The sequence below is a fragment of the Dickeya aquatica genome (assembly GCF_900095885.1).
GTDB lineage: Bacteria > Pseudomonadota > Gammaproteobacteria > Enterobacterales > Enterobacteriaceae > Dickeya > Dickeya aquatica.
This window is the reverse complement of sequence record NZ_LT615367.1, coordinates 2998667-3114009: the sequence shown is the minus strand read 5'-3', so window position 1 is coordinate 3114009 and position 115343 is coordinate 2998667. Positions and strand designations below refer to the sequence as shown.

The window sequence follows — 115343 nt, the reverse complement described above, 5'->3', positions numbered from 1 at the left end:
GCATCGACTCCGGCAGAGGCCAAAGCCGCGCTGGTGGCACAGGCATGGGAACTGGGCAGTGTGGCCGCCATGCTGGAGCAAGCCGGTGACGATGCGGCTCGCCCGGAATGGCTGGAGCCGGAATTTGGTATTCACGACGGCCGCTATCACCTCACCGAGCAGCAGGCTCAGGCGATTTTGGATCTGCGTTTGCAGAAACTTACCGGGCTGGAGCATGAAAAGCTTATCGATGAGTATAAAGAGCTGCTGGCACAGATAGCGGAACTGCTGTTTATTCTGCGCAGCCCCGAGCGTCTGATGGAGGTTATCCGCGAGGAACTGGTCGCGATTCGTGAGCAGTACAGCGATTCTCGTCGCACCGAAATCACCCATAACAGCGCTGATATCAATATCGAAGATCTGATCAACGAAGAGAACGTGGTGGTGACGTTATCGCATCAGGGCTATGTGAAATACCAGCCACTGAGTGATTACGAGGCCCAGCGCCGCGGCGGCAAAGGCAAGTCGGCCGCACGTATCAAAGAAGAAGATTTTATCGACCGCCTGTTGGTAGCGAACACCCACGATACCATTCTGTGCTTCTCCAGCCGTGGCCGCCTCTACTGGCTGAAGGTTTATCAACTGCCGGAAGCCAGCCGCGGCGCGCGTGGCCGCCCCATTATTAACCTGCTGCCACTTGAGCCGGACGAGCGCATCACCGCGATTCTGCCGGTACGCGAGTACGAAGAAGGCATGAACGTCTTTATGGCAACCGCCAGCGGCACAGTGAAAAAGACCGCACTGACCGAGTTTAGCCGCCCGCGTAGCGCCGGGATTATCGCCGTTGGTCTTAATGACGGTGATGAACTGATTGGTGTGGATCTAACGGATGGCAGCAATGAGGTGATGCTGTTCTCTGCGGAAGGTAAAGTGGTGCGTTTTTCTGAGTCGGCTGTGCGCACCATGGGCCGAACGGCGACCGGGGTGCGAGGCATCAGCTTGCAAAATGACGATCGCGTGGTGTCGTTGATTGTGCCGCGTGGTGAAGGCGATATTCTGACTGTCACGCAGAATGGTTTTGGTAAACGTACTGCTGTGAGCGAGTATCCGACCAAATCCCGCGCCACCAAAGGGGTTATCTCCATCAAGGTCAGCGAGCGTAACGGCAAGGTGGTGGGGGCCGTTCAGGTCGATTCTGCCGATCAGATAATGATGATAACCGATGCCGGTACGCTGGTGCGTACGCGTGTTTCTGAGGTCAGTATCGTTGGGCGTAACACGCAAGGGGTGACGCTGATTCGTACCGCTGAAGATGAGCAGGTTGTCGGTCTGCAACGTGTTGCCGAGCCGGTGGAAGATGATGAGCTTGACAGCGTAGTGCCGGTTGATGGCGACTTGCCGCAAGAGGAGTCTGATGAGCCAGAAGCCGATGACGATGTCCCCGCAGACGATGAATAATCGTTATTTGCCGGTGGGATGACAACCGAAGCCAGCGCCTGATGCGCTGGCTTTTTTTATGGGGGATCGGTACTGTATTGCGGTCATGAGCCTTTTTTCCCGTTCCGTTAACCTTTACGGTATCCCTTTGAAAGTGACTGTCTCTTTTCTGACGACCCTCAAGATTTCCCGGTACTTATTCCGGGGGCTGGCAATCCTGCTGTGGATGCTGGGGGCATTGCTGTCAATTTTCACTATCAATAACGCACTCAAACAGCAGGAAGCTCACCTGCGGCAGATTTTTTCCCTCAATTTCGAACAGTCGTTGGGCAACATTCGTCATGCCACGGATGTGGCGCGTGAATTGCGTTATCTCGCTGCCAATCGTTTCAGTACACCGTTCACGCAACGCGACAAAACCAATCAAGTGAAAAAGGTTCCTGCGGCGATTTATCCGCTTTCTCCGGCCTTCAACTGTCGTAATCAGTACGAGAAAAATCCGGCGCAATTGTCGTTACTGACCCATTTTTTTGACCAGTGGCATGATGATTTTTCTTCCGTTTATGACCTTAACCGGATTTTCTTTTTAGACAGCAGCCAGCAATGCATCGTTGATTTTGGTATTCGCAATCAGTCACTGGATAGCGATAGCCTGATAAAAAGCGTACAGGAACGTTTGCAGAATCAGAAATCCAATGGTGCCGGTACGCGGCGTGAAGAAAGTCTTTACTGGGTTGTTCCTGGTTTAACGCCGAGCACGGGTTATCTGTATGCCTTAACGCCGGTATATGTCGATAACCATTTGATAACCATGATGGGCATTGAGCAGACCATACGGCTGGACGATTTTATATCGAATACGGATTTGCCCTTTAGCTTGCGGTTACTCGACCAGAATGACCGGGCCGTATTACAAATTACCGATAGTCGCGCAGGCAGTGTTCCCAGCCATTATCCTGAGTCGAATAATTATTTCGGCTACAGCGAAGGTTACAGCGCACTATTAATGAAAAAATCGCTGCCGCCCACTGCCATGAGCGTGGTGTATTCGCTGCCGCTGGATGTGATGCTGGCGGCGCTTAACAGTTTGCTCATTAATATGGCATTACTGAATCTGGCATCTGCGCTGTGCCTGTTCCTGTTCACCCGGCTGTTTGAGCGCCGGATTTTTCTGCCAGCGGAGCGCAATGCATTCCAGATAGAAGAGAACGAACAGTTCAACCGAAAAATTGTGGCCTCGGCTCCGGTTGGGATCTGCATTTTACGTACCAGTGATGGCAGCAACATTCTGAGCAATGAGCTGGCGCATAATTACCTCAGCCTGCTGACTTATGAAGATAGGGTGCGCCTTGTGCGCATTATCTGCGAGCAGCAGTCTACATCGCTGGATGTGGTGACGGGCCGTAATCACCATCTGCAAATCAGCTTTGTGCATTCGCGCTATCGAAATGAGAATGTCGCGATTTGTGTTTTGCTGGATGTCAGTGCCCGGGTACGTATGGAAGAGTCGCTACAGGAGATGGCGAACGCTGCCGAGCAGGCGAGCCAGTCTAAATCGATGTTTCTGGCAACGGTCAGCCATGAATTGCGCACACCGCTGTATGGCATTATCGGGAATCTGGATTTATTACGCACCAAGTCATTGTCATCGGATGCCAACCGCCTGGTTGGCGCAATGCAGAATTCATCCGCGCTGTTGCTGAAAATCATCAGCGATATTCTGGATTTTTCCAAGATTGAGTCGGAACAGCTAAAAATTGAACCGGGCGAGTTCTCGCCGCGGGAAGTCATCAACCATATAGTGAGTAATTACTTACCACTGGTGGTGAAAAAGCGCCTGACGCTGTATTGCTATATCGACCCTCAGGTCCCTGTCAGCCTGATGGGCGATGCGGTGCGGTTACAGCAGGTGTTAAGCAATTTGCTCAGTAATGCCATTAAGTTTACTGATACCGGGTGCATTGTGTTTCAGGTGGTGTGTTCTGAGGATGGCTACCTGTTGTTCAAAGTCCGCGATACCGGCACGGGGATTGATACGCGTGCGGTGATGAAACTGTTTGATCCTTTCTTTCAGGCAGGAACCGGGGTGCAGCGCCATTTTCAGGGCACCGGACTTGGGCTTGCGATTTGCGAGAAACTGGTCAACTTGATGGATGGTGATATTACCATTGAGTCTGAACCTGGCCTTGGCAGTGAGTTTGCCGTGCGCATTCCGCTGTACCGGGCACGTTATCCCCAGCCCTTACCGACAGAGGTATTACAAGGCAAGATTTGCTGGTTACAGGTGCGTAATGCGCTGATGGAGCGCTACCTGTTTACCCTGTTACGCGGCGCGGGGGTGGATGTCCGGCGTTATGATGAGCACGGTGGTGTTGGGCCTGATGACGTGCTGGTGGTTGATATTCAGGCGGTACAGATAGGCAACATCCGGGCGTGTATTGAGCTGAGTAGTGTACAAGCCGGGGCGGCTCAGGAGATTCAGCCGGGATACTGGCGGCACAGTACCGCAGCACCTCACGATGTGCCGCTCTTGTTGCAACGAATTTACCGCGGTACCGACGTGTTGCCTGCGGCAGTACCGGTGCCACCGCTTGCTACCTATAGCCGTTCGGAAAATGAAGGCGTGCGTATTTTGGTGGTGGATGATCATCCGATTAATCGCCGTTTGCTGGCCGATCAGCTTGGTTCATTAGGTTATCAGGTGATAACGGCCAATGACGGGCTTGATGCACTGGATGTGCTGGCGAAGCACCCGGTCGATATTGTGCTGACCGATGTGAATATGCCGAATATGGATGGTTACCGTTTTACTGAGCGTCTGCGCGAAATGCAACTCACCTTCCCGGTGATTGGCGTCACGGCGAATGCACTGGCTGAGGAGCGGCAACGCTGCCTGCAGGCAGGTATGGATAATTGCCTGTCCAAACCGGTAACGCTTGATACGTTGCAACAGTCTTTAGCGTATTACAGCAATCTGGTCAGGCAAAAAACTGCGGCACAAGGCTAATCTGCCCAAGAGACTGGCGGCGGGGATACCGCACGCCAAATGAACATCCGAGTCGAAGCGGTATGACTCGTTATTACTCTTTGTCTGGCGGTGAAATACCGACGGAGGAAAGGTAATTAAGCAGGGCGATATCGTTATCGACCCCCAGTTTGGTCATGGCCGATTTTTTCTGGCTGCTAATGGTTTTGATACTGCGATTGAGTTTTCTGGCAATTTCTGTCACCAGAAAGCCTTCGGCGAACAGGCGCAACACTTCACTCTCTTTTGGCGACAGGCGCTTATCGCCGTAACCGCTGGCACTGATTTTCTCCAGTACTTTTGTGACGCTTTCCGGGGTGAATTTTTTGCCTTTTTGCAGTGCGGCCAGTGCTTTGGGCAAGTCGGTCGGCGCACCTTGTTTTAGCACAATACCTTCAATATCCAGCTCCAGCACGGCACTGAGAATAGCCGGGTTATTGTTCATGGTCAGTACAATAATGGACAGGTGAGGGAAATGGCGCTTGATGTATTTAATCAGCGTAATGCCATCGCCATATTTATCACCCGGCATGGATAAATCGGTGATAAGAACATTGGCATCCAGTTTGGGAAGATGATTAATCAGAGCTGTCGAGTCTTCGAATTCACCAACCACATTGATCCATTCGATTTGCTCAAGGGACTTCTTGATACCAAACAGAACAATAGGGTGATCGTCTGCAATAATTACGTTTAAGTTACTCATTGTTTTTTACTCGTCGTGTTGACCACCACAATGCAATAGCACACTGACGAAGTGGTCAATCTGCTGGAGATTGGCCTCTATTTGTGTTCTATCCTGGGTGGTAATAAGCTTTTCCAGCGCTTCACATAACTGCCTGCCGGGATGAAGATTCAACATAGCAAAGACGCCTTTCAGGCGGTGCGCCGTTTGCGCAAGTGACAAAAAATCGCCATTCTGAGTTTCAGTATATAGCCTCTTTAAGTCCTCCGGTACTGTATCTACAAACAACGAATAGTAGTCACTGCTGTGTAACTGCCGCACATAAACGCTGACATCATCGTGTTCTTCGTCCGTTGTATCATCGGGGAAGGTATCAAGTTGCTGTTCGATGAGTTTCAACAAGCCATCTTGCAGTAACTGGCTGATATTGTAGTTGGTACGCAGGCGGCGATGCCCAAGCGGCACCCATTGCATATCGTCACAGGTGACCAGCAGCGTGTCGTCCTCCATTTTGGCCGGATCGTCTGTAATGGTGATTTCCGCAGACTGATCCACCAGCCTTTCATCATATACCACCACATTGGCTCCCCAGCTTGCTACCTGGCGGCTGACGATGGTGCGTACCTCATCGGATGTAATGTTCAACAGTAGCGTAATGTCATCCAGTAGTTTCTCTTCTTCTTCCGCAGGAAGCGCAACCGTTTCCATTTTCAGCGTCAACGTATACTGCGTGCCCAGCCCTGGACGGCTGTTGATCTGCAATTGACCGCCCAGTTTGTTACAAAGCTGATTGCACAGAAATAGGGTTAATCCTGAATTTTGCCTGAAACGGTCAGACAGGGGCGCGGTTGCGAACGGATGCATCAGGTTATCGCGCTCAAGGCCCGAAATTTCAGTACCGGTATCACCAATTCGAATCAGTAACTGCTCCGGCGAGCGATCGGCCAGTTCACACGAGAGGGTGATTTTTCCATAATCGGTGTTGGTAATCGCGTAATCCAGCAGCAAGGACAACGTTTTTCTCAGGAGTTCACTGTCACCCAGATAGCTCTGACGTGGGTCAAGCTGGTAGTGATTAAACAGTGCCAGGCCTTTTTGCTGAATGCGGGGTAACAGTTCTAATAGCAGATCATCGATGAGTGTTAACGGTGAGAAAGGCTCGTGCACCAAATGCCATTCCCCGGTTTCCAGATGGGCTTGCAGGGCGATATTTTCCATCAGCCGAATGGCACTACTGGCCTCAAGAATCAATGCCTGAATCACTTTTTGTTGTTCAACGGGCGCATCAGGCTGGCGTAAAGAGAGCGCTAATTGATGCACGGCGGATAATGGCTGCTTAAATTCCTGGCTGAGGTGGCGAAACAGGCGTTTACGTACCGCGATATTTTTATCCACTTCCCGCTGGGCCAATTGCAGTTTCCTGGTGATTAAGATCTCTTGATCCTGTTCACGCAGCAAAAACAGGCACAGTGCAGGGGTATGCTGACTGTTGAATACGCGCACTTCATACATTTCATTATCGACGGTGGCCTGAATCAGGCCCTGATGCTCTTCGGCAAGGGTCGCAATCTTCTTTAGGCTCAGGTGCGGATACAGCCGTTCGGCCAGCGCGTTAGCGACAACAACTTTACTATTATCAAAGTCATATACCAGTACGCCAACCGGCACGCGGCTGACAATTTCACCGTACATCTGCTGTTGTGACTTCAGATGATGGGATAAATCATCCTTCGGACGAGCGTAATAACGACGCAAGGCGTAAGCCCCGGTAAGTGCGAGAAACAGTAATGCCAGATTCAGCACGATGCTCCAAATATTTCTGCGCAGCATTTCTGTCACCAGCTTGTCGAGCGGGACGATGTACACCAGTTTGATTGGCGCATTCATCAACTGCGCCGAGATTTCCAGTAAGCGACCCTCCCGACGAATTTCGGTGAGAATATCGTTGTCGTTGCTGGCATCGGCATTCACCGGTGGCACTTGCTGGCGCAGTATGAAATTTTCCCGCGGCAAATTACGTGGAATCAGGTCATTGATGGATAAATCAAAGGCGATAACGGTGGCGAGATGGCCGGGCTGGTTGAATGTGGTTCGCAGCGTAAAATAGTAGTCATTATAAAAGCGTAGCTTACGTAGCGCAGAGAAGCTCTCGCGTTCATCAAGCGTGTTGGCCTGCTGCAACATTTCAGTTTTGCGCGATTCCACGATGGAGGAGAGATAACTGCCGCGCAGGGGAGAAGAGATGTCCTTTAACGGTTGGGTAGAGACCATCGTCAGGCTGTTATCTTGCCCGTTGAGATAATACATGGAGTAAATATCTGTCTTCGCTCCCCAAAGCACATCCAGATATTGTGAAATGCGGTGCATGGCACTCAGCGTGGTTTTATCGTGCTGGCCAAAAATGAGCGCATCGGTTTTGTGATTACTCTTTTCGACATAAAACACGTTAGGGACCAGCGTGATTAAATTGACATTGGTACTTTCAGGCTGAGTGACGTCAGTGATGAGGTTTTTATAAATCTGGTCAGTAAAGAAGCGGTAAGCATCAATGCGTTTTTGCATACCAGTTGCAATATCGGTCAACGCTGATTTTTTCTCCACTATCCAGCAATTGATGTAGTTGTAGCCATAAGAGCCCGTCACCAGCAGGAGGAGTAAAATAAATAGCAGGAAAAAACGCGTGATAGCCGCAGGCATGAAATCAGGCTCCTGATGAACGGTCTAATGGGTCAATGGCGATGTCGAAAGCCAGTCGCCATAAGGCGAGGCGGTTTGTGCATAACGTTCGGTTTGCCGTGGTATGCCGTGAAAATACACGCACAGGGAACGCATTATCCGGTAAGCATCGCCGCTAACGCTGACAGAGAAGCCTTTTTACCACAACTGTCACGGTTTATCGAAGTGCGATGCGCCTTGATAGCAAATAATGCGGCAGAGATTCCGGCTTATATTGCTCCTTGTCGTGATGACGACATCAATATCATCGGGTATTGATAGCGATAAATGGGGACGCGGGTTATCCGGTGTTGACGGCCCGGTGTTCACATAGCGCGGTGGGGGTCGCCAGAAAAAAAGCCGGGCGAACCCGGCAGATAACTCATGATAAAGCAGAATGAGGAAATTTGATGACAGCACGGAAATTCTAGGTGGCGGGGGCTGCAAACTTTTGCCACTTAATGCTAATTAAAGCCGAGGCTGTTTCATTTCGTGCGGTATGTATTTTTGCAAATGTGCTTTTTGCTATCCGGCATTGCCGGAGCCATTGTTGTCACCCTGAGAATATTTACTGCTCATGAAAATATTTATCGCTCATGAAAACACGCACCATCCTGAAAACAGTTACTGTCAGGAAAAATGACGGCGGATGGGGCGCAACAACCGGTGAAATACCGGTTTGTTAATGCGACAGGCATTCCAGTTTAAATCGGTATCACGCTAATGGCTTTTTTTTTCCAGGGCGTGACCCGTATAATTCCTTACTTTCAGTTAGGCTATGGGGTGAATGTGCTGCAATTCTCCGACCTGCTGCACCAGATGCATCAGGCGCTCAGTGAGCCTTTGCCCGCTCAGACGGGCTTTCATGCTATTACGCTGACGTTGACATTACACGATAGCGGGCAACTGCTGGCATGGCTGGCATCACAACCGGTATATCCGCAATTTTACTGGCAGCACAGGCAGGATGATGAAGAAGCGGCCGTCTGTGGTGACGTGTGTGCATTTGGTGATATCACGCAGGCGAACGCGTTTTTGCAACGCGATGATGTGGATGACAGTGTACGTATCTGGGGGGTGAATGCGTTTGATCAGCACCCCATCGAGCCTGATGCAGAGGTCGCCCGGTTATTTGTGCCCCGTATTGCGCTGTTACGTCAGGCCCGGCGCTTGCGTGTCCGGGTGAATCTGTTTAGTGAAACGTCGCTGGCTGAGGATGCGCGGCAGGCGCAGGCGTTTTTGCGCCAGTTGCAGCCCCCTCAGGCGCTGGCTGTGTTGCAGGCTCGTATCCTGTCAGCTCGCCATTGCCCGGGCCTTGAACAGTGGCGAGGATTGCTGAATCTGGCGCTGGCGGAGATAGCGGCGGGCAAACTGGAAAAGGTGGTGCCTGCCCGGGCGACCATGCTATCCCTCAATGAACCGCTGCGGGCTGCAACATTGATGGCGGCCAGCCGTGCGGTGAACCACCACTGCTACCACTTTATGCTGGCGAGTGCTCCTGAGCAGGCCTTTCTTGGCTCCAGCCCTGAGCGGCTTTACCGACGGCGTAACAACCGCCTGGAAACCGAAGCACTGGCCGGTACGGTGGCCAACGACAGTGATGAAGTAACGGCGGCGCAATTGGCCAACTGGCTGATAAATGACGTGAAAAATCAGTGTGAGAACATGCTGGTGGTGGATGATATCTGTCAGCGTTTGCATCAGGTTGCGCTGACGCTTGACGTCATGCCACCTGAAATTATCCGGCTGCGTAAAGTACAGCATTTGCGCCGAACCATTCAGGCGACGCTGCGTGCAACGTCCGACGAGGCATGTTTACGCCTGCTACAGCCAACAGCGGCAGTCGCCGGATTACCGCGTCGTCCGGCGCGGGATTTTCTTGCACGGCACGAGCCCTTTACGCGCGGCTGGTATGCCGGTTCAGCAGGTTATCTGTCATGCCAGCAGGCCGAATTCTGCGTCGCGCTGCGCTCGGCTAACGTAAACGCGCGCCAACTGACGCTATATGCCGGTGCCGGTATTATTGCTGGCTCAGATCCTGAGCTGGAATGGCAGGAACTGGAAAATAAGGCCGCGGGGCTAAAATCGCTATTTGAGAGTGACGAGTTATGATGTTGCAATTATTTGATAACCTTTTCGTTACAATAGTGCCAGCGGCACAACAGACCTGGGCCTGATAACCGGCGTGCGGGTCTGCGCAGACAGGGCGCAGCGCGGGGCAACGGACAGATAGGGTGAATACTGTCCCCCGCCATTGCCATGATGCTGCCTGTTTGCGGCAAAAGTCGCTGGCAATATTCGCTGTTACTGGTTTACATCAAAGTTGGCCGGATGAAAAAAAATATAATTATTGCCACAACCCGCAACCGGAGTTGTTGAGTCGAACATGTCCACACATATTTTTAACCGCCGCTGGGCGCAGGTGCTTTTTGAGGTACTCAGCCGCCAGGGTATCCGCCATGTCTGTATCGCACCCGGATCGCGATCGACGCCCCTGACACTCACGGCAGCCACACATCCGGCGCTGCAATGTCATACCCATTTTGATGAACGCGGGCTGGGGCATCTGGCCCTGGGGCTGGCTAAAGCCTCCGGTGAGGCCGTTGCCATCGTGGTGACGTCTGGCACGGCTGCCGCCAATTTGTACCCGGCGATTATTGAAGCCGGGCTGACAGGGGAACGGCTGGTGGTGCTAACGGCCGATCGCCCCCCGAAAATTGATTGTGGCGCTAATCAGGCCATTCGCCAGCCGGGTATGTTTGGCGCTCATCCGGCGCAAGCGCTGAATTTGCCTCGTCCTACACCGGATATTCCGGCGCGTTGGCTTGCCGCCACTCTTGATAATGCGTTAAGCGAATTGCATCACGGAGTGTTGCATGTCAACTGCCCGTTTGCCGAACCGCTGTATGGTGAAGATGACCCACAGGCTTTTCAGGATTGGCTGGGCGCGCTCGGTCACTGGTGGCAACAGTCGTCGCCCTGGTTGCAGGGCAATAGTGGCGCTTTCTCACCGACTATGCAGCCAGACTGGCCGCAATGGCGGCAACGCCGTGGTGTGGTGATTGCCGGCCGGGTTGCGGCTTCAGACGGTGAGCGCATTGCCGCCTGGGCGCAACAGCTTGGCTGGCCGCTAATAGGCGATGTCTTATCTCAGACCGGCCAGCCGCTGGCCTGTGCGGATTTATGGCTGGCGCACCCTCAGGCCCAGGCGCTGCATCAGGCGGAGATAGTGGTGCAATTTGGTGCCAGCCTGACGGGAAAGCGCCTGCTACAGTGGCAGGCATCCGTGCGGCCCGAGCAGTATTGGCTGGTTGACCGCCTGCCCGGGCGGCTTGACCCGGCACAGCATCGTGGCCGTCGGCTGGTGGCGGAGCTTGCTGACTGGCTGGCGTGCCACCCAGCTCCCGCACAGGCGCAACCCAATTGGGCCACTGACATTCAGGCTTGTGCCGCACGCGTGCGTGAGCGTGTGACAACGTGGCTATCATCGGGTTTTGGTGAGGCGCAACTGGCACACCGTGTGACGCAATTATTGCCTGCACAGGGGCAATTTTTTGTCGGAAATAGCCTGACGGTCAGGCTGGTGGATGCCCTTGCCTGCCTGCCTGCCGGGTATCCGGTGTATGCCAATCGAGGTGCCAGCGGTATTGACGGTTTGCTATCGACGCTGGCCGGTGTACAGCGGGCCAACGCTCGCCCCACGCTGGCAATTGTTGGTGATGTGTCGGCGTTGTACGACCTCAATAGCCTGGCCTTGTTGCGTCAGGTGCCTGCGCCATTGGTGCTAATCGTGGTCAACAATAATGGCGGGCAGATTTTCTCGCTATTGCCGACGCCTCTGGCGCAACGTGAAGATTTCTATTGTATGGCGCAACACGTTGATTTTCGCCATGCCGCGGCACTCTTTGGCCTGCGTTATGCTCGTGCGCAAGACTGGCAACGTGTGCAGTCAGCGGTACAGACTGGCTGGCAACATCCTGAGACAACCTTGCTGGAAGTGGTGGTAGAGCCAAAAGCCGGAGTCGAGACATTGCAACAGCTACTGGCTGCGGTCCCGTCATGGTAGGGCATCCGGTCGGTGCACCCCGGGCGGGGCAGCCGTGGCTGGTGATGCTGCACGGTTTACTTGGCAGCGCAAAAGACTGGCAGCCGGTGTTGCCGTACCTTGCCGACTGGCCGCTGTTGCTGATTGACCTACCCGGTCACGGTTCGGCCTGGCAGTGCGGTGCGCAAGGTTTTGCGCAGATAAGTCAGCAACTGAGCGCACAGCTGGCGGCATGGTCTATTGATAAATATTGGTTGCTCGGTTACTCGCTGGGCGGGCGTCTGGCAATGTACCACGCCTGTTATGGCGATGTTTCCGGGCTGCAAGGGTTACTGGTGGAGGGGGGCCATCCGGGGCTTGAGGATGAGCCCGAGCGTCTGGCGCGCCGTCAGCATGATACCGGATGGGCAACGCGTTTTCGGCAACCTCCTCTTGAGCCTGTGCTGGCTGACTGGTATCAGCAACCGGTCTTTGCCGCCTTATCACCCCACCAGCGAGAGAGATTAGTGGCGTTGCGCGCTGAAAACGATGGTGTGGCTGTCGCGGCCATGCTGGAAGCCACGTCACTGGCCCATCAGCCTTATCTGGTACCGTTATTGCGCCGTCTGGCGGTGCCGCTGGGATATCTCTGCGGGCATCAGGACACTAAATTTCAGGCGCTGGCGGCTCGGCATCGTTTCACGTTACTTGATATTGCCTGCGCCGGACACAACGCACATCAGGCGAATCCGTCAGCCTATGCGGCACGCATTCGCCAGTTTATTTCGTATCCCGAAAGGAAGATTGATTATGCTTTATCCCAGTGAAGAACAGCTGTACGCACCGGTTGAATGGCACGATTGCAGCGGCGATTTTGTCGATATCCTCTACCACAAATCCATTGATGGTATGGCGAAAATTACTATCAATCGCCCGCAGGTGCGTAACGCTTTTCGCCCGCAAACCGTCAAAGAGATGATGCAGGCGCTGGATAATGCCCGGCACGATGAAGGTGTTGGGGTGATTATTTTAACGGGGGCCGGGGATAAAGCCTTCTGTTCTGGCGGCGATCAAAAAGTGCGTGGTGATTACGGTGGCTATAGAGATGACAGCGGGGTACACCACCTCAACGTGCTGGACTTTCAGCGCCAGATTCGCACTTGTCCGAAACCGGTGGTGGCAATGGTGGCCGGTTACTCGATTGGCGGCGGCCACGTTCTGCATATGATGTGCGATTTGACGATTGCGGCAGATAACGCCATTTTCGGCCAGACCGGGCCGCGTGTCGGGTCGTTTGATGGTGGCTGGGGCGCATCCTATATGGCGCGTATCGTCGGCCAGAAAAAAGCCCGTGAAATTTGGTTCTTGTGTCGTCAGTACGATGCACAGCAGGCGCTGGATATGGGGCTGGTCAACACGGTTGTGCCACTGGCGCAACTGGAGCGCGAAACCGTGCGCTGGTGCCGTGAAATGCTGGAAAACAGCCCGATGGCGCTGCGTTGTCTGAAAGCGGCCTTAAACGCCGATTGCGATGGACAGGCGGGGCTACAGGAACTGGCGGGTAACGCCACCATGCTGTTTTATATGACCGAAGAAGGGCAGGAAGGCCGCAATGCGTTCAATGAAAAACGCCAGCCCGATTTTAGCAAGTTTAAGCGGAATCCCTGATGCGCCAGGCGACGCTTTATCGCTATAGCGTACCGATGGATGCGGGCGTGGTGCTGCGTAATCAGCGACTGAAAAGCCGTGACGGGCTGATAGTGCATCTGTGTGACGGTCAGCGCGAAGGCGTTGGTGAAATTGCGCCGTTGCCGCTGTTTAGCCCTGAAACGCTGGCGCAGGCAACCGAAATGGCGCAGGCCCAATTACAGCACTGGTTGGCAGGAGCCACGCCGCAGGCCGGGCCAGGCGAGACGGGCATGGCGTCGGTTGATTTTGGGCTCAGTTGCGCATTCGCCGAATTAGAAGGGGCTCTCCCGACCGTAGCGGATTATCGTAAAGCGCCGTTGTGCAGCGGCGATCCTGATGAACTGTTTGCCATGTTGCAGCACCTGCCTGATCCGGTGGCGAAAGTAAAAGTCGGGCTCTATGAAGCGGTGCGCGATGGCATGATAGTCAATCTGTTGCTTGAGGCATTGCCTGAGCTGCGGTTGCGTCTTGATGCGAACCGTAGCTGGACACCGGCGAAAGCGCAGGGGTTTGCGCGTTATGTCAACCCGGCTTATCGCTCACGTATCGCCTTTTTGGAAGAGCCTTGCAAAACCCGTGAAGCATCACGCGACTTTGCGCGCGAAACCGGGATTGCCATTGCCTGGGATGAGAGTGTGCGCGAGCCGGGCTTCAGGGTGCAGGCTGAGCCGGGTGTGGCCGCGATTATCATCAAGCCGTCATTAACCGGTAGCCTGGCGCGCTGTCAGCACCTGATTGCTCAGGCACACCAGGCCGGTTTAACGGCGGTTATCAGCTCGGCCATTGAATCCAGCCTCGGCCTGAGCCAACTGGCACGCATCGCGCATTGGCTAACGCCCGATACGGTGCCGGGGCTCGATACGCTGGATCTGATGCAGGCTCAGGTGGTGCGAGCCTGGCCCGACAGCCCGTTACCGCTGTTGACAATGGCACAACTGGAGCGGGTATGGCAGGCCTGAATGACTGGCCGTGGCGCAACTGGGCGGCTTTGCAGCCGATGGCTCCGGCATTGATGGATGACGCTCGGGTCTGGTCATGGCAACAACTGGCCGGTCGCATTGCGCAACTGGCTGATGCCTTTGCCCGTCAGGGGGTTCGCCCCGCCATGGCGGTGGCATTGCGGGGGAAGAACAGTACCGAAATGCTGTTGTGTTACCTGGCGCTGTTGCAATGTGGTGCGCGCGTATTACCGCTTAACCCACAGTTGCCCGAGCCGTTGCTGGCCACTTTGTTGCCTTCACTGAATATTGAGCGGGTGTTGTGCCTTTCGGGGAGGCCATGGCCACAGGATATGGTATCGCTGCATTGGCCTGCGTTATCGGCATCAGCCGTGTTACCGGGTGCACCGCTGGTCTGGTCAGTAGAGCGGCTGGCGACACTGACACTGACGTCTGGCTCCAGCGGTATGCCTAAAGCCGCGGTACATACGTTTGATGCGCATCTGGCGAACGCCGAAGGCGTGGTGCAACTGATGGCGTTTAGCGCAGGCGATCGCTGGTTGTTATCATTACCGCTGTTCCATGTTTCCGGGCAGGGGATTGTCTGGCGCTGGCTGTTGGCAGGCGCGACCGTGGTAGTCAGGCCACAGCAACCGCTGGAGATTGCCTTGCGCGCCTGTACCCATGCCTCACTGGTGCCAACGCAGTTGTGGCGATTATTGGCGCAAAGCCAGTCCCCCGTTAGCCTGCGGGCGGTATTGTTAGGGGGAGCGGCTATCCCGGTTGAGTTAACCCGTCAGGCTGAGGCACGGGGTATCCGCTGCTGGTGTGGTTATGGGCTGACGGAGCTGGCATCAACGGTATGCGCTAAACGGGCTGATGAACATCCCGGTGTTGGTCTGCCACTGGCCGACAGAGAGATACGCCTGGACGGTGATGAAGTGCTGTTACGTGGCCGCAGCCTGGCCGCAGGCTACTGGCGAGATGGCCGGCTGGTATCGATGACGGATAAACAGGGCTGGTTTCACACGCGCGATCGCGGGCAATGGGACGGCCAGCAGTGGCGGATATTAGGTCGGCTGGATAACCAGTTTTTTAGCGGGGGGAAGGGATTCCAGCCGGAGGATGTCGAAGCCGTGCTGTTAACTCACCCGGATATCACCTATGCCTGCGTGGTGCCGGTTGATGACCCGGAATTTGGCCAGCGCCCGGTGGCCGTAGTGGAAGTGGCTCACGCTTTAACGCTCCCATCTTTGGTTGACTGGTGGCAGACGCGGCTGGCAGGCTTCCAGCGCCCGATAGCCTGTTATCTGTTGCCTGATACCCTCAAAACCGGCGGTATTAAAATTTCCAGGCAGCAGGTAAAGGCCTGGGTTGAGCAACAGCGCCTGACACCGGCGGCGTCGTAACCGGCGGCAGCCGTCGGGTGAATGTGCCTAAATCGATAGGTTATTTACGCTATCGTCGGCGGCGGATTACAGTAAAATTCATGTTAACATCGCGGTGTTGTCTGCATCTAACCAGGGCTTTTCCAGAAAAACAGTCGGGTTAAACATGCCTGACCGGATTGGCTCTCATTGTCTTTAAGGATAGTTGAAATGAAAAACTGGGTTATTGCTTGTGCGGGAAGTCTGCTGTTGGCGACGGTTTCTGCTCATGCCATTGGTCTGTCTGGTGAAACCGGACGTGATTATGTCGGTGCCGGAGCCAGTATGGGGCTCGGTATTCCGGGGCTGTCTGGCAACGTTGGCTGGGGTCATGATCAAAAGCACAGTAATGACGTCTATAGCGCAGGCATGGATTACACCTTTGCGCTGAGTAATGCGTCTATCAAAGTGGGTGCGAAAGGGCTGTACATGAACCAGAACCACTTTAACGACGGCTATGGCGTAGCGCTCGGCGGCGGTCTGCAAGTGCCGGTTGCCAGCAGCGTGTCGCTGTTTGGTGAAGGCTATTATTCGCCGGATGCCTTCTCCAGTCATGTCGATCACTACGTCGAAGCGCGAGGTGGCGTGCGCTGGCAGCCGCTGCGTCCGCTGTCGCTGGATGTTGGCTATCGCTACATCAATATGGCTGCCAGCGAGCGCGGTAACGACAATAAAGTCGCCGATACGGCGTATGTCAGCATGGGGCTGAATTTCTAAGCGGGGCGCGTCCCTGTGGCTGAGGTCAGGTGGCAAGGCAAAGCGAGCTTTTACTCTCGCTTTACCGTGGCGCGGTCATCAGGCAGGCCGCGTTTGCCGCGCTGACTTCATTGCCAATGACAAAATCACAGGGCTGTATTTCAGCAAGAGAAGGGCGTGTTTAACACGCTTTTCGTGTTTTTGAGCACAGGCATTTTGGGCGGTATCAGTGAACGAATGTGCGTGAAACCATCATAAGGAGTCATACGGATGCTTAGGGTTGAGATGTTATGTACCGGCGATGAAGTGCTGCACGGCCAGATTGTGGATACGAATGCCGCCTGGCTGGCGGATTACCTGTTTTCACAAGGCATACCGATGACCAGCCGCATGACGGTAGGCGATAAGCTTGAGGAACTGGTTGCGGCATTAACCGAGCGTAGCCAGATAGCCGATGTGTTGATTGTCAATGGCGGGCTTGGGCCGACCAGTGACGATCTCAGCGCGCTGGCTGCGGCCACGGCAGCGGGAGAGCCACTGGTCGAGCATCCCGAATGGATAGCCTGCATGGAAGCGTTCTTCACCGAGCGCGGGCGGGTGATGGCAGACAGCAACCGCAAACAGGCGCAACTGCCTGCCAGCGCCGGGTTAGTGGATAATCCGGTCGGTACTGCCTGTGGTTTTGCTATGCAACTCAACAAGTGTCTGATGTTTTTCACCCCCGGCGTACCGTCTGAATTCAAAGTGATGGTGGAGCAACAGATAGTGCCACGGTTGCGGACGCGCTTTGCCGTTGCCGATGCGCCGCTGTGCCTGCGTCTGACCACCTTTGGCCGCTCGGAAAGCGATTTGGCAAGCCAGCTCGACAGCCTGCCGCTGCCGCCAGATGTGGTGCTGGGCTATCGCTCTTCCATGCCGATTATTGAGCTCAAGCTGACCGGCCCGGCGTCGCGGCGTAGCGAAATGGAGCTGGCGTGGCACACCGTTCGTGAGGTCGCCGGGGAGAACGCGATTTTCGAAGGCACTGAAGGGTTGCCAGCGCAACTGGCCCGGCGTCTGCACGAGCGGGGGGTAACGTTGTCCGTCAGTGAAGATTTCACCGCCGGTCTGCTTTACTGGCAACTGCGCAGCGCCGAGGTGGCATTGGGTGGCGGTGAGCTGGTGGTGACGCCAGAGGCGCTAACGCTACAGCAGGCTCTGGCTCACGCGCGTGAGCTGGCTGCCCGTTATCATACGGCGCTGGCGCTCTATGTCGGGCGGGCTGATGACGGCGTGCTGTCGCTGGCGCTGCATACGCCAGAAGGAACCGTTGGGCAGACGATTCAACTGAACGTGCGGCGCTATGGTCAGAAAACCGCGCAGGAAGTGGTCGCTATGCTGGCGATGAATATGGTACGACGCTGGCTGAATGGCTGGCCGGTATCCGGCGCGCATGGCTGGATAAGTGTGCTGGAAAGCGTATAACGGCACAGAAGCGAGAAAACCGGGGCGCGCCGTGGCCCCGGTCTTTATTGAACGAAAGGGGATCAGTACAGCAGTGAATAGAGCTGGCGGCGATAGCGCGCGGCCAGCGCATCGCCCGTGCCCAGCGCGGCCATAATATCCAGCAGCGTTTTGCGCGCATTACCGTCTGCGGCAGCCAGATCTTTTTTCAGCAGCACCAGCAAAAGCTCCAGCGCCTCTTCGTTGCGGCCAACCTGATGCAGTTGCAAGCTCAGTTGAACGGCCAGTTCAGCGTTATCAGGCTGAGCGGCTAACTGTTGCTGCAATTGCTGAATTTCCGGCGTATCTGCCGCTTGTTTCATCAGTTCGATTTGCGCGACCAGACCGTGGTAACGGGTGTCTTGATCTTGCAGCGGGATGGCGGCAAGCAGCGTTTGCGCTTCATCAATGCGGTTTAACTGAATCTGAACCTCAGCCAGCAGCAGGGCGATATCGCTGCGTTTGCTGTCCAGTTGCCAGGCATCTTTCAACAAGATGGCCGCTTCTTTTAACTGGTTGTCCTGAATCAGCTGCTGTGCCTGTGCCAGTTTCAGGTCTTCCGGTTTGGGTAAGAACTGCTGGAGCAGATCCCGAATCACCTCTTCCGGCTGTGGCCCCTGAAAGCCGTCTACCGGCTGGCCATCTTTAAACAGATACACCGTCGGGATGGCACGCAGGCCAAACTGGGCGGCAACATGGGGTTCGGCATCGCAATCGACCCGAGCCAGAACGAACTGACCGGCATATTCCGCGGCCAGCTTATCCAGTACCGGGCTCAGTTGCTGGCAGTGAGGGCTACGCTCAGACCAGAAATAGAACAGCACCGGGGCCTGCATGGACTGTTCCAGTGCCTGACGCAGCGTGCTTTCATTGATGTCAATCACAGTGGCGTGTTGTTCTAGCATGTCATTCTCTCTTGGCCATTTTGACCATAAATGGGGGCGATAGGCGTCGCTTCAACCCCGTATCAGGATTTAGTCCGCAGCAGCTTATCGAGCACGACGCCTGGCAACAACCGGCGTAACACGGTTATTCCGTGCGCCAGCAGCGTCACCGGGTAGCGCAGTTTCGGGCGTGGGCTTTCCAGCGCGTGAATCAGCTTCGGAATCACCGCTTGCGGCGGCAGCGTAAAGCGGCTGGCAATCCCCGGATTAGTGACCGGTTTATCCTGCTGCGTTTGATTGACATTCTGGGTAAATGCCGTGCTGATGGGGCCCGGTTCAATCAGCGAAACGCACAGCCCACTGCCGTGCAGCTCCATACGCAAGGCGTCAGACCAGGCTTCCAGCGCATATTTACTGGCGGCGTAAGCCCCGCGCCCCGGTGTGGAAATCAACCCCATCACGGAACTGGTCTGAATGATTCGGCCCTCACCATGCGGCAACATCGCGGGCAGCAGTAACTGGGTTAACTGATGCGTGCCAAACAGGTTGCTGGAAAACTGCTGCTCCAGTTGCTGGCGGGAAATGGTGTTGAGTGGCCCATAAAGACCGTATCCGGCGTTATTGAACAGGCCGTAAAGACGATTGCCCGTCAGCGCAATCACCACATCGGCGGCCTGCCTGACACTGGCACTGCTGTCGAGATCCAGATCAATGCCCTCAAAGCCCAATGAGTTCATGCGGGCAACATCCTGATGACGGCGGCACGCCGCCAGTACCCGATACCCCCGCTGTTGCAATGCGTGTGCGGCAAGTAAGCCAATGCCGCTGGAACAACCGGTAATCAAAACTGCTTTTTGCATAACTTTACCTAACGAAAGCGCTTAAATATCAAGAGGCGTGATTAACTGTTAACCTTTACTCATGGTGCGCCGCTACAACGGGTTCAAGTTGTTTTGCCATCACGTCAGCGATAAATGGCTGGGCATCACGGTTTGGATGAATGCCATCATCCTGCATCCATTCGGGTTTGAGGTAAACCTGCTCCATAAAAAACGGCAGCAGGGGAACATCAAAGGTTTTAGCGACGCGTGGGTAGACGGCGCTGAAGGATTCGGTATAGCGCTTACCGTAGTTGGCAGGCAGGCGGATTTGCATTAACAGCGGCTGACTGTTTGCCGCTTTGATGCGGGTGATTATCTCGCCCAAATCACGCTCCAGATTTTGTGGCGGGAAACCACGTAACCCATCGTTACCGCCCAGCTCAATCAGCACCCAGCGCGGCTGGTGTTGTTGCAATAATGCGGGCACCCGTGCCAGCCCTTGTGTGGCGGTGTCACCGCTGATACTGGCGTTGACGACGTGAATGGCTGAGGTGTCCGGGCGTGATTGCCAGTTGGCATGGAGCAACGCGGGCCAGGCCTGATTCGCCGCCATGCGATAACCCGCACTGAGGCTATCACCGAGTACCAGCAATGTATCCGCCGCCAGTGCGCGCAGGCTGAATAGACTTAAAAACAAAAGGATAACGCTATGCCAGCGGAAAACATTCTTGAAGTTCATCATCTTAGTAAACATGTCGGTCAGGGTGGACATCAGCTCTCCATCCTCACCGGAGTTGAGCTGGTTGTCAAACCTGCTCAGACCATTGCCCTGGTAGGGGAGTCGGGGTCGGGGAAATCGACCTTGCTGGGGATTCTGGCCGGACTTGATGATGGCAGCAGTGGTGAGGTTGTACTGCTGGGACAGCGGCTGGATAAACTGGATGAAGAAGGGCGTGCGGCGCTGCGCGCCAGCGATGTGGGGTTTGTGTTTCAGTCATTCATGCTGGTGCCAACGCTGACGGCACTGGAGAATGTGCAGTTGCCAGCGCTGTTGCGTGGCGACAGCGACAAACAGAGTCGTCAGCAGGCAGAACATCTGTTGCAGCAGTTAGGGCTGGGTGGGCGTTTGACACACTTACCTGCGCAACTGTCCGGCGGCGAGCAGCAGCGCGTCGCGCTGGCCCGCGCCTTTAGCGGGCGGCCAAAAGTGCTGTTTGCGGATGAGCCGACCGGCAATCTGGACCGGCAAACCGGCGAGCGCATTGCCAATCTGCTGTTCTCCCTCAACCGGGATTTTGCCACCACCCTGATTCTGGTCACGCATGATGAGCAACTGGCGGCGCGCTGTGACCGCTGCCTGCGTCTTATCGACGGCAAGTTATGGGAGGATGCATGATCTGGCGCTGGTTCTGGCGGGAGTGGCGATCGCCGTCGCTATTAATTGTCTGGCTGGCGTTGACGCTCTCTGTCGCCTGTGTGCTGGCGCTTGGTGCTATCAGCGATCGTATGGAAAAAGGGTTAAGCCAGCAAAGCCGGGATTTTCTGGCGGGCGATCGGGTGCTGCGGGCGTCTCGCCCGGTGGATGACACCTGGCTTGCCGAGGCGCAGCGCCAAGGGGTGGCCGTGAGCCAGCAGGTGTCGTTTATGACCATGGCTTACGCCGGAGATAATGCACAACTGGCGCAGGTGAAAGCCACCGATGCGCGCTACCCATTATATGGCGAGCTGAAAACCCAGCCGGCCGGGTTACACGTTGGCCCAGGCCAGGTGCTGATCGCCCCGAGGCTGCTGGCATTGCTCGGGCGTAAGGTGGGCGACAGTGTGGATATTGGCGACACTACGCTGAGCATTGCCGGTGAACTGCTGGCGGAGCCAGATGCCGGGTTTAACCCTTTTGACACGGCTCCCCGGGTGTTAATGAATCTGGCGGATGTGGCGAAAACTGGAGCGATTCAACCGGGAGGGCGGATAACCTGGCGCTATATGTTTGCCGGTGACGCACAGCCCATTGCCCGGTTTAGCGCGTTTATCAAGCCGCTGCTGAAAGCCGATCAGCGCTGGTATGGCATGGAGGATGCGCCGAATGCCTTGGGCAAATCCATCCAGCGTGCCCAGCAATTTTTGTTGTTGTGCGCCCTGCTGACGCTGTTGTTGTCAGTGGCGGCGATTGCCGTGGCAATGGGGCATTACTGCCACAGTCGAACCCGTCTGGTGGCTATCCTCAAAACGCTGGGGGCCGGGCGACGGGCGTTGCGTCGCCTGATTATCGGGCAGTGGCTATCGGTGCTGGCACTGGCTGCATTGTGTGGCAGCCTGCTGGGGATAGGCTTTGAAACCTTGCTGATGCGTGCCTTGTTGCCGGTGTTGCCCGGAGAATTACCGGCGGCCGGGCTGTGGCCGTGGGGGTGGGCGCTTGGAACACTGGTGCTGATTTCTTTGCTGGTGGGAATGCGTCCGTATCGACAACTGCTGGCGACGCAGCCGTTGCGGGTTTTGCGCCAGGATGTGACCGTAACGGTGTGGCCGCTGCGTTATTATCTGCCAGTGGTAGTGGCGCTAGTGCTGGCGACCCTGGTGCTGTTATCTGGCGGGAGCGCGCTGTTGTGGTCGCTGCTGGGCGGTGTGCTGGCACTCTCGTTGCTGTTAGGGGCCATTGGCTGGGGCAGCTTGTGGCTGTTGCGTCGTTTAACGTTGCGGCGTCTGGCATTGCGCTTGGCGATTAACCGCCTGCTGCGCCAGCCGTGGGCAACGCTGGGTCAACTGGCAGCGTTCTCGCTGTCATTCATGTTGCTGGCATTGCTGTTACTGCTGCGCGGGGATTTGCTGGATCGCTGGCAACAACAATTGCCACCCGGCAGCCCGAACTATTTCGTGCTGAATATCAGCGCCGATCAGGTGCCTCAGGTAACGGATTTTCTGGCGCAGCATCAGGTGAAACCGGAAACGTTTTACCCAATCGTTCGCGCCCGGCTTACCGAAATGAATGGGCTGCGCGCAACCGATCTGGTGCGTGAAGATGACCCAGGGGGCGAAACCGTCAACCGCGAACTGAATCTGACCTGGCTTGCGCAGCAGCCCGCGCATAACCCGATAATGGCCGGACAGTGGCCGCCGAAAGCGGGCGAGGTGTCAATTGATCAAGGGGTGGCACAGCGGTTAGGCATCAAAATGGGCGATGTCCTGACGTTCACCGGTGATACCCAGCCTTTTCGCGCTACTGTCAGCAGTTTGCGCCAGGTGGATTGGGAAAGTTTGCGTCCTAACTTTTTTTTCATCTTCCCGCCCGGCGCACTGGACGGACAGCCGCAATCCTGGCTGACCAGCTTTCGCTATGATGGAGCGGCAGGCGGCGATAGCGTTATCACGCAGTTGAATCGCCAGTTCCCGACGCTGACAGTGTTAGATATTGGCGCTATTTTGCAGCAAATAGGCACAGTTTTGCAGCAAGTGGGGTTAGCGCTGGAAGTGATGGTGGTGTTGGTTCTGGTGTGTGGCGTACTTCTGTTGCTGGCTCAGATTCAGGTTGGTATGCGCCAGCGGCGTCAGGAATTGATGGTTTATCGCACGCTGGGGGCGGCAAAGCGCCTGCTGCGGGCGACGCTATGGTGGGAGTTCGCCGTGCTGGGACTCTGTGCCGGTGTGGCCGCGGCGTGCGGGGCAGAAATGGCGCTGTGGTTATTGCAGCGTAAAGTGTTTGATTTCCCCTGGCAGCCCAATCTGTGGCTGTGGGCTGCACTGCCAGGGTTGGCCGCGTTACTGCTGTCACTGTGTGGTGCCTGGCTGGGGTTGCGATTGCTGCGTGGTAATGCGCTATTTCGCCATTATCATACCTGATGGGCGAGCGGGCGTGTCTGACTGGCTTTACGTCACGCCCGTCTCATTAATGGGGTATGTTATTCGCGCTGTGGCTGCTTTTGTGCTGTGCCAGATAGTGATGCTGGAACAGGCACATCCGAATGGTATTGCGGTATTCACCGTTAATGAAAAACTCGTGGATTAATTCACCTTCGATTTCAAAGCCCAGTTTGCTGTAGATGTGAATTGCTTTCTTGTTTTCCTTATCCACAATCAGATACAGCTTGTAGAGATTGAGCACCGAGAAGCCATAATCCATCGCCAGCAGTGTTGCCGCGCTGGCGTACCCGTGGCCCTGGTGAGCCGGGTCGATGATTATCTGAAACTCGGCACGCCGGTGAATGTGGTTTATCTCCACCAATTCCACCAGCCCGACCCTGGTACCGCTGTGCTCGATGATGAAGCGCCGTTCGCTCTGATCGTGGATATGCTTATCGTACAGATCTCTTAACTCGACAAACGCTTCATAAGGCTCTTCAAACCAGTAGCGCATGACGCTGGCATTGTTATCCAGTTGATGAACAAAGCGCAGGTCATCGCGTTCAAGCGGTCGCAACCGCACTCTTTCGTGAATATTCGGCATAAAGAAACTCAATAGTCTAATAGTGAAGCGACCTTAATGACTCATCGTATTGCAGTCAATCCGATTACGCTGAAACTGCTATCGGGCGCGGCACCACATGGTGCGCAGCCCGAAGGCTGCGCGGGTCACTCAGAAGTCAACGCTGGCGCGTAGTACCACTTCGCGAGGGTCGCCGATGGCAACGCGCAGATTGTTGCCGCTCGATGGGTAATAGGTCTTGTCAAACAGGTTTTTGACATTCAACTGCCATTTCACTTTATACCCGTTAACCGGCACGGTGTAGGCGAGGAAGGCATCAGCAACAGTATAGTCATCAATGTAGAAACTGTTAGCGGCATCACCGGGGCGGCGGCCAACATAGCGGGCTCCGATACCGGCACGCAGGTCATCCCCCGCATGCAGCCCCAGATTACCGAAGTCATTGGTCAGAAACAGTGACGCTGTGTGGCGTGCCACATTAGTCATTTCATTGCCCTGATTGCTCGGGTCTGCGGTGACGCGGGCATCGGTAAAGGCGTAGCTGCCAATCAGGCTCAGGCTGTCGCTCAGTTTGCCTGCGACATCCAGCTCCACGCCTTGTGAGCGCACTTTGCCCGCTGTGCGGGTGACGGTTTCGGTCACACCATTGATGACCTGCGGCTCACTCACCATGACATTACGCTTTTGGATATCAAACAACGCCAGGTTTGCGGTGATACGGTTGGGTAAATCCAGTTTGGCTCCTATCTCGTAAGACTGGCCGGTTTCCGGTTCCATCGCGCCTATCTGAGTGGCGACCGAGGTATTGGGTTTGAATGACTGGCTGTAGCTGGTGTAGAGCGAGGACCAGCTATTGAGGTTGTAGACGATACCCGCGCGCGGCACCAGGCGGCTGTCTGTGGCTTGTGTATTGCTAACAAATGGCCGCCCTTTGCCTGACATCACATCAAAATGATCATAGCGCAGCCCGCCCAAGAGCATCCAGTGTGCGTCAAGGCGGATGGCGTCCTGCATGAAAACCCCGGTGCTATCGACATTTTCGCGCTGGTCGCTGTCGGCGGCGCTGATGGTTGTCGATGCCGGTTGCAAGCCATAGCTCGGGTGGTAGACATCAAAATTGTAACGTCGGGTGCTGCGTAACATGTCGCCACGGTAGGTGCGATCGGCTTCATGATCGATACCAAACAGTAACTGATGATTGACGCGGCCCCAGTCGATATCGCCATTTAGCGTGAGCTGTACATTCTGCGACTGGCTGCGTGCATCGGCAGTGGCATCCGCCTGGCGCATTAAAATGCCGGTAGCGGCGTTATAGCTGGTGGCACGGGCCTGATTGTCGCTGTAGGTATTGCGGCTGTAGGCGTAGTTCAGTTTGGTTTTCCAGCGGTCATTGAGGGTATTTTCCAGCTGGAGCGTCAGCGTGTCCTGGTCACCGCGGGTGGCGTTGTAGCTTTCGTCAAAACGACGTTCACGCGGGGTATTGACCGGTTTACCGGTGCGGTTGTCAATCACGGTGCCACGGTCAAACGGCGTCAGGTACTCCATATGTTCATAAGCAACCCGCACGGTGGTAGCGTCGCCATACCACATCAGCGATGGTGCAATCGTGGTCTGGCGGTGACGGCCGAAATTGCGCCAGTAATCGGTTTCATCGTGATCGACCAGCATACGATAGGCAAGCCCGGAGGTGCCCAGCGGGCCGGTGACATCCACCTGACCGCCGCCGCCATTAAAGCTGCTGTTCCAGCCTTCGATGTGCGTTTTCTGCGTCAGTTCGGGTTTTTTACTGATGATGTTGATCATACCGCCCGGTTCGCCCCAGCCATACAGCATGGAGGCAGGCCCTTTGAGCACTTCCACCCGCTCAGTGGTCGGCGTGACGTTGCGGGCCTGAATTGAACGCATACCATCGCGTAGAATAGAGCCATCGCGGTTATCGCCGAAACCGCGCTTCATCACCGCGTCCTGTGTACCGCCGAGGGTGTTGGCCTGGGTGATGCCGCTCACGTTATAGAGCGCTTCATCAAGATTTCTGGCGGATTGGTCTTCCAGTACCTGGCGTGGCACCACGTTGACGGCCTGGGGGATATCCAGCAGGCGGCTTTCGGTGCGGGTACCGGTAACAGCGCTGTGCGGCTGGTAGCCGGTTTCCTGTGCATGGGCCGCTGACGTGCTGGCGGCAACCACCATGGTTTCTTCCTGTGGCGTAGCGGTTTTTGTGGCGTTGCTGTGGGCCTGCGTGGTGGCAGCCTGAAGGCTTAACGGCAACAGGGCCAGCAACGGCCAGCCTGTTTGCCAGTGACGGTTATTCATGTGTTAACTGACTCCAATAAGTCCCTGAAAAATCAATGGGTAAAAACTGCTGGTAGAGTTGTTGTAAGGTGCGCTGCGGGTCGAGGTCGGCAAACAGCGTTGGGTAAAGGGCTTTGGCGAACATTTCCACCATCACCATGTGATACGGGCTGAGATAAAAGTTGTGCCACATACTCCAGGCGCGGCGCTCGCTGACGGCAGTCAGGTGTGAGAGCAGGGGATGCCCGGTCAATAAGGTACGAAAGCTGTCGGCGGCTTGTTGGGGGGATACATCCGGGCCGAGCATCAGGTCTGACAGACGTTTTCCTTCAGGCCCGGCCATACCGGTTGCGATGTACACCGCCGGTTTTGCCGCCAGAATCTGCTCCGCGCTCAGCTCGCCATACACCCCCGAAAGCTTGCCACTGGCGATGTTGTCACCACCGGCAAATGCCAGCAGGTCACCGAGATTGCCATTAATGGCGGTCGTGCAGCAGGTGTCGCGGCGACCAAGGTGCAAGTGCAGCATCACCGTGGTTTTGGGCCCCTGATAGTGCGCCAGACGGTTTTTCACCGCGTCCATATGTTGGCGGTAGAACGTCATGAACGCACTGGCACGGGCTGACTGATTAAGAACCTCACCCAGCAGTTGCACACTGGGAAGGGTGTTATTCAGCAGGTCAATGCGTAAATCAACATAAATATAGGGAATGCCGGCCTGCGTCAGCACCCGCTCAATGTGTTGCTCGCTGTCGGTGCCTTTGGCAAGTCTTGGCAGAATCACCAGATCCGGCTTGAGCGGCAGTAACGTTTCGGCGTTAACGCTATTAATATTGCCGTTGCCTAACTGTGTAATCCGTGCGATGTCAGGAAATTTTGCCGTATAGCGCGCCCAGCTTTGGGCGTCATAACGCGCCAAATCACCGGGCCAGCCGACAATACGCTGTGCCGGATTGCCGGGCTCCAGCAACGCCAGGGTATACAGCATACGGCTTTCACCGAGCACAATGCGTTGCGGGTTATCCGGCACCACGACCTGGCGGCCCAGCAGGTCGGTGACCGTTTTGGCGAGCGCTGACGAGAATAGGGGGGAAAACGTGAGCAACACGGATAACGCGATCACAGTGAGTGTTTTTTGCACACTAATTCTCCGTTGTGATTATTTTCATGAAAATCAAAACGGAGAAAAATAATGACAATTATTGTCATTTGCAATTAACTTTGCACAGGTGTGTGGTAAGAAAATAAAAAGCCCTGATATTTCACAGGGCTGGGGAAATTATGTAAATAATTAAAGCGGGGTAACACGCTGAGGCGGTGGGTCAGTGGGGCATTTTTTCACTGTGGTGCTCATAGCCGCGGGCGAAACGGCGTTCAAGACGGCCTTGCAGCAGTTCCAGCACAATCGACAGCATCCAGTAGATGACCGCGGCGGTGCTGAGCATTTCCATGTAATGGTAAGTGCTGCGGCCATAGGATTGTGCTAAGAAATTCAGTTCCCACAGTCCCATGAGCGACACCAGCGAGGAGTCTTTGATCATCGAAATGAACTGTGAACCTGCCGGTGGAATGATGATGCGTAGCGCCTGCGGTGCTACCACATGTACCAGCGTCGTCCAGCGCGACAGGCCAAGCGCCATAGCCGCTTCTTTCTGACCACGGGAAACGGAAATAACACCGCTGCGAATCGTTTCTGCCAGATAAGCCCCGTAATTCAGTGACAGGGCGATGATGCCTGAAGTAAACGCATTCATCACAATGCCAATCTGCGGTAGCGCAAGGTAGATAATCAGTACCTGCACCAGCAGCGGCGTGCCACGAAACAGCGAAACGTAAAATGTCGCACAACCAAACCCGACGGCGCTTGAAGACAAACGCCCGGCCGCCGTCAGGGTGGCGAGCAACACGCAAAACACCATAGAAAGCACGGTGATGACCACGCTGAGTACCGCGCCCTGGATAAAACCATCCGGTGACAGGTGCAGGCCGAGCATGGCGGGCAATTTCTGACGGATAAGCCCGGTGTCGAGCTCCATGTAAGAAAAAAACCACATCAACAAACTGAGCAGGATGAGCCAGGTCAGGCCGGTACGTAAACGAAAACCTAGCCCGGCGCGCACGGGGTGCGCCGGGTGAAACGACGGTCTGGAAACGCAATCGGTGTTGTTGGCAGACGAGTCAGACATTACTGGCTGGCCCCGGTAATATCTTCACCGAACCACTTTATGGAAATGGCTTTCAGCGTGCCATCTGCCCGCAGCGTGTTAACGGTGTCGGCCAGCGTTTTGCTCCACTCGGCATCGCCTTTATCTACCGCAATCCAGTTCGGTTCTGCATACAGTTGTTGCAAAATGCGCAACTGCGGCAGTTTCTCGAGCCGCGGTTTAGCCGTGATACGATCGGATATCACCGCATCCAGCCGCTTGCCCGGCCCTAAGGCCAGATTACGAAACGCCATCTCTTCATCGGTGGGAACGGCTTGTACGTTGTTAAAGGGGAAATCAATCGCTTTGCCACCGGGAATGGCCAGCGTTTTATTCAGGTAGTTTTCGTAGCTGGAGCCGAGCCCCAGCCCGACCTTTTTGTTACTGAGATCTGCTGCGGACTGGATGTTTTTCTCATCTTTGTGGACTATCAACACCGCAAAGGTGCTGTAGTAAGGCGCGGCAAAATCCAGCACTTTGGCGCGCTCGGCGTTGGGCGTCATAGAACAGATGCACATATCCCAGCGGCCCTGCCATTTCCCGCCGACAATGGTTTCCCAACCCGGAGTGGCAAGCTCAAGCTTTGCGCCCAGTTTGCCTGCCACGGCTTTGGCCACATCGACATCAAAACCGACTAGCTGGTTTTTATCATCAAGGTAGCTAAATGGTGGGTAGTCATTAAACAAGACATTGCGAACCACGCCAGTTTGTTTAATACGCTCAAGAGTGCCGCCTGCCTGAGCGGTGCCAAGCATTAAGCCAGCGCTCAGGCCAAGCGCCAGCAGTGCGAGTAATTTCTTCATGTGTTCTCCCTAAGGTGTGCGTGGCGGGCAAGGTGGCGTGAGTTGCCACGCATGGCCGCAGACAATAGTGGGCAAACCCCTATCTTAGCGTAGCGGGCCGACGCTGCAAAATGCGCTCTTATCAGGGAGATCGTTACGCCATGAATAAGCGCGGATATCTTGCACAAAAAAAACGGCCTGCCACCAGAAGGGGCAGGCCGGAGCGTATCAATACGCTGGGTCTTATTTCTTGCGGGCGTACTTCAGTGAGTCGAGCGCTACCGCGAAGATAATGATGCCGCCTTTGATGATGTACTGCCAGTAAGGGCTCACACCGATGTAGGTCAGGCCGTAGTTGATGAGGGTAAAGATGATAACCCCGGTCACCACACCGGCGACGGTACCCACACCACCGGCAAACGACACTCCGCCAACCACACAGGCCGCAATCGCATCGAGTTCATACATGAAACCGAGGTTGTTGGTTGCGCTACCGATACGGCCTGCTTCGAGCATACCGCCGAAGGCATAGAACACGCCGGAGAGCATGTAGACCCAAATCAGGTTCAGTGAAACATTAACCCCTGACACTTTGGCCGCTTCCGGGTTGCCGCCGATAGCGAAGATGTTTTTACCAAAGCGCGTTTTATTCCACAAAATCCACACGAAAAAGGTGGCGATCGCGGCATAAAACGTAATGTAGGACAGCTTAAAGTCACCAAAGCGTAAAAAGCCTTGGGTAAAGGTAGAGAAACGTTCATCAAAACCGGCAATCGGCGATGCACCCACAACATCGTAATACAGTGAGTTAATACCGTAGACGATGATCATGGTGCCAAGAGTGGTGATAAACGGCGTCACTTTCAGATAAGCGATGATGATACCGTTAACCAGACCAATGAGTGCGCCGATGGCACAGACAATCAGAATCACCACCGGGATAGGCATGGTTTCGAGGCTGGGAAACACTTTATTGGTGTTGTCCATCGCCTGTAACAAGGTGGCCGCCACAACGGCGGCGAGACCGACCTGACGACCTGCTGACAGGTCGGTTCCCTGAGTGACGATAAGCCCGGCCACACCGAGTGCGATGATTACGCGCACCGAGGACTGGGTAAGAATGTTACTCAGGTTAGTCAGGCTGAGGAACGAAGGATCCTGAGCAATAATTATGACCAGCAATACCAGTAGCACAGCATAGATGCCACTTTCTTTCAGCCAGGTGAGCGCACTTTTTTTAGTAGTAGCTTTCATGGTAACAGCCCTTGCATCATTAAAGGTGTAACGACGCTAAACGGAGAATTTCGTTCTGCGTGGTGTTCTTGGTTTCGACAACGCCTGCAACGAGGCCATTACTCATCACCAGAATGCGGTCGGTTATCCCCAGCAATTCCGGCATTTCAGATGAGATGATGATGATCCCTTTGCCTTTTTTGGCCAGTTCGGAAATCAACTGGTAGATCTCGTATTTGGCCCCCACATCAATACCGCGCGTGGGTTCATCGAGCATCAGGATTTCAGGTTGAGTCAGCAGCCAGCGTCCAATGATCACTTTTTGCTGATTACCGCCAGACAGCGAGCCGATAGCGGTGTGATGACCAGGGGTTTTGACCCGCATAGAGTCAATGACCCATTGTACATCACTCTTCATGCGCCGGTTATCCAGCAGGCCAAGGCTGTTTTTGTATTTATGGATGTTGGAAATCAATGAGTTGAAACCCACATCCAGATACGCATAGATCCCGGTGGAGCGGCGTTCTTCTGTGACCAGCGCGAAGCCATTATTAATTGCTTCATTGGCGGTATGGTTATTGATTTCTTTACCGCGCAACGTAATGGTGCCGCTGACTTTTTCACGGATACCAAACAGTGTCTCGACGATATCGGTTCGTTTCGCACCGACCAGCCCGGCAATACCGAGAATTTCGCCTTCACGCAGATCAAATGACACATCGCGGATTGACGGCTGGCGCATGGATGTCAGCCCCTTGACTTGCAGCATCACCTCTGCGGGGGTGTTGGTTTTCTCAGGGAAGCGCTGGGTCAGAGAGCGACCAACCATCATGGCGATGATCTTGTCCATGTCCAGACCTTCCAGCGGCTGGGTCGCCACCCACTGACCGTCACGCAGGATGGTGATTTCATCACATAACTGGAAGATTTCTTCCATTTTGTGCGAAATGTAAACGATGCCACACCCACGGTCTTTCAGCTTGCGGATAATGGTGAACAGGTGGTTCACTTCTTTTTCCGTCAGCGAGGAGGTGGGTTCGTCCATGATGACGATTTTGGCATCATAGGAGAAGGCTTTGGCGATTTCGATCATCTGCATCTGAGACACTGACAGCGAAACCACTTTGTCGCGTGGGTCGATATCGATATCCAGTTCATCGAAGATCGCTTTGGTGTCGCGATACATTTTTTCCTGATCGACAAACAGCCCTTTCTTGGGATAGCGGCCAAGCCACATGTTATCCATGACTGAGCGCTGCAACACCAGATTCAGCTCCTGATGCACCATGGAAACACCATTTTCCAGGGCTTCTTTGGCGCTTTTGAAATCGACTTCCTGGCCCTGAAACAGAATACTGCCGGTATCTTTTTGATAAATACCAAACAGGCATTTCAGAAGCGTCGATTTTCCTGCGCCATTTTCGCCCATCAGGGCGTGAATAGAGTGCGGGCGAACCTTCAGGTTGACATTATCCAATGCTTTTACACCGGGAAACGACTTACTGATGTTGGTCATTTCCAGCAGGAATTCGCGCGGAGTGGTTAGAGTGTCACTGGTCATATTTTACCTGGTCGAAAAAAGTTACCTGGTCAAAAACCGTTACCCGGTTGCAACAGTTACCCGGCTAAAACGAGAACCTTACCTGGTTAAAACTGGCCGGGTAAAAACACTTACCTGGCTGAGAAAATCCTATGGTCACGGGGTTCAGGGGCGGCAGTTGCCGCCCCTGACGGGATTACTTCAGGAACTGTGACAGGTTATCTTTATCTACCGGTACGTAAGGTATACGCACCACTTTGTTGTCAATTTTGAAATTGGTTCCTTCGGCCGCCGGTTTGCCCAGTGCCAGGTTTTTCGCCAGATCCAGCGTGGCTTTAGCCTGGTTGTCGGCATCGTTCAGCACCGTACCTGCCAGTGCACCGGACTTAACCAGTGACAGCGCTTCTGGCAGTGCGTCAACGCCAAATACCGGGATGTTGGTTTTATTGTGGGCTTTCAGCGCTTCAACCGCACCCATTGCCATGGCATCGTTATTGGCGATCAGCACTTCAATTTTGTTGGCGTTCGGGCCGGATAACCAGGCATCAACCTTGTCTTTAGCCATTGCGGTGTCCCACATCGCGGTATCCATCTGTAATTGCTGGACTTTCAACCCTTCGCCGGTCAGCGTATCCACGACGTATTTGGTACGTGCTTCAGCATCCGGGTGGCCTGGCTCACCTTTGAGCAGGGCATACTGGATTGTGCCGTCTTTGTTCAGATCCCATGCCGCGGTGTCTTTCCAGTGTTTGGCAATCAACTTACCTTGAATAATGCCGGATTCTTTAGAGTCTGTACCGACGTAGTAAGCTTTGGCGTAGCTGGCCAGCACTTTGGCGTTGGGTTCTTTGTTAAAGAACACCACCGGGACATCAGCCGCTTTGGCTTTTTGAATCACAATGGCAGCGGCCGCCGGGTCTACCAGGTTGATAGCCAGCGCTTTCACGCCTTTGGCCAGCAGAACATCGACCTGATCGTTCTGTTTGGACTGGTCATTCTGGGAGTCGTTCAGCAGCAGCTCAACACCACCCAGTGCTTTGGCTTCTTTTTCAATGTCTTTGCGCACCATCGACATAAAGTTGTCGTCGTACTTGTAAATCGTCACACCGATGCGGGTATCCGCAGCGTGGGCGGTAGCTCCGAACATCATGCTGGCAACCAGGGCGGTGAGAGTGAAAACCTTCTTATTCATGATATCTCCGGGTTTATGCAGGGTAGTTCTCAGTCTGGCTGCGCAACGCAGGGTAAAACGTTATGCGCCAGTCAGTCAGTGAGTAAGCGTCGGCATGGCTGTTATGCCAGACTGACGAGGTTTGCAGGCATAGCCCGCTAAAAGTCTGACTTCCCTGTTTGTCGGCGCGTTCGGTGTTCATGCCGAGGCTGCCGGGTGCTGCGTCCTGAAAAATAATTCTGTGCTGAAACAGTCAATCTGAAACAGGGTATGTGCGCGTTTTCGCGTTAATATTCTGTTTCAACAGCCGACGGCTTCAGTGGCTGGCGGGATAACCCGTAGTGTAACGTCGTTACACGGTGTCCGGCCTTTGCACTACGCTCACATCATAGAGACTGCAATGTTAATTAACTGTGAATTTACTCACAGATTGAAAGCGGTTACATGGATGATTTGGATGAATTAGTGACCGTCTGCACATTTTAGCTAACATTAACGTGCAGCAACGGAATGCCGACGTACCAGGGTTGGCATGAAACAGTGTCGTGCGTCGGGGTCAAGCAAGCCCGCCGCGCCTTTAAGTGCCAGTTCGGTCGCAATTTTTGCCATGGAAACAATAGGGTAACGAATGGTGGTGAGCCTTGGGTCGGTATAACGCGAAATGGGAATGTCATCAAAGCCGACCACGGAAAAGCGCGTCGGCACCACAATACCGTTATCTTTGAGCGCCATCAGGGCTCCGGCGGCCATACCATCATTGTAGGCAAACACGGCGCTCAATTGCTGATTGCGCCCCAGCAGCTCAACCATCGCGCTTTCACCACCCTGTAAATCGGGCTCACCGTTCGCCACCCACTCCTCTGGCGCGATGATGCCTTGTTCCTGTAACGCCTGTCGCCAGCCGGTATACCGCTCTGCCACATCCTCAATCGGGTGGCTGGAGCGGAGATAACCAATGCGCTGGTGGCCTTGTTGTAACAGCATGCGGGTGGCCATCATGGCTCCGCTGACATTATCCAGACTGACACAGCGGTGCGGGTAGCCCGGTAGCAGCCGGTTGATGAGGACCATGCCTGGTACCTGCTCCATAAATCCGGCCAGCTCGTCGTCGGATAATGCTTTGGCATGCACGATAAGCGCGTTGCAACGCTGGCGAATCAACACCTCAATGGCATGGCGCTCTTTTTCTTCCTGATGGTAGGAGTTGTTTATCAGGACATGTTTTTGCAGCCGCTGGGCTACGGTATCCACCGCCTTGACCATGGCACCGAAGAACGGGTCGGACACATCCATTACAACCACACCGATGGTATCACTCACCTGCGTTGCCAGCGCCTGAGCGTTGGCATTCGGGCGATACCCCAGTTGCCCGACCGTTTGCAGCACCAGATCGCGAGTCTGTTGAGTGACCGCGCTGCTGTTATTCAGCACACGGGATACGGTAGCGATTGAAACGCCTGCCTGACGCGCGACATCACGGATGGTAATCATCAATACTCACCACAAAGGAAGAGAGTTCACAAGGGCGACCCGAGAGGGGCGCAGCGCTATTTTGTCAGGGGGCATGGAGAGACTGCGTGAGTCAGGTCACAACCATGAAAACGGTTACATACAATTCTGTAACCTTTGTGACGAAGGTCATTCTTGGTTACATCACGCCAGCCGCGTGTTGCTCAGGAGCATGGCTGGGTTACAGGGAGAATGGTGATGCCGGGAACGTACCGGCTGTCAGACAGATGACGCCCTGATAACCTCAGGGCGTCAGAGGAAAGCAGAATTACTCTTCGGCCGCGTAGCCACTGGCAGGAAGGGGGTGTCCATCAAGCCAGGCCGTGTTATCACGCAACGCCAGACGGCCGGCCAAAAACCAGCTTACCACCAGCGGGTAGATGCTGTGTTCCTGCACCTGCACCCGCTCTTGCACATCCTGTTCGCTATCGCCGGGGAAAACCGGCACCTTGGCTTGTAAAATGACCGGGCCACCATCAAGCTCTTCCGTCACGAAATGTACTGAGGTGCCATGTTCGTGGTCGCCATTCTCCAGTGCTTTACGATGAGTGTGCAGCCCAGGGTATTTCGGTAACAGTGAGGGATGGATGTTCACCATTTTACCGAGAAAGCGGGCGACAAACCCGGCACTGAGAATTCGCATATAACCGGCCAGCACAACCAGGTCCGGCTGGTATTTTTCAATCTCGGCGGCCAGTGCCTCATCGAAGGCATTACGACTGGCGTAATCACCCGGTTGCAGCACATGCGTCGCAATCCCGGCGTGACGGGCGCGCTCAAGGCCGAATGCAGTCGGGTTGTTGCTTAATACAGCGCAAATCTTCCCGGCCACCCGGCCTTGCCCGCAGGCGTCAATCAACGCCTGCAAGTTGCTTCCCTGACCGGAAATCAGCACAACGATGGTGTTCATTACTGGATGACCACCGTTTCCCCGCCATCATCCGTGCGGGAGATAACACCAATGTGCCAGGCTGTCTCACCGTTGCTGTTAAGGTGGGCAATAGCCTTGTCTGCCTGATCGGCCGGCAGAGCGATAATCATGCCCACGCCACAGTTAAAGGTGCGATACATTTCATGGCGGCTGACGTTGCCAGCCTGCTGTAGCCACTGGAACACCGGCGGCCACTGCCAGCTTGATTCATCAAGGGTGGCTTGCATACCTTCCGGCAGTACGCGTGGAATGTTTTCCCAGAAACCACCGCCAGTCAGGTGGGAAATGGCGTGCACCTCGACGTTTTCGATCAGCGACAGCACGGATTTGACGTAGATCTTCGTCGGAGCCAACAGGTGGTCTGCCAGCGGTTTACCGTCGAGTTCAACCTTGTCGGGATCGGTATGGCTCACTTCAAGGATCTTACGAATTAATGAGTAGCCATTAGAATGCGGGCCGCTGGACGCCAGCGCTATCAGCGCATCGCCTTCACGCACCTGACTGCCATCAATGATTTCTGACTTCTCAACCACGCCGACACAGAAACCGGCGACGTCATAATCTTCACCGTGGTACATGCCGGGCATCTCGGCAGTTTCACCACCAACCAGCGCGCAGCCTGACTGCTTGCAGCCTTCGGCAATACCGGTAATCACGCGGGTTGCGGTGTCAACATCCAGCTTACCCGTGGCGTAGTAGTCAAGGAAGAACAGCGGCTCAGCGCCCTGAACCACTAGGTCGTTAACGCACATCGCGACCAGATCGATACCAATCGTGTCGTGACGCTGCAAATCCATCGCCAGACGCAGTTTGGTGCCGACACCATCAGTACCGGAAACCAGCACCGGTTCGCGGTATTTTTGCGGCAAGGCGCACAGCGCACCGAAACCGCCCAATCCTCCCATAACTTCCGGGCGACGGGTCTGTTTCACTACACCTTTGATACGGTCTACCAATGCATTGCCAGCATCAATATCCACGCCTGCGTCTTTATAGCTGAGAGAGGTTTTATCGGTCACTGCGGAGTCCCCACGGAGGTTACGATTGGTTTAAAAAATGGAGCGGGCTCATTCTAGCAGCGTAAGCAAACGTTTGCGAGCAGTGTGTTCGTGCGCACGGATTTCGCCAGCGTCCAGCGGATGATGCCGGGGGAGGGGAGGAATTTCCGTGCTGGCTTGATTTGGATCAGCCCCGAGTCTATGGCGCTTATTTCAAAAAGCGGTATAATCCCGCGATTTTTTTGGCCGCCAACCGCCGATGGGGAGAAAAGTAATGAAGATCGTCGAGGTAAAACACCCGCTTGTCAAACACAAACTGGGCCTGATGCGTGAGCATGACATCAGCACCAAACGTTTTCGCGAACTGGCCTCGGAAGTGGGCAGCCTGCTGACCTATGAAGCCACTGCCGATCTGGCAACGGAGAAAGTGACCATCGAGGGTTGGTGTGGCCCGGTTGAAGTCGATCAGATAAAGGGTAAGAAAATTACCGTGGTGCCGATTCTGCGTGCCGGCCTTGGCATGATGGAAGGGGTGCTGGAAAACGTTCCCAGCGCGCGTATCAGCGTTGTTGGCATGTACCGTGACGAGCAAACGCTGGAGCCGGTGCCCTATTTCCAGAAACTGGCGTCTAACATTGATGAGCGTATGGCGCTGGTGGTCGATCCGATGCTGGCGACCGGTGGTTCAATGATAGCGACGATTGATCTGCTGAAAAAAGCAGGCTGCCAGAGCATTAAGGTGCTGGTGCTGGTTGCTGCGCCTGAGGGCATTGCCGCGCTGGAAAAAGCGCACCCTGATGTGGAGCTCTACACGGCATCGATTGACAAGGGCCTCAACGAACACGGCTACATTATGCCGGGCCTGGGCGATGCGGGCGACAAGCTGTTCGGAACCAAATGATGCTTAAAAGCCGACTGTCGAGTCGGCTTTTTTTTGCGTATGCCAGCGCTGCTGTTGCAGGCGTGCCTGGCGTTCGCATGCTGACCACGGATGGCGACATTTTTGCAGCGCCTGTTATTGACGACAGGGCTGACATTTCTGCCGGATACTCCGGTCATTGCATGACATACAGAGGAAAATAAGATGACTCGTCGCGCCATTGGCGTCAGTGAACGACCCCCGCTTTTGCAAACGATTCCGTTAAGCTTTCAGCACCTGTTTGCCATGTTTGGTGCAACGGTGTTGGTGCCGATGCTGTTTAAGATAAACCCGGCCACCGTATTGCTGTTTAACGGTATCGGCACACTGTTGTATCTGTTTATCTGTAAAGGGAAAATTCCCGCTTATCTCGGTTCCAGCTTTGCCTTTCTCTCACCGGTATTTTTACTGCTACCGCAAGGGTATGAAGTGGCGCTGGGCGGGTTTATTTTGTGTGGTGCGCTGTTTTGCCTGGTGGCGCTGGTGGTGAAAAAAGCGGGGACGGGCTGGCTGAATGTGATTTTCCCCCGGCTGCGATGGGGGCGATTGTTGCGGGTAATTGGCCTGGAACTGGCCGGTGTGGCGGCGAATATGGCAGGATTATTGCCCGCAGCCGGTGTGGAAATGGACAGCAAAACCGTGACCGTTTCGCTGGTGACACTCTCCGTTACCGTGCTGGGTTCCGTGCTGTTTCGCGGTTTTCTGGCGATTATTCCCATCCTCATTGGGGTGCTGGTCGGTTATGCGCTCGCGTTTGTGATGGGAATGGTCGATTTCGCGCCCATAGTCCAGGCGCATTGGTTTGCGCTGCCAACATTCTACACACCGCGTTTTGAGTGGGTGGCAATGCTGACGGTATTACCGGCCGCGTTAGTGGTGATAGCCGAGCATATCGGCCATCTGGTGGTGACGGCCAATATCGTGAAAAAAGATCTGGTGAAAGATCCCGGTCTGCACCGTTCGCTGTTTGCCAACGGCATATCGACCATGCTGTCCGGTTTCTTTGGCTCAACGCCGAACACGACCTACGGAGAAAACATCGGCGTGCTGGCAATCACCAAGGTTTACAGCACCTGGGTGATTGGCGGAGCCGCGGTGATCGCCATTCTGCTTTCTTGTGTCGGCAAACTGGCCGCCGCTATCCAGGCCGTGCCTGTACCGGTGATGGGCGGTGTGTCCTTGTTACTGTACGGGGTGATTGGCGCATCCGGTATTCGTGTGCTGATCGAATCCAAAGTGGATTACAACAAAGCACAAAACCTGATTCTGACGTCGGTTATTCTGATTATTGGGGTCAGCGGTGCCAAAATCCATCTCGGGGCGGTTGAGCTTAAAGGCATGGCACTGGCCACCGTCGTCGGTATCTGCCTGAGCCTGCTGTTTCGCCTCATTAGTCAGTTCCGCAAGGAAGAAGAGGTGATAGAAGCCTCTGAAGAGGATGCTGTCGGGCATTAATACGCCGTATTTACAGATGTAAGTCGCACGATCCGGTGTGCATGGCGGCACACCGGCATCATCGTGCGGGTTCAATCGCCAACGGTTTCTATGCTAAACTCGTTCCGTTTTCCTGCCTGTTTGGTTTGAGGTGCTTCTGAACACACCGGCACAGCTATCACTGCCACTCTATCTGCCTGATGATGAAACCTTTGCCAGTTTCTATCCGGGTGAGAACACGTCCCTGCTGGCCGCTATTCATAATGCTCTGGAACAAGAGCATGGTAGCTATATCTATTTCTGGTCACGCGAAGGCGGGGGCCGCAGCCACCTGTTGCATGCTGCGTGCGCGCAATTATCCCGTCTTGGTCGTGCAGTGGGGTATGTACCGCTTGATAAACGGGCTTACTTTGTGACTGATGTGCTCGAAGGGATGGAGCAACTGGCGCTGGTGTGCATCGATAATATTGAGTCGATTGCCGGTGACAGCGAGTGGGAAATGGCGATGTTCAACCTCTACAACCGGATACAAGAAGGTGGCCGAACCCGGCTGTTGATCACCGGCGATCGCCCGCCTCGTCAGCTTAATCTGCAACTGCCTGACCTGGCTTCACGCCTTGACTGGGGACAGATTTATCGCTTACAGCCGCTATCCGACGACGAGAAAGGTGAGGCGCTGCAATTGCGCGCCCGGCTACGCGGGTTTGAGCTGCCGGAAGATGTCAGCCGTTTCTTGTTGAAAAGGCTGGACAGGCAAATGCGCACGCTGTTCATGACGCTGGATCAACTGGATCACGCCTCCATCACCGCCCAGCGCAAGCTCACCATTCCCTTCGTCAAAGAGATCCTCGATTTGTAATTGCAGGGTTAGAGAATGTCCAGCACCTGTTCTGGCGGGCGGCCAATTCTGGCTTTACCGTTGGCAACCACAATCGGACGTTCAATCAATTTCGGGTGACTGACCATTGCCTGAATCAGTTGTGCTTCGCTGAGGTGTTTTTCGGCCAGGCCCAGTTCCCGGTAAAGATCGTCTTTGCTGCGCATCAGTTCGCGGGCGCTGGCAAACCCCAGTTTTTCAAGCAGGCTGGCAAGGGTGGCGGCATCCGGCGGTGTGTCGAGATACAAGACCACGTTCGGGGTGATGCCCTGCTGCTGTAACAGTGCCAGCGTCTCGCGGCTTTTGGAACAGCGCGGGTTGTGATACATCGTGACCGGTTGGCTCATGCTATTTACCTTTTACCTTGTCTCAGGATTTTTCATAAGGGCGGAAGCGTTGTTGCAACGCACGTAACTGGTCGATACGGGCATCATAACGGGCTTGATCCAGGCTTCCCAGTTTGCTTTGGGAACTGGCATTGCTGAGCAGGCGGATAGCCTGGTCGAGCTTGCCCGTCAGCGCCAGCCCCTCGGCGCGGGCTGCCAGTTCTTCACTACGCCTATTTTGTGCAGCACTGGCCTTCGCCAGTAAATCCCAGCCGTTGGTATCATCGGGATGGGCATAGGTGTACTTGCGCAGAATACGACACGCCTCGTCGGACTTATGGCTTTCCACCAGGGCGTTGGCCAGATTCAGTTCAAGTACCGGGTTGCCCTGTACCTCTGCCATTTTCTGCAACCGCACGACGGCCTGTTCAGCGCGCTGCTGGCCGATATCAATATCCGTCTGCAAGTCTAAAAACCACAGATTACCGCGTGATTTCTCCAGCAATGGTTGCAAGATATTGCGCGCTTCATCGTATTTTTTGGCCTGATATGCGCGTATTGCACGCCCGTATTGCGCGGCTAACTGCTCGCGCTGGTTGCCTTTGGCCCAGTTATCGAGCAGTGCCTGGCCGTAAGGGTTATCCTGTGAACTATACATGCCCAGGACTCGTACCTTGGCGAACATAAAGTCTTGCGAGGCGTGCAGTGGCGTTGCCTTCATTTGATTCGCACGGTTGCGGGCATCGGCCAGACGGCTTTCTGGCAGCGGGTGCGTCAGCAGCATTTCTGGCGGTTTAGTGGCATAGCGTGACATGTCTGCCAGCCGTTGCAGGAAAGCGGGCATGGCCTGTGGGTCGAAACCGGCGCGTTGCAGCACCTGAATGCCAATGCGGTCGGCTTCCTGCTCGTTAGACTGTGTAAAACTGATAACGCTTTGCTGCGCCCCCGCCAGTGTGCCACTCAGTGCGGCAAAGCCTGCCTGTGGATTGGCCATTGCCAGCAGCAACGAGCCAAATGCGCCGGCCCAGGCGAGTGGGGCGCTGGCTTTTTGGGCTTCCATCGCCCGCGCCAAATGCCGTTGGGTGACGTGGGAAATTTCATGCGCCAGTATTGATGCCAGTTCGCTCTCGTTTTCAACATAACGAAACAGCCCGGAATGCAGCACAACGTTGCCGCCAAAGAAAGCAAACGCGTTGATTTCATCATTATTCACTAAAAAGAAATTGAAGGGCGTACGTACCGAGTCTGCTGACGTCACCAGCCGCCCGCCGAGCTGGTTGATGTATTGCAATAGCAGTGGGTCATTAATCAGCGGTGCGCCGCCGCGCAACTGGCGCAGATAAAAATCGCCCATAACGCGTTCTTGATTAATGCTCAGTGTTGCGCCAGCGGTGGTACCGATATCTGGCAGGGTTGAGGGTATCTCTTGAGCAAGACTTAGCGGACTGGCGTTTAGCAGCACGCCCGCCAGCATGGCAATAACCGTGGGTTTAAACCGAGACAACATAACGGATGATAACCTTCAGCAGCCCGAATGGATGGACATCATCTTAGCCAGCGATGGCTGACAATGAAACACGATGGGCAAAAAAGGCTCGCGAAAAAGAAAATGGCGAGGCATCAGTTTGCCGGTGCCAGATGCTGCACCGGCAATGATAACAGGGGGAAAAGGAATCAGGCGCTTTTCAGGTAATTCAGTACGATATCGTGGTGATTGCTGGTTTTAAAGTCATCAAAAACGTGTTCGATAGTCCCTTCGGCGTCGATGAGGAAACTGACCCGGTGGATACCATCGTAGGTTTTGCCCATGAAAGTTTTTTCGCCCCAGACGCCAAACTGCTCTGCCACCTGATGGTCTTCATCGGCCAGCAGAGTGAAGTTCAGCAGCTCTTTTTCAGTAAAGCGGGACAACTTTTCCGGTTTGTCGGTGCTGATGCCAAGAACGTCAACGCCAAACGTCTTCAGTTCATCCATGTTATCGCGAAGCCCACAGGCTTGCACGGTGCAACCTGGTGTCATGGCCTTGGGATAGAAATATACCAACACCCGTTGTCCCTGGAAGTCGGCCAAATTAACTTGTTCGCCATCCTGGTCGGGCAAGCTAAATTTCGGTGCAATATCACCGGCTTTCAGTGTGGTCATCACTACTCTCCATCTTTATTTTCGTGCTGTGGATAGTTCACAACGCTAATACTGCCTTGTGCATGCAGTTCTGTACATAGTTGATGAAAGGCCGGCTCAATAATTGAACCATCCAGCGTTACCGGGCTGTGCGCGGTGATCTGGATGTAAAGTTGCGGCGGCATATCACCGTCTGCCGGTTGGGTTTTTGATACCAGCTCGGCGATGTTCATTTGATGCGAATCAAACAGATCGGTAAAGCGTTCGATGATGTGTGGTGAGTCAGTAACATCGACCTTGACCCATACGGTGGCGGGCATGGGCGGCCGGGATTGCGACTCGGTTCGTTTCATCACAATCAGCAACTCCAGTTCGGCACCTTTGAGTGGTAACGTGGATTCGATGAGCGTAATCGCGTTCCAGCTGCCTGATAACAGCATGATAAAAGTGAATTCCGTGCCTAGCATCGCAAGTCGGCTATCTTCAATGTTGCAACCGCAGCTACTGACATGGCGGGTTATCGTATTCACGATGCCGGGACGATCGGTTCCCAACGCAGTAATGACCAGATAGTGCTCTTGTGGGCGCGGCAAAATAGTGCTTCCTGTACAAAATGTTGGGAGTAACATGGTAAACATAAAAAAAACCACCTGCCAAGCGCTGACAACCGCGGTTGCAAGCTTGCTTTTGCATAGAAGTCAAAAGTACCATGAAGCACTTGTTTGTGGAGGGGATGGCCAATGTTTACGGGTAGTATTGTTGCTCTGGTGACGCCGATGGACGACAAAGGTGCCGTTGATCGCGCGAGCCTGAAAAAACTGATTGATTATCATGTCGCTAGCGGAACATCAGCGATTGTTTCTGTGGGAACGACCGGCGAATCTGCCACGCTCAGCCACGATGAACACGGCGATGTGGTGATGCTGACGCTGGAGTTGAGTGATGGCCGTATTCCGGTTATTGCCGGTACGGGGGCCAATTCCACAGCGGAAGCGATTTCCCTTACCCAGCGTTTTAATGACTCGGGTATCGTCGGGTGCCTGACCGTGACGCCCTATTACAACAAACCGACTCAAAACGGTTTGTTTTTGCATTTTAAGGCCATAGCCGAGCACACTGACCTGCCGCAGATCCTCTATAACGTGCCGTCTCGAACGGGTTGCGACATGTTACCGGAAACCGTCGCCCGTCTGGCGGAAATCAAAAATATTGTCGCTATTAAAGAAGCCACCGGGAACTTAAGCCGGGTTAGCCAGATCCAAGAGCTGGTTCATGAAGATTTCATCTTGCTAAGTGGTGATGATGCCAGCTCGCTGGACTTCATGCATCTGGGGGGCATGGGCGTAATTTCTGTGACAGCTAACATCGCTGCCCGTGAAATGGCGTCGTTGTGTGCGCTGGCCGCGCAGGGGAATTTCGTTGAAGCCCGCCGTTTGAATCAGCGTTTGATGCCGTTGCATCAGAAACTGTTTGTTGAACCCAATCCGATTCCGGTGAAATGGGCCTGTAAGGCATTGGGATTGATGGCGACCGATACGCTTCGCCTGCCGATGACGCCGCTGACCGATACGGGTCGTGGCATCATGGAGCAGGCTATGAAGCAGGCGGGTCTGCTGTAACCGTTAGGGAGATTTGATGAGTTCTTCATTGCAAAAGTCGGTGGTGGCAAAGGTTGTCGGCGTTTCGCTGATGATGTTGCTGACTGCCTGTTCCGGCGATCAACGTTACAAGCGTCAGGTCAATGGCGATGAATCCTATCTGAAAACCCCGGAACACCGGGGGTTGAATGTACCGTCAGGCTTGATTCTGCCGATACAGAACGGGGATTATGACATTCCACCGGTTAACCCGAATGGTGCTCTTGGTAAAGCGCTGGATATTCGCCCGCCGATGCAGCCGTTGGCTTTGCTAAATGGGTCGCGTGGTCAGGTCTCGGGCAGCACTTCCACCTTGTTGCTGGAAAACAATGCGCGTAACAGTAGCCTGTGGCCGGTGTTGACTCAGGTGCTTCAGTCTAAAGGCTATACCATCGCCAGCCGTCAGGATGCCAGCCGTACACTGACGACCGACTGGATCAACTGGAAGCGTGAAGATGAAAATGCTGCTCATCAGGCCCGTTACCAGATAAGCCTGCAAACGCAGGGCTACCAGCTGGCGCTGACGGTGAAACTGTTGGAGCTACAACAGAATACGGCTCCGGTGACAGACAGCAACGAGATTCAGCGTTACAGCTCACTGATGCTCAACACGTTGTCTGACGAACTGGATAAGCGACTCAATGAGAGCGATAGCGCTCAGGCCAGCCGTAACAGCCAGCAGCTAAACGTGCAAAGCGGGGCGGATGATTCTGGTTTACCCCTGCTAGTGGTGCGCGGCTCTTACAATCAGGTATGGGATCGCCTGCCTAAGGCGCTGGATAAAGTCGGCATGACGGTCAGCGATCGCAGCCGACCACAGGGGTCTGTTGCGCTGACGTATAAAGCACCGGGCAGCAGTACCTGGAGCGAGTTGGGCGCAAGTGACCCACAATTGCCAAACGGCGACTACAAGTTGCAGGTTGGGGATTTGGGTAACCGCAGTACGCTGCAATTTATCGACTCAAAAGGCCATACCCTCAGTCAGTCGCAAAATGATGCGCTGGTCGCTGTGTTCCAGGCCGCGTTTAGCAAGTCGTAAAATGTCATACAGCCAGGGTCGGATTCTCCGGCCCTTCTTCATTTAGTTATCTGCGTGATGCGTTTAGTTATCTGTGGTATCGATGTGTCAACGCGTTCAATCAACGGGCCTGAAGCGGGTGGCCCTGACTTGTGTGGAGTAATAAAAGATGCAAAAACTAGCTGAGTTGTATCGCGGAAAAGCGAAAACGGTCTACGCCACTAATGATCCTGATCTTCTGGTGATGGAGTTTCGCAATGATACGTCAGCAGGAGATGGCGCTCGTATTGAGCAGTTTGATCGCAAAGGAATGGTCAACAACAAATTCAACCACTTCATCATGAGCAAACTGGAAGAAGCGGGAATTCCCACCCAGATGGTGAGCCTGCTTTCTGACAATGAAGTGCTGGTGAAAAAACTGGAGATGGTGCCGGTTGAATGTGTGGTGCGTAATCGCTCTGCCGGATCGCTGGTGAAGCGCCTGGGCATTGAGGAAGGTTTGATCCTGAATCCGCCGCTGTTTGACCTGTTCCTGAAAAACGATGCCATGCATGACCCGATGGTGAATGAGTCTTACTGCAAGACCTTTGGCTGGGTGAGTGAAGAAAATCTGGCACGCATGAAAGCGCTGAGTTTTAAGGCCAACGAGGTATTAAGCAAGCTGTTTGATGATGCGGGTTTAATCCTGGTGGACTTCAAGCTGGAATTTGGTTTGTTCAAAGGCGAAGTGGTGCTGGGGGATGAATTCTCGCCGGATGGCAGCCGTCTGTGGGATAAAGAAACCCTGGATAAAATGGACAAAGACCGTTTCCGCCAGAGCCTGGGTGGCTTGATTGAAGCGTATGAGGAAGTCGCACGCCGTTTGGGCGTTAAGCTTGACTGACAGCGCAATCGTTTTCGTTCTGGCGGCCGTAAGACGGCTGCCAGAAGGCCGCAGAGGGGGCATGAAACCCGGTTTGGGCAACATGTGCCGTTGCAGCTTTCTCTGAATAATAAATGCGTGGTAACAATCGCGTTCTTCCTCTCTGGTTGTGCTTCGGCAGTGCGGTGAGTCCTCTTTTCTATTTTTTTCTTTTTCTTTGAACGGTTTTCCCGTCAGGTGCATGTTTCGGCTGGCACGTCATTCTCCTTAACCTTCAAACGGCTTTTTAGCAATGAAAGCGTGCTATTATTGCCAGCTTCACCGAAGTGATTATTCTGCTAAGTTATTTATTCCGAAAGGATATTTCATGATTTCATTTGACCCAACTCTGCTGGTGTTACTGGCATTGGCGGCCCTTGGTATTATCAGCCAAAACATGACGGTAACGCTGGCAATCCTGTTTCTGGTGATGGTGCGTATCACGCCGCTGCATCAGATGTTTCCGTGGGTAGAAAAATATGGCCTCTCTTTCGGTGTGCTGGTGCTGACCATCGGTGTTATGGCACCGATTGCCAGCGGCAAAATCGCCGCCGGTGAAATTTTGCGGGCATTTGTCCACTGGCAGTCGCTATTGGCGGTGGCGATTGGTATTGGCGTGTCATGGCTTGGCGGGCGTGGTGTCACACTGATGAGTAACCAGCCTTCGGTGGTGGCGGGATTACTCGTTGGCACGGTGATGGGCGTGGCGCTGTTTCGCGGTGTTCCGGTTGGGCCGCTTATCGCCGCCGGACTGTTGTCGCTCCTGATCGGTAAGGGATAACGGGCAGTGATACCGCAAGCGATAACCCGGTCATTCGTGCAGAGCCAGCGTTATCAACAACGTTATGGTATTCGTCGCTTATTGGTACTCAGTGGTCAACCTGACTGGTGCAATGACTGTGCGCAGCAACTCACACAGGCGCTTGTGGGAGACTGGCTGTGGCTGAGTGATGCGGCCCCTATGCCGGTCGCATCATTACCGCCTGCCAGAGCACATACCCTACTGGGGCAGGAGTATCTGCATGCGGTGTTTGACGCCCGTACCGGGCTGGATGCCCAGGCATTAGCGATTCTGACTGGTACGCTACTGGCCGGAAGCTGGCTGATTTTACTCACGCCAGAGTGGGACGCGTGGCCTGATTGCCCGGATGATGACAGCCTGCGCTGGAGTGAACAGCCTGAAGCGATAGCCACCCCCAATTTTATTCGCCATCTGCAACGTCAGCTATTGCGGGATGATGAGGTGGTGCTATGGCGTGAGCAGGACGGGCCAGCGACGATACCGCAACCGTTCACACGCCCTGACTGGCAACCGGCGAGCGGTGCGCCAACGGCATCTCAACAGGCCGCGCTTGAGCGCCTGTTACGTTGTGATGTCCGGGTGTCTGTCATCTCGGCCCCGCGTGGGCGTGGCAAATCGACCCTGGCAGGCATGCTGGCGCGTCAATGTCAGGGGACGTGCTGGGTGAGTGCGCCTTCCCGTGCTGCCGGTGATACGTTATTGCGCGCGTGTGGCGATCGCGCGGTATTTTTCGCCCCTGATGCCTTACTGGCCTATTGCCAGCAACAGCATGATATGGCAGCGGATTGGTTACTCATTGATGAGGCGGCGGCGATTCCTGCCTCGTTGTTGTCTGCGCTGCTAAGCTATTTTCGTCGGGTCGTGATGATAACCACGGTGCTGGGTTATGAAGGCACCGGCCGCGGCTTTTTACTGAAATTTTGTGCATCACTGCCTGACTGGCAAATGATTGAGCTAACATCCCCGCTGCGTTTTGCCGGGCATGATCCGCTGGAGCGCATTATTGACCGGGTGATGTTATTTGATGCGGAAAAACGGGTGCCGGAACGATTGGCTGCCCCTTTTTCCATTGAGCCGGAGACACCAGCAGACTGGCTGCATCAGCCAGAGCGCCTCGCACAATGCTATGGATTGCTGTGCAGCGCCCATTATCGTACCTCACCATTGGATCTCCGTCGCCTGCTGGATGCGCCGGGAATGCATGTCGTCAGTGCGCGAGCCGGGCAGCAAACGGCAGGGGTCATCTGGCTGGTGGATGAAGGGGGCTTGCCACCGGCGCTGGCCTGGGAGGTTTGGGCAGGCCGTCGTCGGCCCAGAGGTAGCCTGGTGGCTCAGTCGCTGGCAGCTCACGGTAACCTATGGCAGGCCCCGGTGCTTCGCTCACGACGAATCAGCCGCATTGCGGTGCTGGCCGCGCATCGTGAGCAGGGCATTGGCCAGTCGCTGGTTGTTCAGCAACAGCAGCAGGCTTACCGGGCCGGGGTGGATTTTTTATCCGTCAGCTTTGGCTTTGAGCAAGGGCTGTGGCGGTTTTGGCAACGTTGCGGGTTTTTGTTGGTGCGAATCGGCAGTCATATTGAAGCCAGCAGCGGTTGTTACAGCGCCATGGCCATATTGCCCCTCAGCGAGGCCGGCAGAGCGCTGGCAATAACGGCGCAAGACCAACTGGCGCGCGACTGGTTTTGGTTACAGCGTGATATTCCGCTGTCGCTGCCTGGCCTTGCGCGCGAGGACGACACGTTAACGCCGGATGACTGGCGCAATCTGGCCGGATTTGCGCGGGCGCAACGAACGGCACAGGCATGTCAGGGAGCGCTGTCACGACTGGTGGCTCAGTCATCGTTGCCACTGGTTGCGTTGCGACAATGGCTGGAGCAGGGTATGGCGGCTGCGCAATCGGTACAGCACTTGCAACTGGCTGGACGAAAAGCGCTTATCCAGCGCTGGCGTCAGGAGGCGGCTGAAGCATTATGCCAGTTGGATGCGTTGCAATGGCAGCACTGGCGCGACACGGTGGGGCCGCTTTAGCGGGATTTTACTTCTCATATTCATTTCAAGCGGTATCGATCACAATTTCGTTACATTTTTTGTGGTTCAGCCTGCCAGTTTTCTGGCGTCATATACACTGATCCTGATACAGGATAATGGAATAACTTGTTCAATAAACCTCAATATTGACCTGCCACCGAGGGGCGTATAGTGACAACCAGACACGTTTGAAAGGCGGTTTCCTTGCACGGAACCGTGGGAGACTGATATGAAGCATGACTATTTCGTGGTGCAAAATCCACCTTCGCCCAAACAACTGTTTCTTCTTTATCATGGTGTTGGCGACAACCCGGTTTCCATGGGGCAGGTTGGGCGTTATTTTTCCGAATCATTTCCGCAGGCTCAGGTGATTAGTATCGGTGGACCACAGGCTATCAGCCTCGGAGAGGGGCGTCAGTGGTTCTCGGTTCAGGGGATAACAGAAGAAAATCGGGCGCGTCGGGTCAGTGCCGCCATGCCCCATTTTGTTGATACGGTGCGTGACTGGCAGCAGAAAACCGGTATCGATTATGCTCATACCGCGCTGGTGGGGTTTTCTCAGGGGGCGATTATGATCCTTGAGTCTCTGAAGGTGGAGCCTAATCTGGCCGGGCGGGTGGTTGCGTTCAGCGGCCGCTTTGCTACGCTGCCCGAACAGCCGTTTTATGACATTGTGGTTCACCTGATTCATGGTGAAGATGACCCGGTTATTACCGCCGAGCATGCCCGTCAGGCCGCGATGAGTTTGCGTGCACAGGGGTCGGATTTTACGCTCGACCTGGTGCCACAGTTAGGGCACGCCATCGATAACCGTATGATGGATTACGCACTGGACCGTTTACATCATTACATTCCCAAGCGGTTTTGGGATGAGGCTGTCATGGGCGCGCGCGGTGAGTTGATTGCTTTTCGCTAGCGAAATAACCGAGTGACATCCATCAACTAAACAGGCCGGTTTCCCCGGCCTGTTTTTTTACCGTGCTATCAGGGTTTCTTTTTGGGCCATTCGTCATCGTTGTCCCACTGTGCATTATTGTCACGGTGTGGTGGTAATGGCGGTTTATCATTGAGAAAACGTTTGTGATCAACACGATTAAGCGCCTTGATACCATTGATTATCATGCCCAGTAACACCAGCAGCACGACCCACCAGTAATCAGCCAGCCATCCCATAACGAAGGTTCTCCCTGAGTCAGTCAATAGTGGTCATTGCGCCGGTGACGGTGCATTGCCCATCATGATAAAACGCTCGAATACGTGAGGCAAATGTGCCTGAAGCCACGGCTTGCCTGCAATTTCTTCACCTTGCCAGGCTTGCAAAATGCACTCGGGCGTCAGCAATGATTGCGCAACCTGCGCTAACGGTGCATAGCTTAAATGCCACGGCTCAATGGCAACGCCTGCGTTATCTTGATCAAAAGGCCGGTAAAAACCGAAACCCGCCATATGCCGTGTCAGCCACTTGCTGAGCCCGGCAAAATAACCACCGGCCTGATACTCCCACTGCTCCAGTTGTAACGATGTGTCTGCCGGAAGTCTGTCGGGATCATACACGTCAAGATCGCAGCCCCAATGGTGGCGGCTGGCTCCTGGCAGCGCTGACCAGCGTAAAATCGCTTCGCAACGTGCGCCTTCAGCGAGTGACAGTGCATCAATCGGCTGGCTGTTCTCGTCCAGCAGCGGGCGAGTCCCGTTAAATTTGCCATTCCAGATGTGGCGCTGGCGCTCAAAATCCCGAAAACTGCTGGCTGGTTGCAGATTAAAGCCGTCGAGCCTGGCGGCGTGTTGCATCGCGAGAAATGCGCTGGCAGCTTCAGCCTGAAGCCGGTGAGAACCGGATAAAGCCACCAGATGCGAATCGCTTTTACCGGTCAGGCACGCGATGCTTATCATGCGATCAATTGCTCCATAACGCGCTGATACATGCGGCTTAATAATTGCAAGTCAGCGGCGCTGACGCATTCATCAACCTTATGAATCGTTGCGTTGACAGGCCCGAGCTCGACTACCTGTGCTCCCATGCGGGCGATAAAACGGCCATCAGAGGTGCCACCGTTCGTCAGTAACTGCGGTGTGATTTCGCTGTAGTGCTGTACCGCATTCACGACGGCTTCAACCAGTTCACCGCATCCGGTCAGGAAAGGGTGGCCGGAGAGCTGCCATTCCAGTGTGTAGTTTAGCTGGTGGTTATCAAGTAATGCAGCGACCCGCTCTTTGATAAGCGCATCGGTCAGTTCGGTGCTAAAGCGGAAATTAAACTGAACGTCTAGCTCGCCGGGAATGACATTATTACTGCCGGTGCCCGCGTTGATATTGGCGATTTGCATGCTGGTTGGCGGGAAAAACTCGTTGCCTTCATCCCAGACCGTATTGACCAATTCATGCAACGCAGCCATTGCGCGGTGTACCGGGTTATCGGCCAGATGCGGGTAGGCAACATGGCCCTGAATACCCTGTACACGCAGATTTGCAGTAATGGAGCCACGGCGGCCATTTTTCACTACGTCGCCTACTCGTTCGGTGCTGGAGGGCTCACCCACCAGGCAATAATCCAGCCGCTCCTGGCGGGCCATTAATGCTTCAACAACTTTTACCGTACCGTTAACGGCGCTGGCTTCTTCATCCGAGGTAATCAGGAACGCCAGTCGGCCCTGATGGTCAGGGTGGCTGGCAACAAAGCGTTCTGCGGCAACCACCATCGCTGCCAGTGAACCTTTCATGTCTGCGGCACCACGGCCAAACAGCATCCCATCGCGGATGGTGGGTTCGAACGGCGGTGTCTGCCATTGATTTTCGTTACCAACGGGCACGACATCCGTGTGACCGGCAAATGCCAGTGTTTTACCCTCGCCACGCCAGGCCCAAAAGTTTTGGGTATCACCAAAATTGAGCGGTTCAATGACAAAACCAATCGCCTGCAATCGCTCAATCATCAAAGCCTGACAACCAGAGTCATTCGGGCTGAGCGAGGGGCGTTTAATCAGTTGCTGGGCCAGTTCAATTACCGGGCAAGACACGTTAGCGGTTCTCCATAAAAAAGTGCTGATAGCTATCTTCACTAAATCCGAGCAGATATCTCCCTGAGTCAGTCACCAATAGCGGGCGTTTAATCAGTGCAGGGTATTGCAGCATAACAGCTTTTGCGGCGCTTTCGTTGTCAATGGACTGGCGCAGGGGTTCATCAAGCTTGCGCCAGGTGGTTCCGCGCGTATTAAGCAGTGACTGCCAACTGGCAAGAGCGATAAAAGCCTGCAATTGTTCATCATTTAATCCATCAACGCGATAATCGTGGAAGTGATAATCCATCTGATGCGTTTCCAGCCAGCGACGCGCTTTTTTCATGGTATCGCAGTTTTTGATGCCATACAGGGTGATGGTCATGCGCAAAATCCGTTACTTTTCATGTTGTAAGAACAAAAAAGCATACAACAGAAACGCTGTTGCGGGCATAACATTAAAATAGTCTTAATAAATCATAGGGTTGAGTGTGTCAGGGATATTCTGGAAATGCGAAGGGGAGCACATTTCTGCACCCTGAAAGCTTTATCTTGTTCAAAAAAGAAGCGTATAATAACCCCGTAAGACAAAAAAGCCTAAGGAGCTACTATCATGATTGAAGTCGAACTCAACAACTGGAAAAGCTTCATCGACGCCATGCTGCGTAAATGACGGTTGATGTATATAGACTAGTACGTTTTTATTTATTTTCATTAACCGCCAGGTCACGTATCACGAGTCATCAGAGCAGTAGCCTACCGGCTACTGCTTTTTTTATGTCTTTAACCTGCTGATTTTGAAAAATTAATCTTGGCTTAAGGTGTTTGTGTTACGTCCATGAAAGCACAAAAAATTCTGTTTTTTCTTTTCATTTTTGTGATGAATGTCTCGAACTGTAATCTCATGTTTTTCGTTTCTCTGCCGCCAATACGGTCAGTTCTATGCTGAACATAAATGAGGAAGTCTGAGTAAATAAAAGAGGTTATTATTCGTATTGTGATCGAATGAATTGAGGGGGTACAAAAGTGCCTACAAAGCACCAGGGAAGTGGCTTGCGAGCGGCTAATTAAGGTGTTGAATGGAGCCAGTTCACTCTTTTATCGTTTTTTATCACTTTTTAGTGATGTTCGGCTGGACAAATGCGCCACTACTTGCTGTACTGTACTTGACACAGATTTTGTGTCGTTCATTCATGTTAAAGGTAAGTTTGATGTCTAAGATTAAAGGTAGCGTTAAGTGGTTTAATGAGTCCAAAGGATTCGGTTTCATTACTCCTGAAGATGGCAGCAAAGACGTGTTCGTACACTTCTCTGCTATCCAGAGCAACGGTTTCAAAACCCTGGCTGAAGGTCAGCGCGTAGAGTTTGAAATCACCAGCGGCGCTAAAGGACCTTCTGCTGCTAACGTTATCGCTATTTAATTATACCGATTTCCTAAAAAACCCGCCTCTTTTGGCGGGTTTTTATTTTTCTGCGCCAGGATAATTTTCTGGCTCTATCCCTGTTTAGATTGTCACCGTGCAGCTTGTTAATGTGCGCTCAGCCACCCCACCAACGCAAATGCCAGTGCCGTCATCAGCAGTGAACCTATCAGATTGAGAAGCAAATTGAACAAGGCCGCAGTCCACTCTCCGCTTTGTAGTAATGCCACCACTTCAAAGGAAAAGGTTGAAAACGTTGTCAGGCCACCGCAGAAGCCAGTGGTGAGTAGCAGTTTCCAGTAGGGGGGGAGATCGGGCTGCCGTATGAAATAGCTCATGGCGGCCCCGATAATAAACGCCCCTGACAGATTGGCGATAAGTGTCCCGGCTGGCATGTGGGGAAACAGGTTGTTAAAGCGAACGCTCAGTTGCCACCGGGCTACGCTGCCAAGTCCACCACCAAGAAAAACGGCAAGTAACGTACTGTACATATTCACCTTTCTATTCAAAGATCAGAGCGTATCTGATTGAGAGATATTCTGCTGACTACACATTTTCAGCCCACCCGCTTATCTTTTCCTCAGCCAGCGGCTGGCTAATCACCTTCACCTCTGTCTGTATAACGCTCTGTTGGCTAATCCCACCAGGACATGCATTATGTGCTTGAGGGTGACAGGCATCATCAGGTGGATGGTGTTCTGGTGGATATGCGCTATCTGCCGCCAGAGTGTACCGACATGACTGTTTTTTTTGTAGTGCCGACGGGTTATCAAGTGTATCCGTCTGTTATTGACAAGGAGCCTGAATGAAAGTGGCATTAGGGCAGTTTGCTGTGCAGCGTTTGTGGCAGGATAATGCGCAGACTTGCGTTGATCTGATGATGCGTGCGGCGAGTGCCGGGGCTGATTTGCTAGTGCTGCCGGAGGCGGTGCTGGCACGAGATAATGCTGACCCGCAATGGGGTGTCCGTCATGCCCAGCCGATGAACGGGCCGTTTGTGAGTCAGTTATTACACGTCAGCCAGTCTTTGGATCTCTATACGGTCTTTACATTGCATACGCCGGCTGAATCGGGGCAAGTGCATAACACGTTGCTGGTCATTCGGCGTGGAGAGGTGCTGGCGTATTATCATAAGCTGCATCTGTACGATGCCTTCAGTGTGCAAGAGTCTCGCTTTGTTGCTCCGGGTGAGTCACCGCCGCCAGTAGTCGACATAGCAGGAATGCGCGTTGGCTTGATGATATGCTATGACCTGCGTTTTGCTGAGACGGCACGCCATTTGGCGCTTAAGGGGGCTGATGTATTGGTTGTCCCTGCGGCGTGGGTAAAGGGTGCTCAGAAAGAGGCACATTGGGCGTTGCTGGCGCGAACGCGAGCGCTGGAGAATACCTGTTACCTGATTGCTACTGGCGAGTGTGGTGAACGGAATATCGGTAACAGTATGGTGGTTGACCCGATGGGGATAGTGATTGCTCAGGCCGCAGAACAGCCTGAGCTGTTGCTGACAGAGCTAAAGCGTGAGCGTATTGATGGGGTACGTCACCAGTTACCTGTTCTGCGTCATAGCCGTTTTATGCCACCTGTATTACGATAGTCATCAGGACTCTCTCGGCCGGGTAAGAAAACAGCGACTGGCAGCCTGAATGTTGACTTTGTTACCGATGGGCATTGCTATATCCGGTGGTTCGATTTACAAAAGAGCAACGTAAAGCGCGCTGGCTTTTTCCCGCTCACATTATCAGGTAGGTAAGTATGGAAGGTATCAGTATTGCCAAACTCTTAGTGATTGGCGCTTTGATTGTTCTGCTGTTTGGTACAAATAAGCTGCGCAGTCTGGGCAGTGATCTGGGGACGGCGATTAAAGGGTTCAAAAAAGCGATGAGTGATGAGCAGCCTGCGGCAAAATCCACTACCCCGGATGAGCCTGCGGCGACCATTGCAGATAACCGTCAGCATAAAGAATAACGCCTGATGGTAGATGAAAAAGCGGAGGGGATGACCATCCGCTTTTTTTGTGCTTATTCTTTCAGTCAGCCACAAAGAGGGGCTGAGTGCTTATTTCACTTCCAGCCCTTTGGCTTGTAAATCCGCATGGTAGGATGAGCGAACGAATGGGCCACAGGCTGCATGAGTAAAGCCCATCGCCATCGCTTCGGCTTTCATGGCATCGAATTCTTCAGGCGGAACATAACGCTGAACCGGCAGGTGATGGCGGCTTGGCTGGAGATACTGGCCGAGTGTGAGCATGGTTACGCCATGACGGCGTAAATCGCGCATCACCTCAATAATCTCGTCATTGGTTTCACCCAGTCCGACCATCAGGCCTGACTTGGTTGGGATCTCAGGGTGGGCTGCCTTGAATTTTTCCAGTAATTTCAGCGACCACTCGTAATCCGCTCCTGGCCGGACCTGGCGGTAGAGACGAGGGACGTTCTCCAGATTATGGTTAAACACATCGGGTGGGGTGGCGGTCAGAATGTCCAGCGCGCGATCCATTCGTCCACGGAAATCGGGTACCAGCGTTTCGATGCGAATATTGGGGCTTTTGCGCCGAATAGCGCTGATACAGTCTGCAAAGTGCTGTGCGCCACCATCGCGGAGATCGTCACGATCCACCGAGGTTATTACGACATAGCGCAGGCCCATATCGTGGATGGTCTGGGCCAGTTTTTCCGGCTCATTGGCATCCGGGGTCAGCGGGCGACCATGTGCAACATCGCAAAACGGGCAACGGCGGGTACAGATAGCACCCAGAATCATAAAGGTTGCGGTGCCGTGATTGAAGCACTCCGCGAGATTAGGGCATGAAGCCTCTTCACAAACCGAATGCAGACCATTACGGCGCATGGCGTCCTTGATGCCCTGAATTCGGCTGGAGTCCGCAGGCAACTTGATTTTCATCCATTCGGGTTTGCGGAGCATTTCCTGACGCTCGGTGGCAACCGCACGTACCGGGATCAGGGCCATCTTGTCTGCATCACGGTATTTGACGCCACGTTCGATCTGAATCGGTTTACTCATGTTTGCGTAATTTCCAGTTCTGAATCGCAGTTATGAATTTTATTCAAATTCATTGGATTACGTGAGTTGTTAAACTTTTTTTTAAAAAACTCACAAATTATATCATCTTTACAGGCCAGCGGCAGCGATGAAGCAACAAAATGCAGAAATAATGTAAATCAGATGTAATGATTAATGCGTCAGGTCGCTGTCAGCGTCAATGGGGTGGGGCTCACCTTGCTTTGACCAGTTCCAGTCAAGCCATTCATATTGCGAATAGCCAAGCTCTGTCAGGAAGGCGTTCACCATGACTTTTGCGGTATCCTCAACCGTGGCGGCGGCTGAGAGGTCGCTTAATTGCGTCATGCTCATGCCGGCATAGCCACAAGGATTGATACGCAGGAAAGGTGACAAATCCATCGCGACATTCAGTGCCAGCCCGTGGAAGGAGCAGCCGCGACGGATACGTAGCCCAAGCGAACAGATCTTCTGCTCACCCACATAGACACCGGGCGCATCTGGCCGCGCATGTGCATCAATAGCATAGTGTGCCAGTGTGCGGATCACCGTGTTCTCTATGGCGCTGACCAGCTGGCGCACGCCCACTTTGCGACGCTTGATATCAATGAGTACGTACATCACCTGTTGACCCGGGCCGTGATAAGTGACCTGGCCTCCCCGATCGCTCTGAATAACCGGAATATCGCCAGGCATCAAGAGATGCTCGGCCTTTCCCGCCTGTCCTTGCGTAAATACCGGAAGGTGTTCTACCAGCCAGAGCTCGTCAAAACTGGTGTTGTTACGCTGTTCTGTGAAGGTGTGCATGGCATGCGACACCGGCTCGTAAGGGTGTACACCTAACTGGCGTATGACTATCTTATCATGCACGATGTTAGTCTCGTTCACTGTGCCCAGGTGTTGTGGCAGCAGCGTCGTCATCGGGTGGGCGAAGTGAGGCAATGATAACGAGGCTGTACAACGGAGAATAGCGCTTTGCTCGCTTGTCTCCAGGCAGGAGACAAGGGGTGGCTTACAGCACCATGCGTACAATCTCAATGTTGCCTAACTCTTCGTACAGGGTTTCTACCTGCTCGATATGGGTGGCGGTGATGGTGATAGAGACAGAATGGTAATTGCCTTTGGTGCTGGGTTTAACCTGTGGGTGGTAGTCGCCGGGCGCGTGACGCTGAATGACTTCCACGACTTTATCGACCAGCTCCGGTTTCGCCAGCCCCATAACCTTGTAAGTAAACGAACAAGGGAATTCGAGTAATTCATTGAGTTTGGTTTTCATGGTGACTCCAGAGTGATTGATTCAGACATTACTGCACTAATATAAGGTGACTCGCTGATATAACATGGCGAGATAACACAGAAACTACAACTCCCGCCGCAGCGGGAGTATGGAATACAGCAGGATTGCGTTCGTCCCTGCACCTGACAACATAAGGGCTGTTGCGCAGAATTCAAGCTAAATCAGCTAAACCAGCGGTGGAACATCAGTTTGATGTAATCAAACAGACGGCCGAAAATCCCACCTTCTTTGACTTCGTTCATCACCACCAAAGGGCGCTGGTCGATAACTTTGCCATCTAACTGGAAATTAATCGATCCTACGACCTGGTTTTTGGCCAGCGGGGCATGCAACTCGGTATTGTTCAGCACGTAGCTGGCTTTCAGGTCTTTCATGCGACCACGCGGAATGGTGATATAAGCATCTTTATCCACCCCGAGCGATACCCGGTCGCTGTCGCCAAACCAGACCGGTTCGGAGGCAAACTCTTTCGCTGTTTTGAGCGGAGCCACTGTTTCAAAGAAACGGAAGCCCCAGGTCAGCAATTTCTTACTTTCCGCCTCACGGCCTTTAAACGTGCGCCCGCCAAGCACAGCTGAGATGAGCCGCATTTGGCCTTCAGTGGCAGAGGCAACCAGGTTATACCCCGCCGAAGCGGTGTGGCCGGTTTTGATACCGTCAACGGTCAGGCTGCTGTCCCACAGCAGACCATTGCGGTTTGTCTGGCGAATGTTGTTGAATGTAAATTCTTTTTCTTTATAGGTGGCGTATTCGTCGGGAACATCACGAATCAGCGCCTGACCGATGAGAGCCATATCACGCGCGGAACTGTACTGCCCTTCGGCATCCAGCCCATGAACGGTTTTAAATTGCGTGTTTTGTAACCCTAATGCTTTGACATAGCCATTCATCAGGTTGATGAATGCATCCTGACTGCCTGCAACATAGTCAGCCATGGCGACACAGGCGTCATTACCCGATTGCAGAATGATGCCTTTATTGAGCAGATAGACCGGAACGCGATCGCCGGGCTTGAGGAACATCAGGGAAGAGCCCTGAAAATCCGGGTTGCCTGTCGCCCAGGCATCTTTGCCAATAGTGACGACATCATTCGGTGTGATTTTCCCGGCTTTGATAGACTGACCGATAACATAGCTGGTCATCATTTTGGTCAGACTGGCGGGATTGCGTCGAACGTCGGCATTTTTCTCAGCCAGCACTTTACCCGAGTTGTAGTCAATCAGGATATACGCTTCTGCATCAATGTCCGGCACGGCAGGGATCATGGTTTTCAGATTAATGTCGTCTGCGTAGGCGAAAGTGGATGCACCGATGGCGAGCAGTGCGCCGAGCGCAATACGTTTGGTAAAACAAGACGTGATTACTGTTTTCATGATTGGAACAACAACATCCGTGGGTATAAGTTAAAAAACGAGCCACACTATAACAGATGAAAATCGGGGCGGCACCAGACAATACGTTACGCGATTTTGCCGATCAACACCGGGTAAGTGGTTAGCGCGTGTCACAGTGATAAAAGAGGGCATTTAACCCTCTTTGCGAAATGACGGTTACTGTGCGCCTGACAGTGTCGTAATGAATGACGGTTGCTGTGCTTCGCTGGAAAGCCGTTGTTGTAAGTCAGCGGCTTGCTGACGAGTGGCGAACGGGCCTAACTGAATACGATACAAACCGTTGCTCAACGTCACTTTGCCTGTCACCCGAAAGCGTTCGTTCAGGCTTTTCAGCCAGGTTTGAGCGCGCTGGGGGTCGCTGAGCGCACCGACCTGCACCACAATATTGCCCGCCCCAGCGGTGCTGTTACTTGAACTGGCAGCAGCAGGCACGTTTGCCGGTGTGGTTCTGGCGGGTGCACTAAGTGGACGCGTTGCAGACGGCGTTAGCGCTGGTGTGCTGGCAGGTGTTGAATCTTCGAGTACCCCGCTACGCAACGGTTTGGGCGCACCCAGAAAACTACCGTTGGTCGCCGCAAGCCCGTGAGATGTGTTGGCCGTGATGTTGCTATTGCTGCTGGTGCTTGGTGACAGATCATTGCCTGACGAGGCTGGGGTAAGCGTGGCATTGCTGATAGGGCGTACCGCTGCCGTGCCTGGTTGAACGCTTTCCATCATTGGGGTGCCAAGACCACTTGAGCCTAACGTTGGGCGAGCAGGCAGGGCGAAACTCTGTTTAGCAACGCGGGTGCCGATAGTGCCAGGGCCTGAGAGGGTGCCGTCTTGCGCCACGCTGATAAAGTCTACTTTTACCTTGGTGTTATTCGACATGTTAAGCCGGTCAGCCGCCGCTTTGGTCAGGTCAATGATCCTGCCGGGGGTATAAGGGCCGCGATCGTTGATGCGAACCACCAGCCTGCGGCCATTGCTGAGGTTTGTCACCCGTACATAGCTTGGTATGGGTAAGGTGGGATGTGCGGCAGCCATGGCGTTGACATCAAACATTTCACCGTTTGCGGTACGGCTGCCGGTGGAGGCATGGTCATGCCATGCGGCGAAACCGCTCTCGCTAAAATTCTCTGGGTTTTTGATAATGCGGTATGTTTTGCCATTCATGCTGTAGTCTTGCATGTTCGCCGGGTTGTATGGCTCGTAGCGTGGCTCCACTCCGCCTATCTCTTCCACCGGGCCGTTATAGGCTGCGGCTTGCTGTGTGGGCGATGACGGTTGCTCTGTGGTTGAACAGCCAGCCAGAAACAGGCTGATGGCACCCATCCAAATCCAATCCTTACGCATGGTTTACCCCTATAAATTCTTGGATAACATTTTACGGTGCGTGTGTATCGACATGACGATACCAAAGCCTGCCATCAACACCACCAGCGCCGAACCGCCGTAACTGATCAAAGGCAAAGGCACACCGACGACAGGTACAATACCGCTAACCATACCCATGTTAACAAACACATACACGAAAAAGATCAGCATCAAACCGCCGACCATCACCCGGCCAAATGAGGTTTGTGCATTCGCAGCAATGACTAATCCGCGCATGATGAGAAACAGATACAGGCCGAGCAGGATTAACACACCTATTAACCCTAATTCCTCTGCCAGTACCGCAAAGATAAAGTCGGTATGGCGTTCAGGCAGAAATTCTAACTGTGACTGAGTGCCTTGCAGCCAGCCTTTTCCGGTCAACCCGCCGGAGCCAATGGCGATTTTGGACTGAATAATATGATACCCGGCACCGAGTGGGTCGGTTTCCGGGTCGAGTAGCATCATCACACGCGCCCGCTGATAATCGTGCATCAGAAAAAACCACAACACCGGAATAAAGGCTGCCAGCAGTATGGCGGCAATCGCGATAAGCCGCCAGCTCATGCCGGCCAGAAACAGTACAAACAAGCCGGAGGCACAGATAAGAATGGCTGTGCCAAGGTCTGGCTGGGCAGCCACCAACAGTGTGGGGGCAAAGGTCAGTACCAGTGCTATAGCCGTGTTTTTCAATGAGGGCGGGCACATGTCACGGTTAATGAAGCGAGCCACCATCAGCGGAACGGCGATTTTGGCAATTTCTGATGGCTGAAAACGTATTATCCCCAGATCAAGCCAACGTTGCGCCCCCTTACTGATCTGCCCGAACACATCCACCAGCACCAGCAGAATAAAGCAGAAGATATACAGATAAGGAGCCCAGCCTTCATAAACGCGCGGGGGAATTTGCGCCATGGTGATCATTACGATAACCCCCAGCACACATTGGCCGATTTTACGCTCCATCATGCCGAGATCCTGACCGCTGGCACTCCACATCACAAACACGCTATAACCCAACAGCGCTATCACACACAGGAGAAAGGGCAGGTCAATGTGCATTCTGGTCCAGATGGAGCCTTTTTGCTGACTGTCTGTCATGATGTTTTTACTCAGTTTCACTGCCCGGAGGCGACGGGGGAGCATCCGGCAAGGTCGTGTTGTTGTCGCCCAGAATGATGTGGTCAAGAATCTGACGCACAATTGTCCCGACGGCAGGCCCGGCACCACCGTTTTCCAAAATGATGGACATGGCGACTTTGGGGTTGTTATACGGTGCAAAGGCGACCATCAATTTGTGGTCACGCAGTCGTTCGGCAATGCGGTTGGCATTATAGGTTTCATTTTCTTTCAACCCGAATACCTGTGCCGTCCCCGATTTGGCGGCAATTTTGTAAGACGAGTCGGCAAAAAATTTATGTGCCGTCCCATTTTGGCGGTTGGCAACGCCGTACATGCCGTCTTTGACAATTTCCCAGTAGCCGGAGCGAATATCACCAATTTGCTGATGATTTGCCTGACGATAAGGCACCTGAGTGTTGCTCTCCAGCGTACTGTTAAGCAGATGCGGTGTTTTAACCTGACCATCGTTAATCAGGGTGGTCAGCGCTTTCATCATCTGGATAGGCGTGGCTGTCCAATAGCCCTGGCCGATCCCGACAGGGATAGTATCACCCTGATACCAGGGTTTCTTGTAGCGCTTCATCTTCCATTCACGGGTTGGCATAATTCCCGCGCGCTCCTCCGACAGGTCGATACCGGTGAGCTGACCATAGCCGAAGCGGGTCATCCACTCCGATAGCCGGTCGATACCCATGTCATACGCTACCTGATAGAAGAAGGTATCCGCAGACTCTTCCAGAGACTTGGTTAAATTCAGGCGGCCATGCCCCCATTTTTTCCAGTCACGAAAGCGTTTTTCCGAGCCGGGAAGTTGCCACCAGCCAGGGTCGAACAGTGAGGTGTACGGGGTGATGACACTGGCGCTTAGCGCGGAGACGGCAATATACGGTTTAACGGTAGACGCTGGCGGATACACGCCCTGCGTCGCGCGATTGATAAGCGGCCTGTTCGGGTCATTGAGTAGCGCACGGTAAGCCTTGCCGGAGATGCCGTCTACAAAAGGATTGGGATCATAGCTGGGGGTGGAAACCATCGCCAGCACGCCGGCGTCGCGTGGGTCGGTGACCACCACAGCTGCCCGGCTCCCGGCCAGTAATTTTTCAATATAGAGTTGCAAGCTGAGATCCAGCGTCAGATAAATGTCTTTACCTGCCTGCGGTGGCTGCTCATGCAACTGACGAATAACCCGCCCCCGGTTATTGACTTCGACCTCTTCATAGCCCGGTTTGCCGTGCAACACTTCTTCATAGTACCGCTCAATGCCGAGTTTGCCGATGTCATGGGTAGCCGCGTAATCGGCGAGCTTGCCCTCTTTATCCAGCCTGTCCAGATCCTTATCGTTGATTTTAGAGACATAGCCGATGACATGCGTCAGCGCTGAACCGTAGGGATAGTAACGGCGCTGATAACCTTTGACTTCAACACCGGGGAAACGGTATTGATTGACGGCGAAACTGGCTACCTGAACTTCACTGAGTGCCGTTTTGACGGCGATGGAGGTAAACCGGCGCGAGCGTTTGCGTTCTTTGCGGAAGTTTTCGATATCCTCATCGCTTAAATCAACAATCGGTTTAAGCCCCTGTAGCGTCTCTTCCAGATCGCTGACTTTTTCAGGAATTAACTCCAACTGATAGATGGTGCGATTAAGCGCTAACGGCGTACCGTTACGGTCATAAATAATTCCCCGGCTAGGGGCGATGGGTACCAGCTTGATGCGGTTTTCATTTGACCGGGTGCGATAATCGTCAAAACGTAAAACCTGCAAATGGTAAAGGTTAAAAACCAAAATACCACTTAGCAGCAAGATGACCAGAAATGCCACCAGCGCCCGGCGTACAAACAGGGCCGCTTCGGCGGTATAGTCACGAAAGGGTTTACGCTCTATGTTCATCCAGCGACTGTTACTTCACGAAGTTCATCGTTCGCCTTACTCCCGATGGTAAGGGTGATTGGTGGTAATGCTCCAGGCACGGTACAAGCTCTCTGCGACCAGCACCCTGACCAGCGGGTGGGGCAGCGTCAGCGGCGAGAGCGACCAGCTCTGCTCTGCTGCGGCCTTGCATTGTGGTGCCAGACCTTCCGGGCCGCCTATCAGCAGGCTGACATCACGCCCGTCCTGTTTCCAGCGTTCCAGTTGCTGTGCCAGTTGCGGCGTTTCCCAGCGAGTTCCGGGGATATCCAGCGTGACAATGCGATTACCTTTGCCCACTGCGGCCAGCATCAGTTCGCCTTCACGCTCCAGAATGCGCTTAATATCGGCATTTTTACCGCGTTTACCTGCCGGAACCTCTGTGAGCTCAAAGGGCATATCTTTGGGGAAACGGCGCAGGTAGTCGGTAAAGCCAGTCTGCACCCAGTCAGGCATTTTGGTGCCAACGGCGACCAGTTGCAGCTTCATATCAGCCCCAGAGTTTTTCCAGTTCGTACAGGTGGCGGCTCTCTTCTTGCATCACATGAACAATCACGTCACCAAGATCAACCACAACCCAGTCAGCAGCATTTTCACCTTCAACACCCAGGGGCATGAGTCCGGCTGCGCGGGATTGTTGCACGACGTGATCGGCAATCGAGATAACGTGGCGGCTGGATGTCCCGGTACAGATGACCATGGTATCCGTGATACTGGACTTCCCTTTGACATCGAGAGCCACGATATCCTGACCTTTTAAATCGTCAATTTTATCAATAACGAAATCTTGGAGTGCTTGACCTTGCAAAGGTTCCCCCTTGGATAATTGATTAATCAGCCGCTTATTCTGACTGGCTGGATAGCGGTATCTGCAAGACCCCGCTTGTTGCCGGATTCTCGCGGCCTGGGTGCTTTACCCCCCCCAGGCTGAAACCAGCGGCGGAGTATAGCATGGCCTGATAATGAGTGGTATCAACGCTTGGGTTATCGATACAACCCGTGTGTGTCAATATACTTCAGGACGGCCGCGGGCAGCAGGTCATGACAGTCGATACCATGCTGGCGGCGTGAGCGGATTTCAGTCGCTGAAATAGGCAGCAGTGGGGTGTGTGCCAAATAAATACGTCCGTGACTGTGTTGATGCAGGTGACGGACATCATCTGTCAGATGGGCGGCCAGCCAGGCTTGTAACTCGGGGGTATCAAGCTGCTGGCGATAGCCCGGGCGGGCGCACACCAGCAGATGGCAATAGGTGAGGATATCCTGCCAGCGATACCAGCGATGCAGCGTCAATAATGAATCCTGACCGATGATGAACGCCAGTGCGGCATCCGGGCCTTTCTCTGCCCGCAGCGCTTCCAGCGTTTCGATGGTATATGACGGTGTGGCGCGTTGCAGTTCCCGGTCATCAACCTGAAATAGCGGGTTGTTATACACCGCCAATTCCACCATCGCTTTCCGTGCCTGAGCGCTAGCCAGAGGCTGAGGGCGGTGTGGCGGCACATTGTTGGGTAACAAAATCACCTGGTGCAGGCCGGCTTCTTCAGCCAGTGCCATCGCCGGGCGCAAATGTCCGTAATGTATCGGGTCAAAAGTGCCGCCAAAATAGGCTGTCAGGGAAGAGTGCGTTGGCAGGGTCAAGGCGCTATACCTCAAGCAGGCTGTCTGGCAATGCCTTGCCACACAAGATCATCGACAGGGTTTCAAGCTCTGCCCATACGGGTTGCCCGTAGTTCTGTTTTAACGTGATTTCCAGTTGCGTGAGCAGGGTGATAGCCTGTTGCAACTGGTGCATCGTCAGGCGCTGCAATGCCTGTGTCAGCAATGTACGCCGGTTCTGCCACACTTTTTGCTGGTCAAACAGCGTGCGCAAGGGGGTGGCTGGCATCTGTCGTTTTAGCTGTAGCAACAACAATAATTCGCGCTGGAGTGTGCGCATCAGAATAACGGGTTCACACTCCTCCTGACGCAACTGCTGCAAAATGTGCCAGGCGCGTTTGCTCTTTCCAGTGAGCAGGGCATCCAGCCAGTGGAAGGGGGTGAAGTGGGCGGCGTCATTTACTGCCTGCTCAACGCGCGGTAAAGTCAGTTTACCATCAGGATACAGTAGTGACAGGCGCTCCAATGCCTGAACCAGCGCCAGCAGGTTCCCTTCATAGCAGTAACAAATGAGCTGGCTTGCGGCTGTATCCAGTTCCAGCTTCATGTTTTTAGCCCGCTGAGCGACCCAGCGTGGCAGGTGCTCTTGCTCCGGTGTCATGCAGGGAAGATAGACGCCGTGCTGTGATAACGCTTTAAACCAGGCGCTGTTTTCCTGCGCTTTGGTCAGTTTGCCTCCCCGCACTATCAGCAAAATATCCGGATGTAACAGCGTGGTGAGTTTAACCAGGTGTTCGCTGATTGACGCGGCGATACCGCTTTCCGGCAATATAAGCAGCAGTGTCTGGCGAGTGGCAAACAGGCTCAGAGCCTGGCAGGTGGAAAAAATAGCATCCCAGTCAGTGTGGTTGTCCAGCGTAAAACTAAAATGCTCGGTAAAACCTTGCTGACTGGCGATATGACGAATATTGTCCTGACTTTCCTGTAGCAGCAACGGTTCATTGCCAAACAGCAGATAACAACCGCGCAGCCCCTCATGGAGCTGCGCGGCGAGTTGCTCAGGATAAAGACGGATCATGGGTGTGCCGGTTTAGCGACAGCCGCTTGTGGTTTATTTTTCTCTGTCTGCGCACCTTTGATGGTTAACAGTTTGCGCACCAGTTGCTGGGCGGCCTGCTCACGCATCTCTTTTAGGACGATATCCTGCTCCGCCTCTTTCGCCAGTGCGGCGAGAGGGTTGTCAAAAAAGGAGCGGAACACGGAGATGCTAATCGGGTAAATATCACTGCCCGGTATCAGCACCTGCGCTTTCATGGTCAGAATAAATTGATATTCTGCGGCTTTCCCGTCCTGAAAGATGGAAGCGGTACTGCGTGTCAGTGTTTCCCCCATAAGGCGCAGTGAGGGAATGTCTTTACGCTTGGCATCATCAACGATGTTGATATTGTTCAGACGTAACTGCTCCCGAATCGCCCGCGTTGTCGGGCCATAAGGATCGCCACTATCCAGTATCATGTTGTGAAATTGCGCCGGGAGCTGAGTGGTGCCGCGCAGATGAAAGCCGCAGCCGGCGGTCATTAAGACCACCAGCCCCAGCACCAGCGTGAAAAACGGGTGTCGCACAGTACCTCCTTGCCTTAACCTACAACCAGGTTAAGCAGTTTGCCCGGAACGAAAATCACCTTGCGCACGGTGACGCCATCCAGATATTTTGCCACCAACGGCTCCTGGGCTGCACGCTCACGCACTTGCTGTTCGGTTGCATCGGCCGCGACGGTGATTCTGCCACGCACTTTACCGTTGACCTGAACGACCACCAGACGCGAGTCCTCAACCATTGCCTGCTCATCAGCCACTGGCCATGGTGCTTTATCGATATCACCTTCGCCTTGCAGTTCGCCCCAGAGCACGAAGCAGACATGCGGCGTGAACGGGTAAAGCATACGTACCACGGCCAGCAGTGTTTCCTGCGTCAGGGCGCGGTCTTGTTCCGATTCCTGCGGTGCTTTGGCCAGTTTATTCATCAGCTCCATAATGGCAGCGATGGCGGTATTGAACGTCTGGCGACGGCCAATATCATCAGTGACTTTGGCAATGGTTTTATGCAAATCGCGGCGCAACGCTTTCTGGTCTTCGGTCAGTGCTGCCACCTCTAACGGCTGTACACCACCTTTTCCGGTGTGATCGTACACCTGTTTCCAGACACGCTTGAGGAAGCGGTTGGCCCCTTCCACACCCGATTCCTGCCACTCCAGCGTCATTTCCGCAGGGGAGGCGAACATCATGAACAACCGCACCGTGTCAGCGCCATACCGCTCAACCATCACTTGCGGGTCGATACCGTTGTTTTTCGATTTCGACATTTTGCTCATGCCAGCATACACCAGCTCGCGGCCCTCTTTATCGGATGCTTTGAGGATGCGCCCTTTTTCGTCGCGCTCCAGCGTGACGTCTACCGGAGAAACCCAGACGCGCTCACCGTTGTTGCCAACATAATAGAATGCATCTGCCAGCACCATGCCCTGACATAACAGTCGTTTAGCCGGTTCACTGGAGTTCACCAGACCTGCATCACGCATCAATTTATGGAAGAAGCGGAAATACATCAGGTGCATGATGGCATGTTCAATACCACCAACGTACTGATCGACCGGCAGCCAATAGTTAGCGGCAGCCGGGTCTAACATCCCTTTATCATACTGCGGGCAGGTATAACGTGCGTAATACCAGGACGACTCCATGAACGTATCGAAGGTGTCGGTTTCACGCAGTGCAGGCTGGCCGTTAACTGTGGTTTTTGCCCACTGTGGGTCTGCTTTGATTGGGCTGGTGATACCATCCATCACCACGTCTTCCGGCAGAATAACCGGTAATTGATCTTCCGGGGTTGGGATAACGGAGCCATCTTCCAGCGTCACCATCGGGATGGGGGCACCCCAGTAGCGCTGGCGGGAAACCCCCCAGTCACGCAGGCGGTAGTTGACTTTACGCTGACCCACACCGTTAGCGACCAGTTTGTCGGCAATGGCATTGAATGCAGCAGTAAAATCCAGCCCGTCGAACTCGCCGGAGTTAAACAGACGGCCTTTTTCGGTTTGCGCTTCGCCAGACAAATCTGGCTCGCTGCCGTCGGCATTGAGAATAACTGGCTTAACCGGCAACTGATATTTATGCGCAAATTCCCAGTCACGCTGGTCGTGACCCGGCACCGCCATCACGGCTCCGGTGCCGTACTCCATCAACACGAAGTTAGCAGCCCAAACCGGCACGTTTTCACCGGTGAGGGGGTGAATAGCGAACACGCCGGTTGCAACACCCTTTTTCTCCATGGTTGCCATATCGGCTTCTGCCACTTTGGTGTTACGGCATTCGTTAATGAAGTCTTGCAGCTCGGGGTTGTTTGCTGCGGCTTTCAGCGCCAGCGGGTGACCGGCGGCCACGGCCACGTAAGTGACCCCCATAAAGGTATCCGGGCGCGTAGTATAAACAGTCAGGGTATCGTTGCTGTCAGCCACGTTGAAGGTGATTTCCACCCCTTCAGAGCGGCCAATCCAGTTACGCTGCATGGTTTTGACCTGCTCAGGCCAACTTTCCAGCGTATCAAGATCGTTGAGGAGCTCTTCTGCGTAAGCGGTGATTTTAATAAACCACTGCGGAATTTCCTTACGTTCGACTTTGGTGTCACAGCGCCAGCAGCAGCCGTCGATCACCTGCTCGTTTGCCAGCACGGTCTGGTCGTTCGGGCACCAGTTCACGGCTGAAGTCTTTTTGTATACCAGACCTTTTTCATACAGTTTGGTGAAGAACCACTGCTCCCAGCGATAGTAATCGGGTTTGCAGGTGGCAATTTCACGATCCCAGTCATAGCCAAAACCTAACAGCTTTAACTGGTTTTTCATGTACTCAATGTTGTCATACGTCCAGGGTGCAGGCGCGGTATTATTTTTTACTGCGGCTCCTTCAGCGGGCAGGCCAAATGCATCCCAGCCAATCGGTTGCAGCACATTTTTACCCAGCATGCGTTGGTAGCGGGAAATCACATCACCGATGGTGTAATTACGGACATGCCCCATGTGTAGACGGCCAGAAGGATAAGGCAGCATGGAAAGACAATAGTATTTTTCCTTGCCGGGCTCTTCGGTCACTTTAAAAGTCTGTTTTTCTTGCCAGTGAAGCTGGACATGCGCTTCGATGTCTTCTGGGCGGTATTGCTCTTGCATGGCTGCCAGTGGTCCTTAGTGAAAATCGCTACCTCGGTAGCATGTGCTGTTTCATATCAAAAGATCCGCATAGCATAGCTGATAAGTTGCGGGCTCAACAACCGCTTGCAACGCCCGTAGCGGTGATTTCTGCCGTACGTGCCTGTCATGGCAGGAAAACAAGGGATTGGGAAGCCCCTCCCGGTTATAGCAGAAAAATCAACTACACTGGTGAGGTGTGACGGGGAATGAGCCTCGCTAAGGTTGCTTTACGCTAAGGAGTCCCGATGAACAAAGTGATTCGGTATTATCGAGAACTGCTGTCTGCCGTGACCGAATGGTTAAGCCGGGGGAGCGCGATATTGACCGGTTGATGTCGCAGGCGCGTCAGCATTTGCAGGAAACGCACGCGTTGACACAAAAGGAAATTGAGCAGGTGATGAGTGCCCTTCAGCGTGATCTGCAAGCATTCTCGGTCAGTTACGTACACAGCCAGGACACCTTTACCGACAGTGTATTCATGCGGGTTATCCGCGAGAGTGTGTGGCAAAACTTGGCGGATATTACCGATAAAACGCAGCTTGAATGGCGTGAGATCTTTAAGGATGTCAGCCATCACGGTGTCTATCACAGTGGTGAAGTAGTGGGGCTTGGCAATCTGGTCTGTGAACAGTGCCTTCACCATGTGACGTTTTACACGCCTGAAGTGTTGCCCCATTGCCCCAAATGCGGCCATGACCAGTTTCATCGTCAGCCTTTTTCGCCCTGAAACATCGTCAAGATAAGGATAATATTCTCGGGTCAGGGCTGATAGTCAGGGTGCCAGAGCACCCTGATAAGGCAATAAGCCTGAAAGATGATGTGTTAGTGCAGGATTTTCGCCAGAAAATCTTTGGCGCGCTCGGATTGAGGATGACTAAAGAAGTCCTCTTTGCGGGTGTCTTCAATAATTTTTCCTTCATCCATAAAAATCACGCGGTGTGCCACTTTACGGGCAAACCCCATTTCATGGGTAACAACCATCATGGTCATGCCTTCTTGCGCCAGTTCCACCATCACATCCAGCACTTCGTTGATCATTTCCGGGTCAAGCGCTGAGGTCGGTTCATCAAACAGCATCGCGACCGGGTCCATACACAGTGCCCGTGCGATGGCGACACGCTGCTGCTGACCACCGGACAATTGCCCAGGGAATTTGTTGGCATGGGCGGATAATCCCACTCGTGCCAACAGTTTCAGGCCTTTTTCACGCGCGGCATCTTTATCCCGTTTTAACACTTTGACTTGTGCCAGCGTCAGGTTGTCAACAATCGACAAATGAGGAAACAGTTCAAAATGCTGGAACACCATCCCGACTTTGGAGCGCAGTTGGGCCAGATTGGTACGTTTATCGTTAACCTGAATCCCGTTTACCTCAATCTGCCCCTGCTGGATAGGCTCCAGGCCATTAACGGTTTTGATTAAGGTCGATTTCCCGGAGCCAGAAGGCCCGCATACCACCACGACTTCACCTTTCTTGACTTCGGTGGAGCAGTCGGTCAGCACCTGAAATTGACCATACCACTTAGAAACATTTTTCAGGAAAATCATCAAACCGTCCTTCTCTTCAAATAATTGACCAGCATCGACGCTGAGAGGCTGATAGCAAAATACACCACGCCTGCGAACAGGATCATCTCTATCTGCGTACCATCGCGTTCACCAATGGTGGTGGCGGTACGGAAGAAATCAGCCAGACTGAGTACGTACACCAGTGACGTATCCTGAAACAAGACGATGCCTTGCGTCAGTAGCAGGGGGATCATGGCCCGGAACGCCTGCGGCAGAATCACCAGTTGCATGGATTGCCAGTGTGTCATCCCTAATGCCAGCGCCGCGGATGACTGCCCTCTGGAGATACTCTGAATGCCTGCGCGGATAATTTCAGAATAATAGGCTGCTTCAAACAGCGAAAAGGCTACCATAGCCGATACCAGTCGAATATCGGTTTTCGGTGACAGGCCAAGCACATTTTGTAATAAGCTCGGCACAATCAGATAGAACCACAATAACACCATCACCAGCGGCACGGAGCGAAACAGGTTAACATACAGTTTCGCAAACCAACTGACTGGTTTGATGGGTGAAAGGCGCATTACTGCCAGTACAGTTCCCCAGACAATCCCGATAATCACCGCCGTCAGCGTTATCTTTAGCGTTATCCCCAGGCCTTGTAACAGATAAGGCATGCTCGGGGGGATGGAGCTCCAGTCAAAATTGTACATGGTCATTTACTCCCCATATGACCCGGCAGGCGGGTTTTACGTTCAACAACCTGCATAATCAACATAATGATGGCGTTAATACCGACATAAGCCAGCGTGATGGCGCTAAACGATTCATAAGCGTGTGCGGAGTAGTCCAGCAATTTTCCTGCCTGCGCCGCCATGTCAACCAGGCCGATGGTAGACGCAATAGCGGAGTTTTTGACCAGGTTTAGCATTTCTGAGGTTAGCGGCGGCACTATCACCCGATAAGCGTTGGGCAGCAACACGTAACGATAGGTCTGGGGAAGCGTCAGACCAATGGCCAGGCCCGCTGCTTTCTGGCCGCGTGGCAGTGATTGAATTCCCGCGCGTACCTGTTCACAGACACGGGCTGCGGTAAACATGCCAAGGCAACACATTGAAGAGACAAAAAACTGGATATTCGGGTCGAGTTCGGCTTTAAACCACATGCCGATTTTGACAGGTAATAATTCTGGCACAACCAGATACCAACTGAAGAATTGTACGATTAGCGGCACATTACGAAACAGTTCGACATAACAGGTACCTATGCCCGAGAGCAGGCGGCTGGGGGCAGTACGCAAAATACCAAACAGCGAGCCCAGCAGGAAGGCGATAATCCAGGCACAGATGGACAGTGAAACCGTGACCTTAAGGCCGGAGATAATCCACCCCAAATACGTCGTATTCCCGAACGGAGCGGGTTGCAGGAAGATACCCCAGTTCCAATCTATTGACATAACAAACTCCGGTAAAAAAGGGGTAGCCTTCGCTACCCCGAAGATTGATGAGTGGCTTATGGCTTTGCTGGATGGGGAACGACCACCCGGCACCTGTCTGTCTTGCCACGAATCAGCAATCGGAAGGCAGATTACTGCCCTTTATTGTCATTATTAATTCGGTTATAGCGCCTTATCGTTTGGTGCTTTGAACAAGGCTTTCATATCGTCAGAGAGCTCAAAGTTCATGTTCAGGTTTTTCGGCGGGATCGGGTTTTTAAACCAGGTTTCGAACCATTTTTCAGCCTCACCAGAGGTTTGCACCTGGCTTATGGTGGCATCAACCAGTTGTTTAAATTGCGGATCGTCTTTACGCAGCATACAGCCGTAGGCCTCGCGGGACTGCGGTGTACCGGTTATCACCCATTCATCCGGCGTTTTGGCCTTGGCGCGCTCGCCTGCCAGCAGCGCATCATCCATCATGAACGCCACAGCACGGCCACTTTCCAGCGTGCGGAATGAGTCACCATGATCCTTGGCACTGATGATACGAAGATTGAGTTTCTTCTCTTCGTTCATTTTGTTGAGCAACACTTCTGAGGTGGTGCCTGAGGTAACGACGACGGCTTTACCTGCCAGCTCACTGAAATCTTTAATGGCAGAGTCTTTCTTGGTCAGCAGGCGTGTGCCGATGATGAAGATGGTGTCGGAAAATGCCACCTGTTGCTGACGTTCGAGGTTGTTGGTTGTAGAGCCACATTCCAGGTCGTAAGTTCCGTTTTGTAACAGCGGAATACGGTTTTGCGAGGTGATGGGGATAAGTTTTACCTGCAAGTTTGGCGCATCCAGTTTTTTTCTGACGGCTTCGATAATCTTTTCGGAGTAGGCCTGTGAATACCCCACCACTTTTTGCTGGCTGTCATAGTAGGAGAATGGCACTGACGATTCGCGGTGGCCAATAACGATAACACCATTATCTTTGACTTTTTTCAGTGTCCCCGTCAGTTCTTCTGCGTGGGCCAGAGTGCCGGTTGCTGAGATCAACAGTAATGACAGTGCCAGTTTGCGCAATTGCATGTTCTAACTCCTTTGCTGTTGTGGTCGGTGCCAGACATCGCCCGGCAGTTCGTATACCGTTCATGCCATGCTGTGCACCGCCTAAAGAGCGAATAAAACGCTGTCAGATCTAAAAATAGCGGATTGTAAACATATTGAAACGATAATGTTTGTTTTTTGCGATGCGTCCCGCACCAAAGTGCTGCAATAACAGTTTATGGCACCAGTTTGGTGCAGGTGATGCTCTGAAAGTGTGCTTAACCAGTGCATTCACGGCTTGCAAACGGGCAACATCAAACGTTTCCCTCAGGTTATAAGCAAATCGTGTGCCAGAAATGCAACAAGACATGTCAGAGCATGTCTTGTTGTATAGAGAATGAGCGTGAGGTGGGTTAACGCTGGCGGCGTAGCAGCGCAATGATCCCAAGGATAGCTTCTGTCAACGACAGTGGCCAGGAGCCAAAGCGGGCATAAGGTGTCATGCCGGTTGAGGGGATGACCTGGGCTGTCAACACCGCCTGAGTAAACTGCGGCAGGCTGGCGCTGATATCACCTTCGGGCGTAATTGCGGCTGTTACGCCGTTATTGGTGGCTCGCAGCAAAGGACGCCCCAGCTCCAGTGCGCGCATTTGCGCCATTTGCAGGTGCTGCCAGGGGCCGATGGAGTGACCAAACCAGGCATCATTCGAGATAGTCAGCAACATATCGGTGTCGGCCTGGAAGTTATCACGCACCTGCTGGCCTAAAATGACTTCGTAACAGATGGTGGCGGTCAGACGATAGCCGTTCACCACCAGCTGTGGTTGCTGATACTCACCACGGCTGAACGCTGACATCGGCAAATCGAAGAACGGGGCCAGTGGTCGCAGCAGGCTTTCTAACGGGACAAACTCGCCAAAAGGTACCAGGTGATGCTTGTTGTAACGGTTAACCGTTGGGTACTGATAAGGCTGTTTATCACCTAGTACAATGATACTGTTATAGAAATCAGTTCGGCCATTGCTGCGTCGTGCATCCACGATACCGGTAATAAGGCTGCTGTGATGCTCACGTAGCAACGTATCAAGTTGTGTCAGATAGGGCTGCTGACGCACTTCGACATCCGGTATGGCTGACTCAGGCCAAATGACCAGTGGCACGTTATCCATGACCGAAACCGTATTATCCCGATACACGTTGAGCGTGTTGCGCAGCTCGTTCGGATCCCACTTTAACTCTTGTGCGATATTGCCTTGTACCATCGCGACATTTACAGCGCGATCCGGTTGAGGCGTATACCAATGCAATGAGCGCAGCGGCCAGGGCAACAGGAGCAGGGCTGCACCCGCCAGTAGCGGTTTCCATTGACGCAGGCTCAGGCCTAATATCAACAACCCGCTGATGACCTGTAACAAAAAGGTCAGCGTATCGACGCCGCCTAGCGGCGCGATGCCCTTGAGCGGGCCGTTTATCTGGCTGTAGCCAAATTGCAGCCAGGGAAAACCGGTCAGCACCCAACCTCGCGCCACCTCGGTTAACTGCCATAATACCGGAGTGGCCAGCACCAGCCGCCAGACAGTGGTCCGTGGCCATAAGGTGGTCAGCAGGGTGCTAAATAGCATCGGGTAAAGTGATAAATAGAGCGCCAGTAAACACACCAGCCCGACGTTCACCGGGCCAGGCATGCCACCGAAATCGGCAATGCTGTAGTACACCCAGTGGATACCGGTGCCAAACAGGCCGAATCCCCAGCAAAAACCGAGGGCGGCAGCCTGCCGGATGCGGCGATGGAGTGTTAACCCATGTAAGCCCGCCAGCGAGACTATCGCCGCAGGCCAGACATCATAGGGAGAAAACGCCAGTGTGCCGCAGGCACCGAATAAAAGCGCCAGCAGGAGGCGACCTGCTGGCGTTGCAGTAATAAGGCTACAGCCATGAATCAAATCAATCTTCCAGTTTGCGGTTGGGGTGTGTCATCAGGCACCCTGACATGAACCTGAATAATACGTCGGCTGTCTGCCATCGCCACTTTGAACACGTAACCGTCTATGTCGATGGTTTCTCCGCGTGCAGGCAGATGACCGAACGCCTGCATCACCAGGCCGCCGATGGTGTCCACTTCTTCATCACTAAAATGGGTGCCGAATGTTTTGTTGAAGTCTTCAATCGGTGTCAGCGCACGCACGGTATAGGTCTGGCGGTTGAGCTGGCGAATATCGCGGTCTTCTTCATCATCGTATTCATCTTCAATTTCACCGACGATAAGCTCGAGAATATCTTCAATGGTCACCAGACCGGAAACGCCGCCAAACTCGTCAATGACAATCGCCATATGATAGCGCAACGAGCGGAACTCATTGAGCATGCGATCGACCCGTTTGCTCTCTGGCACCACGACAGCCGGGCGCAGCACCTTATCCATGCTAAACGGTTCCGACTGGCTGCGCATAAACGGCAACAGATCTTTGGCCATCAGAATGCCTTCGATGTGATCTTTATCTTCGCTGATGACCGGAAAACGCGAGTGCGCCGATTCGATGATAACATCCAGGCACTCATCGAGCGTCTGGTTATGCTTGAGTGTGATCATCTGTGAACGGGGGATCATGATGTCGCGTACCCGCTGTTCGGCGATATCCATCACGCCTTCGAGCATGTCGCGGATTTCCGGGTCTATCTGTTCCGAATCACGGATCAACGCCAGCAGGTCGTGCTGATCTTTTGGCTCACCATGAAAAATCTGATTCAGGAAAAGAGAAAAGAACCCCTTTTTGGGACTGGGGGCATCGCTGTTGGAGGAGTGGTCGTCGCTCATGGCGTCAGTGAATATCTCTCTTGTTAGAAAATGGTGGCCAGCGGTCGGTATAAAAACGGCACAACCGTGTCGTTTTCTCGCCGCTGGCGTTATTGCGTGACTCTACTGCGTTAACATACCGAATCTAGGGCCGATCGGTAAAATCTTCTTTCTCAGCCAGATAGGGGTCGTTATAGCCCATGCTTTGCATGATTTCCGTTTCCAGTGCTTCCATTTCTTCGGCTTCACTGTCTTCGATATGATCATAACCTAACAGATGCAGGCTGCCATGAACAACCATATGCGCCCAGTGTTCTTCGGCACTTTTTCCTTGCTCAATCGCTTCTTGTTCAACGACCTGGCGACAAATCACCAGATCGCCCAACAATGGCAACTCTACCTCCGGCGGTGCTTCAAATGGAAACGACAGCACGTTGGTCGGTTTGTCTTTGCCACGATACGTCAGGTTGAGGTGATGGCTTTCCTCTTCGTCCACGACCCGGATAGTGACTTCTGCTATCTCCTGAAACTGCGGCAGCACGGCTTGCAGCCAGCGCTGAAAATCGGTTTCCGGCGGTAACCCGAGGGGGCTTTCGCTGGCGATTTGCAAATCGAGAATAACCTGGCTCATTTGGGCTCCTGCACGGCTGCCAGCGCATCACGCTTGCGTTGCTCTGCCTGCTCTTCGCGGCGTTTCTGGTCTGCGCTTTCCCAGGCTTCATAGGCCGTAACAATGCGCGCCACGACCGGGTGGCGCACGACGTCTTCGCTATGGAAAAAGTTAAAGCTGAGTTCTTCCACGCCAGATAACACATCGATGGCATGGCGCAGGCCGGATTTCTGGTTGCGCGGCAAATCAATCTGGGTGATGTCGCCGGTGATAACGGCTTTTGAGTTAAACCCGATACGCGTCAGGAACATTTTCATCTGTTCGATGGTGGTGTTCTGGCTCTCATCGAGAATGATAAACGCGTCGTTTAGCGTACGCCCGCGCATATAAGCGAGCGGTGCCACTTCAATTACGTTGCGTTCAATCAGTTTTTCCACCCGCTCGAAGCCGAGCATTTCAAACAGCGCATCGTAAAGCGGGCGCAGATAAGGATCGACCTTCTGGCTCAAATCGCCGGGTAAAAAGCCCAGTTTCTCACCGGCTTCCACCGCCGGACGGGTGAGCAGAATACGGCGAATTTCCTGTCGTTCCAGCGCATCAACGGCTGCCGCTACCGCCAGATAGGTTTTACCTGTTCCTGCCGGGCCGATGCCAAAAGTGATGTCATGGTCAAGGATATGGGCGATATATTGTGCCTGATTGGGCGTACGTGGCTTGATAACGCCGCGTTTGGTGCGAATATTCACCGCTTTGCCATACTCAGGCACACTGTCAGCCGTCTGTTCCAGTACGCGAGACGCTTTAATCGCCAGATGAATCTGTTCCGGGTCAATATCGGGGATAACACCGCGCACCGGTGCCGTATCGACGTACAGATGGCGTAAAATGTCGGCAGCAGCTTCAATGCACAGACTCCTGCCTGCCAGTTTGAATTGATTGTCGCGATGATTGATCTCTATACCAAGGCGGCGTTCCAGTTGTTTGATATTGTCATCAAACGGGCCGCACAGACTAAGCAGACGTTTATTGTCCGCCGGTTCGAGGGCGATTTCTTTTATCGTTACGTTCAAACTATTCCTCTTGGAGTTACGCTGAATGAGTAATCACGGTATGCCGCTGCCAGCACGGCCGCAGCCATTTCTCTGATTATTTATCGTGAGCCCTGCGCGGCGCAAGTCACATTCGGTATAAGCAGAGGATGAGGGCATAGATTGCGATGCGATATGCCTCGTTTTTAGCGCCGAAGAGGGTGTGGCTTGGGCAGAAAATAAAACGGCGGGCCTGTAAGCCCGCCGGTGAACGGTGAGAGTGCGTGACTCAGGGCTGGTAGATACCCACGCCAATTTCATTCTCTTTACGGGTACGGGCTATCACATCAGCGGGTGATTCACTGACGCGCAGCACCATTTGATCTTCGGTGCGAATCACCACGCCACGCAGCGAATTCGGGTAAACGTCAACGATTTCAACATCCACGAATTTGCCTATCATGTCCGGTGTGCCTTCAAAGTTCACCACCCGGTTATTTTCAGTGCGACCGGACAGTTCCATGACATTTTTACGCGATGTCCCTTCAACCAAAATGCGTTGTACTGTGCCCATCATACGACGGCTGTACTGCATCGCCTGCTGGCTGATACGGTCTTGCAAAATGTACAGGCGCTGTTTTTTCTCCTCTTCCGAAACATCGTCCACCATGTCGGCGGCAGGCGTACCAGGGCGAGGGGAGTAGATAAAGCTAAAGCTCATATCAAAATCGATATCCGCAATAAGCTTCATGGTTTGCTCGAAATCTTCCTGTGTTTCACCAGGGAAACCGACAATAAAGTCAGAGCTGATTTGAATATCCGGGCGCGCTTTGCGAAGCTTGCGGATAATCGCTTTATATTCCAGTGCGGTATGACGGCGTTTCATCATCGTCAGAATGCGATCCGACCCGCTTTGTACCGGCAGATGCAGGAAACTGACCAGCTCAGGTGTGTCTTCATAGACGCTGATAATATCGTCAGTAAATTCAATGGGGTGGCTGGTAATAAAGCGAATACGATCGATGCCGTCAATCGCGGCAACCAGTCGCAACAGTTCAGCAAAGCTGCACATCTCGCCATCATAGGTGCTACCGCGATAGGCGTTGACATTCTGGCCCAACAGATTGACTTCACGCACGCCTTGTGCGGCCAGTTGCGCGATTTCAAACAGCACGTCGTCAACCGGGCGGCTAACCTCTTCGCCACGGGTATAAGGCACCACACAGAACGTACAGTATTTATTACAGCCTTCCATGATGGAGACAAACGCCGTCGGCCCTTCGGCTTTGGGTTCTGGCAGGCGATCAAACTTTTCTACCTCAGGAAAGCTGATATCCACGATAGGGCTACGCGTTCCCTGAACATGGTTAATCATCTCCGGCAGGCGGTGCAGCGTTTGCGGCCCGAAAATAACATCAACGTAATGAGCGCGTTCACGAATGTGTGCGCCTTCCTGCGAGGCGACACAGCCGCCTACGCCGATAATCAGGTTCGGGTTAACGTCTTTGAGCGTTTTCCAGCGACCGAGCTGATGAAAGACCTTTTCCTGTGCCTTTTCACGGATAGAACAGGTATTCAGCAGCAGAATGTCGGCTTCTTCCGCGACCTCGGTCAACTGGTAACCGTGTGTGCTTTCCAGCAGGTCGGCTATCTTCGATGAATCGTATTCGTTCATCTGACAGCCCCAGGTTTTGATATGCAGTTTCTTTGTCATCGTCGTCATCGTCATCGACTGGCCATGTTACTCAGTGCGGGAAATTCGCTTGCCATCAGGCAGGCGCACATGCGGGCGCGTATTGTAATCTTTTGCTGGCGTTGTGACCAGAGCGGGTAATCTGTCGGTTTTCTGAAAAGCCGTCGGAAATCCAGTAGACTGATAGCCATCTTTGGCGTGTGAGTCATGGCGTCTCAAGGCGTGGCAGAAAGAACTCGAGTGGGGCAGGTATGCATTTTGATGCAGTCATTGTCGGTGGCGGTATGGTGGGGGCGGCAGCGGCCCTTGGGCTGGCGCAAGGAGGGCTTCAGGTCGCGGTGCTGGAGCAAGGCGCTCCTGCGGCGTTTGTGGCGGGCAGCGTACCGGATGTGCGGGTGTCAGCTATTGGGCAATCGTCGGTGCGATTACTGGAGCAATTAGGTGTCTGGCCGCAGGTGTTGCAAATGCGCAGTGTGCCATACCGTCGGCTGGAAACCTGGGAATGGGAGAATGCCCAGGTGAAGTTTGATGCCAGCGAGCTTAATCTTTCTGAGCTTGGTTTTATGGTAGAAAACCGCGTATTGCAGTTGGCTTTGTGGCAAAGCCTGATGCAAGCGCCGAATGTGACGGTGCTGTGCCCCTGGCCGTTATCTCATCTGCAACGAGAAGGTGAGGAGTGGATACTGCACAATACACAGGGGGAGCGCTTGCACACACCGTTAGTGATTGGTGCGGATGGAGCCCACTCAAACATTCGTCATTGGGCCGGGATAGGAATTACCGGCTGGCAATATCGGCAGTCATGCATGCTAATCAGTGCCGAGTGTGCGGGCCCGCCGCAGGATATAACCTGGCAGCAGTTCACCCCTGCCGGCCCGCGTGCGTTTTTACCCCTGTTTGAGGGCTGGTGCTCACTGGTGTGGTATGACAGCCCGCAGCGTATTCGCCAGTTGCAAGCGATGCCACTGGCACAACTTAATCGTGCTATTACCGAGGCGTTCCCGGCCCGGTTAGCGCCCGTAAATGCGGTGGCGACAGGCGCGTTTGCACTGGTGCGTCGCCACGCACAGCGTTATGTGTTGCCGGGGCTGGCGCTGATTGGTGATGCGGCACACACCATTAATCCTCTGGCGGGTCAAGGCGTTAACCTCGGCTATCGTGATGTCTCTGCCTTGCTCGATGTGGTGCTAGAGGCGCACCGGCAAGGAAATGATGGGTACCACCGTGAGGCCGTCTTACGGCGTTATGAACAGCGGCGTCGAGCGGATAATTTGCTTATGCAAAGCGGGATGGATCTGTTTTATAAAGCCTTTAGCAACCGTCTGGCTCCGGTTGAGTTTGCCCGTAATGTGGCATTGATGGCCGCACAACGAGCCGGAAAGCTCAAACAGCATGCATTACGGTATGCATTGGGGCTCTAAGTGACGGTTCATATACTCTGTACGCGTTATGCTTGGCGCGCGGCCATGCGGTGTTTATGTGTGGTGATTACAGGGTCAGTAACCAACGCGGTGTGAGTCACCCGCGCTGTCGCTGTGTTTTTCCGGCAGCCGTTCGCTACGGCAGCCGGGCTTATTCATCTTTAAATTGTAATATTTTGAGGTTGTTGTGTTGATGACATATGTATTTTTAGCGCTGGCTATTGTGTCAGAAGTGATAGCCACCACGGCGTTAAGGCAATCAGAAAGCTTTACCCGGCTTATGCCCAGTATCGTAACTGTAGTGGGTTACGCCGTGGCGTTCTATTGTCTGACGCTTTCGATGCGAGTGTTGCCGACAGGGGTGATTTACGCTATCTGGTCAGGGGTGGGGATTGTGCTGATTGCCGCCGTGAGCTGGGTTTTTTACGATCAGCGGCTGGATTGGCCTGCACTGCTTGGAATGGCGCTGATTATCGCGGGTGTGGCGGTGATTAACCTGTTTTCTTCATCGGTAACACACTGAGCCCACGACGTGGGCTGAATCGGTCAAAGGCAGAAAAACCGCGTTAACTCTTCTAAGAAGACAACAAAGCCAGAAAAACAAAAAGCCCGCGTTAGCGGGCCTTTTTTATGGCTGGGGTACGAGGATTCGAACCTCGGGATGGCGGAATCAGAATCCGCTGCCTTACCGCTTGGCGATACCCCAATTAAGGTGGTGGCTACGACGGGAATCGAACCTGTGACCCCAGCATTATGAGTGCTGTGCTCTAACCAGCTGAGCTACGTAGCCAAATTTTACTTTTTGCTGAAAGCGCATTGGCTTTCGACATAAATTGGCTGGGGTACGAGGATTCGAACCTCGGGATGGCGGAATCAGAATCCGCTGCCTTACCGCTTGGCGATACCCCAACAGGGTGCACACTGTTACAGGTGTGTCTGACTTAAATATGGCTGGGGTACCAGGATTCGAACCTGGGGATGGCGGGATCAAAACCCGCTGCCTTACCGCTTGGCGATACCCCAATAAAACGTTACATCTTGCTGCATTGCACCTGACAGTCACCTGTCAGCGCCTTGACGAAGATAATGGTGCGGGAGGCGAGACTTGAACTCGCACACCTTGCGGCGCCAGAACCTAAATCTGGTGCGTCTACCAATTTCGCCACTCCCGCAGAAAAAATGGTGGCTACGACGGGAATCGAACCTGTGACCCCAGCATTATGAGTGCTGTGCTCTAACCAGCTGAGCTACGTAGCCATCTTTTCCGCGTCACCTTCATCGGCGTTGCGGGGCGCATTATGCTGAGTTGGGCTTTTTCCGTCAACACATTTTTTCCCTAAAAATAGCCGGTTTGTACTGTTTGTTTGGCTTGTGAGCAGTATGGTGAGAAAAGCGCCAGAAAGCGGTTTTTTTCCCGCCTTTCAGAAGAAAAACGGGCCTGTAAAGGCCCGTTAAAAACAGATTATTGATAGGCTGATTGATGCACACCGACAGCACGGCCTGATGGGTCATCCATTTTCTTGAAGGATTCATCCCATTCAATGGCCTTGGCGGATGAACAGGCAACAGATGGGCCACCAGGTACGCATTCTGCGGCGCTCGGTACCGGGAACAGTTCTTCAAAAATTTCGCGGTACAGGTAAGCTTCCTTGGACGCCGGTGTATTGTACGGGAACCGGAAGTGTGCGGTTTCCAGCTGCTGATCGCTTACTTGCGCTGCCGCCACTTCTTTGAGTGTATCTATCCAGCTGTAACCCACGCCATCGGAGAACTGCTCTTTCTGACGCCAGGCGACGCTGTGCGGCAGGTAAGACTCGAAGCACTCACGCAGAATGTGTTTTTCCATTTTGCCATTGCCGCACATTTTGTCTTTCGGGTTAATGCGCATTGCCACATCAAGGAATGTCTTATCAAGGAAGGGAACGCGCGCTTCAACGCCCCAGGCTGACATCGCTTTGTTGGCACGGGCACAGTCATACTGGTGCAATGCCAGTAATTTACGCACCGTTTCTTCATGCAGCTCTTTGGCGTTGGGGGCTTTGTGGAAGTAGAGATAGCCGCCGAACACTTCGTCGGATCCCTCGCCGGAAAGCACCATCTTGATCCCCATGGCTTTTATCTTGCGTGACATCAGGTACATTGGCGTTGAAGCACGGATAGTGGTCACATCATAGGTTTCGATGTGGTAAATCACGTCACGGATGGCATCAAGCCCTTCTTGCACCGTGAAGTGAATTTCGTGATGTACGGTGCCAAGATGGTTGGCAACATCACGCGCGGCTTTAAGATCCGGCGCGCCTTCGAGCCCAACGGCAAACGAGTGCAACTGTGGCCACCAGGCTTCGCTGCGTTCACCGTCTTCTACGCGGCGTGCGGCAAATTTTTTGGTGATGGCGGAGATGATGGAGGAATCCAGCCCACCAGATAACAATACCCCATAAGGGACATCAGACATCAGGTGGCTTTTAACGGACTCTTCCAGCGCTTCGCGCAGGGCAACCGCATCCGTCTCATTGTCTTTGACGTTATCGTAATCGAACCAGTCACGGCGATAATATTCACGAATTTCACCGTCCTGGCTCCACAGGTAACTGCCTGCCGGAAACTCTTTGATTGTGCGGCAAACGGGCACCAGCGCTTTCATTTCAGACGCCACGTACAGGTTGCCGTGCTCGTCATAGCCCATGTACAGCGGGATAATACCCAGATGGTCACGGCCAATCAGATAGGCGTCTTTTTCACTGTCATAGAGTGCGAAAGCAAACATGCCGCGCAGTTCATCCAGAAACTCAGGCCCCTTTTCCTGATACAACGCCAGAATCACTTCGCAGTCAGAACCGGTCTGGAACTGATAGCGGGAGCCATACTGCTGGCGCAGATCCTGATGGTTGTAAATTTCACCGTTCACGGCCAGAACGTGGGTGTGAGCCTGATTGTAGAGCGGTTGTGCGCCGGTGTTGACATCAACAATTGACAGACGCTCATGAGCCAGAATGGCTTTATCGCTGGCATAAACACCGGACCAGTCGGGGCCGCGATGGCGCATCAGTCGTGACAACTCAAGCGCTTTTTTACGCAGTTCAACCGGGTCGGTTTTCAGATCAAGCACACCAAAAATAGAACACATACACGAGGCTCCCTTGATTACGCAGATGGCGTAATAACAGTCAGAATTGAGGGCGGTTATCAGCAGTTTCCCTGCCGCATGACATCATGTTCGATGACGTTCCGCCGTGTCGGTAACACTGATTTAGCATCAAAACAGCATGGCAATTCAATATCATTTAATGAAAAAAGCCATTGTGCTGATGAATGAATAATTTTTAGCGTGATTTATTCTTTTTTCTTTAAAAGAATCGGGGGAAGGTGCCGGATTTTTAGTGATTACATAATCCGGCCTTATGACAGCGGAAAGAACTTACTGATTTTCAAGCAGACGCTGTAGCAACTCGCCGTTAAGCATGGCGCGTTTTACCAGCGCGAAGGCACCAATAGCAGACAGATGTTGCAGTTCGGACACCACGACCGGCAGATTTTGGCGAAACTCTTTGAGAACCTGTGTGTGAATACAGCGCTCAATGGCGGGTAATAATAAGCGACTGGATCCAGTAATTTCTCCGGCGATCACCACCCGTTGCGGATTAAACAGGTTGATGGCAATCGAAATGGCTTTACCGAGTTGCTGGCCTGCGGTTTCAATCAGTTGGGTTGCCAGGGTATCGCCTTTATTCGCGGCTTTACAGATAGCGCTAATCTGGCAATGGTCTGGCGTCAGCTTGCTGGTAAACCCCTGTTGCAATAGGTGGCGCGCGCGCTGTTCGAGAGCACCGTTTGAAACCACGGTTTCAAGGCAACCAAAATTACCGCAGTGGCAACGATCGCCCAGCGGGTCAATCTGAATGTGACCAATTTCGCCAACGTTACCGTTGCTGCCAAGAAAGATCTTTCCGTTAACCAAAATCCCTGCCCCGGTACCACGATGCACCCGTACCAGCAGGGAATCCTGGCAGTCACGCGTGGCTCCAAAGTAGTGCTCGGCAAGCGCGAGGCTGCGAATATCATGGCCAACAAAGCTGTGTACCTGAAAACGCTGGCGCAGATTTTCCACCAGTGGCCAGCGGTTGACTTCAATATGCGGCATGTAATGCACGACCCCTGCCAGCGGGTCTACCAGACCCGGCAGTACGACCGAGATGGCGATTAATTCGCGAATGCGGCGCTGATGCTGGCTAATGAAATTATCGATGGCGTCAAACAGGGCATGTTGCAGGCTTTCTTGCGTTTGCTGTGGCAGAACGCAATGCTCTTCTTCCAGCCGCTTGCCTTGCAAGTCATACAGGGCAAGAGTGGCGTCATGGCGGCCAAGCCTGACGGCGACAGTATGAAACGGACGGGTTTCCGATACGATGGAAATAGCACGCCGTCCGCCGGTTGAGGCCTGTTGGTCAACCTCTTTTATCAAACCGCGCTCAAGCAACTGGCGAGTGATCTTGGTGACGCTGGCGGGTGCGAGCTGGCTTTGTTCGGAAATCTGGATCCGCGAAATCGGCCCTTGCTGGTCAATCAGGCGGTACACCACCGCGCTGTTAAGCTGTTTAACCAGATCAATATTCCCTATCTGGGTGTGTCCGCCTGGGGTCATGACGCATTACTCGTGTTGATTCAATCGTTGTCAGCGTGAGTGATATTTCTCCTCACCATTGACGAACGTACTGAGGATAGTCAAATCTCGGGACATCACCGTCAGATTCGCCACCTTACCGACGCAGATGCTGCCGAGGCGGTGGTCTTCTGCGATGGCTCTTGCCGGGTAGAGCGTTGCCATTCTCAGCGCTTCCTCCAGAGCAATCCCCGCGTGTTCTACGCAATTGCGTACAGCATCAATCATGGTCAGTGCCGACCCGCTAAGGGTGCCGTTCTCATCCACACAGATACCATCACGGTAGTATATGGGTTTACCGGCAAATGTGAACTGGTCGATATCCGAGCCTGCCGGTGCGGTGGCATCGGTGACCAGCACCAGCTTATCGCCCTTGATACGTTTACTGTTGCGGATATTCGCCCAACTGACATGATGGCCGTCGGCGATGATGCCACAGTAAATTTCCGGGGCATCATAAACCGCACCCACCAGACCCGGCTCACGGCCGGTTAGCGGTGGCATGGCATTGAACAGGTGGGTCGCAAAGCGGATACCGGCGGCAAATCCGCGCTTAGCTTGTTCCCAACTGGCATTGGAATGCCCGGCGCAGACGATGATACCTGCTGCGTTCAGACGCTGTATCAACGCATCTGGCACCGTTTCCGGGGCCAGCGTGACTTTAGCGATGACATCAGCGTTATCACACAGATAATCCACCAGTGCATCATCAGGCTGGCGGATAAGATTTGCGTCATGGGTGCCTTTTTTGACCGGGTTAAGCCAGGGGCCTTCCAGATGCAGGCCCAGCGCCTGATGACGGTGCTGGGCAAGCCATGCCCGCATCACGCCAATACCGTGGCGCATATATGCATCGGAAGAGGTGATCAGCGTGGGTAAAAAGCTGGTGCATCCTGAACGTTCATTGGCGCGCTGCATGGTCGTGAGCGTCTTAACTGAAATATTTTCCAGTGCATCATTAAATTGCACGCCACCACAGCCGTTCAGTTGCAGGTCAATAAAGCCGGGGCTGAGTAGTGCACCGTCAAGTGAGGTGCAAGGCAGGTTAGCCGGTAACTCCCGGCTCGGGCAGATGGCCTCAATCAGGCCGTTGGCGATGATGACGGCGTGGTCATCCAATAGCTGATGGCCGGTAAAAATACGACCATGGGTTAACGCGAACATCATAAGCTCCTGGCTTGCCGGTTACAGATTATTGAGATTGTCAGCTTCCAGTTCCCGGAAATATTTGACGGTTTTTACCTTTAATTCCATGGTGGAGGGTTCATCACAGACCATCAAGGCTCTGGCATGTAATTGCAGACAACTGATGGTCCACAGGTGATTAACATTACCTTCAACCGCTGCCTGGAGCGCCAGCGCTTTATGGCGACCGGAGACCAGAATCATCACTTCTTCGGCATCCAGCAACGTACCGACACCGACGGTCAGCGCGTATTTGGGCACCTGACTGACGTCACCGCCGAAGAAACGGGAATTGGCAATACGGGTTTCTTCAGTCAACGTTTTGATACGAGTGCGAGACACCAGTGAGGAGGCCGGTTCGTTAAAGGCGATATGCCCGTCATTCCCGACGCCACCCATAAACAGGTGGATTTTGCCGTAAGACTTGATTTTTTCTTCATATCGCTGACATTCCGCCTCGATATCCTGTGCATTACCGTCCAACAGGTTAATGCTTTCATCTGGAATATCAACGTGATTGAAAAAATTTTGGTACATGAACGTGCGGTAGCTTTCCGGGTGATCGGCGGCGAGGCCGACGTACTCGTCCATATTAAAGGTCACGACATGTCTGAAGCTGACGACACCTGCCTGATAAAGTGCGATTAACGATTTATACGCTTCCAGCGGCGAGCTGCCGGTTGGCAAGCCGAGCAGAAATGGTTTTTCCGCCGTTGGCTGAAAAGCGTTAATGCGATCGGCAATGTGGCGGGCAGCCCATTTGCCAACCTGGGCCGGGGTAGTTAATGGAATCAGTCTCATAAAGCTCTCCTGGTCATGTGGGCTGCTGCGTGCCGCCATGTATGGTGGTGATAACGGTGTTTCTGTTTTTGCCGCGACATTTTTGCTGCTGACAACCGGGCTAAAGTGTTTCACGCTGTCGCTGCCCGGTAGTGTATCTTGTTTTTTTTAGTCTTGAAATAAGTTATAAAAATGATGCGGCATAAACTTTTTGTATGTGATTTTTGAGTGAGTTTTATCACATAATCACGGTTATTAATTTGCGTGGCGAATTATTTTTTTGCACTCTGACCAGGCCCACAAGGCTGGCGGGTTTTTTTAATGACAAGGCTGACAGACAATTTTATTGCCCGTAAAAGGCAAGAGGGGGGAAGGTGAGTACACTCGGTTATTTACAGAAAATAGGCCGCGCCTTGATGGTGCCGGTTGCTACATTGCCAGCCGCCGCCATCCTGATGGGGGTCGGGTACTGGATTGACCCGGTTGGCTGGGGCAGTGAGAATGCGCTGGCGGCATTACTGATTAAATCCGGTGCCGCTATCATTGAACACATGGCGGTGCTGTTTGCCGTTGGGGTGGCGTATGGTATGTCAAAAGACAAAGATGGCGCAGCGGCGTTATCGGGGTTTGTTGGTTATCTGGTGCTGACGACGCTGTGCTCTCCGGCAGCAGTGTCGATGATTCAGCACATTCCGCTGGCAAATGTGCCTAAAGCATTCGGAAAAATTGAAAACCAGTTCATCGGTATTCTGGTTGGGGTTATTGCGGCTGAACTGTACAACCGCTACAGCCATGTAAAATTACCCGAAGCGCTCTCTTTCTTCAGTGGCCGCAGGCTGGTGCCGATATTAGTGTCATTGCTAATGATAGTGGTCGCGTTTGTACTGATGTACGTCTGGCCGGTTATCTATAACGCGCTGGTTGGGTTTGGTGAACATATTCAGCAACTGGGTTCGGTTGGTGCTGGTGTGTATGCGTTCTTTAACCGTCTGCTGATCCCCGTTGGGCTGCATCACGCGCTCAACTCCGTATTCTGGTTTGACGTAGCTGGGATTAATGATATTCCCAATTTCCTGAGCGGCCAGCAGGCGATTGATGCCGGTAAAGCCATCCCTGGCATCACCGGGCGCTATCAGGCCGGTTTCTTCCCGATTATGATGTTTGGCCTGCCGGGTGCCGCACTGGCGATTTATCACTGCGCCCGCCCTGAAAACCGCAGCCGGGTGGCGGGAATTATGGTTGCAGCCGCGTTTGCCGCGTTCTTTACCGGTATCACCGAGCCGCTGGAATTCTCCTTTATGTTTGTGGCTCCGGTGTTGTATGTCCTGCATGCGTTACTCACCGGTATTTCGGTCTTTATTGCGGCCAGTATGCAATGGATCGCGGGTTTCGGTTTCAGTGCCGGGCTGGTTGACCTGGTGCTTTCCTCCCGCAATCCCCTCGCAACGCACTGGTACATGTTGTTGCTGCAAGGTCTGGTGTTTTTCGTTATCTACTACCTGGTGTTTCGCTTTACCATTACCCGCTTTAACCTGATGACCCCTGGGCGTGAAGCCGCTACGCAAGCGGCACCTGCGCAGGGGCAGGTATCGGTTTCAAGCCGTCAGGATGTCGCGCAGGGATACCTGCGGGCCATTGGTGGGGCAGATAATTTGACGGGGATTGATGCCTGTATTACCCGTCTGCGTCTGAGTGTGAAGGATTCTGCGTTGGTTGATGAGTCAGCGGCGCGTCAGTTGGGGGCCGCCGGGGTGATTCGCCTCAATAAGCAGAGTGTGCAAATTGTGGTGGGGACACAGGCAGAAAGTATCGCTGCCGCCCTGCGTGAAGTGTCATCACCGGCGGTGGACTAACGCAACGCGGGTTAGCCTGAATTTTGCGGCTGACTGGCCGCGCAAGTGAAAACGGAGTACGCATCCACGGCGTGCTCCGTTTTTTTATCTTAAACTTTCGTGAAACAAACGGTTGTTTCAAAGCGTGGCTTGTTGGATCATTAGCGGTTATGGGTTGTTTTTTCGTATTTTGAGGAACCAAACATGAGTGAGGCTGAAGCCCGCCCAACCAACTTTATTCGCCAGATCATTGATGAAGATTTGGCTTCTGGTAAGCACAAGCATATTCAGACCCGTTTTCCGCCAGAACCGAACGGCTATCTGCATATTGGTCACGCCAAATCTATCTGCCTGAATTTCGGCATCGCGGAGGATTACAGCGGCAAGTGTAACCTGCGCTTTGATGACACGAACCCGGTAAAAGAAGACATTGAATACGTCGAGTCTATCAAGCATGACGTGCAATGGCTGGGCTTCTCATGGAGTGACGAGGTTCGCTACTCTTCTGATTATTTTGACCAGTTGTATCTTTATGCGCTTGAACTGATTAATAAAGGTTTGGCCTATGTCGATGAACTGACGCCGGAGCAGATCCGTGAATACCGTGGCACATTGACGAGCGCGGGTAAAAATAGTCCGTTTCGCGATCGCAGCGTAGAGGAGAACCTGGCGCTGTTTGAGAAAATGCGCGCCGGTGATTTTGCCGAAGGTACCGCCTGCCTGCGCGCCAAAATCGATATGGCTTCGCCGTTTATCGTGATGCGTGACCCGGTGCTATACCGTATCAAATTTGCCGAGCATCACCAGACTGGCAACAAATGGTGCATCTACCCGATGTATGACTTTACCCATTGCATTTCCGATGCGCTGGAAGGTATCACCCATTCGTTGTGCACGCTGGAATTTCAGGACAACCGCCGCCTGTATGACTGGGTGCTGGATAACATCTCGATCCCGGCGCATCCGCGCCAGTATGAGTTTTCCCGTCTGAATCTTGAATACGCCGTGATGTCTAAGCGTAAGCTGAATCTGCTGGTGAGCGAAAAAGTCGTGGAAGGCTGGGACGACCCGCGTATGCCGACGATTTCCGGCCTGCGTCGCCGTGGCTATACGGCTGCGTCTATTCGTGAGTTTTGCCGTCGTATCGGTGTGACCAAGCAGGATAACACCGTAGAGATGGCTGCCCTCGAGTCTTGCATTCGTGATGACCTGAACGAGAGCGCGCCACGCGCAATGGCAGTGCTGGATCCGGTAAAAGTGGTGATTGAGAATTTACCTGAAGGGCACGAAGAGTGGCTGGCTATGCCAAACCACCCCAACAAGCCGGAGATGGGCACGCGCCAGGTCGCGTTCAGCCGTGAAGTGTATATCGATCGCGCCGATTTTCGTGAAGAAGCCAATAAGCAGTACAAACGTCTGGTGCTGGGCAAGGAAGTGCGCCTGCGTAATGCTTACGTGATTAAGGCTGAGCGCGTTGAGAAAGATGAGCAAGGTGTTATCACGGCTATCTATTGCAGCTATGATGCGCAAACGCTGAGTAAAGACCCGGCTGATGGTCGCAAAGTGAAAGGTGTGATCCACTGGGTGTCTGCGCCACATGCTTTACCGGCACAATTCCGCTTGTATGACCGGTTGTTCAGCGTGGCGAATCCTGGTGCGGCGGAAGATTTTCTCTCAACCATTAACCCTGCTTCGCTGAATATTGCGCAAGGGTTTGTAGAGGCGAGCCTGCGTGATGCCCTGGTTGAAAAAGCTTATCAGTTTGAGCGTGAAGGGTATTTCTGTGCCGATCGCGTCTATTCCAGTGCGGACAGCCTGGTTTTTAACCGGACGGTAGGCCTGCGGGATAGCTGGGCGGGCTGAGCTTCACCAGCGAATTGAATAAAAATAAAACCGCCTCGGCGGTTTTATTTTTTAGTATTCAGACACGGGATGCGGCGTAATCAATTAACGCTCATCGTGCGCGTTTTCATCTTCACGGCAGTCACCGCTGCTGCAATGACCATACAGATACAAACTGTGGTTGGTGAGTTTGATGCCGTGCTTTTCGGAAATTTCACGCTGACGAGCTTCAATCGACTCGTCACTAAATTCAATGACGCGACCACAATCCAGACAAATCAGATGATCGTGATGATGTTGCTGGGTCAGCTCGAAAACCGACTTGCCACCTTCAAAGTTATGGCGGGTGACGATACCGGCATCGTCAAACTGATTCAGTACGCGGTAAACGGTGGCAAGGCCAATTTCTTCACCCATATCAATCAGTTTCTTGTATAAGTCTTCCGCACTGACATGGTGGCATTGAGGATCCTGAAGCACTTCCAGAATTTTCAGTCTCGGAAGTGTTACTTTCAGGCCTGCCTTTTTTAATGCGGTGTTGTTGTCAGTCATGCGGATTTAGTCCTGTTACGTGCTTCATCTGGGAGGCTATAAGCCTGATATTATCGGTTGGCTTAAAAAAGGTCACTGTGCATCAATTATAGAACCGTGGCGTCGAAATTAAAACCACCGAACTTTTACAATATAATACTCGCCAACCGACTGTTTTTTGTGTTCTTTGTGGCAAAAAGCAGATTCAGTGGCGAGAGAGACACAGGGCGTGACACGGTCAACCGTGCGGGCATTGTACCCTGTAAAGGCAAAAAGTTAAAAAATTGTACAATTTATTGTTATAGGTATTTTCTATCAATATCTCTGCGGGAGGTGGTGCCAGCCAATATTTATGGCGATGAGCACCGGGCTGCGCCGTTTGGCTGGCAGACCTTGTGTCAGCATGAGAAAGAGGACTCTGAGTAATACCGCAGAGCCCCTCTTTCTGTCAGGCCAGCAACTCTTTCAGATTTAATTCTTCACTGATTTGCTTGACCCAGGCGCTAACGCGTTCGCCGGTTAACTCTGGCTGACGGTCTTCATCAATCGCCAGACCCACAAAATGGTTGTCATCCGCCAGGCCTTTTGAGGCTTCAAAATAGTAACCTTGCGTTGACCAGTGGCCGACAAGAGTGGCCCCGCGTGGCTCGATAATGTCACGGATGGTTCCCATGGCATCACAGAAATATTCTGCATAATCTTCCTGATCGCCACAGCCAAAAAGCGCAACCAGTTTGCCTTCAAAATCAATTTCTTCAAGCGTTGGGAAGAAATCGTCCCAGTCACACTGCGCTTCACCGTAGTACCAGGTCGGAATACCCAGCAGCAGAATGTCAAAACGCTCAAGGTCTTCCTTGCTGCTTTTGGCAATATCATGCAACTCGGCAACGTCGCTGCCCAGTTGTTGCTGGATAGTCTTGGCAATATTTTCGGTATTGCCTGTGTCACTGCCAAAAAAAATGCCTATGAGAGCCATAGATAAAATAACCTCTTGATTCCTAAGGGTATGGTTTCTGCGTCACCCGCGATCCGCTAATCATAACAGACGCGCTCAGATGGATAAACGTGTATCTGTAACCGTGGCGGCAAATGGTAAAGCGAAATGAACTGGCTGCTTTTTAACCTTGCCCTTAATGTTTTTTTAATTTTTTTAAAATACCATATATAGCCTATATAACTGAATATATGGATAATTAGATAAATATATAAATTATATTAGCTTTTAAACCGGTATCTCGATCTAAATGTGCCTTTGTTTTTGACGATTACAGAACATAGTGCTTCTATAAAATGTAAATACGCACACTGTTTTTTACACAGCGATGACCATAATAAATTCTGTCACGCCAGTTTGTGTGATGTCAGATTCAGTTGCATCTGCCACAACACGTCTTACCCGACCAAAAGCTCACATATGGAGTCAACTATGCAATTCCTGAAAAATATTGCCATTCGCACCGCAATGCTCTGGGTGCTTGGTGTCTTCTGTGTGTTATGGATTGCGGTTTCGGTCTATACCATGTACTCGTTTCGTACCATGAATGAAACGTCCAAAACCAGTGCATTGCTGGTCAATAATATGAACCTGGTTAACACCGGTAACGATCAGTATTTCCGCATGGTAACGCGCCTGGCACGGGCGATTGATTACCGCCAAAGCAATGACAACCAAAAAGCGGATGAGCAGCAGAAATCGTCACAGGCGGCGCTGGATTTACTGAAATCCAATCTTGAGGCGTTTAAAAAAATTGATCATGCAGGAATGTCGCAAGAATTGGTTGACGCGGTCATTCGCGACTGGGGCAATCTTATCACTCAGGGTGTTGAACCCATGTTCCAGCGAGCCGCGGATAAAAAGCTCGATGAATACGATAAATATGCCAAAGATATCGTGCCAGCATTTAGCCGCCAGTTTAACGTGTCGTTTACCGCTTTCAATAAAGCCGGTTCTGCAATGTTTGTTGATGCGGGCGTTCGGCTGGAGAGCATTACAGGGGTGGGGCAAACCATCTTGCTTGCAGGCCTGGTTGCAGGCCTGATCATGTTGTTCCTGACCGATCGCTACCTGGTAGCGTATCTGGTTCGCCCGCTCAATGATTTGCGCGATCACTTCCAGGTGATTGCCGATGGCCGTCTGGGTAAACCGATTCTGGATTTTGGTAACAACTGTGTCGGTAAACTGTTCCCGTTATTGCGGCATATGCAGAGCAGTCTGGCCAATACCGTCAGCACCATTCGTCACAGCGCAGATTCTATTTATCAAGGTGTGTCAGAGATAGCTTCAGGCAATAACGATTTGGCATCCCGTACGGAATCTCAGGCGGCGGCGCTGGAAGAGAGTGCCGCAAGTATGGAAGAGTTGACATCGACCGTGAAACAGAATGCGGAAAATGCCAGCCATGCCAGCCAGTTGGCGCGTCAGGCGTCGAAAACGGCCAGCAAGGGGGGCGAACTGGTTGATAACGTGGTGAAAACCATGGCGGAAATCTCCGGTAGCTCGAAGAAAATTGCTGAAATTACCAGTGTTATTAATGGAATAGCATTCCAGACCAATATTCTGGCGTTGAATGCCGCGGTAGAAGCGGCGCGGGCCGGTGAACAGGGGCGCGGGTTTGCGGTGGTGGCAGGCGAAGTCAGAAGCCTGGCACAGCGCAGTGCGCAGGCGGCCAAGGAGATTGAAGGGCTGATTGCCGAATCTGTACGCTGTGTCGATAACGGATCGAGCCTGGTGGCTGATGCCGGCACCACCATGAGTGATATCGTCAAAGCGGTAACGAACGTGACCGATATTATGTCAGAGATAGCCACCGCATCAGATGAGCAGAGTAAAGGTATTGCTCAGGCCGGGCTGGCTATTACGGAAATGGATGGAGTAACGCAGCAAAATGCGGCACTGGTGCAACAGGCTTCTGCGGCAACCCGTTCGCTGGAAGAGCAGGCGATGGTGTTGACCGAGGCGGTTTCGGTGTTCCGTTTGACGGAAGAGCAATCCGGTGCGGGTATGGCAAGGCGCGATCGCCCGGTTGCGCCTAAAGCGGTAGCGGCACCCGCGAGTAAAGCGCTGCCAGCCGCGACGACTGCCCGAAGTGCCAAAGGCAGTGATAACTGGGAAACGTTCTGATGAAGTAAGTGAACAACCGAGTTGGGCGTCATGGATGACGCCAGAGAAAAGCCGAACAACAAGCAGATGGTTACAGGGTTTACCGATTCAGGTGCACAAAAACAAAAAGGGGGAGCAACACAGTGAAGGCATCACGGTTTGGTCAAAAACAACTCTGAATAAATAATATTCGAATCAAAAGGCTGTTCTGGCCAATAATCACCTAAACAGACCATGACTAGCGTTAATTAACGACCGTCACCATTAACATGGTTTATCTGCCAGCTGTGCCAGCAACATTTGCTCAATTAATTCGCTTCGGCTGATATTTTGTTTCTCCGCCAGCGCGTTGAGAATATCTACCGCCTCGCTGTTGATTTTTAATTCAACGCGTCGCAGCCCACGCACCCGGTCACGCCGCAATTGGTTGCGTTTATTAATCCTCAACTGTTCGTCGCGAGAGAGCGGACTGGTTTTGGGCCGCCCCGGTCGGCGCTCATTCGCGAACAGATCAAGCGTAGTGCGATCCGTTTGTTCTTTTGCCATAGGTTGTGGTCGTGCAAGAAATCCGGCCAAAATGCCAAACCGTACTACTGATGTTATTCGCCCTTGCTTCAGGCAACAGCATCAGAGACGTGTTCACGGCGTTTTGATGATATGTGGTTAATGATGCAAGCGGCCAGCCAGCCGTTCCTTACTGCGCGCGCCATCATACCTCAGCCGTTGCGGCGGCGACAACGGTTTACTGGCGTCCATCCCTTATTTAAACAACGGATTGACGCCGTTTTCACCCCGAGGGGGTAAGTTAGATATCACGCTCGGTTTCGTGTGCATCGAAGAAGCGGTGAATGGCACGTAACACCGCGTCGGTTTTTTCCGCGTGAACCCAATGCCCGGCTCCGCTGACAACATGCGCTTTCGCATTGGGAAACTGGCGTAACAGTGCGTCACGGTGTACATCATCAAGATACGGGGAGAGGCTGCCACGAATAAACAGAATCGGGCCGTACCAGGGGGCGATATCTTCCCAGCCGACGATATGCGCGTATTGCTCCCACAGCACCGGCACATTGAAGCGCCATTCGCCTTGCTGGAAGGATTTGAGCAGAAACTGAACTACACCTTCTTCGCCTGCCAGATGCGGTCGCATGATGTCAGCAGCCTCGGCGCGTTGAGTTACTCCGGCATCACTTACCGCGTGAAGCGCGGCAAACACGTTATCGTGGCGGCGAACCTGATAATCAACCGGTGCGATGTCAATGGCCACGATGCGTTCAATGCGTTCGCCGAGTGACGCGCTCAGCGCCATCGACACTTTTCCGCCCATCGAGTGGCCGATGAGGATCACACGTTGCAGCCCTAATTCCTCGATAAGCGCTTGCACATCCTGCGCCATGGCCGCGTAATTCATCTCTGGTGAGCGTGGTGACAGGCCGTGGTTACGCAGGTCTATCTGCAAGATATCATGATGTTTTTGCAGACTGCGCGCCAGTACGCCAAGATTATCCAGATTACCGAACAGGCCGTGAATCAGAATGACCGGTAATCGATGCTGCGGCTGCTGTGCATTTTGCCAGCGATAATTCAATTTCATGGTGAAGTTCATTCAGAGAGACAGTAGCTTAGGGTATCATGACTTTAGCATGCGTCTGTGCCGGGGATAAATCCTGTCAGGGCCTCTGTCAGAATCGTGCTACCGGCTATCGTGTGTTGATGATGGCGTTATCAATGATTGTGCTGTCGGGTGTGGCGCGATGCCAATCAGTAGTACGCCGCAGGGGGCAATTGCAGAGGCGGTTCGGATAATCCCGAATGTAGACTGCTGTTTCCTGTGGCTGTGCGCAGGTTGGGCATAGCCTGTATAATTTCTGACGATTGATTAAAGACATAAAACAGTACTGGATAAAGATGAAAACTATTGAGGTAGACGACGAGCTTTACCGTTATATCGCCAGCCACACTCAACATATTGGCGAAAGTGCATCGGATATTTTACGGCGCATGTTGAAGTTTGACCGTACGAGCACCGTCGCCGTGGTGGCATCCACGGTGTCAGAGATTCAACGTGTCGAACCTGCCACGCCACAGCCTGCCCGCGATCGGGTAAGAACCATGCGCGAGTTGCTATTATCGGATGAGTACGCCGAGCAGAAAAGGGCGGTCAATCGTTTCATGATGGTGCTGTCTACGCTTTATTGTTTATCACCCGAGGCATTTGCTGCGGCAACCGAGTCGTTGCACGGCCGCACGCGGGTCTATTTCGCTACCGATGAGCAGACATTGCTGTTGCACGGTACCCAGACCAAACCCCGCCCGATTGAGGGCACGCCCTATTGGGTTATTACCAATACGAATACCGGTCGTAAACGCAGCATGGTTGAGTACATCATGCTGGCGATGCAGTTCCCGCCGGAATTGACAGAGAAAGTTTGCGGCACCATTTAAATCACTGCGTCAGGAAGAAACGCCAATGGCTAATCACCCAAGAGCCGGACAACCTACCCGGCAAAGCGACCTGATTAATGTCGCACAGTTGACGTCACAATATTACGTGCTGCGCCCGGAGGTTACCGATCCGGCTCACAGCGTGAAGTTTGGTACATCCGGTCATCGCGGCAGTGCCGCCCGCCACAGTTTTAACGAAGCGCATATTTTGGCCATCGCCCAGGCGATTGCCGAAGAGCGTAGCCGCCAGGGGATTACTGGCCCGTGCTATGTCGGTAAAGACACCCATGCGCTGTCTGAACCGGCGTTTATCTCCGTGCTGGAAGTGCTGACGGCGAACGGTGTGGATGTCATTATTCAGCAAGACAACGGATTTACCCCGACACCAGCGGTATCCAATGCGATTTTGGTGCACAACCGTCAGGGCGGCGCGCTGGCCGATGGCATTGTGATTACGCCTTCGCATAATCCGCCGGAAGATGGCGGCATCAAGTACAACCCGCCTAACGGTGGCCCGGCCGATACCAACCTCACCAGCGTGATTGAAAAGCGCGCCAATGCGTTGCTGGCCGATAATCTGCGTGAAGTGAAACGCCAGTCGCTGGATAAAGCACGCCAAAGCGGGCATTTGCACGAGCGTGATCTGGTGGAGCCGTATGTGGCGGCCCTCGGTGATGTGGTGGACATGGCGGCTATCCAGCGTGCGGGCCTGAAGCTTGGCGTTGACCCGCTCGGTGGTTCAGGTATTGCCTACTGGCAGCGTATTGCCGAGTATTACAAGCTGGATCTCACACTGGTCAATGACGCCGTTGACCAAACATTCCGCTTTATGACGCTGGATCACGACGGTGTTATCCGTATGGATTGTTCCTCCGTTTCCGCGATGGCCGGTTTACTGGCGCTGCGTGATAAGTTTGATTTGGCGTTTGCCAATGACCCGGACTATGACCGCCACGGGATTGTAACCCCGGCAGGGCTGATGAACCCGAACCATTATCTGGCGGTAGCGATTAACTACCTGTTCCGCCATCGCCCGCAGTGGAGCGAGTCGGTTGCGGTGGGCAAAACGCTGGTATCCAGCGCCATGATAGACCGTGTGGTTGCCGATCTTGGCCGCAAACTGGTAGAAGTGCCGGTTGGCTTTAAGTGGTTTGTCGATGGGCTGTTTGATGGCACGCTGGGCTTTGGCGGCGAAGAGAGCGCCGGGGCTTCATTCCTGCGTTTTGACGGCACGCCGTGGTCAACCGATAAAGACGGTATCATCCTGTGTCTGCTGGCCGCTGAAATCACCGCCGTGACCGGTAAAAACCCGCAGCTGCATTACGATGCGCTGGCAGAACGCTTCGGTGCACCGAGTTATAACCGTATACAGGCACCGGCCACGCATGCACAAAAAGCGGCGCTCTCGAAGCTTTCGCCAGAGCAGGTATCAGCCAGTATGCTGGCCGGTGACCCGATAACCGCTCGTCTGACGGCAGCACCCGGTAACGGCGCATCGATTGGCGGCCTGAAGGTAATGACCGATAACGGCTGGTTTGCCGCGCGTCCCTCCGGCACCGAAGAAGCGTACAAGATTTATTGCGAAAGTTTTCTGGGTGCGGAACACCGCGAGAAAATCGAACAGGAAGCCGTGGAAATTGTCAGCGCAGTATTAAGCCGCGCACAGTAACCTCCCGGCGTTGCCCGTTAGCATCAGGCGCTGTAGCAACAGCGCCTTTTTTATCGCCAAAGGCGCTATCCTAACGCCACCAACAGTGCACCGGCCGAGATAAGCGCCACGCCGATGCCCGCCAGCCACGATATTTTTTCCCCCAGCAATAGCACCGCCAGAATAACGGCGAACACCACGCTGAGTTTGTCGATAGGCGCGACTTGCGCCACGTTGCCGCTTTTTAACGCCATAAAGTAAAACAGCCAGGACAACGCACCAGCAACACCACTGAGGATGATAAACAACATGGCCTTATGGTTGGCGAGTACCGTGCCAAACAGCGATGATTTACCTTGCATGACCACAACGCCAACCAGAAACAGCGCCATGATCACCGCCCGGATGGCGGTGGCGGTATTGGCATCAAGTTGTTGCAGACCGATTTTACCAAACAGTGCGACCAGCGCGGCGCATAACGCCGACAGTAAGGCATAAAGTAACCAGCTACTCATGGTTATTGTTCTCGCAGATCAAAAGGATGATGCTACGCCGGAGCCCTGCCGGGTGCCAGCTATCGTTTAAGGCATAAACCGGTAACCGATGGCGGTTTCCGTCAGAAAATGGCGTGGGCGGGCTGGGTCATCTTCCAGTTTCTGGCGCAGGTGGCCCATGTAAATGCGCAGGTAATGACTGTGCTCAACCGCATTCGGGCCCCAGACCTGATTGAGTAACTGGCGCTGGGTGAGCACTTTGCCGGGGCTGGCGAGCAATGTTGCCAGCAGCCGGAATTCGATGGGGGTTAAATGCAATTCACGTTGATTGCGCATCACCTGGCGGTTTATCAAATCAACCGTAACGGTGGAGAAGGTAATCAGCGGTGTTTCCTGTGCAGGCGTGCTAAAGCGGCGCAGCGCCACCCGCACCCGCGCCAGCAACTCCCCGATGCCAAAGGGTTTGGTCAGGTAGTCATCTGCTCCTGCATCCAGCGCGTCTATCTTGTCCTGCTCATCGGCCCGGGCGGATAGCACAATCACCGGAATTGCGCTCCACTGACGCAAGTCGCGGATGTAATCTATGCCATCACCGTCAGGCAGGCCGAGATCGAGAATGATCAGGTCGGGTTTGCGGGTCGCGGCTTCTATCAGGCCTCGCTGTAGCGTCTCGGCATCGAAGACGCGAAAACCTTCGGCCTCCAGCGCTTGACGAACAAAGCGCCGGATCTCTTTTTCATCTTCGACAATCAAAATAGTGGGTTGCAACCGCGTTATCACTCCATCTCTTCAGGTTCGAGTACCGGTGGGGGTGCCAGTGGCAACGTAAAATGGAACACCGCTCCCCCTTCATCGGCGTTGGTCGCCCAGATGCGTCCACCATGAATTTCCACGATAGCCCGGCATATTGCCAGCCCCAGACCGACACCGGGAATAGAGGATTCTTTATGCCCGCGGGCGAATTTGTCAAAAATCACCTTCTCCTGGCCTGCCGGAATGCCGGGGCCGTTATCCTGTACCCGTACTTCCAGCATCTCGCCTGCGCTTGCCGTTACGACTGGCGCGGCAGAAAGGGTCAGCGTGGCGTGATCGCCGGCGTACTTAATGGCGTTTTCCAGCAGGTTAATCAGCACCCGTTCAATCAGGCTGGCATCACAGTGCACCAGCAGCATCTCTTCTGGCAGGTGCAATTGAATAGTATGGTTTACCAGCGAGTTTTCCAACTGGCGTAGCGCACTGCCGGTCAATTCTTCCAGTGTTTGCCACTCTTTACGCAGGTTAAACCCATCAGACTGAATGCGTGCCATATCCAGCAAGTTATTCACCAGTCGGGTGGTGCTCAGAATATGCTGGCGAATTTGACTGGCCTGCGGCGCATAAGGCGAGCCTTCTGCTGCCAGATTTAGCGTCAGAATTTCCGCCTGACCAAATAGCACGGTCAGTGGGGTGCGCAGGTCATGCGATAAGGCGGCCAACAGCGAATTACGCAGTTGTTCACGCTCGGCATCAAGCCTTGCGTTTTCCGTGCTTTTTACCAGATACAGGCGCTCGAGTGCATTGGCTATCAGCACCGTAAAGGTTTCCAGCAGGCGTTGCTGTTCGGGGATCATCAACTGGCGCGTATTATTCGGCTCAATGGCTATCCCGAAGGTTTGCTGCGGTGTCGCCAGCGGCAAAATCTGATACGGCACGCCCGGCAGGGTAGTGGTGCCAGCGCCCGCGGGCGCGGCATGGTCATAGCTCCAGCGGGCAATGGCGTTATCAACCGTCAGGCTGTCCGGCTCCTCTTGTGTGGTCTGGTACAGTGCTGCCGTGGGGCCTGCAACCGGGTCAGCCAGCAAAATGGCAATCTTGGCCTGAAACGTTGAGCGCAGAAAATGGTGGCTGGCGTTAGCGATATCCTGCACCGTCAGGCTGCGGTTCAGTGCCCGTGACATCTCATAGAGGTGGCGTACCCGTTGTTCTCGATAGCGGGCCACGCGCGCCTGGTAGCGCACTCCGGCCGTCAGGTTGCCGACCAGTATCCCGATTATCAGCATCACGGCAAACGTGACCAGATATTGAGCGTCAGCCACCACGAAGGTGCCTTTGGGTACCACAAAGAACAGATCGAAGCTGGCGACGTTGATCACCGCTGAGAGCACCGATGGCCAGCGGCCATAGAATAGCGCGATGATCACCACGGCCAGCAGGTAGAGCATCACCAGGTTAACCGGCTCCAGCATTGAGAAGGGCGACCAGAGTGCCAGCAGTGTCACCAGCGCGCACAGGAGTATGGCAACGCTACAGCCGTAGAACTGGCGTCGCCATTTGTCCATCAGGCTGCGGCTATCGGTCAGGCTGCGCGTATCAGGTGTTTTGGTGGTGAGCGGCCCGTTATCGTCTTGTACCGAGACTATCACCAAATCCAGGTCCGGCCCGAGTTTGCCGAGCTTTTCCGAAAAACGGGTGCGATACCAGCCACCAAAGCGCTGCTCGGCATGGCGGCCAATCACAATTTTACCCAGATTATGCTCGCGGGCGTAGCGCAAGACGGCGCGCTCGACGGACGGGTCGGATAAGGTGGCGGTTTCTGCCCCCAAATCTTGCGCCAGCTTCAGTGCGCGCAAAATGGCGCGGCGTTCGCCCTCAGGCAAACGGTGCAGGCGGGGGGTTTCTACATAGATAGCATGCCAGACACTGCCAAGGCGTGCCGCCAGCCGTGCCGCAGTACGCACCAGTTTTTCATTGCCCAGCCCCCGGCCAATGCAGAGCAAAATGGCATCGCGGGTATGCCAGACCCGTTCACGGCCCTGACCGGCGCGCATCGCCCGCATCTGGTCATCAACCCGGTCAGCCATGCGCCGCAGCGCCAGTTCACGCAGCGCCAGTAAATTGCCTTTGCGGAAAAAATTCTCAATGGCCCGCTCGGCTTGCACCGGCAGGTAAACTTTGCCTTCGTGAAGACGCTGGCGCAGGTCATCCGGCGGGAGATCCACCAGCACCACCTCGCTGGCGTCATCCAAAATCGGGTCAGGGACGGTTTCCCGCACGCGGATGCCGGTTATCCCGCCGACAATATCGTTGAGGCTTTCCAGATGCTGGACGTTTACCGTGGTGAACACATCGATACCGGCATCCAGTAACTCTTGTACGTCTTGCCAGCGTTTGGGGTGTCGGGAGCCGCGAATATTGCTGTGTGCCAGTTCATCTATCAGAATCAGCGCCGGGCAGCGCGCCAGCGCGGCATCGAGATCAAACTCATGATGATGGCGACCGTAATGACTGATTTTTTTCATTGCCAGACATGGCAGACCGCCAAGCTGTGCGGCTGTTTCGCTGCGTCCGTGTGTTTCCACCACCCCCACCAGCACATCCAGCCCTTGCGCGTTGAGGCGCTGCGCCTCCTGCAACATGGCATAGGTTTTCCCCACGCCAGCACAGGCACCAAAGAAAATTTTCAGTTTGCCGCGCGGCTGTTGCTCAATTTGACTGAGCAGGTCATCCGGGTTGGGGCGCTGCTGTTCCGGGTCGGTCATTACGGTTCCTCATCAATTGCGCTACGCGCCGGATACCCGGCGCGATGACTCAGTGCTGTGTGGCCAGCGCATCCAGCGCCAGGTTCAATTCTACGACATTCACCACCGGTGTTCCGATGAATCCGGGCCACGGCGTACTGGTATAGCGGGTGATAAGTGTGTCTATCTGTTGCGCGGATAATCCGCGTACCTGCGCGATACGGGGAGCCTGATAGCGCGCCGCCGCCACAGAGACGTGTGGGTCAAGTCCGCTGGCTGAGGCGGTGACCAGGTCTACCGGCACCGGGGCGCTATTCCCGCTGCGTTGATGCCAGGCCGCGACATTTTGCGTAATGGCTTTATCCAGCGCCGGATTGCTGGGCGCAAGGTTGCTGCCACCGGATGATTGCGGGTTATAGGCGGTGTCTGTAGTGGCTGACGGGCGGCCTTGAAAATAGCCCTCGCCGCTAAAGACCTGGCCAATAAGCGAAGAGCCAACCACCTTATCCTGTTGGTAGAGCAGTGAGCCGTTTGCCTGACGGGCAAACAGCAGTTGCCCGAGTGCGGTGCTCAACAACGGGTAGGCCACACCGGTAATCAGGGTCATCAATAACAATAAAACCAGTGAAGAACGAAGCGTATTCATGATGTTATCTCTTCTCAGGCAAGCCCGGTAGCAGTCAGAATCAGGTCAATCAGTTTGATGCCGATAAACGGCACCACCAGCCCGCCCAGCCCGTAAATCCACAGGTTACGGCTCAGTAATGCCGCCGCACTCATCGGTTTATACCCCACGCCTTTTAGCGCCAGCGGGATCAGAAAGACGATGATTAACGCATTGAAGATAACCGCGGAGAGCATCGCCGAGGCCGGGGAGTGCAACTGCATCACCATTAAGGGCGTTGAGTTGGGGTAGGTGGCGGCAAATGCTGCCGGAATAATGGCGAAATACTTCGCCACATCGTTGGCGATACTAAAGGTGGTGAGCGAGCCACGGGTCATCAGCATCTGCTTGCCGATGTGCACCACTTCGATAAGCTTGGTCGGGTTGGAGTCCAAATCCACCATGTTGCCCGCCTCTTTGGCGGCCTGAGTACCGGAGTTCATTGCCACCGCCACATCAGCTTGCGCCAGCGCTGGGGCATCGTTAGTGCCATCGCCGGTCATCGCTACCATGCGCCCTTGTGCCTGATACTGGCGAATCAGCGCCAGTTTGGCTTCGGGTGTGGCTTCAGAGAGAAAATCGTCCACACCGGCTTCAGCGGCGATTGCGGCGGCTGTCAGCGGGTTATCACCGGTGATCATCACCGTTTTAATACCCATGTTACGTAACTCGGCGAAGCGCTCTTTGATACCGCCTTTGACGATATCTTTTAGCGCCACCACGCCGAGTACCCGTTTGCCTTCGGCAACCACCAGCGGTGTTCCCCCCTGGCGTGCAACCTCGCTGACGGCGTCTTCTACCTGTGCGGGGAACAGCCCCTGATTGGCGTCAATATAGCGACGCAGGGCATCGACCGCCCCTTTGCGGATGGTTCGGCCCTGAATGTTGACGCCGCTCATCCGGGTTTGCGCCGAGAACGGCACAAAGGTGGCATCCAGTTCTTGCAAGGCGCGCTCACGCAGGCCGAAGCGCTGTTTGGCCAGCACCACAATACTGCGACCTTCCGGGGTCTCGTCGGCTAATGATGCCAGCTGTGCCGCATCGGCCAGCGCCTGCTCGCTGACGCCCGGAGCCGGAATAAAGGCCGAAGCCTGACGATTTCCGAGTGTGATGGTGCCGGTTTTGTCTAACAGCAGTACGTCAATATCCCCGGCGGCTTCCACCGCACGGCCGCTGGTAGCAATCACATTCGCCCCGAGCATCCGGCTCATCCCGGCAATCCCAATGGCTGATAGCAACCCGCCAATGGTGGTTGGGATCAGGCACACCAGCAGGGCGACCAAGACGGTCATGCTGATAACCGTACCGCTGTTATTGGCCAGCACGCTAAACCAGGAGAAGGGCGCGAGCGTGGCGACCACCAGCAAAAAGATGATGGTGAGTTCCACCAGCAGGATGGTGAGAGCCACCTCATTCGGGGTTTTACGCCGTTTGGCGTTCTCTACCATCGCTATCATCCGGTCGATAAAGGTTTCACCGGGGTTGACGGTACACTGGATGATGAGCCAGTCAGACAGTACCCGGGTGCCGCCGGTAACGGAGGAAAAATCGCCGCCGGACTCGCGGATAACCGGAGCCGATTCGCCGGTTATCGCGCTTTCATCGACGGAGGCTCCCCCTTCCAGTACCTCACCGTCACAGGGGATCATCTCACCGGCAACGACGCGCACGATATCGCCTTTGCGCAGGCTTTCCGCGGGCACTTTCTGGGCGCTGGCTGTAGTGCTGGCGCTGGCAAGTTTGTTGGCCCAGTGCGTCTTTTTCATCCCTTTCAGGGTTTGTGCCTGGGCTTTACTGCGGCCTTCAGCCAGGGCTTCGGCAATGTTGGCAAACAGTACCGTTACCCACAGCCACAGTGCAACGGCACCGGTAAAACCGGCATCGCCGGTGGCTTGCCCGCACAGAATGGCAAGCCAGACACCGCTGGTCAGCAGGCTGCCGATATACACCACGAACATCACCGGGTTACGCCACTGTACGCGTGGGTCGAGTTTTTTTACTGCATCCACCAGTGCGCGGCGCAGCAGGGCAGAATCAAAAAGCGTTTGCTGTTTACGGATCATGTTCTTTTTCTCCGGCTCAGTGAACCAGACTGGACTGTAAATGCTCGGCAACCGGGCCTAATGCCAGCGCCGGGATGAAGTTCAGTGCGCTAATCAACAAAATGATGGTGATGAGCAGGCCAATGAACAGCGGACCACGGGTGGAAAGTGAGCCTTTGGTTTCGGGCTGACGTTTTTTCGCCACCAGTGAACCGGCAATCGCCAGCACCGGGATCAGGGAAGAGAAGCGCCCCAGCAACATGGCAACCCCCAGCGTCAGGTTATAAAACGGGGTGTTAACACTCAGGCCGGCGAAGGCACTGCCGTTGTTGTTAGCCGCTGACGAGTAGGCATAGAGCACTTCACTAAACCCGTGTGCACCGGGGTTGAGGATGCCCGCGCGGCCGGCCTCGGTGGCCAATGCCAGTGCGGTGCCAAGCAACACCAGCGCCGGGGTTATCAAAATAGCCAGCGCGGCCATCTTCATTTCCCGGGCTTCCACTTTCTTGCCGAGGTACTCCGGGGTGCGGCCAATCATCAGCCCGGCGATAAACACCGTTAGCAACACGAAGACCAGCATGCCGTAAAAACCGGAGCCAACACCGCCGAAAATCACTTCCCCTATTTGCATCAGCCACATCGGCACCATGCCGCCTAATGCAGTAAAGGAGTCATGCATGGCGTTAACCGCACCACAAGATGTCGCCGTGGTGATAGCGGCAAAAAAGGCGGAGGCCAGAATGCCAAAGCGGCTCTCTTTGCCCTCCATGTTTTGTGCGCTATCGGCACCGAGCGCCAGCAGATGCGGGTTGCCACTGACTTCGGCATACATCACGACGGCCGTTGCGGCTATCAACATCAGTGACATCGCCCACAGCAGGGTGTGGCCCTGACGACGGTCGTTGACCACCCGGCCAAAGCTAAAGCACAGCGCCGCGGGAATGAGCAAAATAGACAGCATTTGCACAAAGTTGGTCAGTGCGTTCGGGTTTTCAAACGGATGGGCGGAGTTGGCCCCGAAAAAGCCGCCACCGTTGGTGCCCAGCATCTTGATGGCTTCTTGTGAGGCTAACGGCCCCATCGGTAAGAGTTGCGAAGCGCCCTCCAGCGTGGTGATGTGTTGGTAGGGCAGGAAATTTTGAATACTGCCCTGGCTGATGAAAAACAGACTCAGCAACAGTGACAATGGCAGCAGCAAATACAGGTTAATGCGCAGTAAATCCAGCCAGCAGTTACCCAGCTCATGCGTGGTGCGGCGTGCGAAGGCGCGCATCAACACAAAGGCTACGGCAATACCGGTGGCGGCGGAAAGAAAGTTTTGTACCGTTAACCCCACCATCTGGCTGAAGTAACTGAGGGTGTTTTCACCACTATAGGCCTGCCAGTTGGTATTGGTGACAAAACTGATAGCGGTATTCAACGCCAGATGCCATGACAGCCCTGGCATCTGTTGTGGGTTCAGCGGCAGGAAGTGTTGATACATCAGCATCAGTGTCAGTGCCACAATGCCCAGTAAGTTGAACACCACGATGGACAAAGCATAGCGCTGCCAGCCCATTTCCTGGGTAGAAAAACCACACAGATGAGCGAAGCTGAGCTCATAGCGGCTCAGCCTCCCGGTTTCCCCGTCAACCAGCCGTGCCATGAACTGCCCTAATGGTTGGGCCATAATCATCAGGATGGCAAACAGACTGACAATAAATAAAAAGGCATCGCTGGACATCAGAAGTCCTCCGCATTGAGCAATGCATAAAAAAGATAAACCAGCAGCAGCACGACCAGCGCCCCGCCCGCGATCAGACCAGGATTCACTGTTTACCTCCGGTGGCATTCATAACCATGGTGTCAATATCCGAGATGTTCATCAGTATGAGGTGTGTTCAATCAAGGGCATGGTTCATACCCTGGCGCTCAGGCTACGCAGGGGCGGGAAAAGAAGGTGCAAATTTCCCGATGGCGGGCGTAAAAAAAGTATAAAAATGGTGAAGGATTAACCCTTTGGTGCATGCGGTTTTTTCCGGTGGCGTAAACCACCGACAGGTACCGCGCAAAAAAACAGCGCGGTAACGCCGGGTTAGCTGTTGCCGCTGGCAGGCAAGCACGGCGGTAAGTTGCCATATGGATGCATCATAAAGTTAACATTAATTTAACTTTATGATGTTTAAGGCCGTTTGCAGTGAACATGGGTTGTTATCTGGTCTGATGAGTGTAAAATTTAACCATATTCTTTTTTCTGTGATAACAACATCAGGAGATAACAGCATGTCGTATACCGTGTTCCCTTGGTATCGGGTGGCATTACGCCGTATAATGGTGATTGTGGTGGGGCTGGTCACGTTACCGGTGATGATGTTCTGGCATGAACGTGCCCGGTTTTACAGCTATTTACATCGCATCTGGCTCAAAACCAGTGACAAACCGGTGTGGCTGGAACAGTCGGAGCAATCCGGCGGGCACTTTTACTGACAGCCGGAATCGTACTGACAGCCGGAATCACAATATTATTGACCGCCATCGCCGATGTGGCGTGGTGATTGTCCATCAATGTTTCCCTCCTTCGCCCCTCTTAACATGTCAGGTTGTCGCGCAGGTTCCCGGTACGGCAGATTTTTCATGGCAACGGAATCTACCTTGGGTGTTTATCTGTTACAGAAAACCGGCATAATTCCGCTATGCTATTGAGATAACACTCTCTTTTAAATGGAAGGGGACTAACAATGACTGTCGAGAAGATTCCCGTAGGGATCAGTGCCTGTCTGCTGGGTAATCCGGTGCGTTTTGACGGAGGCCATAAACGGCTGGCATTTGCCGTTGAGCAACTAGAACCTTATTTCCATTTTGCGCCGATATGCCCGGAAATGGCGGTCGGCTTGCCAGTACCGCGCCCGGCGCTAAGGCTGGTTAAGTCAGACGATAATGATATTCGCATGCTCAGTAGCAATGGTTCCGGCCTGGATGTCACGGAGCCGATGCGGCGCTTTGCCGCTGAAACCGCGCCGACGCTTGCGCATCTTGGCGGCTACATCGTCTGTGCGAAATCCCCCAGTTGCGGTATGGAGCGGGTCAAGGTCTATGATGCATCGCAGAATAATGCGCGCAAAAGCGGTGTTGGGCTGTTTACCGAACAACTGAAAGCCACGCTGCCCTGGCTCCCGGTTGAGGAGGATGGCCGTTTGCATGACCCGGTGCTGCGGGAGAATTTTATTGCCCGGGTTTATGCCCTGCATGAGTTCAACCAGTTATGGCGTAGCGGTTTGAGCCGCGGAGCGCTGATGAGCTTTCACAGCCGCTATAAATTACTGCTTTTGGCACATTCGCAGCCGGAATACCGCAAACTGGGGCCGTTTGTCGCCACGATGGATAAATGGGACTCACTGGAGGATTTCGCTGCGCAATATCGTCTGTACTTTATGGACTTGCTGTCGCGCCCGGCAAGCCGGCGTAACCACACGAATGTGCTGATGCATGTGCAGGGCTATTTTCGTCGGCAACTCACCGCCGGGCAGCGTCAGGAACTGGCGACATTGATTGAACGCTATCGCCAGGGCGTGCAGCCGTTGTTGGCACCATTAACGCTGCTGCGCCATTACATGAGTGAATACCCGGATGCCTGGCTGGCACAGCAACGCTATTTCGACCCTTACCCGGAAGCGCTACGTTTGCGCTACGGGCATTAAACGCGTGTAAAAGCCCCTGGTGATACTGATGACGCGTAGCCTTCTGGCTCGAGGTGGTCAGTGCGCCGGGGTTTTTTGCCATGGCCGCGTTATTGGGGTGTCGTCACCCATATCAGCAAACCGCGTCACCCATAACAGATTCCCTTTTTCAGTTTATTGAGGATGGTTCATGACCACACATCTGGTCTGGTTTCGTCACGATCTGCGTCTTACCGATAATCTGGCGTTATCTGCCGCCTGTGAAAATCCCACTGCACAGGTCGAGGCGGTATTTATCGCCACGCCGGGGCAGTGGGCGCGCCACGCGATGTCGCCTCGTCAGGCGGCTTTTTTACAGGCTAACCTGGGCATGTTGCAGCAGGCATTGCAGGAAAAAGGCATCCCTTTGCATTATCACCAGTGTGATGATTTTGCTGGCACTGTGGAGTGGCTGGCGGCGTTTTGCCATGAACGGCAGGTGACAACGCTGTTCTACAACCGCCAGTATGAGTGGAACGAATGCCAGCGTGACCGGCAACTGGAACAAGCGCTTAGCGGGCGAACCGAATGCCGGGGATTTGACGACAGCCTGTTACTGCCACCCGGTAGTGTGGTGACGGGCAGTGGCGAGATGTATAAAGTGTTTACGCCGTTTCGTGCGGCGTTTATCCGCCGCCTGTTGCAAAGCGAGGTGCGCTCGCTACCGGCCCCTGCCGCCCGCCAACAGGGCGAATGCCCGATACAACCGCTGACGCCATTTTCTTACCCGACGCAGTGCCTTGCCAGACCCGAGGCGTTCACGCCACAAGGGGCTGATTTCCCGGCCGGGGAGCAGGCTGCGTTGCAGCGATTGCGGCAGTTTTGCCGCGAACAGGTGGCGCAATATCATCAGCGACGTGACTTACCCGCTCTAAACGCCACCAGCCAGTTGTCGCCCTATCTGGCGCTGGGGGTGATTTCGCCGCGTCAATGCATTAACCGTTTGCGCATGGAGCACCCGGAGGTGTTAACACAGCCGGAGAGCGGTGCATTCAGCTGGTTTAATGAACTGGTGTGGCGTGAGTTTTATCGCCATTTACTGGTATTTAGCCCGGCGTTGTGCCGCCATCAACCCTTTATCGGCTGGACGCGTCACATTGCCTGGCGCGAGGCACCGCAAGAACTGTTAGCCTGGCAACGGGGGGAAACCGGTTATCCCATCGTGGATGCGGCCATGCGCCAGTTGAACGCGACGGGCTGGATGCATAACCGCCTGCGTATGATTTGCGCCAGTTTTCTGGTCAAAGATTTGTTGATCGACTGGCGCGCTGGCGAGCGGTATTTTATGGAACAACTGCTGGATGGCGATCTGGCGGCAAATAACGGTGGCTGGCAGTGGGCAGCCTCGACCGGTACCGATGCTGCACCCTATTTTCGCATTTTTAACCCCACCACGCAGGGGGAACGCTTTGACCCGCAAGGGGATTTTATTCGGCGCTGGGTGCCGGAACTTGCCATGATCCCCGGTAAAGCGGTGCATCAGCCGCATGTCTGGGCGGTGCGCCAGCGGCGTCAGCTCGCCTACCCGTCGCCGATGGTGGATCATAAACAGGCGCGCGTGCGCACGTTAGCCGCGTTTGAAGCGGCGAAGCGCGCGGAGTCTGCATAAGTCGCAATAGCCAGATTATTTGAACGAATCAAGGAGCAATGGGTATGCGCAATACCGAGCTGGAAAGCTTGCTGAATGGGTTTTTGAACGTTACCGCCTTTCAGGACTACGGCCCTAACGGGTTACAGGTGGAAGGCCGTGAAACGGTGCGCCGTATCGTGACCGGTGTGACCGCCTGCCAGGCCCTGCTCGATGCCGCGGTGGCGCATCAGGCGGATGCGGTACTGGTGCATCATGGGTATTTCTGGCGTAACGAAACGGCGATTATCCGTGGCATGAAGCGTCAGCGCCTGAAAACATTGTTGGCGAATGACATCAATTTGTACGGCTATCATCTGCCGCTGGATGCCCACCCGACGGTCGGCAACAACGCTCAACTGGCGGCCATGCTTGGCATTCGTACACTGGGGGACATTGAGCCGTTCCTGCCCTATGGCGAGCTGGCTGTAGAGCAAACCGCACAGGCATTGCAACAGACGCTGGAGCATCAGTTGGCGCGCCCGGTATTACATTGTGGTGACAATGCACCAGCCCATATACGGCGCGTTGCCTGGTGTACCGGTGGCGGACAGAGCTTGATTGAACAGGCGGCGCAGTTTGGTGTCGATGCCTTTATCACGGGCGAAGTCTCCGAGAAAACCATCCACATCGCCCGTGAAATGGGGCTGCATTTTTACGCCGCAGGCCATCATGCAACCGAGCGAGCTGGCATACGCGCGCTGGGCGAGTGGCTTGCAACTGAACATGGATTTGATGTGACATTTATCGATATCCCGAACCCGGCATAGTCCGTGGTAATCCCCCGAGGCCAGAAACGGTGCGTAATGCCGATGTCGGGGGCCGTTTGGTAAAGGATGGGAACATCGCTCAGGAGGTAGGATGCAACGCGCGCGCTGTTATCTGTTAGGGGAAAAAGCGGTTGTGCTGGAGCTTGAGCCGCCATTGCGTCTGGAAAGCCAGCAGCGGATATGGGGGCTGGCCGAGCGTCTGACAGGGCATGAGGATGTCAGTGAGGTCATTCCCGGCATGAACAACCTGACCGTGGTGTTAAAACATCCCCGTCAGAGTGCGCTGGATGCGATAGAGCGCTTACAACGCTGGTGGGAAGAGAGTGAAGCTGTCGGTGAATTGCCCGCGCGTGATATTGATATTCCGGTGGTGTACGGCGGTGAGCAAGGGCCGGATTTACTCATTGTGGCGGAGCACTGCGGCCTGACGCCACAACAAGTGGTCGAGCGCCATGCCGCCGGGCGTTATATCGTCTATTTTCTGGGTTTTCAGCCCGGATTTCCCTATCTCGGTGGGCTGGATGAAGCCCTGTTTGTGCCCCGGCGTGCAGAGCCGCGCCTTCTGGTGCCTGCGGGTTCTGTCGCCATCGGCGGCAGCCAGACCGGGGTTTATCCACTCGCCACACCCGGCGGCTGGCAACTGATTGGCCGCACCTCGGTGGCGCTGTTTCAGCCGATGCACACACCGCCTGTCTTGCTCAAAGCGGGTGACCGGGTTCGCTTTGTACCGCAACGGGAGGGCGTATGCTGAACATTCTCCGCGCCGGATTACAGACGACGGTGCAGGACACCGGACGTAATGGGGTCAGATCATTGGGCATAAGCCAGTGCGGTGCACTGGATGTACCGGCACTGAAGCTGGCTAATCTGCTGGTGGCAAACCCGGAGCGAGCCGCTGCGCTGGAAGTGACGCTGGGACAACTGGTAGCGACATTTACCACACCCTGCTGGATTGCGCTAACCGGCGCTGACTGCCACGCCACGCTTGACGGTAAACCCTTGTGGACGGGCTGGTGTTTTGCCGTGCAGGCCGGGCAGACGCTACGCTTGCGCTCACCGCGTAACGGGATGCGCAGCTATCTGGCGGTGTCCGGGGGATTGCTGGTGCCGCAGGTGCTGGGCTCGTGCAGTACCGATGTCAAAGCCGGTATCGGCGGGGTGGCGGGGCGTCCTTTGGTTGACGGGGATGCGTTACCGTTAGGCGAGCCGCAACGTTTGCCTTTACGCTCTGTTGGCGTGAAGCAATTGCTGTTTACCAACCGGGTAAGGGTGCTGCCGGGGCCGGAGTATCAGGAGTTTAGCAAGGTATCGCGTGATGATTTTTGGCGGACAGGCTGGCATCTCAGCCCGCAAAGCAATCGTATGGGATATCGTCTGCAAGGGCCGGAACTGGTGCGCGAGACGCCACGGGAGATGCTCTCTCACGGTTTGCTGCCGGGTGTGATTCAGGTGCCGCATAATGGCAAACCGATTGTGCTGATGAGCGATGCCCAGACAACCGGTGGCTATCCCCGTATTGGTTGTGTGATTGAGGCCGATCTCTATCATCTGGCGCAAATGCGTCTGGGTGAACCGGTGCATTTCCTGCGCTGCTCACTGGATGAAGCGCTCCATGCCGCACAGGCGCAGCAGCATTACCTGGAACAACTGGCCTGGAGGTTGCATGGTCATTGATTTAAACGCTGATTTGGGCGAAGGGGGCTTGCATGATGAGGCGTTATTACAGTGTGTGAGCTCTGCCAACATTGCCTGTGGGTTCCACGCAGGCGATGCGCAAACCATGCGCCAGTCGGTACGCTGGGCATTGCAGTACGGTGTTGCTATCGGGGCACACCCCAGCTTTCCCGATCGTGAAAATTTTGGCCGCACCGCCATGAGCCTGCCTGCCGAAACGGTGTATGCCCAGGTTATCTATCAGGTGGGGGCGCTGGCAGCTATCGCCAAAGCTGAAGGCGGGCAACTGTTCCATGTCAAACCGCATGGCATGTTGTATAACCAGGCGGCGCGTGATGCGGCACTGGCGGATGCGATTGCCCGTGCTGTCGCGGCCGTTGACCCGGCGTTATATCTGGTCGGGCTTTCCGGCAGCGAACTGATTCGCGCTGGCAAGCGAGCAGGGCTGGCAACGCGTGAAGAAGTGTTTGCCGATCGCAGCTATCAGGCAGACGGTTCACTGGTGCCGCGCGATCAACCTTCGGCGGTGATCAGCAGTGATGAACTGGCGCTGGCTCAGACGCTTGAGATGGTGCAACGCCAGCGGGTGCGAGCCAGCAACGGCAGTTGGGTTGCGGTGGTGGCACAAACCGTGTGTTTGCACGGTGATAATGAACATGCGCTGACATTCGCCCGACGCTTGCGGCAGTGCTTTACCCAGTACGGTATCCACGTCAGCGCCCGTCAGGAGTAGGAGTACGCATGCCAGAAGGCCCCGAAATTCGCCGTGCTGCCGATAGCCTTGCTGCCGCTGTGGCAGGAAAAACGCTGACCCGCGTGTGGTTTGCTTTTCCCGAGCTCAAACCCTATGAAACGATACTGACAGGCACGCGGGTTGAACGGGTGAGCAGCCGGGGAAAAGCGCTGTTGACGTGGTTCGCCAATGGGTGGGTGATGTACAGCCACAATCAGCTCTACGGCGTCTGGCGGGTGGGTAAATCGCTGGCGGACACACGCCGGGAATTGCGGGTCAGACTGGAGACGGACGATAACGCCGTGTCACTCTATAGTGCTTCAGACGTGAGCATTTTAAGTGCTGCTCAGCTTGAAGCCCATCCTTTCTTGCAGCGTCTTGGGCCTGATGTACTGGATGAGACGTTGAGTGCTGAGCGCGTGCGAGAGCGATTGCTGTCGGCCCGCTTCGGTCGCAGGCAGCTTGGGGCATTGTTGCTTGACCAGGGGTTTCTGGCTGGGCTTGGCAACTATCTGCGGGTGGAAGTTTTATGGGCATGTGCGCTTAGCCCGATGCGGCGAGCGGTGGATCTGAATGAGCATGAACTGGCGGTGTTAAGCCAGAATCTGCTGGATATTCCTCGCTTGTCGTACCAGACCCGCGGCAGTGCAAGTGACGATGAACGTTATCATGGTGCGCGGTTCCGGTTTCATGCTTTTCATCGCGATGGCGAGCCTTGCGGGCGTTGTGGTCAATTGATCGTGAAAAGTCAGGTCACCTCACGGCCATTTTATGCTTGCCCGCATTGCCAGCGATAGCGTAACGGTGAGCCGGTAAACATGAAAAAGGCCGGGAATACCCGGCCTTTGTACTGGTTTTTACCCCGACAAAGCGTTGTTAACGTTTAGTGACCGAGGGGGCGAAATCGCGCTCGCTGTGGCCGGTATACAACTGGCGCGGACGCGCAATTTTCAGCCCTTCACCATGCATTTCGCTCCAGTGGGCAATCCAGCCAACGGTACGTGCCATCGCAAAGATAACGGTGAACATGGTTGATGGAATACCCATGGCTTTGAGGATGATGCCTGAGTAGAAGTCCACATTCGGGTAGAGCTTACGTTCGATGAAGTACGGGTCGTTCAGAGCAATGTTTTCCAGCTCCATCGCAACTTCCAGCAGGTCATCTTTCGTACCCAGCTCTTTTAGCACCTCATGGCAGGTCTGGCGCATAACGGTAGCGCGCGGGTCATAGTTTTTATAAACACGATGCCCAAAGCCCATCAGGCGGAACGAGTCATTTTTATCTTTGGCGCGCTTGATAAAAG

General features: G+C 53.9%; 104 protein-coding genes, 6 tRNA genes and 2 pseudogenes (2 of these 112 running past the window's edge). 42 read left to right on the top strand and 70 right to left on the bottom strand.

Annotated elements, in window-relative coordinates; all coding sequences use genetic code 11:
• Together gyrA and rcsC are read left to right on the top strand one after the other, a co-directional pair.
• Nucleotides 1–1437 carry the 3' portion of a DNA topoisomerase (ATP-hydrolyzing) subunit A gene (gene gyrA / locus DAQ1742_RS14085; protein WP_035340600.1) on the top strand. It extends 1197 nt beyond the left edge of the window, so only the last 1437 of its 2634 coding nucleotides appear in the window; its start codon lies off the left edge, out of view; it ends in the stop codon at nt 1435–1437.
• Between the two features lie 85 nt (nt 1438–1522).
• On the top strand, nt 1523–4423 hold the full coding sequence (rcsC, locus tag DAQ1742_RS14080; protein ID WP_083961136.1) for a two-component system sensor histidine kinase RcsC: 2901 nt from the start codon (nt 1523–1525) through the stop codon (nt 4421–4423).
• A 73-nt stretch (nt 4424–4496) separates the two neighbouring features.
• Here the strand turns inward: rcsC and rcsB are convergent, their stop codons facing one another.
• Together rcsB and rcsD are read right to left on the bottom strand one after the other, a co-directional pair.
• Nucleotides 4497–5147 carry a response regulator transcription factor RcsB gene (gene rcsB / locus DAQ1742_RS14075; RefSeq protein ID WP_035340601.1) on the bottom strand — a complete coding sequence of 217 codons (651 nt, stop codon included), beginning with the start codon at nt 5145–5147 and terminating at the stop codon, nt 4497–4499.
• A 6-nt stretch (nt 5148–5153) separates the two neighbouring features.
• Nucleotides 5154–7823, bottom strand: a complete 2670-nt coding sequence (gene rcsD, locus DAQ1742_RS14070) for a phosphotransferase RcsD (RefSeq protein ID WP_035340602.1) — start codon at nt 7821–7823, stop codon at nt 5154–5156.
• Nucleotides 7824–7898: 75 nt separating this feature from the next.
• On the opposite strand from rcsD, the gene DAQ1742_RS14065 reads away from it, so the two are divergent.
• From DAQ1742_RS14065 to DAQ1742_RS14025, 9 genes are all read left to right on the top strand, one after another.
• Nucleotides 7899–8120 (top strand): hypothetical protein, encoded by a 222-nt coding sequence (locus tag DAQ1742_RS14065; protein WP_180706157.1) that lies wholly within the window; start codon nt 7899–7901, stop codon nt 8118–8120.
• 504 nt (nt 8121–8624) lie between these two features.
• On the top strand, nt 8625–9953 hold the full coding sequence (menF, locus tag DAQ1742_RS14060; RefSeq protein ID WP_051124193.1) for an isochorismate synthase MenF: 1329 nt from the start codon (nt 8625–8627) through the stop codon (nt 9951–9953).
• 274 nt (nt 9954–10227) lie between these two features.
• Nucleotides 10228–11907, top strand: a complete 1680-nt coding sequence (gene menD, locus DAQ1742_RS14055; RefSeq protein ID WP_180706156.1) for a 2-succinyl-5-enolpyruvyl-6-hydroxy-3-cyclohexene-1-carboxylic-acid synthase — start codon at nt 10228–10230, stop codon at nt 11905–11907.
• Nucleotides 11901–12692 (top strand): 2-succinyl-6-hydroxy-2,4-cyclohexadiene-1-carboxylate synthase, encoded by a 792-nt coding sequence (menH, locus tag DAQ1742_RS14050; RefSeq protein ID WP_035340605.1) that lies wholly within the window; start codon nt 11901–11903, stop codon nt 12690–12692. The genes menD and menH overlap by 7 nt, the downstream gene beginning before the upstream one ends.
• Nucleotides 12676–13533: a 1,4-dihydroxy-2-naphthoyl-CoA synthase gene (menB, locus tag DAQ1742_RS14045; protein ID WP_035340606.1), complete on the top strand. Its 858-nt coding sequence runs from the start codon at nt 12676–12678 to the stop codon at nt 13531–13533. The genes menH and menB overlap by 17 nt, the downstream gene beginning before the upstream one ends.
• The gene (gene menC, locus DAQ1742_RS14040; protein WP_035340607.1) at nt 13533–14513 is read left to right on the top strand and encodes an o-succinylbenzoate synthase; all 981 of its coding nucleotides are present in this window, start codon (nt 13533–13535) and stop codon (nt 14511–14513) included. The genes menB and menC overlap by 1 nt, the downstream gene beginning before the upstream one ends.
• Entirely contained in the window at nt 14501–15901 is a 1401-nt protein-coding gene (menE, locus tag DAQ1742_RS14035; RefSeq protein WP_180706155.1) for an o-succinylbenzoate--CoA ligase, read from the top strand. Before menC ends, menE begins: the two co-directional genes overlap by 13 nt.
• 189 nt (nt 15902–16090) lie before the next feature.
• Entirely contained in the window at nt 16091–16636 is a 546-nt protein-coding gene (locus DAQ1742_RS14030) for a YfaZ family outer membrane protein (RefSeq protein WP_035340609.1), read from the top strand.
• 249 nt (nt 16637–16885) lie between these two features.
• Nucleotides 16886–18079: a nicotinamide mononucleotide deamidase-related protein YfaY gene (locus DAQ1742_RS14025; protein WP_035340611.1), complete on the top strand. Its 1194-nt coding sequence runs from the start codon at nt 16886–16888 to the stop codon at nt 18077–18079.
• Nucleotides 18080–18141: 62 nt separating this feature from the next.
• Here DAQ1742_RS14025 and DAQ1742_RS14020 read toward each other — a convergent pair whose 3' ends face one another.
• From DAQ1742_RS14020 to tesA, 3 genes are all read right to left on the bottom strand, one after another.
• Nucleotides 18142–19002, bottom strand: a complete 861-nt coding sequence (locus DAQ1742_RS14020) for a thioredoxin family protein (RefSeq protein WP_035340612.1) — start codon at nt 19000–19002, stop codon at nt 18142–18144.
• A 62-nt stretch (nt 19003–19064) separates the two neighbouring features.
• A complete protein-coding gene (locus DAQ1742_RS14015; RefSeq protein ID WP_035340613.1) occupies nt 19065–19841 on the bottom strand; it encodes an SDR family oxidoreductase in 777 nt (258 codons plus the stop codon).
• A gap of 55 nt (nt 19842–19896) precedes the next feature.
• The gene (gene tesA, locus DAQ1742_RS14010; protein WP_051124017.1) at nt 19897–20544 is read right to left on the bottom strand and encodes a multifunctional acyl-CoA thioesterase I/protease I/lysophospholipase L1; all 648 of its coding nucleotides are present in this window, start codon (nt 20542–20544) and stop codon (nt 19897–19899) included.
• Between tesA and ybbA the strand changes: the two genes are divergently transcribed.
• Both ybbA and ybbP read left to right on the top strand, forming a co-directional pair.
• Nucleotides 20512–21198 (top strand): putative ABC transporter ATP-binding protein YbbA, encoded by a 687-nt coding sequence (ybbA, locus tag DAQ1742_RS14005; RefSeq protein WP_035340615.1) that lies wholly within the window; start codon nt 20512–20514, stop codon nt 21196–21198. The two genes, tesA and ybbA, sit on opposite strands and share 33 nt — an antisense overlap.
• Entirely contained in the window at nt 21195–23636 is a 2442-nt protein-coding gene (gene ybbP / locus DAQ1742_RS14000) for a putative ABC transporter permease subunit YbbP (RefSeq protein WP_035340616.1), read from the top strand. Before ybbA ends, ybbP begins: the two co-directional genes overlap by 4 nt.
• Before the next feature lie 46 nt (nt 23637–23682).
• Here ybbP and speG read toward each other — a convergent pair whose 3' ends face one another.
• From speG to purM, 12 genes are all read right to left on the bottom strand, one after another.
• Complete coding sequence (gene speG / locus DAQ1742_RS13995; RefSeq protein WP_035340621.1) at nt 23683–24240, bottom strand: spermidine N1-acetyltransferase; 558 nt, start codon at nt 24238–24240, stop codon at nt 23683–23685.
• A 129-nt stretch (nt 24241–24369) separates the two neighbouring features.
• Nucleotides 24370–26532, bottom strand: a complete 2163-nt coding sequence (locus DAQ1742_RS13990) for a TonB-dependent siderophore receptor (protein WP_035340622.1) — start codon at nt 26530–26532, stop codon at nt 24370–24372.
• A complete protein-coding gene (locus DAQ1742_RS13985; protein ID WP_035340623.1) occupies nt 26525–27652 on the bottom strand; it encodes an ABC transporter substrate-binding protein in 1128 nt (375 codons plus the stop codon). The genes DAQ1742_RS13990 and DAQ1742_RS13985 overlap by 8 nt, the downstream gene beginning before the upstream one ends.
• 181 nt (nt 27653–27833) lie before the next feature.
• Entirely contained in the window at nt 27834–28697 is an 864-nt protein-coding gene (locus DAQ1742_RS13980; RefSeq protein WP_035340625.1) for an amino acid ABC transporter permease, read from the bottom strand.
• Nucleotides 28697–29518, bottom strand: coding sequence for a transporter substrate-binding domain-containing protein (locus DAQ1742_RS13975; protein WP_035340627.1), 822 nt, complete (start codon nt 29516–29518; stop codon nt 28697–28699). Before DAQ1742_RS13975 ends, DAQ1742_RS13980 begins: the two co-directional genes overlap by 1 nt.
• A gap of 222 nt (nt 29519–29740) precedes the next feature.
• On the bottom strand, nt 29741–30751 hold the full coding sequence (gene mglC / locus DAQ1742_RS13970; RefSeq protein WP_035340629.1) for a galactose/methyl galactoside ABC transporter permease MglC: 1011 nt from the start codon (nt 30749–30751) through the stop codon (nt 29741–29743).
• A 19-nt stretch (nt 30752–30770) separates the two neighbouring features.
• A complete protein-coding gene (mglA, locus tag DAQ1742_RS13965) occupies nt 30771–32291 on the bottom strand; it encodes a galactose/methyl galactoside ABC transporter ATP-binding protein MglA (protein WP_035340631.1) in 1521 nt (506 codons plus the stop codon).
• A gap of 175 nt (nt 32292–32466) precedes the next feature.
• Nucleotides 32467–33462 (bottom strand): galactose/glucose ABC transporter substrate-binding protein MglB, encoded by a 996-nt coding sequence (gene mglB / locus DAQ1742_RS13960; RefSeq protein WP_035340635.1) that lies wholly within the window; start codon nt 33460–33462, stop codon nt 32467–32469.
• Between the two features lie 13 nt (nt 33463–33475).
• Nucleotides 33476–33643, bottom strand: coding sequence for a hypothetical protein (locus DAQ1742_RS13955; protein WP_158513807.1), 168 nt, complete (start codon nt 33641–33643; stop codon nt 33476–33478).
• Between the two features lie 290 nt (nt 33644–33933).
• The gene (galS, locus tag DAQ1742_RS13950) at nt 33934–34932 is read right to left on the bottom strand and encodes an HTH-type transcriptional regulator GalS (protein ID WP_035340639.1); all 999 of its coding nucleotides are present in this window, start codon (nt 34930–34932) and stop codon (nt 33934–33936) included.
• Between the two features lie 286 nt (nt 34933–35218).
• Entirely contained in the window at nt 35219–35860 is a 642-nt protein-coding gene (purN, locus tag DAQ1742_RS13945; RefSeq protein WP_035340642.1) for a phosphoribosylglycinamide formyltransferase, read from the bottom strand.
• Nucleotides 35860–36900 carry a phosphoribosylformylglycinamidine cyclo-ligase gene (purM, locus tag DAQ1742_RS13940; protein WP_035340645.1) on the bottom strand — a complete coding sequence of 347 codons (1041 nt, stop codon included), beginning with the start codon at nt 36898–36900 and terminating at the stop codon, nt 35860–35862. Before purM ends, purN begins: the two co-directional genes overlap by 1 nt.
• 253 nt (nt 36901–37153) lie before the next feature.
• Here purM and upp point away from each other — a divergent pair, with 253 nt between their 5' ends.
• The 3 genes from upp (at nt 37154) to hda (ending at nt 40091) form a co-directional block, all read left to right on the top strand.
• The gene (upp, locus tag DAQ1742_RS13935) at nt 37154–37780 is read left to right on the top strand and encodes a uracil phosphoribosyltransferase (protein WP_035340647.1); all 627 of its coding nucleotides are present in this window, start codon (nt 37154–37156) and stop codon (nt 37778–37780) included.
• Between the two features lie 183 nt (nt 37781–37963).
• Entirely contained in the window at nt 37964–39253 is a 1290-nt protein-coding gene (uraA, locus tag DAQ1742_RS13930; protein ID WP_180706154.1) for a uracil permease, read from the top strand.
• A 130-nt stretch (nt 39254–39383) separates the two neighbouring features.
• Nucleotides 39384–40091, top strand: a complete 708-nt coding sequence (gene hda, locus DAQ1742_RS13925; RefSeq protein WP_035340654.1) for a DnaA inactivator Hda — start codon at nt 39384–39386, stop codon at nt 40089–40091.
• An 8-nt stretch (nt 40092–40099) separates the two neighbouring features.
• Here the strand turns inward: hda and arsC are convergent, their stop codons facing one another.
• The 4 genes from arsC to DAQ1742_RS13905 form a co-directional block, all read right to left on the bottom strand.
• Nucleotides 40100–40456 carry an arsenate reductase (glutaredoxin) gene (gene arsC, locus DAQ1742_RS13920; RefSeq protein ID WP_035340656.1) on the bottom strand — a complete coding sequence of 119 codons (357 nt, stop codon included), beginning with the start codon at nt 40454–40456 and terminating at the stop codon, nt 40100–40102.
• Nucleotides 40457–40478: 22 nt separating this feature from the next.
• Nucleotides 40479–41942, bottom strand: a complete 1464-nt coding sequence (bepA, locus tag DAQ1742_RS13915; protein WP_035340658.1) for a beta-barrel assembly-enhancing protease — start codon at nt 41940–41942, stop codon at nt 40479–40481.
• Nucleotides 41943–42109: 167 nt separating this feature from the next.
• Nucleotides 42110–42577 (bottom strand): thioredoxin-dependent thiol peroxidase, encoded by a 468-nt coding sequence (gene bcp, locus DAQ1742_RS13910; RefSeq protein ID WP_035340660.1) that lies wholly within the window; start codon nt 42575–42577, stop codon nt 42110–42112.
• Nucleotides 42578–42579: 2 nt separating this feature from the next.
• Nucleotides 42580–43185, bottom strand: a complete 606-nt coding sequence (locus DAQ1742_RS13905) for a glycine cleavage system transcriptional repressor (protein WP_197731771.1) — start codon at nt 43183–43185, stop codon at nt 42580–42582.
• A gap of 111 nt (nt 43186–43296) precedes the next feature.
• On the opposite strand from DAQ1742_RS13905, the gene dapA reads away from it, so the two are divergent.
• The 6 genes from dapA to ypfH all read left to right on the top strand — a co-directional run bounded on the left by dapA (nt 43297) and on the right by ypfH (nt 49858).
• Complete coding sequence (gene dapA, locus DAQ1742_RS13900; protein ID WP_180706153.1) at nt 43297–44175, top strand: 4-hydroxy-tetrahydrodipicolinate synthase; 879 nt, start codon at nt 43297–43299, stop codon at nt 44173–44175.
• A gap of 16 nt (nt 44176–44191) precedes the next feature.
• A complete protein-coding gene (gene bamC / locus DAQ1742_RS13895; protein WP_035340666.1) occupies nt 44192–45232 on the top strand; it encodes an outer membrane protein assembly factor BamC in 1041 nt (346 codons plus the stop codon).
• 148 nt (nt 45233–45380) lie between these two features.
• Nucleotides 45381–46094, top strand: coding sequence for a phosphoribosylaminoimidazolesuccinocarboxamide synthase (gene purC / locus DAQ1742_RS13890; RefSeq protein ID WP_035340668.1), 714 nt, complete (start codon nt 45381–45383; stop codon nt 46092–46094).
• A 346-nt stretch (nt 46095–46440) separates the two neighbouring features.
• Nucleotides 46441–46893, top strand: a complete 453-nt coding sequence (locus tag DAQ1742_RS13885; protein WP_035340670.1) for a DUF441 domain-containing protein — start codon at nt 46441–46443, stop codon at nt 46891–46893.
• A gap of 6 nt (nt 46894–46899) precedes the next feature.
• A complete protein-coding gene (locus DAQ1742_RS13880) occupies nt 46900–48942 on the top strand; it encodes a tRNA(Met) cytidine acetyltransferase TmcA (protein ID WP_232046500.1) in 2043 nt (680 codons plus the stop codon).
• A gap of 229 nt (nt 48943–49171) precedes the next feature.
• Nucleotides 49172–49858, top strand: coding sequence for an esterase (ypfH, locus tag DAQ1742_RS13875; RefSeq protein ID WP_035340671.1), 687 nt, complete (start codon nt 49172–49174; stop codon nt 49856–49858).
• 68 nt (nt 49859–49926) lie between these two features.
• Here ypfH and DAQ1742_RS13870 read toward each other — a convergent pair whose 3' ends face one another.
• Genes DAQ1742_RS13870 through DAQ1742_RS13855 form a run of 4 tightly spaced genes read right to left on the bottom strand, consistent with a single transcriptional unit; the run spans nt 49927 to nt 52323 of the window.
• On the bottom strand, nt 49927–50115 hold the full coding sequence (locus tag DAQ1742_RS13870; protein ID WP_035340673.1) for a YpfN family protein: 189 nt from the start codon (nt 50113–50115) through the stop codon (nt 49927–49929).
• A gap of 33 nt (nt 50116–50148) precedes the next feature.
• The gene (locus DAQ1742_RS13865; RefSeq protein WP_035340676.1) at nt 50149–50835 is read right to left on the bottom strand and encodes a M15 family metallopeptidase; all 687 of its coding nucleotides are present in this window, start codon (nt 50833–50835) and stop codon (nt 50149–50151) included.
• Complete coding sequence (gene dapE / locus DAQ1742_RS13860; RefSeq protein WP_035340678.1) at nt 50832–51959, bottom strand: succinyl-diaminopimelate desuccinylase; 1128 nt, start codon at nt 51957–51959, stop codon at nt 50832–50834. The genes DAQ1742_RS13865 and dapE overlap by 4 nt, the downstream gene beginning before the upstream one ends.
• 1 nt (nt 51960) lies before the next feature.
• Nucleotides 51961–52323 (bottom strand): ArsC family reductase, encoded by a 363-nt coding sequence (locus tag DAQ1742_RS13855; RefSeq protein WP_035340681.1) that lies wholly within the window; start codon nt 52321–52323, stop codon nt 51961–51963.
• Nucleotides 52324–52551: 228 nt separating this feature from the next.
• Between DAQ1742_RS13855 and ypfM the strand changes: the two genes are divergently transcribed.
• Together ypfM and cspE are read left to right on the top strand one after the other, a co-directional pair.
• Nucleotides 52552–52611: a protein YpfM gene (gene ypfM, locus DAQ1742_RS20895; RefSeq protein WP_139348332.1), complete on the top strand. Its 60-nt coding sequence runs from the start codon at nt 52552–52554 to the stop codon at nt 52609–52611.
• A gap of 538 nt (nt 52612–53149) precedes the next feature.
• Entirely contained in the window at nt 53150–53359 is a 210-nt protein-coding gene (cspE, locus tag DAQ1742_RS13845; RefSeq protein ID WP_009113827.1) for a transcription antiterminator/RNA stability regulator CspE, read from the top strand.
• Between the two features lie 107 nt (nt 53360–53466).
• Here cspE and crcB read toward each other — a convergent pair whose 3' ends face one another.
• Nucleotides 53467–53850: a fluoride efflux transporter CrcB gene (crcB, locus tag DAQ1742_RS13840; RefSeq protein ID WP_035340683.1), complete on the bottom strand. Its 384-nt coding sequence runs from the start codon at nt 53848–53850 to the stop codon at nt 53467–53469.
• A gap of 314 nt (nt 53851–54164) precedes the next feature.
• Here crcB and DAQ1742_RS13835 point away from each other — a divergent pair, with 314 nt between their 5' ends.
• Together DAQ1742_RS13835 and tatE are read left to right on the top strand one after the other, a co-directional pair.
• Nucleotides 54165–54953, top strand: a complete 789-nt coding sequence (locus DAQ1742_RS13835; RefSeq protein ID WP_035340686.1) for a deaminated glutathione amidase — start codon at nt 54165–54167, stop codon at nt 54951–54953.
• A gap of 158 nt (nt 54954–55111) precedes the next feature.
• Nucleotides 55112–55324 (top strand): twin-arginine translocase subunit TatE, encoded by a 213-nt coding sequence (gene tatE / locus DAQ1742_RS13830; protein ID WP_035340689.1) that lies wholly within the window; start codon nt 55112–55114, stop codon nt 55322–55324.
• Nucleotides 55325–55414: 90 nt separating this feature from the next.
• Here the strand turns inward: tatE and lipA are convergent, their stop codons facing one another.
• From lipA to leuS, 13 genes are all read right to left on the bottom strand, one after another.
• Nucleotides 55415–56380, bottom strand: coding sequence for a lipoyl synthase (gene lipA, locus DAQ1742_RS13825; protein ID WP_035340691.1), 966 nt, complete (start codon nt 56378–56380; stop codon nt 55415–55417).
• Between the two features lie 171 nt (nt 56381–56551).
• Nucleotides 56552–57298 (bottom strand): lipoyl(octanoyl) transferase LipB, encoded by a 747-nt coding sequence (gene lipB / locus DAQ1742_RS13820; protein ID WP_180706337.1) that lies wholly within the window; start codon nt 57296–57298, stop codon nt 56552–56554.
• Nucleotides 57299–57389: 91 nt separating this feature from the next.
• On the bottom strand, nt 57390–57653 hold the full coding sequence (gene ybeD, locus DAQ1742_RS13815; RefSeq protein ID WP_035340692.1) for a DUF493 family protein YbeD: 264 nt from the start codon (nt 57651–57653) through the stop codon (nt 57390–57392).
• Nucleotides 57654–57835: 182 nt separating this feature from the next.
• On the bottom strand, nt 57836–59047 hold the full coding sequence (gene dacA / locus DAQ1742_RS13810) for a D-alanyl-D-alanine carboxypeptidase DacA (protein WP_035340694.1): 1212 nt from the start codon (nt 59045–59047) through the stop codon (nt 57836–57838).
• A gap of 177 nt (nt 59048–59224) precedes the next feature.
• Nucleotides 59225–60403: an endolytic peptidoglycan transglycosylase RlpA gene (rlpA, locus tag DAQ1742_RS13805; RefSeq protein WP_035340695.1), complete on the bottom strand. Its 1179-nt coding sequence runs from the start codon at nt 60401–60403 to the stop codon at nt 59225–59227.
• Nucleotides 60404–60412: 9 nt separating this feature from the next.
• Nucleotides 60413–61525 carry a peptidoglycan glycosyltransferase MrdB gene (gene mrdB, locus DAQ1742_RS13800; protein ID WP_035345822.1) on the bottom strand — a complete coding sequence of 371 codons (1113 nt, stop codon included), beginning with the start codon at nt 61523–61525 and terminating at the stop codon, nt 60413–60415.
• Between the two features lie 7 nt (nt 61526–61532).
• Nucleotides 61533–63437 (bottom strand): peptidoglycan DD-transpeptidase MrdA, encoded by a 1905-nt coding sequence (mrdA, locus tag DAQ1742_RS13795; protein WP_035340697.1) that lies wholly within the window; start codon nt 63435–63437, stop codon nt 61533–61535.
• Between the two features lie 36 nt (nt 63438–63473).
• Nucleotides 63474–63944 carry a 23S rRNA (pseudouridine(1915)-N(3))-methyltransferase RlmH gene (rlmH, locus tag DAQ1742_RS13790; RefSeq protein WP_035340699.1) on the bottom strand — a complete coding sequence of 157 codons (471 nt, stop codon included), beginning with the start codon at nt 63942–63944 and terminating at the stop codon, nt 63474–63476.
• Between the two features lies 1 nt (nt 63945).
• Nucleotides 63946–64263, bottom strand: coding sequence for a ribosome silencing factor (gene rsfS / locus DAQ1742_RS13785; RefSeq protein ID WP_035340701.1), 318 nt, complete (start codon nt 64261–64263; stop codon nt 63946–63948).
• Nucleotides 64264–64439: 176 nt separating this feature from the next.
• The gene (gene nadD, locus DAQ1742_RS13780) at nt 64440–65111 is read right to left on the bottom strand and encodes a nicotinate-nucleotide adenylyltransferase (protein ID WP_051124018.1); all 672 of its coding nucleotides are present in this window, start codon (nt 65109–65111) and stop codon (nt 64440–64442) included.
• On the bottom strand, nt 65101–66132 hold the full coding sequence (gene holA / locus DAQ1742_RS13775) for a DNA polymerase III subunit delta (protein ID WP_035340704.1): 1032 nt from the start codon (nt 66130–66132) through the stop codon (nt 65101–65103). Before holA ends, nadD begins: the two co-directional genes overlap by 11 nt.
• The gene (lptE, locus tag DAQ1742_RS13770) at nt 66129–66677 is read right to left on the bottom strand and encodes an LPS assembly lipoprotein LptE (protein WP_035340706.1); all 549 of its coding nucleotides are present in this window, start codon (nt 66675–66677) and stop codon (nt 66129–66131) included. Before lptE ends, holA begins: the two co-directional genes overlap by 4 nt.
• Nucleotides 66678–66691: 14 nt before the next feature.
• Nucleotides 66692–69274 (bottom strand): leucine--tRNA ligase, encoded by a 2583-nt coding sequence (leuS, locus tag DAQ1742_RS13765; protein WP_035340712.1) that lies wholly within the window; start codon nt 69272–69274, stop codon nt 66692–66694.
• A gap of 266 nt (nt 69275–69540) precedes the next feature.
• On the opposite strand from leuS, the pseudogene DAQ1742_RS13760 reads away from it, so the two are divergent.
• Nucleotides 69541–70022 (top strand): annotated as a pseudogene (locus DAQ1742_RS13760) (zinc ribbon-containing protein).
• Between the two features lie 95 nt (nt 70023–70117).
• Here the strand turns inward: DAQ1742_RS13760 and DAQ1742_RS13755 are convergent.
• The 9 genes and pseudogenes from DAQ1742_RS13755 to miaB all read right to left on the bottom strand — a co-directional run bounded on the left by DAQ1742_RS13755 (nt 70118) and on the right by miaB (nt 79420).
• Nucleotides 70118–70843: an amino acid ABC transporter ATP-binding protein gene (locus DAQ1742_RS13755; RefSeq protein ID WP_035340720.1), complete on the bottom strand. Its 726-nt coding sequence runs from the start codon at nt 70841–70843 to the stop codon at nt 70118–70120.
• Nucleotides 70843–71517 (bottom strand): glutamate/aspartate ABC transporter permease GltK, encoded by a 675-nt coding sequence (gene gltK, locus DAQ1742_RS13750; protein WP_035345824.1) that lies wholly within the window; start codon nt 71515–71517, stop codon nt 70843–70845. Before gltK ends, DAQ1742_RS13755 begins: the two co-directional genes overlap by 1 nt.
• 2 nt (nt 71518–71519) lie before the next feature.
• The gene (locus DAQ1742_RS13745) at nt 71520–72260 is read right to left on the bottom strand and encodes an amino acid ABC transporter permease (RefSeq protein ID WP_035340723.1); all 741 of its coding nucleotides are present in this window, start codon (nt 72258–72260) and stop codon (nt 71520–71522) included.
• Nucleotides 72261–72422: 162 nt separating this feature from the next.
• Nucleotides 72423–73316, bottom strand: coding sequence for a glutamate/aspartate ABC transporter substrate-binding protein (locus tag DAQ1742_RS13740; protein WP_035340726.1), 894 nt, complete (start codon nt 73314–73316; stop codon nt 72423–72425).
• Between the two features lie 371 nt (nt 73317–73687).
• Nucleotides 73688–75210, bottom strand: a pseudogene (gene lnt / locus DAQ1742_RS13735) (apolipoprotein N-acyltransferase).
• A 3-nt stretch (nt 75211–75213) separates the two neighbouring features.
• A complete protein-coding gene (gene corC, locus DAQ1742_RS13730; protein WP_180706152.1) occupies nt 75214–76089 on the bottom strand; it encodes a CNNM family magnesium/cobalt transport protein CorC in 876 nt (291 codons plus the stop codon).
• Between the two features lie 124 nt (nt 76090–76213).
• Nucleotides 76214–76699, bottom strand: coding sequence for an rRNA maturation RNase YbeY (ybeY, locus tag DAQ1742_RS13725; protein ID WP_035340733.1), 486 nt, complete (start codon nt 76697–76699; stop codon nt 76214–76216).
• The gene (locus DAQ1742_RS13720) at nt 76696–77748 is read right to left on the bottom strand and encodes a PhoH family protein (protein ID WP_035340739.1); all 1053 of its coding nucleotides are present in this window, start codon (nt 77746–77748) and stop codon (nt 76696–76698) included. The genes ybeY and DAQ1742_RS13720 overlap by 4 nt, the downstream gene beginning before the upstream one ends.
• Before the next feature lie 247 nt (nt 77749–77995).
• Nucleotides 77996–79420 carry a tRNA (N6-isopentenyl adenosine(37)-C2)-methylthiotransferase MiaB gene (gene miaB / locus DAQ1742_RS13715; RefSeq protein ID WP_035340741.1) on the bottom strand — a complete coding sequence of 475 codons (1425 nt, stop codon included), beginning with the start codon at nt 79418–79420 and terminating at the stop codon, nt 77996–77998.
• 230 nt (nt 79421–79650) lie between these two features.
• On the opposite strand from miaB, the gene ubiF reads away from it, so the two are divergent.
• Both ubiF and DAQ1742_RS13705 read left to right on the top strand, forming a co-directional pair.
• Nucleotides 79651–80820, top strand: coding sequence for a 3-demethoxyubiquinol 3-hydroxylase (ubiF, locus tag DAQ1742_RS13710; RefSeq protein ID WP_035340743.1), 1170 nt, complete (start codon nt 79651–79653; stop codon nt 80818–80820).
• A 190-nt stretch (nt 80821–81010) separates the two neighbouring features.
• The gene (locus tag DAQ1742_RS13705) at nt 81011–81343 is read left to right on the top strand and encodes a DMT family transporter (RefSeq protein WP_180706151.1); all 333 of its coding nucleotides are present in this window, start codon (nt 81011–81013) and stop codon (nt 81341–81343) included.
• Between the two features lie 108 nt (nt 81344–81451).
• Here DAQ1742_RS13705 and DAQ1742_RS13700 read toward each other — a convergent pair.
• From DAQ1742_RS13700 to nagB, 10 genes are all read right to left on the bottom strand, one after another.
• A tRNA-Gln gene (locus tag DAQ1742_RS13700) sits at nt 81452–81526 on the bottom strand.
• A 7-nt stretch (nt 81527–81533) separates the two neighbouring features.
• A tRNA-Met gene (locus tag DAQ1742_RS13695) sits at nt 81534–81610 on the bottom strand.
• A 44-nt stretch (nt 81611–81654) separates the two neighbouring features.
• Nucleotides 81655–81729: transfer RNA gene (locus DAQ1742_RS13690), tRNA-Gln, on the bottom strand.
• Between the two features lie 39 nt (nt 81730–81768).
• Nucleotides 81769–81843: transfer RNA gene (locus DAQ1742_RS13685), tRNA-Gln, on the bottom strand.
• A 64-nt stretch (nt 81844–81907) separates the two neighbouring features.
• Nucleotides 81908–81992: transfer RNA gene (locus DAQ1742_RS13680), tRNA-Leu, on the bottom strand.
• An 8-nt stretch (nt 81993–82000) separates the two neighbouring features.
• Nucleotides 82001–82077, bottom strand: a tRNA-Met gene (locus tag DAQ1742_RS13675).
• Between the two features lie 205 nt (nt 82078–82282).
• Nucleotides 82283–83947 (bottom strand): asparagine synthase B, encoded by a 1665-nt coding sequence (gene asnB, locus DAQ1742_RS13670; RefSeq protein WP_035340749.1) that lies wholly within the window; start codon nt 83945–83947, stop codon nt 82283–82285.
• Nucleotides 83948–84238: 291 nt separating this feature from the next.
• Nucleotides 84239–85462, bottom strand: a complete 1224-nt coding sequence (gene nagC, locus DAQ1742_RS13665) for a DNA-binding transcriptional regulator NagC (RefSeq protein ID WP_035340751.1) — start codon at nt 85460–85462, stop codon at nt 84239–84241.
• A 30-nt stretch (nt 85463–85492) separates the two neighbouring features.
• Nucleotides 85493–86644 carry an N-acetylglucosamine-6-phosphate deacetylase gene (nagA, locus tag DAQ1742_RS13660; RefSeq protein ID WP_035340754.1) on the bottom strand — a complete coding sequence of 384 codons (1152 nt, stop codon included), beginning with the start codon at nt 86642–86644 and terminating at the stop codon, nt 85493–85495.
• Between the two features lie 21 nt (nt 86645–86665).
• Nucleotides 86666–87466 carry a glucosamine-6-phosphate deaminase gene (gene nagB, locus DAQ1742_RS13655; protein WP_035345826.1) on the bottom strand — a complete coding sequence of 267 codons (801 nt, stop codon included), beginning with the start codon at nt 87464–87466 and terminating at the stop codon, nt 86666–86668.
• 353 nt (nt 87467–87819) lie between these two features.
• Here nagB and nagE point away from each other — a divergent pair, with 353 nt between their 5' ends.
• Entirely contained in the window at nt 87820–89298 is a 1479-nt protein-coding gene (gene nagE, locus DAQ1742_RS13650) for an N-acetylglucosamine-specific PTS transporter subunit IIBC (RefSeq protein ID WP_035340755.1), read from the top strand.
• A gap of 183 nt (nt 89299–89481) precedes the next feature.
• Nucleotides 89482–91140 carry a glutamine--tRNA ligase gene (glnS, locus tag DAQ1742_RS13645; protein ID WP_035340759.1) on the top strand — a complete coding sequence of 553 codons (1659 nt, stop codon included), beginning with the start codon at nt 89482–89484 and terminating at the stop codon, nt 91138–91140.
• Nucleotides 91141–91224: 84 nt separating this feature from the next.
• On the opposite strand, the gene fur is transcribed toward glnS, so the two are convergent.
• Both fur and fldA read right to left on the bottom strand, forming a co-directional pair.
• Nucleotides 91225–91671, bottom strand: coding sequence for a ferric iron uptake transcriptional regulator (gene fur, locus DAQ1742_RS13640; protein ID WP_035340760.1), 447 nt, complete (start codon nt 91669–91671; stop codon nt 91225–91227).
• 427 nt (nt 91672–92098) lie between these two features.
• Complete coding sequence (gene fldA / locus DAQ1742_RS13635; RefSeq protein WP_035340761.1) at nt 92099–92626, bottom strand: flavodoxin FldA; 528 nt, start codon at nt 92624–92626, stop codon at nt 92099–92101.
• A gap of 450 nt (nt 92627–93076) precedes the next feature.
• On the opposite strand from fldA, the gene DAQ1742_RS13630 reads away from it, so the two are divergent.
• Nucleotides 93077–94771, top strand: coding sequence for a methyl-accepting chemotaxis protein (locus DAQ1742_RS13630; protein WP_035340763.1), 1695 nt, complete (start codon nt 93077–93079; stop codon nt 94769–94771).
• A gap of 243 nt (nt 94772–95014) precedes the next feature.
• On the opposite strand, the gene ybfE is transcribed toward DAQ1742_RS13630, so the two are convergent.
• Both ybfE and ybfF read right to left on the bottom strand, forming a co-directional pair.
• Complete coding sequence (ybfE, locus tag DAQ1742_RS13625) at nt 95015–95296, bottom strand: LexA regulated protein (protein WP_035340764.1); 282 nt, start codon at nt 95294–95296, stop codon at nt 95015–95017.
• A gap of 259 nt (nt 95297–95555) precedes the next feature.
• On the bottom strand, nt 95556–96344 hold the full coding sequence (gene ybfF / locus DAQ1742_RS13620) for an esterase (protein WP_035340766.1): 789 nt from the start codon (nt 96342–96344) through the stop codon (nt 95556–95558).
• A gap of 314 nt (nt 96345–96658) precedes the next feature.
• On the opposite strand from ybfF, the gene seqA reads away from it, so the two are divergent.
• Both seqA and pgm read left to right on the top strand, forming a co-directional pair.
• Nucleotides 96659–97195, top strand: coding sequence for a replication initiation negative regulator SeqA (gene seqA, locus DAQ1742_RS13615; protein WP_035340767.1), 537 nt, complete (start codon nt 96659–96661; stop codon nt 97193–97195).
• Nucleotides 97196–97220: 25 nt separating this feature from the next.
• Complete coding sequence (gene pgm, locus DAQ1742_RS13610) at nt 97221–98864, top strand: phosphoglucomutase (alpha-D-glucose-1,6-bisphosphate-dependent) (protein ID WP_035340768.1); 1644 nt, start codon at nt 97221–97223, stop codon at nt 98862–98864.
• A 65-nt stretch (nt 98865–98929) separates the two neighbouring features.
• On the opposite strand, the gene DAQ1742_RS13605 is transcribed toward pgm, so the two are convergent.
• The 7 genes from DAQ1742_RS13605 to kdpF all read right to left on the bottom strand — a co-directional run bounded on the left by DAQ1742_RS13605 (nt 98930) and on the right by kdpF (nt 107352).
• Nucleotides 98930–99358: an EamA family transporter gene (locus tag DAQ1742_RS13605; RefSeq protein ID WP_035340770.1), complete on the bottom strand. Its 429-nt coding sequence runs from the start codon at nt 99356–99358 to the stop codon at nt 98930–98932.
• 66 nt (nt 99359–99424) lie between these two features.
• Nucleotides 99425–100105 carry a two-component system response regulator KdpE gene (kdpE, locus tag DAQ1742_RS13600; protein WP_035345829.1) on the bottom strand — a complete coding sequence of 227 codons (681 nt, stop codon included), beginning with the start codon at nt 100103–100105 and terminating at the stop codon, nt 99425–99427.
• Nucleotides 100106–100113: 8 nt separating this feature from the next.
• Nucleotides 100114–102855 carry a two-component system sensor histidine kinase KdpD gene (gene kdpD, locus DAQ1742_RS13595; RefSeq protein WP_180706150.1) on the bottom strand — a complete coding sequence of 914 codons (2742 nt, stop codon included), beginning with the start codon at nt 102853–102855 and terminating at the stop codon, nt 100114–100116.
• A gap of 49 nt (nt 102856–102904) precedes the next feature.
• Nucleotides 102905–103480 (bottom strand): potassium-transporting ATPase subunit KdpC, encoded by a 576-nt coding sequence (gene kdpC, locus DAQ1742_RS13590; protein WP_035340777.1) that lies wholly within the window; start codon nt 103478–103480, stop codon nt 102905–102907.
• A 14-nt stretch (nt 103481–103494) separates the two neighbouring features.
• Complete coding sequence (gene kdpB, locus DAQ1742_RS13585) at nt 103495–105561, bottom strand: potassium-transporting ATPase subunit KdpB (protein WP_180706149.1); 2067 nt, start codon at nt 105559–105561, stop codon at nt 103495–103497.
• Between the two features lie 16 nt (nt 105562–105577).
• Entirely contained in the window at nt 105578–107263 is a 1686-nt protein-coding gene (kdpA, locus tag DAQ1742_RS13580) for a potassium-transporting ATPase subunit KdpA (protein WP_035340781.1), read from the bottom strand.
• Nucleotides 107263–107352, bottom strand: a complete 90-nt coding sequence (gene kdpF / locus DAQ1742_RS13575) for a K(+)-transporting ATPase subunit F (RefSeq protein ID WP_035340783.1) — start codon at nt 107350–107352, stop codon at nt 107263–107265. Before kdpF ends, kdpA begins: the two co-directional genes overlap by 1 nt.
• Before the next feature lie 450 nt (nt 107353–107802).
• Here kdpF and DAQ1742_RS13570 point away from each other — a divergent pair, with 450 nt between their 5' ends.
• The 8 genes from DAQ1742_RS13570 (at nt 107803) to nei (ending at nt 114836) form a co-directional block, all read left to right on the top strand.
• Nucleotides 107803–108006 carry a YbfA family protein gene (locus DAQ1742_RS13570; RefSeq protein ID WP_035340785.1) on the top strand — a complete coding sequence of 68 codons (204 nt, stop codon included), beginning with the start codon at nt 107803–107805 and terminating at the stop codon, nt 108004–108006.
• A 251-nt stretch (nt 108007–108257) separates the two neighbouring features.
• Nucleotides 108258–109217: a YbgA family protein gene (locus DAQ1742_RS13565; RefSeq protein ID WP_035340787.1), complete on the top strand. Its 960-nt coding sequence runs from the start codon at nt 108258–108260 to the stop codon at nt 109215–109217.
• Between the two features lie 169 nt (nt 109218–109386).
• Complete coding sequence (phrB, locus tag DAQ1742_RS13560) at nt 109387–110844, top strand: deoxyribodipyrimidine photo-lyase (protein ID WP_035340791.1); 1458 nt, start codon at nt 109387–109389, stop codon at nt 110842–110844.
• 44 nt (nt 110845–110888) lie between these two features.
• Complete coding sequence (locus tag DAQ1742_RS13555; RefSeq protein WP_035340792.1) at nt 110889–111632, top strand: type 2 GTP cyclohydrolase I; 744 nt, start codon at nt 110889–110891, stop codon at nt 111630–111632.
• Between the two features lie 91 nt (nt 111633–111723).
• Nucleotides 111724–112383, top strand: a complete 660-nt coding sequence (pxpB, locus tag DAQ1742_RS13550) for a 5-oxoprolinase subunit PxpB (protein WP_035340794.1) — start codon at nt 111724–111726, stop codon at nt 112381–112383.
• The gene (pxpC, locus tag DAQ1742_RS13545; RefSeq protein WP_180706148.1) at nt 112377–113306 is read left to right on the top strand and encodes a 5-oxoprolinase subunit PxpC; all 930 of its coding nucleotides are present in this window, start codon (nt 112377–112379) and stop codon (nt 113304–113306) included. The genes pxpB and pxpC overlap by 7 nt, the downstream gene beginning before the upstream one ends.
• Entirely contained in the window at nt 113296–114039 is a 744-nt protein-coding gene (pxpA, locus tag DAQ1742_RS13540; RefSeq protein ID WP_035340799.1) for a 5-oxoprolinase subunit PxpA, read from the top strand. The genes pxpC and pxpA overlap by 11 nt, the downstream gene beginning before the upstream one ends.
• Nucleotides 114040–114047: 8 nt before the next feature.
• Nucleotides 114048–114836, top strand: a complete 789-nt coding sequence (gene nei / locus DAQ1742_RS13535; protein ID WP_035340801.1) for an endonuclease VIII — start codon at nt 114048–114050, stop codon at nt 114834–114836.
• A 79-nt stretch (nt 114837–114915) separates the two neighbouring features.
• Here the strand turns inward: nei and DAQ1742_RS13530 are convergent, their stop codons facing one another.
• A protein-coding gene (locus DAQ1742_RS13530; protein WP_035340803.1) for a citrate synthase crosses the window boundary here: on the bottom strand, nt 114916–115343 show its 3' end. Its footprint extends 859 nt past the window's final position; the window shows 428 of its 1287 coding nt (coding positions 860–1287); its start codon lies off the right edge, out of view — the gene reads right to left on this strand; its stop codon occupies nt 114916–114918.

Bases quoted from the DNA above. Each gene is read 5' to 3' on its own strand.
- rcsC (WP_083961136.1), top strand. From the start codon at position 1,523: ATGAGCCTTTTTTCCCGTTCCGTTAACCTTTACGGTATCCCTTTGAAA.
- rcsB (WP_035340601.1), bottom strand. From the start codon at position 5,147: ATGAGTAACTTAAACGTAATTATTGCAGACGATCACCCTATTGTTCTG.
- rcsD (WP_035340602.1), bottom strand. From the start codon at position 7,823: ATGCCTGCGGCTATCACGCGTTTTTTCCTGCTATTTATTTTACTCCTC.
- menD (WP_180706156.1), top strand. From the start codon at position 10,228: ATGTCCACACATATTTTTAACCGCCGCTGGGCGCAGGTGCTTTTTGAG.
- menH (WP_035340605.1), top strand. From the start codon at position 11,901: ATGGTAGGGCATCCGGTCGGTGCACCCCGGGCGGGGCAGCCGTGGCTG.
- menB (WP_035340606.1), top strand. From the start codon at position 12,676: ATGCTTTATCCCAGTGAAGAACAGCTGTACGCACCGGTTGAATGGCAC.
- menC (WP_035340607.1), top strand. From the start codon at position 13,533: ATGCGCCAGGCGACGCTTTATCGCTATAGCGTACCGATGGATGCGGGC.
- menE (WP_180706155.1), top strand. From the start codon at position 14,501: ATGGCAGGCCTGAATGACTGGCCGTGGCGCAACTGGGCGGCTTTGCAG.
- DAQ1742_RS14030 (WP_035340609.1), top strand. From the start codon at position 16,091: ATGAAAAACTGGGTTATTGCTTGTGCGGGAAGTCTGCTGTTGGCGACG.
- DAQ1742_RS14025 (WP_035340611.1), top strand. From the start codon at position 16,886: ATGCTTAGGGTTGAGATGTTATGTACCGGCGATGAAGTGCTGCACGGC.
- DAQ1742_RS14020 (WP_035340612.1), bottom strand. From the start codon at position 19,002: ATGCTAGAACAACACGCCACTGTGATTGACATCAATGAAAGCACGCTG.
- DAQ1742_RS14015 (WP_035340613.1), bottom strand. From the start codon at position 19,841: ATGCAAAAAGCAGTTTTGATTACCGGTTGTTCCAGCGGCATTGGCTTA.
- ybbA (WP_035340615.1), top strand. From the start codon at position 20,512: ATGCCAGCGGAAAACATTCTTGAAGTTCATCATCTTAGTAAACATGTC.
- tesA (WP_051124017.1), bottom strand. From the start codon at position 20,544: ATGATGAACTTCAAGAATGTTTTCCGCTGGCATAGCGTTATCCTTTTG.
- ybbP (WP_035340616.1), top strand. From the start codon at position 21,195: ATGATCTGGCGCTGGTTCTGGCGGGAGTGGCGATCGCCGTCGCTATTA.
- speG (WP_035340621.1), bottom strand. From the start codon at position 24,240: ATGCCGAATATTCACGAAAGAGTGCGGTTGCGACCGCTTGAACGCGAT.
- DAQ1742_RS13990 (WP_035340622.1), bottom strand. From the start codon at position 26,532: ATGAATAACCGTCACTGGCAAACAGGCTGGCCGTTGCTGGCCCTGTTG.
- DAQ1742_RS13980 (WP_035340625.1), bottom strand. From the start codon at position 28,697: ATGTCTGACTCGTCTGCCAACAACACCGATTGCGTTTCCAGACCGTCG.
- DAQ1742_RS13975 (WP_035340627.1), bottom strand. From the start codon at position 29,518: ATGAAGAAATTACTCGCACTGCTGGCGCTTGGCCTGAGCGCTGGCTTA.
- mglC (WP_035340629.1), bottom strand. From the start codon at position 30,751: ATGAAAGCTACTACTAAAAAAAGTGCGCTCACCTGGCTGAAAGAAAGT.
- mglA (WP_035340631.1), bottom strand. From the start codon at position 32,291: ATGACCAGTGACACTCTAACCACTCCGCGCGAATTCCTGCTGGAAATG.
- mglB (WP_035340635.1), bottom strand. From the start codon at position 33,462: ATGAATAAGAAGGTTTTCACTCTCACCGCCCTGGTTGCCAGCATGATG.
- DAQ1742_RS13955 (WP_158513807.1), bottom strand. From the start codon at position 33,643: ATGAACACCGAACGCGCCGACAAACAGGGAAGTCAGACTTTTAGCGGG.
- galS (WP_035340639.1), bottom strand. From the start codon at position 34,932: ATGATTACCATCCGTGATGTCGCGCGTCAGGCAGGCGTTTCAATCGCT.
- purN (WP_035340642.1), bottom strand. From the start codon at position 35,860: ATGAACACCATCGTTGTGCTGATTTCCGGTCAGGGAAGCAACTTGCAG.
- upp (WP_035340647.1), top strand. From the start codon at position 37,154: ATGAAGATCGTCGAGGTAAAACACCCGCTTGTCAAACACAAACTGGGC.
- uraA (WP_180706154.1), top strand. From the start codon at position 37,964: ATGACTCGTCGCGCCATTGGCGTCAGTGAACGACCCCCGCTTTTGCAA.
- arsC (WP_035340656.1), bottom strand. From the start codon at position 40,456: ATGAGCCAACCGGTCACGATGTATCACAACCCGCGCTGTTCCAAAAGC.
- bepA (WP_035340658.1), bottom strand. From the start codon at position 41,942: ATGTTGTCTCGGTTTAAACCCACGGTTATTGCCATGCTGGCGGGCGTG.
- bcp (WP_035340660.1), bottom strand. From the start codon at position 42,577: ATGACCACACTGAAAGCCGGTGATATTGCACCGAAATTTAGCTTGCCC.
- DAQ1742_RS13905 (WP_197731771.1), bottom strand. From the start codon at position 43,185: ATGTTACTCCCAACATTTTGTACAGGAAGCACTATTTTGCCGCGCCCA.
- dapA (WP_180706153.1), top strand. From the start codon at position 43,297: ATGTTTACGGGTAGTATTGTTGCTCTGGTGACGCCGATGGACGACAAA.
- bamC (WP_035340666.1), top strand. From the start codon at position 44,192: ATGAGTTCTTCATTGCAAAAGTCGGTGGTGGCAAAGGTTGTCGGCGTT.
- purC (WP_035340668.1), top strand. From the start codon at position 45,381: ATGCAAAAACTAGCTGAGTTGTATCGCGGAAAAGCGAAAACGGTCTAC.
- DAQ1742_RS13885 (WP_035340670.1), top strand. From the start codon at position 46,441: ATGATTTCATTTGACCCAACTCTGCTGGTGTTACTGGCATTGGCGGCC.
- ypfH (WP_035340671.1), top strand. From the start codon at position 49,172: ATGAAGCATGACTATTTCGTGGTGCAAAATCCACCTTCGCCCAAACAA.
- DAQ1742_RS13870 (WP_035340673.1), bottom strand. From the start codon at position 50,115: ATGGGATGGCTGGCTGATTACTGGTGGGTCGTGCTGCTGGTGTTACTG.
- DAQ1742_RS13865 (WP_035340676.1), bottom strand. From the start codon at position 50,835: ATGATAAGCATCGCGTGCCTGACCGGTAAAAGCGATTCGCATCTGGTG.
- DAQ1742_RS13855 (WP_035340681.1), bottom strand. From the start codon at position 52,323: ATGACCATCACCCTGTATGGCATCAAAAACTGCGATACCATGAAAAAA.
- cspE (WP_009113827.1), top strand. From the start codon at position 53,150: ATGTCTAAGATTAAAGGTAGCGTTAAGTGGTTTAATGAGTCCAAAGGA.
- crcB (WP_035340683.1), bottom strand. From the start codon at position 53,850: ATGTACAGTACGTTACTTGCCGTTTTTCTTGGTGGTGGACTTGGCAGC.
- DAQ1742_RS13835 (WP_035340686.1), top strand. From the start codon at position 54,165: ATGAAAGTGGCATTAGGGCAGTTTGCTGTGCAGCGTTTGTGGCAGGAT.
- tatE (WP_035340689.1), top strand. From the start codon at position 55,112: ATGGAAGGTATCAGTATTGCCAAACTCTTAGTGATTGGCGCTTTGATT.
- lipA (WP_035340691.1), bottom strand. From the start codon at position 56,380: ATGAGTAAACCGATTCAGATCGAACGTGGCGTCAAATACCGTGATGCA.
- lipB (WP_180706337.1), bottom strand. From the start codon at position 57,298: ATGACGACGCTGCTGCCACAACACCTGGGCACAGTGAACGAGACTAAC.
- ybeD (WP_035340692.1), bottom strand. From the start codon at position 57,653: ATGAAAACCAAACTCAATGAATTACTCGAATTCCCTTGTTCGTTTACT.
- dacA (WP_035340694.1), bottom strand. From the start codon at position 59,047: ATGAAAACAGTAATCACGTCTTGTTTTACCAAACGTATTGCGCTCGGC.
- rlpA (WP_035340695.1), bottom strand. From the start codon at position 60,403: ATGCGTAAGGATTGGATTTGGATGGGTGCCATCAGCCTGTTTCTGGCT.
- mrdB (WP_035345822.1), bottom strand. From the start codon at position 61,525: ATGACAGACAGTCAGCAAAAAGGCTCCATCTGGACCAGAATGCACATT.
- mrdA (WP_035340697.1), bottom strand. From the start codon at position 63,437: ATGAACATAGAGCGTAAACCCTTTCGTGACTATACCGCCGAAGCGGCC.
- rlmH (WP_035340699.1), bottom strand. From the start codon at position 63,944: ATGAAGCTGCAACTGGTCGCCGTTGGCACCAAAATGCCTGACTGGGTG.
- holA (WP_035340704.1), bottom strand. From the start codon at position 66,132: ATGATCCGTCTTTATCCTGAGCAACTCGCCGCGCAGCTCCATGAGGGG.
- leuS (WP_035340712.1), bottom strand. From the start codon at position 69,274: ATGCAAGAGCAATACCGCCCAGAAGACATCGAAGCGCATGTCCAGCTT.
- DAQ1742_RS13755 (WP_035340720.1), bottom strand. From the start codon at position 70,843: ATGATTTTCCTGAAAAATGTTTCTAAGTGGTATGGTCAATTTCAGGTG.
- gltK (WP_035345824.1), bottom strand. From the start codon at position 71,517: ATGTACAATTTTGACTGGAGCTCCATCCCCCCGAGCATGCCTTATCTG.
- DAQ1742_RS13745 (WP_035340723.1), bottom strand. From the start codon at position 72,260: ATGTCAATAGATTGGAACTGGGGTATCTTCCTGCAACCCGCTCCGTTC.
- DAQ1742_RS13740 (WP_035340726.1), bottom strand. From the start codon at position 73,316: ATGCAATTGCGCAAACTGGCACTGTCATTACTGTTGATCTCAGCAACC.
- corC (WP_180706152.1), bottom strand. From the start codon at position 76,089: ATGAGCGACGACCACTCCTCCAACAGCGATGCCCCCAGTCCCAAAAAG.
- ybeY (WP_035340733.1), bottom strand. From the start codon at position 76,699: ATGAGCCAGGTTATTCTCGATTTGCAAATCGCCAGCGAAAGCCCCCTC.
- miaB (WP_035340741.1), bottom strand. From the start codon at position 79,420: ATGACAAAGAAACTGCATATCAAAACCTGGGGCTGTCAGATGAACGAA.
- ubiF (WP_035340743.1), top strand. From the start codon at position 79,651: ATGCATTTTGATGCAGTCATTGTCGGTGGCGGTATGGTGGGGGCGGCA.
- asnB (WP_035340749.1), bottom strand. From the start codon at position 83,947: ATGTGTTCTATTTTTGGTGTGCTTGATCTGAAAACCGACCCGGTTGAA.
- nagC (WP_035340751.1), bottom strand. From the start codon at position 85,462: ATGACCCCAGGCGGACACACCCAGATAGGGAATATTGATCTGGTTAAA.
- nagA (WP_035340754.1), bottom strand. From the start codon at position 86,644: ATGTTCGCGTTAACCCATGGTCGTATTTTTACCGGCCATCAGCTATTG.
- nagB (WP_035345826.1), bottom strand. From the start codon at position 87,466: ATGAGACTGATTCCATTAACTACCCCGGCCCAGGTTGGCAAATGGGCT.
- glnS (WP_035340759.1), top strand. From the start codon at position 89,482: ATGAGTGAGGCTGAAGCCCGCCCAACCAACTTTATTCGCCAGATCATT.
- fur (WP_035340760.1), bottom strand. From the start codon at position 91,671: ATGACTGACAACAACACCGCATTAAAAAAGGCAGGCCTGAAAGTAACA.
- fldA (WP_035340761.1), bottom strand. From the start codon at position 92,626: ATGGCTCTCATAGGCATTTTTTTTGGCAGTGACACAGGCAATACCGAA.
- DAQ1742_RS13630 (WP_035340763.1), top strand. From the start codon at position 93,077: ATGCAATTCCTGAAAAATATTGCCATTCGCACCGCAATGCTCTGGGTG.
- ybfE (WP_035340764.1), bottom strand. From the start codon at position 95,296: ATGGCAAAAGAACAAACGGATCGCACTACGCTTGATCTGTTCGCGAAT.
- ybfF (WP_035340766.1), bottom strand. From the start codon at position 96,344: ATGAAATTGAATTATCGCTGGCAAAATGCACAGCAGCCGCAGCATCGA.
- seqA (WP_035340767.1), top strand. From the start codon at position 96,659: ATGAAAACTATTGAGGTAGACGACGAGCTTTACCGTTATATCGCCAGC.
- pgm (WP_035340768.1), top strand. From the start codon at position 97,221: ATGGCTAATCACCCAAGAGCCGGACAACCTACCCGGCAAAGCGACCTG.
- DAQ1742_RS13605 (WP_035340770.1), bottom strand. From the start codon at position 99,358: ATGAGTAGCTGGTTACTTTATGCCTTACTGTCGGCGTTATGCGCCGCG.
- kdpD (WP_180706150.1), bottom strand. From the start codon at position 102,855: ATGACCGACCCGGAACAGCAGCGCCCCAACCCGGATGACCTGCTCAGT.
- kdpC (WP_035340777.1), bottom strand. From the start codon at position 103,480: ATGAATACGCTTCGTTCTTCACTGGTTTTATTGTTATTGATGACCCTG.
- kdpB (WP_180706149.1), bottom strand. From the start codon at position 105,561: ATGATCCGTAAACAGCAAACGCTTTTTGATTCTGCCCTGCTGCGCCGC.
- kdpA (WP_035340781.1), bottom strand. From the start codon at position 107,263: ATGTCCAGCGATGCCTTTTTATTTATTGTCAGTCTGTTTGCCATCCTG.
- DAQ1742_RS13570 (WP_035340785.1), top strand. From the start codon at position 107,803: ATGTCGTATACCGTGTTCCCTTGGTATCGGGTGGCATTACGCCGTATA.
- DAQ1742_RS13565 (WP_035340787.1), top strand. From the start codon at position 108,258: ATGACTGTCGAGAAGATTCCCGTAGGGATCAGTGCCTGTCTGCTGGGT.
- phrB (WP_035340791.1), top strand. From the start codon at position 109,387: ATGACCACACATCTGGTCTGGTTTCGTCACGATCTGCGTCTTACCGAT.
- DAQ1742_RS13555 (WP_035340792.1), top strand. From the start codon at position 110,889: ATGCGCAATACCGAGCTGGAAAGCTTGCTGAATGGGTTTTTGAACGTT.
- pxpB (WP_035340794.1), top strand. From the start codon at position 111,724: ATGCAACGCGCGCGCTGTTATCTGTTAGGGGAAAAAGCGGTTGTGCTG.
- pxpC (WP_180706148.1), top strand. From the start codon at position 112,377: ATGCTGAACATTCTCCGCGCCGGATTACAGACGACGGTGCAGGACACC.
- pxpA (WP_035340799.1), top strand. From the start codon at position 113,296: ATGGTCATTGATTTAAACGCTGATTTGGGCGAAGGGGGCTTGCATGAT.
- nei (WP_035340801.1), top strand. From the start codon at position 114,048: ATGCCAGAAGGCCCCGAAATTCGCCGTGCTGCCGATAGCCTTGCTGCC.